The 115,343-nt window shown below is 45.1% G+C and carries 87 protein-coding genes (2 of these 87 cut by a window edge); 28 read left to right on the top strand and 59 right to left on the bottom strand.

Annotated elements, in window-relative coordinates; translation table 11 throughout:
* Positions 1-261 carry the 3' end of a DMT family transporter gene (locus tag ACT89M_RS20680; protein WP_308722850.1) on the top strand. It extends 684 nt beyond the left edge of the window, so the window shows 261 of its 945 coding nt (coding positions 685-945); its start codon lies off the left edge, out of view; it ends in the stop codon at positions 259-261.
* A gap of 34 nt (positions 262-295) precedes the next feature.
* On the top strand, positions 296-1,132 hold the full coding sequence (locus ACT89M_RS20685) for a sulfurtransferase (RefSeq protein WP_154887907.1): 837 nt from the start codon (positions 296-298) through the stop codon (positions 1,130-1,132).
* A 151-nt stretch (positions 1,133-1,283) separates the two neighbouring features.
* On the opposite strand, the gene ACT89M_RS20690 is transcribed toward ACT89M_RS20685, so the two are convergent.
* Positions 1,284-2,123, bottom strand: a complete 840-nt coding sequence (locus ACT89M_RS20690; RefSeq protein ID WP_154887905.1) for a helix-turn-helix transcriptional regulator — start codon at positions 2,121-2,123, stop codon at positions 1,284-1,286.
* Between the two features lie 119 nt (positions 2,124-2,242).
* On the opposite strand from ACT89M_RS20690, the gene ACT89M_RS20695 reads away from it, so the two are divergent.
* Positions 2,243-3,022, top strand: coding sequence for an SDR family NAD(P)-dependent oxidoreductase (locus tag ACT89M_RS20695; RefSeq protein WP_341181151.1), 780 nt, complete (start codon positions 2,243-2,245; stop codon positions 3,020-3,022).
* A 224-nt stretch (positions 3,023-3,246) separates the two neighbouring features.
* Here ACT89M_RS20695 and ACT89M_RS20700 read toward each other — a convergent pair whose 3' ends face one another.
* A complete protein-coding gene (locus ACT89M_RS20700) occupies positions 3,247-4,806 on the bottom strand; it encodes an acetamidase/formamidase family protein (protein ID WP_154887901.1) in 1,560 nt (519 codons plus the stop codon).
* Between the two features lie 456 nt (positions 4,807-5,262).
* Between ACT89M_RS20700 and ACT89M_RS20705 the strand changes: the two genes are divergently transcribed.
* Entirely contained in the window at positions 5,263-5,703 is a 441-nt protein-coding gene (locus tag ACT89M_RS20705) for a hypothetical protein (RefSeq protein WP_251505905.1), read from the top strand.
* A gap of 139 nt (positions 5,704-5,842) precedes the next feature.
* On the opposite strand, the gene ACT89M_RS20710 is transcribed toward ACT89M_RS20705, so the two are convergent.
* Positions 5,843-6,457, bottom strand: coding sequence for a hypothetical protein (locus ACT89M_RS20710; protein WP_308722851.1), 615 nt, complete (start codon positions 6,455-6,457; stop codon positions 5,843-5,845).
* Between the two features lie 142 nt (positions 6,458-6,599).
* Here ACT89M_RS20710 and ACT89M_RS20715 point away from each other — a divergent pair, with 142 nt between their 5' ends.
* Together ACT89M_RS20715 and ACT89M_RS20720 are read left to right on the top strand one after the other, a co-directional pair.
* Entirely contained in the window at positions 6,600-7,418 is an 819-nt protein-coding gene (locus ACT89M_RS20715; protein ID WP_308722852.1) for an alpha/beta fold hydrolase, read from the top strand.
* Between the two features lie 439 nt (positions 7,419-7,857).
* Positions 7,858-12,837 carry a discoidin domain-containing protein gene (locus ACT89M_RS20720; RefSeq protein ID WP_308722853.1) on the top strand — a complete coding sequence of 1,660 codons (4,980 nt, stop codon included), beginning with the start codon at positions 7,858-7,860 and terminating at the stop codon, positions 12,835-12,837.
* 155 nt (positions 12,838-12,992) lie between these two features.
* Here ACT89M_RS20720 and ACT89M_RS20725 read toward each other — a convergent pair whose 3' ends face one another.
* From ACT89M_RS20725 to ACT89M_RS20735, 3 genes are all read right to left on the bottom strand, one after another.
* Complete coding sequence (locus ACT89M_RS20725; RefSeq protein WP_253492301.1) at positions 12,993-13,937, bottom strand: DUF5050 domain-containing protein; 945 nt, start codon at positions 13,935-13,937, stop codon at positions 12,993-12,995.
* 240 nt (positions 13,938-14,177) lie between these two features.
* Entirely contained in the window at positions 14,178-15,605 is a 1,428-nt protein-coding gene (locus ACT89M_RS20730; RefSeq protein ID WP_308722854.1) for an exosporium glycoprotein BclB-related protein, read from the bottom strand.
* A 33-nt stretch (positions 15,606-15,638) separates the two neighbouring features.
* A complete protein-coding gene (locus ACT89M_RS20735) occupies positions 15,639-15,998 on the bottom strand; it encodes a hypothetical protein (RefSeq protein ID WP_308722855.1) in 360 nt (119 codons plus the stop codon).
* 779 nt (positions 15,999-16,777) lie between these two features.
* On the opposite strand from ACT89M_RS20735, the gene ACT89M_RS20740 reads away from it, so the two are divergent.
* Together ACT89M_RS20740 and ACT89M_RS20745 are read left to right on the top strand one after the other, a co-directional pair.
* The gene (locus ACT89M_RS20740) at positions 16,778-18,712 is read left to right on the top strand and encodes a carbohydrate-binding protein (protein ID WP_308722856.1); all 1,935 of its coding nucleotides are present in this window, start codon (positions 16,778-16,780) and stop codon (positions 18,710-18,712) included.
* 46 nt (positions 18,713-18,758) lie between these two features.
* Complete coding sequence (locus ACT89M_RS20745; RefSeq protein ID WP_154983263.1) at positions 18,759-20,324, top strand: glycoside hydrolase family 43 protein; 1,566 nt, start codon at positions 18,759-18,761, stop codon at positions 20,322-20,324.
* A 128-nt stretch (positions 20,325-20,452) separates the two neighbouring features.
* Here ACT89M_RS20745 and ACT89M_RS20750 read toward each other — a convergent pair whose 3' ends face one another.
* The gene (locus tag ACT89M_RS20750; protein ID WP_341181153.1) at positions 20,453-20,983 is read right to left on the bottom strand and encodes an NAD(P)H-dependent oxidoreductase; all 531 of its coding nucleotides are present in this window, start codon (positions 20,981-20,983) and stop codon (positions 20,453-20,455) included.
* Between the two features lie 198 nt (positions 20,984-21,181).
* Here ACT89M_RS20750 and ACT89M_RS20755 point away from each other — a divergent pair, with 198 nt between their 5' ends.
* Together ACT89M_RS20755 and ACT89M_RS20760 are read left to right on the top strand one after the other, a co-directional pair.
* On the top strand, positions 21,182-21,550 hold the full coding sequence (locus tag ACT89M_RS20755) for a winged helix-turn-helix transcriptional regulator (RefSeq protein ID WP_308722858.1): 369 nt from the start codon (positions 21,182-21,184) through the stop codon (positions 21,548-21,550).
* A gap of 184 nt (positions 21,551-21,734) precedes the next feature.
* The gene (locus tag ACT89M_RS20760) at positions 21,735-22,454 is read left to right on the top strand and encodes an SDR family NAD(P)-dependent oxidoreductase (RefSeq protein WP_090915079.1); all 720 of its coding nucleotides are present in this window, start codon (positions 21,735-21,737) and stop codon (positions 22,452-22,454) included.
* Positions 22,455-22,492: 38 nt separating this feature from the next.
* Here ACT89M_RS20760 and ACT89M_RS20765 read toward each other — a convergent pair whose 3' ends face one another.
* Positions 22,493-23,173 carry a hypothetical protein gene (locus tag ACT89M_RS20765; RefSeq protein WP_308722859.1) on the bottom strand — a complete coding sequence of 227 codons (681 nt, stop codon included), beginning with the start codon at positions 23,171-23,173 and terminating at the stop codon, positions 22,493-22,495.
* A gap of 171 nt (positions 23,174-23,344) precedes the next feature.
* On the opposite strand from ACT89M_RS20765, the gene ACT89M_RS20770 reads away from it, so the two are divergent.
* Positions 23,345-25,417 carry a methyl-accepting chemotaxis protein gene (locus ACT89M_RS20770; RefSeq protein ID WP_308722860.1) on the top strand — a complete coding sequence of 691 codons (2,073 nt, stop codon included), beginning with the start codon at positions 23,345-23,347 and terminating at the stop codon, positions 25,415-25,417.
* A 93-nt stretch (positions 25,418-25,510) separates the two neighbouring features.
* The gene (locus tag ACT89M_RS20775; RefSeq protein ID WP_308722861.1) at positions 25,511-26,695 is read left to right on the top strand and encodes an aminotransferase class I/II-fold pyridoxal phosphate-dependent enzyme; all 1,185 of its coding nucleotides are present in this window, start codon (positions 25,511-25,513) and stop codon (positions 26,693-26,695) included.
* A gap of 108 nt (positions 26,696-26,803) precedes the next feature.
* On the opposite strand, the gene ACT89M_RS20780 is transcribed toward ACT89M_RS20775, so the two are convergent.
* From ACT89M_RS20780 to hcp, 8 genes are all read right to left on the bottom strand, one after another.
* Positions 26,804-28,852 (bottom strand): iron ABC transporter permease, encoded by a 2,049-nt coding sequence (locus ACT89M_RS20780; RefSeq protein ID WP_373323260.1) that lies wholly within the window; start codon positions 28,850-28,852, stop codon positions 26,804-26,806.
* A gap of 2 nt (positions 28,853-28,854) precedes the next feature.
* Positions 28,855-29,856 carry an ABC transporter substrate-binding protein gene (locus tag ACT89M_RS20785; protein WP_308722863.1) on the bottom strand — a complete coding sequence of 334 codons (1,002 nt, stop codon included), beginning with the start codon at positions 29,854-29,856 and terminating at the stop codon, positions 28,855-28,857.
* 238 nt (positions 29,857-30,094) lie between these two features.
* Positions 30,095-30,637 carry a CueP family metal-binding protein gene (locus ACT89M_RS20790; protein ID WP_154983267.1) on the bottom strand — a complete coding sequence of 181 codons (543 nt, stop codon included), beginning with the start codon at positions 30,635-30,637 and terminating at the stop codon, positions 30,095-30,097.
* A gap of 135 nt (positions 30,638-30,772) precedes the next feature.
* Positions 30,773-31,198, bottom strand: a complete 426-nt coding sequence (locus ACT89M_RS20795) for a V4R domain-containing protein (RefSeq protein ID WP_487344793.1) — start codon at positions 31,196-31,198, stop codon at positions 30,773-30,775.
* A 278-nt stretch (positions 31,199-31,476) separates the two neighbouring features.
* Positions 31,477-32,508 carry an NAD(P)/FAD-dependent oxidoreductase gene (locus ACT89M_RS20800; RefSeq protein ID WP_308722865.1) on the bottom strand — a complete coding sequence of 344 codons (1,032 nt, stop codon included), beginning with the start codon at positions 32,506-32,508 and terminating at the stop codon, positions 31,477-31,479.
* Positions 32,508-33,521 (bottom strand): ABC transporter substrate-binding protein, encoded by a 1,014-nt coding sequence (locus ACT89M_RS20805; RefSeq protein ID WP_221790236.1) that lies wholly within the window; start codon positions 33,519-33,521, stop codon positions 32,508-32,510. The genes ACT89M_RS20800 and ACT89M_RS20805 overlap by 1 nt, the downstream gene beginning before the upstream one ends.
* Before the next feature lie 109 nt (positions 33,522-33,630).
* Entirely contained in the window at positions 33,631-35,235 is a 1,605-nt protein-coding gene (locus tag ACT89M_RS20810) for a helix-turn-helix domain-containing protein (RefSeq protein WP_341181157.1), read from the bottom strand.
* 247 nt (positions 35,236-35,482) lie between these two features.
* Positions 35,483-36,775, bottom strand: a complete 1,293-nt coding sequence (hcp, locus tag ACT89M_RS20815; RefSeq protein ID WP_090915103.1) for a hydroxylamine reductase — start codon at positions 36,773-36,775, stop codon at positions 35,483-35,485.
* A 406-nt stretch (positions 36,776-37,181) separates the two neighbouring features.
* Here hcp and ACT89M_RS20820 point away from each other — a divergent pair, with 406 nt between their 5' ends.
* On the top strand, positions 37,182-39,833 hold the full coding sequence (locus tag ACT89M_RS20820; RefSeq protein ID WP_154887862.1) for a cation-translocating P-type ATPase: 2,652 nt from the start codon (positions 37,182-37,184) through the stop codon (positions 39,831-39,833).
* A gap of 173 nt (positions 39,834-40,006) precedes the next feature.
* Here the strand turns inward: ACT89M_RS20820 and ACT89M_RS20825 are convergent, their stop codons facing one another.
* Positions 40,007-40,393 (bottom strand): VOC family protein, encoded by a 387-nt coding sequence (locus ACT89M_RS20825; RefSeq protein ID WP_154887860.1) that lies wholly within the window; start codon positions 40,391-40,393, stop codon positions 40,007-40,009.
* Between the two features lie 198 nt (positions 40,394-40,591).
* Between ACT89M_RS20825 and ACT89M_RS20830 the strand changes: the two genes are divergently transcribed.
* Positions 40,592-41,941, top strand: coding sequence for an MFS transporter (locus ACT89M_RS20830; protein WP_308722867.1), 1,350 nt, complete (start codon positions 40,592-40,594; stop codon positions 41,939-41,941).
* A 116-nt stretch (positions 41,942-42,057) separates the two neighbouring features.
* On the opposite strand, the gene ACT89M_RS20835 is transcribed toward ACT89M_RS20830, so the two are convergent.
* Together ACT89M_RS20835 and ACT89M_RS20840 are read right to left on the bottom strand one after the other, a co-directional pair.
* Positions 42,058-42,528, bottom strand: a complete 471-nt coding sequence (locus ACT89M_RS20835) for an SMI1/KNR4 family protein (protein WP_308722868.1) — start codon at positions 42,526-42,528, stop codon at positions 42,058-42,060.
* 25 nt (positions 42,529-42,553) lie between these two features.
* The gene (locus ACT89M_RS20840; protein ID WP_154958074.1) at positions 42,554-43,213 is read right to left on the bottom strand and encodes a DUF2625 family protein; all 660 of its coding nucleotides are present in this window, start codon (positions 43,211-43,213) and stop codon (positions 42,554-42,556) included.
* A gap of 111 nt (positions 43,214-43,324) precedes the next feature.
* Between ACT89M_RS20840 and ACT89M_RS20845 the strand changes: the two genes are divergently transcribed.
* Positions 43,325-44,818, top strand: a complete 1,494-nt coding sequence (locus tag ACT89M_RS20845) for a right-handed parallel beta-helix repeat-containing protein (RefSeq protein ID WP_261764463.1) — start codon at positions 43,325-43,327, stop codon at positions 44,816-44,818.
* A gap of 104 nt (positions 44,819-44,922) precedes the next feature.
* Here ACT89M_RS20845 and ACT89M_RS20850 read toward each other — a convergent pair whose 3' ends face one another.
* The gene (locus ACT89M_RS20850) at positions 44,923-45,906 is read right to left on the bottom strand and encodes a sensor domain-containing diguanylate cyclase (protein ID WP_154887854.1); all 984 of its coding nucleotides are present in this window, start codon (positions 45,904-45,906) and stop codon (positions 44,923-44,925) included.
* A gap of 23 nt (positions 45,907-45,929) precedes the next feature.
* Complete coding sequence (locus tag ACT89M_RS20855; protein WP_154957865.1) at positions 45,930-46,736, bottom strand: alpha/beta fold hydrolase; 807 nt, start codon at positions 46,734-46,736, stop codon at positions 45,930-45,932.
* 211 nt (positions 46,737-46,947) lie between these two features.
* Here ACT89M_RS20855 and ACT89M_RS20860 point away from each other — a divergent pair, with 211 nt between their 5' ends.
* From ACT89M_RS20860 to ACT89M_RS20870, 3 genes are all read left to right on the top strand, one after another.
* On the top strand, positions 46,948-48,162 hold the full coding sequence (locus ACT89M_RS20860; protein ID WP_154957866.1) for an MFS transporter: 1,215 nt from the start codon (positions 46,948-46,950) through the stop codon (positions 48,160-48,162).
* The gene (locus ACT89M_RS20865; protein WP_154887848.1) at positions 48,155-48,721 is read left to right on the top strand and encodes a TetR/AcrR family transcriptional regulator; all 567 of its coding nucleotides are present in this window, start codon (positions 48,155-48,157) and stop codon (positions 48,719-48,721) included. Before ACT89M_RS20860 ends, ACT89M_RS20865 begins: the two co-directional genes overlap by 8 nt.
* Before the next feature lie 62 nt (positions 48,722-48,783).
* Complete coding sequence (locus ACT89M_RS20870; protein ID WP_154887846.1) at positions 48,784-49,431, top strand: hypothetical protein; 648 nt, start codon at positions 48,784-48,786, stop codon at positions 49,429-49,431.
* A gap of 118 nt (positions 49,432-49,549) precedes the next feature.
* Here the strand turns inward: ACT89M_RS20870 and ACT89M_RS20875 are convergent, their stop codons facing one another.
* Positions 49,550-49,918 carry a VOC family protein gene (locus tag ACT89M_RS20875; protein ID WP_154887844.1) on the bottom strand — a complete coding sequence of 123 codons (369 nt, stop codon included), beginning with the start codon at positions 49,916-49,918 and terminating at the stop codon, positions 49,550-49,552.
* Positions 49,919-50,084: 166 nt separating this feature from the next.
* Between ACT89M_RS20875 and ACT89M_RS20880 the strand changes: the two genes are divergently transcribed.
* Positions 50,085-50,642, top strand: coding sequence for a DUF1697 domain-containing protein (locus ACT89M_RS20880; RefSeq protein ID WP_308722869.1), 558 nt, complete (start codon positions 50,085-50,087; stop codon positions 50,640-50,642).
* Positions 50,643-50,856: 214 nt separating this feature from the next.
* Here ACT89M_RS20880 and ACT89M_RS20885 read toward each other — a convergent pair whose 3' ends face one another.
* The 5 genes from ACT89M_RS20885 to ACT89M_RS20905 form a co-directional block, all read right to left on the bottom strand.
* On the bottom strand, positions 50,857-51,300 hold the full coding sequence (locus ACT89M_RS20885) for an Hsp20/alpha crystallin family protein (protein WP_154887840.1): 444 nt from the start codon (positions 51,298-51,300) through the stop codon (positions 50,857-50,859).
* Positions 51,301-51,514: 214 nt separating this feature from the next.
* Positions 51,515-52,705 carry an MFS transporter gene (locus ACT89M_RS20890; protein WP_487344794.1) on the bottom strand — a complete coding sequence of 397 codons (1,191 nt, stop codon included), beginning with the start codon at positions 52,703-52,705 and terminating at the stop codon, positions 51,515-51,517.
* A 72-nt stretch (positions 52,706-52,777) separates the two neighbouring features.
* Positions 52,778-53,596: a MerR family transcriptional regulator gene (locus tag ACT89M_RS20895; protein WP_487344795.1), complete on the bottom strand. Its 819-nt coding sequence runs from the start codon at positions 53,594-53,596 to the stop codon at positions 52,778-52,780.
* 212 nt (positions 53,597-53,808) lie between these two features.
* On the bottom strand, positions 53,809-56,052 hold the full coding sequence (locus tag ACT89M_RS20900) for a carboxylesterase/lipase family protein (protein WP_487344796.1): 2,244 nt from the start codon (positions 56,050-56,052) through the stop codon (positions 53,809-53,811).
* Between the two features lie 609 nt (positions 56,053-56,661).
* Entirely contained in the window at positions 56,662-58,578 is a 1,917-nt protein-coding gene (locus ACT89M_RS20905) for an AraC family transcriptional regulator (protein ID WP_487344797.1), read from the bottom strand.
* 257 nt (positions 58,579-58,835) lie between these two features.
* Here ACT89M_RS20905 and ACT89M_RS20910 point away from each other — a divergent pair, with 257 nt between their 5' ends.
* Positions 58,836-60,455, top strand: a complete 1,620-nt coding sequence (locus ACT89M_RS20910; protein WP_487345320.1) for an alkaline phosphatase — start codon at positions 58,836-58,838, stop codon at positions 60,453-60,455.
* Between the two features lie 146 nt (positions 60,456-60,601).
* Here the strand turns inward: ACT89M_RS20910 and ACT89M_RS20915 are convergent, their stop codons facing one another.
* The 10 genes from ACT89M_RS20915 to ACT89M_RS20960 all read right to left on the bottom strand — a co-directional run bounded on the left by ACT89M_RS20915 (position 60,602) and on the right by ACT89M_RS20960 (position 81,904).
* A complete protein-coding gene (locus tag ACT89M_RS20915) occupies positions 60,602-63,295 on the bottom strand; it encodes an endo-1,4-beta-xylanase (RefSeq protein WP_487344798.1) in 2,694 nt (897 codons plus the stop codon).
* Between the two features lie 191 nt (positions 63,296-63,486).
* On the bottom strand, positions 63,487-67,443 hold the full coding sequence (locus ACT89M_RS20920) for a hypothetical protein (RefSeq protein WP_487344799.1): 3,957 nt from the start codon (positions 67,441-67,443) through the stop codon (positions 63,487-63,489).
* Between the two features lie 393 nt (positions 67,444-67,836).
* Positions 67,837-70,974, bottom strand: a complete 3,138-nt coding sequence (locus ACT89M_RS20925) for a type I restriction endonuclease subunit R (protein WP_487344800.1) — start codon at positions 70,972-70,974, stop codon at positions 67,837-67,839.
* Between the two features lie 44 nt (positions 70,975-71,018).
* Positions 71,019-72,293 (bottom strand): restriction endonuclease subunit S, encoded by a 1,275-nt coding sequence (locus tag ACT89M_RS20930; protein ID WP_487344801.1) that lies wholly within the window; start codon positions 72,291-72,293, stop codon positions 71,019-71,021.
* Entirely contained in the window at positions 72,283-73,806 is a 1,524-nt protein-coding gene (locus ACT89M_RS20935) for a class I SAM-dependent DNA methyltransferase (protein ID WP_487344802.1), read from the bottom strand. The genes ACT89M_RS20930 and ACT89M_RS20935 overlap by 11 nt, the downstream gene beginning before the upstream one ends.
* Positions 73,807-73,836: 30 nt before the next feature.
* A complete protein-coding gene (locus ACT89M_RS20940; protein WP_487344803.1) occupies positions 73,837-75,429 on the bottom strand; it encodes an N-6 DNA methylase in 1,593 nt (530 codons plus the stop codon).
* 128 nt (positions 75,430-75,557) lie between these two features.
* Positions 75,558-78,287 (bottom strand): DEAD/DEAH box helicase, encoded by a 2,730-nt coding sequence (locus tag ACT89M_RS20945; protein ID WP_487344804.1) that lies wholly within the window; start codon positions 78,285-78,287, stop codon positions 75,558-75,560.
* Positions 78,288-78,328: 41 nt separating this feature from the next.
* Complete coding sequence (locus tag ACT89M_RS20950; protein ID WP_487344805.1) at positions 78,329-79,564, bottom strand: hypothetical protein; 1,236 nt, start codon at positions 79,562-79,564, stop codon at positions 78,329-78,331.
* Positions 79,554-80,258 (bottom strand): OmpA family protein, encoded by a 705-nt coding sequence (locus ACT89M_RS20955; RefSeq protein ID WP_487344806.1) that lies wholly within the window; start codon positions 80,256-80,258, stop codon positions 79,554-79,556. Before ACT89M_RS20955 ends, ACT89M_RS20950 begins: the two co-directional genes overlap by 11 nt.
* A gap of 44 nt (positions 80,259-80,302) precedes the next feature.
* Entirely contained in the window at positions 80,303-81,904 is a 1,602-nt protein-coding gene (locus tag ACT89M_RS20960) for a hypothetical protein (RefSeq protein WP_487344807.1), read from the bottom strand.
* Positions 81,905-82,494: 590 nt separating this feature from the next.
* On the opposite strand from ACT89M_RS20960, the gene ACT89M_RS20965 reads away from it, so the two are divergent.
* On the top strand, positions 82,495-82,869 hold the full coding sequence (locus tag ACT89M_RS20965; protein WP_487344808.1) for a VOC family protein: 375 nt from the start codon (positions 82,495-82,497) through the stop codon (positions 82,867-82,869).
* A 46-nt stretch (positions 82,870-82,915) separates the two neighbouring features.
* Here the strand turns inward: ACT89M_RS20965 and ACT89M_RS20970 are convergent, their stop codons facing one another.
* From ACT89M_RS20970 to ACT89M_RS21020, 11 genes are all read right to left on the bottom strand, one after another.
* Entirely contained in the window at positions 82,916-84,085 is a 1,170-nt protein-coding gene (locus ACT89M_RS20970; protein WP_487344809.1) for a GNAT family N-acetyltransferase, read from the bottom strand.
* Positions 84,078-84,539, bottom strand: coding sequence for a hypothetical protein (locus ACT89M_RS20975; protein ID WP_341181168.1), 462 nt, complete (start codon positions 84,537-84,539; stop codon positions 84,078-84,080). Before ACT89M_RS20975 ends, ACT89M_RS20970 begins: the two co-directional genes overlap by 8 nt.
* 7 nt (positions 84,540-84,546) lie before the next feature.
* Entirely contained in the window at positions 84,547-85,245 is a 699-nt protein-coding gene (locus ACT89M_RS20980; protein WP_341181169.1) for a DUF4274 domain-containing protein, read from the bottom strand.
* Between the two features lie 179 nt (positions 85,246-85,424).
* A complete protein-coding gene (locus ACT89M_RS20985) occupies positions 85,425-86,957 on the bottom strand; it encodes a methyl-accepting chemotaxis protein (protein WP_341181170.1) in 1,533 nt (510 codons plus the stop codon).
* Positions 86,958-87,290: 333 nt separating this feature from the next.
* Positions 87,291-88,334, bottom strand: a complete 1,044-nt coding sequence (locus ACT89M_RS20990) for a pectate lyase family protein (protein WP_090915149.1) — start codon at positions 88,332-88,334, stop codon at positions 87,291-87,293.
* A 196-nt stretch (positions 88,335-88,530) separates the two neighbouring features.
* Entirely contained in the window at positions 88,531-89,709 is a 1,179-nt protein-coding gene (locus ACT89M_RS20995; protein WP_487344810.1) for a DUF4179 domain-containing protein, read from the bottom strand.
* Positions 89,699-90,247, bottom strand: a complete 549-nt coding sequence (locus tag ACT89M_RS21000; protein ID WP_487344811.1) for a sigma-70 family RNA polymerase sigma factor — start codon at positions 90,245-90,247, stop codon at positions 89,699-89,701. Before ACT89M_RS21000 ends, ACT89M_RS20995 begins: the two co-directional genes overlap by 11 nt.
* Before the next feature lie 141 nt (positions 90,248-90,388).
* Positions 90,389-90,793, bottom strand: a complete 405-nt coding sequence (locus tag ACT89M_RS21005; protein ID WP_154887811.1) for a hypothetical protein — start codon at positions 90,791-90,793, stop codon at positions 90,389-90,391.
* A 37-nt stretch (positions 90,794-90,830) separates the two neighbouring features.
* Positions 90,831-91,163: a hypothetical protein gene (locus ACT89M_RS21010; protein ID WP_090915156.1), complete on the bottom strand. Its 333-nt coding sequence runs from the start codon at positions 91,161-91,163 to the stop codon at positions 90,831-90,833.
* Positions 91,164-91,189: 26 nt separating this feature from the next.
* Positions 91,190-91,882 carry a hypothetical protein gene (locus tag ACT89M_RS21015; protein ID WP_487344812.1) on the bottom strand — a complete coding sequence of 231 codons (693 nt, stop codon included), beginning with the start codon at positions 91,880-91,882 and terminating at the stop codon, positions 91,190-91,192.
* 68 nt (positions 91,883-91,950) lie between these two features.
* Positions 91,951-92,412 (bottom strand): DUF6386 family protein, encoded by a 462-nt coding sequence (locus tag ACT89M_RS21020; RefSeq protein ID WP_253492110.1) that lies wholly within the window; start codon positions 92,410-92,412, stop codon positions 91,951-91,953.
* A 153-nt stretch (positions 92,413-92,565) separates the two neighbouring features.
* On the opposite strand from ACT89M_RS21020, the gene ACT89M_RS21025 reads away from it, so the two are divergent.
* Positions 92,566-92,943: a PilZ domain-containing protein gene (locus ACT89M_RS21025; protein ID WP_090915162.1), complete on the top strand. Its 378-nt coding sequence runs from the start codon at positions 92,566-92,568 to the stop codon at positions 92,941-92,943.
* A gap of 150 nt (positions 92,944-93,093) precedes the next feature.
* Here ACT89M_RS21025 and ACT89M_RS21030 read toward each other — a convergent pair whose 3' ends face one another.
* The 6 genes from ACT89M_RS21030 to ACT89M_RS21055 all read right to left on the bottom strand — a co-directional run bounded on the left by ACT89M_RS21030 (position 93,094) and on the right by ACT89M_RS21055 (position 101,646).
* Entirely contained in the window at positions 93,094-94,989 is a 1,896-nt protein-coding gene (locus ACT89M_RS21030; RefSeq protein WP_487344813.1) for a beta-glucoside-specific PTS transporter subunit IIABC, read from the bottom strand.
* 127 nt (positions 94,990-95,116) lie between these two features.
* The gene (gene licT, locus ACT89M_RS21035; RefSeq protein WP_090915167.1) at positions 95,117-95,968 is read right to left on the bottom strand and encodes a BglG family transcription antiterminator LicT; all 852 of its coding nucleotides are present in this window, start codon (positions 95,966-95,968) and stop codon (positions 95,117-95,119) included.
* A gap of 224 nt (positions 95,969-96,192) precedes the next feature.
* Positions 96,193-97,623 (bottom strand): glycoside hydrolase family 1 protein, encoded by a 1,431-nt coding sequence (locus tag ACT89M_RS21040; RefSeq protein WP_487344814.1) that lies wholly within the window; start codon positions 97,621-97,623, stop codon positions 96,193-96,195.
* 57 nt (positions 97,624-97,680) lie between these two features.
* A complete protein-coding gene (locus tag ACT89M_RS21045) occupies positions 97,681-99,360 on the bottom strand; it encodes an S-layer homology domain-containing protein (protein WP_487344815.1) in 1,680 nt (559 codons plus the stop codon).
* A gap of 179 nt (positions 99,361-99,539) precedes the next feature.
* Positions 99,540-100,997 (bottom strand): glycoside hydrolase family 1 protein, encoded by a 1,458-nt coding sequence (locus tag ACT89M_RS21050; protein WP_253499952.1) that lies wholly within the window; start codon positions 100,995-100,997, stop codon positions 99,540-99,542.
* A gap of 355 nt (positions 100,998-101,352) precedes the next feature.
* Positions 101,353-101,646 (bottom strand): antitoxin Xre/MbcA/ParS toxin-binding domain-containing protein, encoded by a 294-nt coding sequence (locus ACT89M_RS21055; RefSeq protein ID WP_154887795.1) that lies wholly within the window; start codon positions 101,644-101,646, stop codon positions 101,353-101,355.
* A 147-nt stretch (positions 101,647-101,793) separates the two neighbouring features.
* Between ACT89M_RS21055 and ACT89M_RS21060 the strand changes: the two genes are divergently transcribed.
* The 3 genes from ACT89M_RS21060 to ACT89M_RS21070 all read left to right on the top strand — a co-directional run bounded on the left by ACT89M_RS21060 (position 101,794) and on the right by ACT89M_RS21070 (position 104,532).
* Entirely contained in the window at positions 101,794-102,858 is a 1,065-nt protein-coding gene (locus ACT89M_RS21060; protein WP_308722887.1) for a suppressor of fused domain protein, read from the top strand.
* A 29-nt stretch (positions 102,859-102,887) separates the two neighbouring features.
* Positions 102,888-103,649, top strand: coding sequence for a helix-turn-helix domain-containing protein (locus ACT89M_RS21065; protein ID WP_487344816.1), 762 nt, complete (start codon positions 102,888-102,890; stop codon positions 103,647-103,649).
* A gap of 103 nt (positions 103,650-103,752) precedes the next feature.
* Entirely contained in the window at positions 103,753-104,532 is a 780-nt protein-coding gene (locus tag ACT89M_RS21070; RefSeq protein WP_487344817.1) for a hypothetical protein, read from the top strand.
* Positions 104,533-104,588: 56 nt separating this feature from the next.
* Here the strand turns inward: ACT89M_RS21070 and ACT89M_RS21075 are convergent, their stop codons facing one another.
* Positions 104,589-106,340, bottom strand: coding sequence for an ABC transporter ATP-binding protein (locus ACT89M_RS21075; RefSeq protein ID WP_487345321.1), 1,752 nt, complete (start codon positions 106,338-106,340; stop codon positions 104,589-104,591).
* Positions 106,341-106,553: 213 nt separating this feature from the next.
* On the opposite strand from ACT89M_RS21075, the gene ACT89M_RS21080 reads away from it, so the two are divergent.
* The 3 genes from ACT89M_RS21080 to ACT89M_RS21090 all read left to right on the top strand — a co-directional run bounded on the left by ACT89M_RS21080 (position 106,554) and on the right by ACT89M_RS21090 (position 111,539).
* Positions 106,554-107,930 (top strand): ABC transporter permease, encoded by a 1,377-nt coding sequence (locus ACT89M_RS21080; protein WP_487345322.1) that lies wholly within the window; start codon positions 106,554-106,556, stop codon positions 107,928-107,930.
* 12 nt (positions 107,931-107,942) lie between these two features.
* On the top strand, positions 107,943-109,457 hold the full coding sequence (locus ACT89M_RS21085; RefSeq protein WP_487344818.1) for an ABC transporter permease: 1,515 nt from the start codon (positions 107,943-107,945) through the stop codon (positions 109,455-109,457).
* 261 nt (positions 109,458-109,718) lie between these two features.
* Positions 109,719-111,539, top strand: coding sequence for an ABC transporter substrate-binding protein (locus tag ACT89M_RS21090; protein WP_487344819.1), 1,821 nt, complete (start codon positions 109,719-109,721; stop codon positions 111,537-111,539).
* 69 nt (positions 111,540-111,608) lie between these two features.
* On the opposite strand, the gene ACT89M_RS21095 is transcribed toward ACT89M_RS21090, so the two are convergent.
* From ACT89M_RS21095 to ACT89M_RS21110, 4 genes are all read right to left on the bottom strand, one after another.
* A complete protein-coding gene (locus ACT89M_RS21095) occupies positions 111,609-112,247 on the bottom strand; it encodes a sugar O-acetyltransferase (protein WP_253492074.1) in 639 nt (212 codons plus the stop codon).
* 23 nt (positions 112,248-112,270) lie between these two features.
* Positions 112,271-113,074 carry an HAD-IIB family hydrolase gene (locus tag ACT89M_RS21100; RefSeq protein WP_308722892.1) on the bottom strand — a complete coding sequence of 268 codons (804 nt, stop codon included), beginning with the start codon at positions 113,072-113,074 and terminating at the stop codon, positions 112,271-112,273.
* A gap of 182 nt (positions 113,075-113,256) precedes the next feature.
* A complete protein-coding gene (locus ACT89M_RS21105) occupies positions 113,257-114,264 on the bottom strand; it encodes an ROK family protein (RefSeq protein WP_154887778.1) in 1,008 nt (335 codons plus the stop codon).
* A 232-nt stretch (positions 114,265-114,496) separates the two neighbouring features.
* Positions 114,497-115,343, bottom strand: the 3' portion of a protein-coding gene (locus ACT89M_RS21110; protein WP_154887776.1) for an MFS transporter. Its footprint extends 362 nt past the window's final position; the window shows 847 of its 1,209 coding nt (coding positions 363-1,209); its start codon lies beyond the right edge, outside the window; it ends in the stop codon at positions 114,497-114,499.

The following is a 115,343-nucleotide window of genomic DNA, read 5'->3' on the forward strand; positions in this document are numbered from 1 at the left end:
GGACATTACCTCTTCAACTGGTTGTTGCAATATATGAACGCGACCACGGTATCTATGGGCGTTCTCGGAGAGCCTGTATTCTCCTCCTTGCTGGCCTGGGTACTGCTGGGCGAAGCATTGAGTACACTTCAAATGTCGGCAGGTGTCGTGATCCTGTTCGGGGTGTGGATCTTCATTCGGTACGGCAAAACCAAACCCCAGGCCATTCCAGCTGATGCGCCCATCGCCGCTCCAGTTCCTGTTGAACCGAAGACGGTGTAAAAAAATTCATTACATATGAAGGCGGTGTGTTGTTATGAAAAATATAGTATCCATGCGCTGGCTGCTCGCCAGAATGTACGAATCCGATGTTGCTATCGTAGATTGCCGTTTCCTGCTCGGTCAACCCGATGCCGGACGTGAAGCTTATGAAGCCGGACATATTCCGGGGGCTGTCTATCTTGATCTGGAAAAGGACCTTTCCGCTCCGGTCACTGAGCACGGCGGACGCCATCCACTCCCTGATCCGGCTGCACTCGCAAGCCGCCTCGCTAAAGCAGGCATCGGCTCCAATAGTCGCATCATTGCCTATGATGATCAAGGCGGCATGAACGCATCACGTTTATGGTGGCTGCTTCGTTACTTGGGACATGAACAAGTTTATGTCATGGACGAAGGTTTCTCGGCTTGGCAGAATGCCAAGTTCCCGGTGACAACGGACATCCCGGTACAGATTCCATCTTCGTTTGACGTGAACCTGCAACCACAGATGCTCGCAAGCGTTACGGATGCGCAACAAGCTTCGGCAAGCGGTAGCGCCGTGCTGGTTGACTCCCGTGATGCCCGCCGTTATGCAGGGCTGGAGGAACCGATCGATGCGAAGGCCGGACATATTCCGGGGGCAGTGAATTATTTTTGGAAAGAAGTGCTTGGTACGGATGGTCGCTGGTCTGGTGTTGAGGCATTAGAGGAGCGGTTCGTGAAGCTGGGGAAAGATGATGCCATTATCGTGTACTGCGGCTCTGGCGTATCCGCCTGCCCGAACGTGATTGCGCTGGAGGAAGCGGGATTCTCGAATGTGAAGCTGTATTCCGGGAGCTGGAGCGACTGGATTAGTTATGAGGGAAATACAGTAGCGACGGGGGAAGAGTAGTTCGGAGGACAAGTCTACAGTTTCTCAATGACAAATACACCGCCTTGCAGGCCGATGTCTGGGGCGGTGTATTTTCCGTTCCTGAGCGCGAGCCGGGAATACAGGAGTGGTAAAAGCATCGTTGCACGGGATGGCTAGTGATTTTCAACTTTTACGGTGGCCCACTCGCGCCCGTGAAGTAATGCTTTAAACGAGATTTGGTTGCCGGATGAGGCATATAAATCATCATTCGATGATCTGGTTCATTGGGAAATTGAAGGGTGACATGCTCGAATTCAATAACTCCAAACGTGGGGTGCAAAAGCTTCTTGTAGCCGTCAAGGGAGCCTGGCACTTCATGATACTGCCACATTCTTGTAAAATCATCGCTTGTCCTCTTCAGATCTTCAATTAACTTGTCGAATGAATCATCATTCAGATACCGTGCTCTTGCCGTTCTGAACTCAGCAATCATTCTTCGTGAGACACTCTCCCAATCCTCCGATCCTTCTTTCCAAATAGAATCCGTAAATTGGCGCCACATCAAATTATAATCATGCGGGGGTGACACCCTATGAATCATAAATACAGCAGCTGCCGCTTCATTCCAAGCTAAAAAATCCCACTTTTTCCCGATGACATAGGCCGGATTAGGATGCAATTCATTCAGCATGTCCTGAATGGATGGGCTCAGTTTCTCTTCAATGATCGTTGATTGAGGAGGCAGTGATTCTCCAGCAAGCAAAAAGAGATGTCTTCGCTCATTGGGTGTCAGCTGGAGTGCTGAAGCCAAGCTTTCCAGTACACCTACCGACGGACGAATATCACGACCTTGTTCAAGGCGCGTGTACCATGAGAGCCCTATATTCGCGATCCCGGCGACCTCCTCTCGCCGCAAGCCTCGTGTGCGACGACGATTGCCAGGCAAAAGGCCAACATCAAGGGGAGAAACGGAGGCGCGTAAATCTCTTAAGAAATTACCTAGCGCTAAACGGCGCTCACTGTCGTTCAAGTAAACCTCCCCCTTATCCTATCACTCACAAACCTACCATTAAGCAGGTTCTCGTGACCGTTTAGTAGTCAAATTATACTGAAGGCAGTTGATGAGATCAACAATTCCAGGCAAGGAGAATGAATATGACAACCATTGCAGGACAAATGTTGGCAAACAAGGTAGTAATGATTACAGGTGCGGGGCGAGGCATTGGAGCTGAGGCAGCAAGACTGTTTGTACAGCAAGGGGCTTCTGTGATGCTCGTCGCGAGGACAGAGTCTGAGTTGCGTAAAGTCAGGGATGAAATTGTGACATCGGGTGGAGATGCTGCATATTTCACAGCCGATCTGTCCGATTCACGCAATGTTGAACAAGTTGTTAAAGCTACAGTGGAACGATATGGCCGTCTTGATGCCGCTTTTAATAACGCAGGTATTGGAGTCACGGTATCATCGCTGGTGGATGAAAGAGAAGAAGACTTCGACCTGATCCAGTCCGTAAATTATAAAGCAGTCTGGATGTGCATGAAAGCCCAGATTAAAATTATGATGGAGACTTCAGGGTCAGGTTCTATTGTTAACACCAGCAGCGTGGGTAGTCTGAAGGGAAATCCGGGCTTGGGAGCTTACGGGGCATCTAAACGAGCGGTAAACAGTCTGACTCAAACAGCTGCAGTCGAATATGGTCCAGCGGGTATCCGTGTCAATGCAATTGCTCCGGGGACCACAATGACGGATATGATTCAGCAGTGGGTTTCTATCAACCCCGATATCATTGAACAGATTCGTGCGAAGACACCTCTGAGGCGTCCTGCTGAACCTATTGAGATTGCTAATGCAGCCGCTTGGTTGCTTAGTGATTATTCATCTTTTATTACTGGAGTCGTTTTGCCTGTGGACGGTGGACTTAGTGTATAAGATTCAGTGGTCTAGGTCGGAATGTCTGAATTGATGTAGACATATCTTCGATTGCAATCGCAAGCGGGTTATGGGAAGAATAAATATTTTGATGATATTCTTAGAAAAGGCTTTCTGGACTAATCTGAGAGTTAACAAACTCCCAGTTAGTCCCTTTTTTTGATTCACGTTAAAAGAAAAAACGCGATGGACATCCGTCCACCACGATTGAACAATGAAATCGATTATTGCTTTTTACTTAACGATACGTTTGCTGTTAACGTCTTGTCGATCGTCGTCCAGTTTACATAAGCACCTAGTATTTCATTGATAACAGAAACCGGAACTACGGTTTCGCCATTTAAAAGCTTTGGCACTTTACTATTGAACACTAGTTTATCGTTAATTGAATACACATCCGAACCAATTTGGGCACTTATATCTTTCGTGCCTAATTTAATTTTCGTTGTACGCGTCTTATTATCCCATTCAACTGCGCCACCTAATAGCTCCGAAATGGTTCGAATCGGTACGTAAAATTCATCGTTATGAACAACCGGTTTGATGGTCGTACCCCCTACATTCATTGCAACGTCAACATATTCAAGGAAATCGCTCTTTCGAATGAGCCCATGAACCCCTTTCGTTCGGTCTACGACCTGGGATACTTCATAATCCGTTGCCGCCGATAGGTACGCATAAGCTACACTTCTATCCATATCAAGCTTATCGGATAAGAATTGAATCGATTCACGTACTGATTCTTTCATTGCTTCATCCAAATCAGGATCAAGTCCAATGGGAATCCAATAATCCTCTGTTTCAGCAAAGGGTTGCGTGAATTCTCCACGATGCGGGATCGATGGATCACCTTTCTTTAACACCGTTAACCGAACTGTCCCCCTTAAGGAAGCTTCCAATGCAGTTAACGCTACTTCCCCATCTCCTTGAGCAAAGTGTGGATCTCCAGTATAAAATAAACCGCCTTTGACTTGAATCGGATAATAAATAGTTGCACCGACACCTAACTCATTAATATCCATATTCCCTCCCGTTTCAATAGGCGGGATCGAACTCACTACTTCGCTGGTATTCGGTGCAACCCCCATAACACCTAGAAACGGGTTAATGGGGAAACGTACATTTTTCCCAGCTTTTGTTGGTAACAAACCATACCAATTACCGTTGATCTCTTCAATAGGTGTAAATATAGATACATTATTATATAGTTCAGGTTTTGTTGCGCTAGCCCCCTCTTGTGGGCCTGTATTTTCTGGAAACTCGTCAGGAAGGGCACCTTTACCATGACGATTAGAAATGACACCATAGGGAACTCGAGTTTGCAACGAAAGGACTTCTACTTTAAGAACATCTCCTGGCATTGCTCCCTCAACGGCTACTGGCCCAGTGATGATATGAGGTCCGTCTTTTACATAATCATGCTTAATTGGAGAAGCCGCAATTGCCTTAGCATCATCCAACACGCCATCGGGGGAGATACCGAATTTGCCGAAGTACTCCACTGGATTTCTCCCCTGATCTTCAATCAGTCCCTCATGCGATACCGTATCAAATGTTACAGCACTTCCTGATGGTACTGTGAGAATCGGAGAGCTATCTCGATTAGGCAGTGATCCCCAGCGAACGTTTTCAATCGCAGACGTTACATAATAATCACCTTCTACCTTATCAAATGTTGTTGGTTGCAACGGCATACTAAATCCCACTGAAGGTAGAGCAAATGTAAACATACCCACAATCCCTACTGAAACACCAATTTTCCTAATCGTTCGGTTAATAAACATCACGTCCCCCCTAGGTTATGCAACATTATGTAATATTATATGACACGTATAAAAGATAACATATAAATCTATTTAAAACAATATTTTCTTGTTAACAAAAGTAACAAAAAAGGGCTATAACCCGAGAAAAACTTATTAAATCATAAACAAATGTTAATATATCTAACATATAAAAGGCGTGTAAAACTTAAATATGTTTCCTAAACTTGATGAACATTCTTCAGATATCAGTTATGAGGGGAATGCGGTGGGTGCCCGTATTTATTCATCGGCTTTTTAGGCACTATATTGGTTGGGGTACACGTCGTGATCTATCAAATTCATTCTATAGACTTCATTTAAATAATAAAAATCGCCCCTAATTTTGTTATCTATTAAACGTGCTAAAATAGGATTTAGACCTGCTAAACTTATTGAGGGGTACCTCCTCAATCCATCAAGAAGAGGTGAACAACGATGACGGAGTCATATCATGGAATACATTCGAATTTGCAATTTCCAAGTAGCATCTTTAATATCGACCGCAAGGATGTTCCAGCACTTCTGGAAGCTACGAACGTCAAGCACCAGGAGACCATTGCGGAAAAACTGACTGGTTCGGAGTATGCACTTCATTTACTCCTTGCTGTAGAAGTTGCTAAGCAACTAGTATCAGAATGGACTGAAGCAGTGCAGCGATGGTCACCGCCGCTTATCCTTGATCTGTCCATATGCTCAATTGACTGCGCTGTTGAACTCCTGCAAAACCCTGAGCGGCGACTGCTTCGCTTCTGGTTTTATTCCGAAGATGTACCGGAGGACTGGAGAGAGGGGCACAGTGACCGCTTTTTCGATCTTACGGTGACCATTGACGCCGAATCACTGACCGTGCAACATGCTGCAGGGCCAAGCAGATGAAACAATAGAGCCTGCATTCGGAGACACTAACACTTGTCGATACTCTACCAACAGCCTGAAGGACATTAACACAGACTTCGGGCTTTGAAGCCAGAGTGTAGTAAGTAACAAGTATAACGGCTCTACAATACCTGATCCACTATTTCAATTTATCCACCCGTTCACTATTCTCCCAGATGGCAGGATTATTAATCACCTGACTCTTCCCACGCATAATAGAATCGTAACTATCCTTTCCAGATGTATACCAGTCCACAATAACTACCTTTCCTTTCAGATCTTGTACCAAGAATTCAGTAGACTCCGCATATTCACCTACATCCTTTATAATACGTGCATTCATTTTTAGATAATAAAAACTCTGCTCTCCTTCAATATAATCCACTTTTTCAGCTTCCATCTTGACCTCTCTCACTTGGTTATAAGTTAAATTGTTCTTGCGAAACAGATTATATTGTGATCTGATCTTCTTTTCCGTATATAGTTTGAGGTTCGGGTTATCAATATATCTACTAACGTCAAATTCCAGACCGTTCCATATGGCTTTGTAATATCCAGATAAAACCTCTGCACAGAGTTCATAAGCCTTCTCCGTATCCAAAGTAGATAAACTTGGATTGTTGGTCGTGCCCCTCCCTATCAGAGAAGCAGAATCTCCATGTCCCCCTTTGTCCTTGCTACGATCAGACTGTTCACATGCACTAGTAAGCCACATCGTTATTAACAATAAAACAAGGTAAGTATACTTCATCATATCCCTCCAAGGCTCAATTTTAAATTAAACAATATTTTACTAAAATTTATATAATTAACATAATTATTTACATTTTTACCTTAGAAAAATATACTCTGATATGAATGAATATCTTAATTATTCCCATATTAGGAGGGTATGTATGATGAAACGTTGGCTATCTTTAACTCTAAGTTTTTGTCTGGTTTTTCTGATGGCAGCTCCACTTGCAGAAGGGAAAACGAATCAAGTTGGCTCTAGCGGGCTCTATGAAGTAAGTACAGGGGTTGCCTTATATGCGAATATTCAAGGAGTGAAAACGTCTCTCCCTACCGTTGTTTTCATTAGCGGATACGGTGACGATTCATCCGTCTGGTCTGGTATCCAATCCGAGATATCCCAAAAAACGTTAACGGTTTCTTATGATCGTGCTGGGCTCGGACTTAGTGACGATACTACCAAAGATAAAACAACAAAACAACAAGTTAAAGAGTTACATAAGCTACTTCGAAAAGCTAATATTCCAGGTCCATATGTATTGGTGGGACACAGCATTGGCAGATTAAATGTGAGAGGATTTGCTGATCGTTATACCAATGAAGTTGCAGGAGCTGTGCTGATCGATGCCTCTCACGAAAAGCAAGAGGAAGCTGTTCTGGCAACCTTGCCGCCCGAATTTATAGAGATGTACCAGTCACAGTTTACTGCGGAGGGGGATTATGCAGAAGTAACCAAGAGCTTTAAATATATCGAAAAACTGCGTGCCAAGGATGCAATGCGGAATTTACCATTAACCGTAATTTCTGCAACAGAACATGGCATGGGACCAGAAATGGAAATCAAATGGGCTGAAATGCAACAAGATTTAGCATCCTTGTCTAATCAGGCTACTCATGTCACTGCGCCAAACTCAGGACACTATGTGTACCTTGAACAACCTGAGCTTGTGCAACAAGCAATCATTTCTATGCTAGAGCAATAACTTATGTATCGGGGGTTCAATCTTCCCTATAGAAATTCATGAAGCTCGCGAATAGCGAGCTTTTTGACTTGCCTGTAACAACTTACCTCGATCAGAGGTGCCTGAGGAAGGATAGTATCTCGCTTAGATAAAAGTAAAAAGAAAACATTATATTGCTATCCGACCGTAATCCTAATTCGGCATTTCATAGTTACACACCACGCTTGCCTCCTGTAGGACATATGTCTCTTTTTCTCCGAAAACGATTAAAAAAACTTTATAATCCACTCCAAATGATCGATATACAACAAATGAACATCCGCATATCCCATGATTGCAACCTGAAATCGATCTCAGGAATGCGGCACGGGAGAACAGAATCATACATATAACAGGTTGTTAGGAAAAAGAGAAAGTTCTGTCTAATGGAAAGACAAGAGCTAACAAAGGAGACGAAGATGTGAAGGGACGAACGAGTCACAAACGAAACAAACGCAGTATCTGCGTGAACCTGCTGTTATCTATGCTATTGTTGATCAGCAGTGTGCCGCTATGGCCAAGCAAGGCAGCAAACGCTGCAGCAGAAGGGTCATATCTCTTATCCCTGAACAGACCGGTGTATAGTTCCTCATCCCTTGGCGGAAATACAGCCGATCATGCCGTGGATGGCAACAAAAATACCCGGTGGGAAAGTGTTTGGCAGCAAGACCCTCAGTGGATCTATGTTGACTTGGGTGCAGTGGCTTCCATCTCGAACATCTCGATTGAGTGGGAAAATGCTTATGCTTCCGCCTTCGACCTTGAAGTGTCCGATGACGAGGTGAACTGGACGCAAGTATACTCCACAACGAAGGGTCAAGGCGGTATGACGGAAGTTGAGGTTTCCGCCAATGCACGATACGTACGTTTGTTCAGTCATGAACGAGCACAGCAAGCCTACGGTGTATCTCTGTACGCGTTCAATGTGTATGGAACGGGCGGAGCAAATCCACCTCCGAAACCGGTTGCTACCAACCTTGCCCTTGGTAAAACGGTCATAGCTTCATCGGAAGAGATTGACGAACCTAGCCGCTCCGCCGAAGATAAGGCCAAGATGGAAAAGCGCAATTACGAAGCGCGCAATGTGACAGACGGTGACCCGGGTACACGCTGGTCTTCCATCTACAAGGATCAGGAATGGATTGTTGTGGACCTTGGCGAGCGTCATGAAATCGGAGGAATTTCGCTACAATGGGAAAATGCGTTTGGACGCGCTTATGACATTCAGGTATCCAATGACGCAAAGCAATGGACTACGTTGTTTCGGGAGTTACACAGTAATGGTGGACGAGATGACATTCCTGTATATGCAGAAGCCAGATATGTAAAGTTCGCAGGACTTGGCCGAGGTACAACCAATGGCTATTCGCTCTATGCCTTTGATGTATATGAGTATATTCAAGGTGATGAACAACCGGTCTACACCATTCCGGCTATCCCGGAGATGAGCTCAGTACAGGTTGGGGCCGGCAGTTATGCCATTAATGACATCACGATGCTACAACCGAAAAACCCGAAAAATCGCACAACTGACATCACTACTCCGATTCCATCTAATGACTGGTGGCAGTCAATTCTTGTTTCGGATTTAGGTGATGGAAATAGTCTCGTTACACTTCCGTTCAAAAATCGATACACCAAGCAGGGGCTTCATGTTTTGAATCCTGGTGCGGGATACCTTTCTGCTGACGGCAACTCGATGGATGCGGATGGTGAAGCAGACCTTATCCTGACTACAAGCAATATAAACCCAGCTAAGGTTAATACCAAGGTAGCAGGGTACGGGGATTACTCCGCTAACATCATCATGAGTGATGACGACACGGCGAAGGTCAGTACAACTTTTGTCAAAGGCTCCCCTTTCCTGTACAACACGTTCGAGAACCCGGACACGATCCTGCTCCGTTCACCGAACATCACACGTCTTTTTGATGATCAAAACCGTGAGATTATGCTCAAGGACGGGGAATCATGGACTGGAGATCATATCGGTATAGAAGTCACCAATCAAGACAGGGCTCCTTCGCCCCAAACCTTTACAAGAAACTACGGCCTTTATGCACCAGAGGGTACCACACTTATAAAGCTTGGCAATACACTTAAGATCAAGCTGGGATCAAACGAAAATTATTTGTCGCTGGCTACCCTGCCGTCTGCATCAGAATTAGCATACTATTATCAGCATGCCTATGCTTTTGTGACGGATACGAAGGTTGATTACAACTACAGCGAGAGCACTTCCCAAGTTACAACGACCTTCAGCTCCGTTACACAAACGAAGCGTGCCAACTTTTCCACCAGCACATTAATGGCTTTGTTCCCGCACCAGTGGAAAATTGCAACAACTCCACTTACGGAGCTCACTTATCCTTCCATTCGCGGGATGATGAAAGTAAGCGAAGGCAACAGCTTTACGACACAGGATCGTTTCTACGGCATTATTCCGCAATTCGTGGAGCCGGATGATCCGACATACTCACGCGCGCAATTAATCAGCTATCTGGATCAGCTTGATGCAGATACGTCAGGCAATTTAATGAGCGAAGATCCCTACTGGCAGGGGAAAAAGCTTCATCCGCTTGCGCTGGGTGTGCTCATTAGCGACCAGCTTGGGGATCACGAACGTCGGGACCACTACCTGTCCCTGTTAAGAAACATTTTGACAGACTGGTACACTTACTCACCGGATGAACGTCTGCACTCCTATTATTTTTATTACTCGGAGCAATGGGGAACGATCTTCCCTTACGGAAGCGGGTTCGGCGTCAACACCGGGCTGACGGATCATCATTTTACGTATGGCTATTACGTCTTTGCCTCTGCGGTACTGGCTATGTATGATCCGACATTTGTAGAGGATTATGGAGATATGGTTGAGTTGCTGATCCGAGATTACGCCAATCCTTCGCGAACAGACAATCAATTCCCATGGATGCGTAATTTTGATCCTTATTCAGGCCATTCCTGGGCAGGCGGTTATGCCGACAATCGCAGCGGAAACAATCAGGAAGCGGCTGGCGAAGCTCTGTTTAGCTGGGTCGGGCAATATATGTGGGGCGAGGTCACAGGCAATAAAGCCTATCGCGATACAGGCATATGGGGCTTCGTCACCGAAGAAAAAGCAGCCGAGCAATATTGGTTCAACTATGATGGAGACAACTGGCTGGAAGGATACAAACACGCTACTGTAGGGCATGTATACGGCAGTGCCTACCTCTATGGCACATACTTCTCCAATGATGCAGAGCATATTTACGGCATTCACTGGCTGCCGCCGGCGGAGTGGATGACCTATTATGGCCGTGATCCGAAGAATACCGCCGCACTTTACAACGGTCTGATCAAGGATCTGGGTGGTCAGCAAGAGCGCACATGGCAACACATCATCTGGCCTTTCCAATCCATCGGGGACCCGGAGGCTGCTCTTGCAAAGTGGAATACGAAAGACATGCAGCAAAACGAAGTCTTTAACGCATACTGGTTCATGCACAGTATGGCATCCACGGGAACACGTACAATGGATATTTGGGCTGATTCTCCGGCAGTAACCGTCTACGAAAAGGACGGCGTCTACACAGCGCAAATCTGGAATCCGTCCGATACCGCCAAAACAGTTCGATTTTATAATGCCAGCGGAGCTTTGGGTTCAGCTACCGTCTATGCGAAGGCTCAAGTAAAGGTCAATCCGTTGGAGCATACGGTAGTCAAGCAGCCGGATGCTTCGCAAGGCGTCACTTATCTGGATCGTAGCACATGGACGATTACCGCCTCTTCCAGTTCGGAAGCAGTGGAACGCATGATTGATGGAGATTTGGCTACCCGCTGGTCATCTGGACAAACGCAACAGCCTGGAGACTGGCTCCATATTGATCTGGGCAGTGAGCAGATGTTGGATACTCTCTTTATGAACTCCGGCAATAACTGGGGTGATTATGCCCGCGGGTATGAAGTTTACGTTTCGAAAGACAATGAGAACTGGAGCAAGCCGATTGCACAGGGAACAGAAACATCGCCGAGCTTGTCCGTTGATTTGGGGATGCAGACTATGCGTTACATCAAAATTGTTTTGACTGCTCCCGCAGACAGTTGGTGGTCCATCTCGGAACTTAAGCTCGCCCGATTTGGTAAATTGGTCCAAGCACCTGAACATCCAAATCCAGCTCCAGCTCCATTGCCCGATCGGTCAACCTGGATCGTGACCGCTTCCTCCACAAAAGGAACCGATATCACGGCTCATATGCTGGATGGAAAAAAAGAGACATTATGGACGAACGGGCGAAAGCAAGCGGAGGGACAATGGATCACGATTGATCTTGGGCAAACAAGTGCTTTTGATGCAGTCGAGTTGGACTCTGGGAACGCCAAGGATGACTATCCACGGCAATATCGCATTTTCGTTTCCGATGACGGGCAAAACTGGGGAACATCCATTGCTGGAGGCGAAGGAGCGTCAGGACGTCTCTCCATCACCTTCCCTGAGCAACAGGCTCGTTATGTGAAAATCATGCAGACGGGTGAATCCGACCAATGGTGGTCGATCTCTGAGTTGTTCGTTCAGCACTATGGAACAGGAAAACAAAAACGTCTCCTGCCAGATGCATGGTCCGTTACAGCGTCTTCCAATGAGGAGGCTGCAACGGCGATACTGGATGGTACGGATCAAACACGCTGGACTTCTGGCCAGACACAAACAGGCGGCGAGTGGATTCAGCTCGATCTGGGTGACTCACAGATTGTGAATCGGATTGTACTGGATAGTGCTCACAGCAGTGACGATTATGCTCGTGGTTACGAAGTATACACCTCTCTGGATGGCACGGATTGGGGTAAAGCTGTGGTAGCTGGTGAAGGGAAAAATGCCGTGCTTTCTATTGCTTTTGCTCCCCATGAGGCTCGCTATATCAAAATAGTTCAGACCGGAACGGATTCCCACTGGTGGTCTGTAGCTGAAATCGCAGTTTATACCGCTGATCAGACGCCATGGACACCCGGGGAACAGGATCATTTGTTGCCTACTGAACTGGATCGGACGTCTTGGACAGTTACGGCTTCTACGTCCGAAGACGTTAGCGCACTGCTGGATGATGATCTGAACTCACGCTGGACCTCTGCATCTGCACAACAACCAGACCAATGGATTCAGATTGATCTGGGAAGCATCCAGAATTTCAGCCGGTTAACTATGGACTCAGGTAGCAGCACCAATGACTATGCCCGAGGTTATAAAGTCTTCACTTCAACGGATGGAGAGCAATGGAATTTAGTTTCCGAAGCTTTGGGAACTGATCCTGTAATCTCCGTGATGTTTACGACCCACCAGGCACGATATGTCAAAATTGCTTTGACTGCGGATACTCCCGAGTGGTGGTGGTCTATTGCTGAATTGAGAGTGTACCGTTGATACGCTGAACCAATGACTAAACTTTAAAAGATTCAAATTCAGCACATCTTATAACTAAAGATGTAAAAAAGTACAGGGACCTCAAGCCACGATCGGCAAGAGATCCCTGTTTCCTTTTGTGATATATGATAGAATGCCCATCGTCAGGCTAATCATTACTTTTTGATTTTACCATCATATCCAAGCTTATAAACAGTACCTTTATCAAAAGATAGGAATGCAAGACCGTCGCCTACTAAACCTATAAATCGATCATTTGAGTCTAAAGAACGTAGCTTGCTCTTCTTGCCTGTATAACGATTATAAATATACAAGTCACTCTTATTTTTGCCATTCTTGTCTACTGAAAAACTTCGATAATAAAACTTATTATTTATATATGCTACGGGATCAATATACTCTTTAGAGGCAAATGTTTTTTTTATATTTGCATTTAAATCGGAAAAATGACCTTTGTAGCTATAACCTCCATCTACGATCTCCAAAAAAAACATAACATTCCCATAAAATTCGTATAACTCCACACCTTTAGAAGATAAGCTCTTCAACCCTGTACCATCTAAATTCATACGATAAAACTTGTCATTATCCCTGTTTGTATAATAGATATGTCCGTTGTTTATTTTAAAATTATAAAAAGGAGATTTAGACAATATCGTTTGTTCGTTTGAACCATCTGTTTTCATTGAGCCGAAAGACAACGCATCTGGCGTTTCCGCAGTCCTTTCATCTTTAACAAAATAAATCGTATCTCCTACAGCAGTAAACCTTGCAAAATTATCCTCTTTGTTAAGTGAGGTTAATGCCGATCCATCTTTCTTAATTTTAGCCATCTGACGATTCCAAGGGTCTTGCTCATTTTCAATCAGAAAATAGATCCACTCTCCAACCCATTTTACATCTGAAACTCGCTTAGGGAATATAGACTCTGTTTTGCTTCTATTACCTGTGAATGTTGTAACGTTGATGCCCATCAAATCTCCGTCATCTTCATAACCTTCCCATACTAAAGTTTTAGCGGAATCCTCAGCCCCATATACAGGTACTACACCTAACAACATGATCACACTTAATAACGCTACCAACCATTTTCTTCTCATTCTTTTCTCCCTAAATTATGTATTTTTCTACATTATCTATTGTAAGTTGAATTTAAAAATAGAACAATCCTTTTACTCTACATTCTGGCATGCTCTCCGTTATGAAATAACTACAGACCCTGCATGTAAATGAAGTGAGCATAATTATAAGTAAACTCAGATGAAAGAACCTATCACCATATGGCGAAAGGTTCTTTTTGTGTGTTCTAGAATTGATAAATTGTACTGTAAAAGATTTCATTAAGTGATGGTAAGGCCACCGCTTGCATATCCTGCAATCGTTGAAGCCACATCAACTCCGGCGGTTACTGATGCAGAGAAGACCATAAGCAGACGGTCACCGGCGGCTACCGGGATACTCAACCCTGTAGTCAAACCGTTGGCGATCGTGCCTAATGACAACACGCCTGTCAGTGCTGGTGCCAAAGTTACAAGGGCTCCCGGTACAGCCGTAAATGTATTGTTCGGTGTAGTTGAACGGAATAATTGTGCAGTTATCGTTATTGTAGATCCAACCAAGCTAAGTCCAGCTGTCGTACTGAAATAAGCAGCCAATGAAGTTATCGTCCCTGCACGCGGAGCAGAGAAAGCAAAGTTCAGCAAGGTTCCGGCAGCTCCTGTGAGATCAATGATTCCTCCATTAATCGTCACTCCAGACGCATTATTACCAAAGCCAACCAAGCTGGAGGTATTCAAAAGTCCGCCCAGCACCGTAGTCAACGAAGCTGGTAACCCAGATGCATAAGGGATAATCGCTCCAGAACCTGTCGCTCCGGTCACACCCGTTACTCCCACCAGACCCGTGGCTCCAGTCGCACCCGTCACTCCTGCCAGACCTGTTGCTCCTGTCGCACCCGTCACTCCTGCCAGACCTGTTGCTCCGGTTGCGCCAGTCACTCCTGCCAGACCCGTTGCTCCGGTCGCACCAGTCACTCCCGCCAGACCCGTTGCTCCGGTCGCACCCGTTACACCTGCTAGACCTGTTGCTCCAGTCGCACCCGTCACTCCTGTCAGACCTGTCGCTCCAGTCGCACCCGTCACTCCTGCCAGACCTGTTGCTCCAGTCGCACCCGTCACTCCTGCCAGACCCGTGGCTCCAGTCGCACCCGTTACTCCCGCCAGACCTGTCGCTCCGGTCTCACCCGTTGTTCCTGTTGCTCCCGTAGCTCCCCCGGTTGCTCCTGCTGGCCCCGTCGCCCCGGTTACCCCCGTTGCACCAGTCGGACCTGTCGCCCCGGTTACTCCCTGAGCTCCAGTCACACCCGTCGCGCCCGTAGCACCGGTTGCGCCTGTGACTCCTGTCATACTTGGAGTTTCTCCCAGCAACTCAGAAGAAACTAAACGATGTGCTGTTACCAAAGAGCCTGTGCTGCTTTTTCCCCATACGGAGACTTGAAGAGGATCATTAACCGTCGCTGTAGTAGTAAACGTGAATTCAAAGGCATCCAGATTGGCAAAATAGTTGTTCGTTATCACTTGATTTGGTGCGATGTCCAAAGATTCACTGACATACAAAACTCTCAATCCGCTACTCATATAATACCCTTGTATCTGTACAGTTGAGGATGTAACTTCACTGCGGTTATCAATTCTAACCGTTACGGATTGAGTTGGTCTAACACCACTAACAGCGTTATTTTCGATCGGCCCTGTCGATAAAAAGCTCATCGCTACATTCCCTTCTTTCGAAAAAAGTATTTTCTACAGATCTTTAACTGTTTGTTCGTGCTCCACTACCCGGTGTGCATCCACCAGTTGACCTGACGCATCTTTGCCCCACACTGAAATTCCGACGTCTCCCACTCGTGCATCGCTTAATCCAAACACAAATTCAAAAGCATCTAGATTTGCAAAATAATTTCGGGTCACTGCTTCATTAGGTGCAATACTGATTACTTCACTTACATACAGCGTTCTTGTTGTACTCAGCACATAACCCTGAACGGATACACTTACCGCATCTACAGCAGCCCGACTCACCAATCTGATCGTTACCTGTTGTGTCGGTCTGACCCCGGAAACGGCATTATTTTCGATCGGTCCAGTTGATAATATAGCCATTTTCCCATCCCACCTTTTGTGAACCTCTTACTCTAGCATTACTTGACATCATGGATCACATATTAGTCATATTCATTCACTAGATCAGCGGTGTGGACCATAGACAGGGGACAGTTCACCATTATCAAGCCATAAGTGCCATTAACACCTAAAACTTCATCCATACAGAGCTTGCAAATATGTATAATCCGTGTTTATTTCAACCCAAAAATGACCGTTCCTCATGAAATGATGGAGCTACGGCCACCATTGGATACATCTTATTGATGTCACTCTTACAAATGAATAAACCTCCACCCAACTTTTTCTTACAAATTTTGATAGAAAATGATTGTATTGTGGCAGAAATGTGATATGATATCGTCAAATACAAAAAAACATTTTTAAACAAAAATGAAAAATAATTACATAAAACGAGTCACAACTCTGTTTTTTTCTTTTTAAAACCATTCTATTGAAAGCGATTACATTGCACAACAGGACAATTATATACTTTTTCACACACAAGTTCATACTTCCCCCACCCTATTCCTGGGTTACCGCTGTCAACTTGCTACAGTAGATAGCTATTCTCTGTACAGGTTGTATGGCTTAAGCCATAGATCACAAACATGTACGATTCAATCGATCTCTTCTTTGAAAGGAGGTGTGATAAAGAACATTTACTCATCATTCTTCTTTTTCTTCTCACTGTAGCTCCCTCATCAAACAGCTCTGTTCAACCATTCAGCGTAACACTCAATAACACTATTCCATACTAATTCAATGGAGGCGAACGTATGAAGATCCGTAAACCATTAGCTCTGCTGATGTCACTAATTTTGATTTTTTCCACTCTACCTGCCGAGTCAAGCTATGCAGCAAATAATGCTGTTGCCAAAACGCCTGTAAATGCCAATCCGCTCGTCGATCACAAATTGGGAGCTGATCCTTACGTACTCGTTCACAACAATCGGGTCTACGTATATATGACAGGGGATACCTACCTCTACAACAACGACGGATCTGTTCGCGAAAACAACTACGGCACCATCGGCAGAATCAGCGTGATCTCCTCGGCTGACATGGTGAACTGGACCGACCACGGCTACATTCCGGTAGCCGGTGCAAACAATGCCAACAATGGACAAGGCATTGCCAGATGGGCAAGCCAGTCTTGGGCACCAGCGATGGCCAAGAAAACCATCGCGGGCAAAGATAAGTTTTTCCTGTATTTCGCCAACTCGGGTGCAGGTATCGGTGTTCTGACTGCTGATTCTCCAATCGGCCCTTGGTCTGATCCACTCGGACGTGCACTTGTCACACATGGAACGCCTGGCATGTCGGGTGTAACTTGGCTCTTTGACCCGGCTGTACTTGTTGATGACGACGGCTCCGCTTATCTGTATGCAGGCGGCGGTATTCCGAACGAAAATAATGCAGCTTCCATTGCAAATCCAAAAACAGCACGTGTCATTCGTCTTGGCGCCGATATGACCAGTGTAGTTGGTAGTGCCACGACCATTGATGCACCTTATCTGTTCGAAGATTCAGGTATTCATAAGTACAACGGCAAATATTACTATTCATATTGCATCAACTTTGCTGGAAACCATCCGGCAGCCTACCCAAAAGGTGAAATCGGATATATGGTAAGTGACAGCCCGATGGGGCCTTTCACATACAAAGGACATTTCCTCAAAAATCCGGGGGCATTCTTCGGTGTAGGCGGTAACAACCACCATGCCGTGTTCCAGTTTAATAACCAATGGTATGTCGCATATCATGCACAAACCGTGAGTAAAGCCTTCCTCGGTGATGGCAAAGGATACCGTTCTACCCACATCAACAGACTGACACATAACGCAGACGGATCGATTCAGGAAGTGCAGGGGAACATGACCGGTGTGCCTCAGACAGCTAACCTTAATCCGTATAACAGAGTGGAAGCCGAGACCATTGCTTGGCAAGCTGGCATCAATACACAGCCGACTCAAGCAAGCGGTGGACCAACCGCCAATCAAAATGTGACGAATATCAATAATGGGGACTGGGTCGCTGTTAGTAATGTGGATTTTGGTTCAACAGGTGCATCGAAATTCAAGGCCAACGTAGCTTCTACCGGAAATGGTAACATTGAACTCCGCCTTGGCAGCCCGACAGGTACTCTGATCGGCACGCTTAACGTTACTTCAACAGGTGGCATGCAGAACTGGCGTGAGCTCGAAACCAATATCACCAACACAACAGGACGTCATCATCTGTATCTGGTATTTACAGGCCCAGGCAACGGAAATCTGTTCAATCTGGATTACTGGCAGTTTACTTCCGGTTCCGGTGGTAACCCCAATCCAAACCCTAATCCAAATCCAAACGTGACTCGCGTTGAAGCGGAAAGCATGACCCTTGCCGGTCAATATGCCGGGTTGATTAGTTCTCCTTTTAACGGTGTGGCGCTCTATGCTAACAATGATTCTGCGTCTTACAATCAATTCTTTGCTAACCCTACACATCAGTTCTCTCTTCGCGGGGCTTCCAACAACAATAGTACAGCCCGTGTTGATCTCGTTATTGGCGGGGTAACCGCTGGTTCGTTCTTTTTTACCGGAACACAGCCAACGGTACAAACTTTGCCGAACATCACACATGCCACAGGGAATCAGGAAATCAAACTGGTTGTGACCACGGATAATGGTACCTGGGATGCTTACATCGATTATCTTGAAATTTCGTAATCATTCATAATGATCTGTCGATTTTGACATTCCAGGAGGTTTAGTTATGTGGAAAAAAATCGGGTTGCTCCTGCTCACACTTCCTCTGCTGTTAACATCATTGCCATTGACCCCGCAGTCTGCCTCTGCGGCAACGTTTAACAATCCGGTCATTTATGCAGATGTGCCGGACAGCGATGTCATCCGCGTGGGCAATACCTTTTATATGACCAGTACCACCATGCATATGAACCCGGGCGTTCCTGTCATGAAGTCAACCGATCTGGTCAACTGGAGCATTGTGAACTATGTATATGACACACTTGGCAACGGTGATGTACAGAACCTGAATAACGGTCAGAACGAATACGGGCGCGGATCTTGGGCCAGTAGCCTTCGCTACAACAATGGCACCTACTACGTCGCATTCGGTTCCCTTTCCACAGGAAGAACGTACATCTATCAGACTAGTAACATCGAAACTGGACCATGGACGCCTTACACGTTGAACAGTTATTACCATGATCCCTCCCTGCTCTTTGACGGAAACCGTACGTTTCTTGTCCACGGCAGTGATAACATCAGCATCGTTGAGTTAACACCTGATGCCAAAGCTGTGAAATCCGGCGGTCTGAATCAGGTGTTGATACCGAATGCTAGTCATATCGCTGGCTCCAATATGATTGTAAAAGCAGAAGGCGCACACATTCAGAAGATTAATGGCATGTATTACGTCTTCCTGATTGCTTGGCCTTCCGGTGATGGACGAATCCAGCTCGCCTATCGTGCGAACTCATTGACAGGGCCGTATACTGGCAAAGTGGTGCTCAGAGATTCGGGCATCGCGCAAGGAGGTATTGTGGATACCGCTTCTGGTGCATGGTATGGTTTCCTGTTTCGCGACCGAGGAGCCGTTGGACGCATTCCATATCTGGTACCGGTAACCTGGTCGGATAACTGGCCCGTATTCGGGGTGAATGGCAAAGTTCCATTGACAATGAACATGCCTGTGGAAGGACAGCCAGCCGCTAAAATCTTCGGTTCAGATGAGTTTAATGCGCCTTCGGGTACATCTACTCTCTCGAAGTTCTGGCAGTGGAATCATAATCCTGACCCGTCAAAATGGTCCTTGAGCCAGCGTCCAGGTTTCATGCGGCTGACCACAGGCAAACTCAGCAAAAATATATTGGAGGCTCGCAATACGTTGACACAACGCACGTTTGGGCCGAAAAGTACAGGCATTACCGCCTTGGAAACGGCAGGTATGAAGGATGGCGATTATGCCGGCCTAGCCGCTTTTCAGGCCAAATATGGCTTTGTAGGCGTCAAGATGACAGGCAATACCAAGTCAATCGTAATGACAAATGCCAGTTCCGGCACGATGACAGAGGTGGCAAGTGTGCCCCTGAACCAGAATAAAATTTATCTGCGGGTCATCTGTGACTTCACCAATCAGACAGATAAAGCCTATTTTGCTTATAGTCTGAATGGAACGAACTGGACAACCATTGGCAATACGCTACAGATGTCCTATACGTTGCCACACTTTATGGGTTATCGCTTTGCATTGTTTAACTACGCAACCAAATCTACCGGAGGCTACGCTGATTTTGACTTCTTCCGTGTGGAGTAAGCGTGATGAACGTACTGCTGATTTTTAGAATCAGTACTGCGAATCGAAGTACACTTGAAGTACAACTGTGGCCTGGAATTCCGCTATGTGCGGAGCCAGGTCATTTTCATTATTTTTACGGAAACATCTCACTTGAACGCTTTAATATATTGAATATACGCTTCAGCACTTTGGTTAATCTCTTCATCACTTGCCTGGAACGAGGCACCAAAGACAGCATAATGCGGCAGTGCCGTAACGCCCACATGATTCATGCTTGCCTTGAACGGTGCAATCAGTTCTTCTACACTAAAACCTACCGGCTGTCCTTTTCCGTAATTCTCCCGCTGATCCCCGATTGTCATTGCCAGTCCCATCTGCTTTCCATGCAATCGATTGCCCTTTGATCCATAAGCCCATCCATGCGTGAATACTTCATCCAGCCATTTTTTGAGTAGCGGCGGGTAACTGTACCAATAGAACGGAAACTGCAAGATAATATGATCATGTGCCTCCAGTAGCTCCTGTTCGTGAGCAATGTCGATGTTCCAGTCAGGATAAGCTTGATATAATTCGTGGATATTCACCTCATCTGGGTGCTGCTCCAGCTCCATTTTCCAGCGGCGATTCACTCTTGAAGTTGTCATATTCGGATGTGCCAGAATAACCAGTGTTTTCATTGCATGCCTTCCTCTCTCCAAAACAATTTGATTTCTTTCCTTGATTACGGATCATTATCCACCCCGTCACCCCAAAAGAAAATACACACAATGAAGTAAGATACTTACCTCAAGGTGTGTATGGACTTCTGTTTTGTAACTGTGAGAAAATAAATAGTTATCCCTGTAAATACGTATAAATACAACGAGGTGATATGAATGAAGGAATATCGTTTGGGCATTGAAGCCACACTCGAAATCATTGGCGGCAAGTGGAAAGCCATCATCATCTGTTTATTAATGTCCGGTGTCAAAAGAACAGGAGAATTAGAGCGCAGCATGCCCGGCATTTCTCAAAAAGTACTGATTCAACAATTACGCGAACTAGAACGCGATGGTCTTGTCACAAGACATGTGTATCAGCAAATGCCGCCCAAGGTGGAGTACAGTCTTACGGAATATGGTGTGACAGCAAATACAATTGTGGATGTGATGTGTACCTGGGGAAGAGATAATATTGCGCTCAGGCAGCAACGAGGAGAAGACATTTTTTTGTTATCTGATGAACAAACGGAGCTCTACGAATGAAGCATCTCTCATGTAACCTTCATCTCCCATATCCCTCTTATATAGTAAAATATCATTATAATTATTAATTTTGATGTAGGTTGGATTCCTCTTATACCCCACTCATTTGAAGTAACGCCTTTGCCATAGCAAACAGGACGCTGGAGTAATGAATCCCATCTGTGCCATCAGGAGGTTTTTACTTATGAAAAAATATATTGTATTTGGCGCTAGTAAAGGATTGGGAGACGCATTTGTCCGCGGGGTGCCGCAGGCAGGAGATAAAGTGTGGGTTGTATCCCGCAGCAAACCAGAAAGTCTGCAACTGGAGGACGGTGTACAGCGCGTATGGATTCAGGCCGATCTCTCGGAGCTTCAGGCTGCCAAACAGATTGCAGAGCAGCTACGCAACGAAACGTTGGATGTGCTTATTTATAACGTAGGTATTTGGGAAAAGGAAGGATTTGAGGAACACTACACCTTTGATCAGGATGAGCCTTCTGATATTCAAGAGCTGATCCATGTGAATATAACGTCTACCATTGTATGCATCCAAGCTCTACTGCCTCAGCTTCGCAAGTCTGCCGCAGGCAAGATCATTCTCATCGGCTCTACAGCAGGCCTAAGCAATGCGGGGAATACTCAGGTTTCTTTTGTTGCCTCCAAATTTGCGATCCGTGGAATTACAGAAGCATTGAGAGAACATACCCGGCGGGATCACATCGCCGTAACCTGCATTAATCCGGGAGAACTGGCAGCAGAGATCCCCTATGAAGAAGGAATGGAACGCGCACTATCCGAGTATGGCGGAACGCGCATTCCGCTTCAAGACATGGTTTCGATCGTCCGGTGTATCGTCAGCCTGTCCAATGCAGCCTGTGTGAAAGAGATTAACGTTCCTGCCCTTACGGATATCAATACGTAGTAAACAGGATTGATCTATTGTATTATATTCGCGTTTCTTCACGTTAAATATTGAGATAAATGTTCGATCGCCATCGATTGTACTCTTTGTTTTTCAGGAATATGTTCATAGATAATATGTGACTTCCCCTGTTGGATCAGCTGTTCCCGTATGGCTGCAATGCGCCCTTTATTAAAGTCAATAAAGCGGAAATCCACCTGCCGAAGCCGCTCAAGCTCTGCTAGTCTAACAAATGAAGCGGCTTTGATGGCTGTATTGATCTCTTTCAGCTCCAAGACTTCCAGTGCACGGGCTGTCCATAAACACTCGATATCTTGAAGCGATTTCATGTAAACCAGTTCAAGCTGTCTGAGCCGGGGCATCTGCGAGAAATCACAACATTGTTCCAGCTTCGGCAAGGATACATGCAGATACTCAAGTCCGTGCATCTGCTCTAGTCCCTGGATACTCATCGGTTTCCGCACCGAGCCGAGTATTGTCAGATCCTGCACCTGTGCACAGTCCAGCTGTAAAGCGGATACATGTTTCAACTGCGCTAATCGCCCAAGAAAGCTCGATGGAAACTCCGCTTTAGGATCCGCATTCGAAATATGAAGAATCAGATCATGCCTGGCTGCAAAAACGTTCATATCCAATTCGGTCAAATCCTCATACGTATCCACGCCAACACGAAAATGAACCGTTGCCCTGCGGCGCAAATGCTGCACCGCCTGGTTCATTTTTTTTTCATTCCATTATAAACAACCTTCCTTAAACGAACCACCCAACGATGTTCTGGCTTTTCATTAAATTTTTTTTCATTCGACAAAAATATACATAAATCTATATTATATGCCGACATATAACTCAGGAGTTGGGAACTTCTTATTAAGAATCTGGGGAGATGGAATATGTTAAAGACTTTAAAAAGGCGGGGGAAAACAGGAGCTCGTACATCCAGTATGGCGAACACACTGGCTCTTGTGCTACTCATCATTATTGTTGTCGTATTCGCTGTACTCGGAACATTCATGTTCACAAGTACACGGAACATTCTGGTTCAACAGCAGGAATCCATGCTCCAGACCAAAACACAAGCGATTGTCAGTGAGTTCGATGCCCTTTTCAAGGAAAAAGGCTCACTCGTTAAACAAATGTCCACTAATAAATTATTCAGGCAATACATAGAAACAACGAAATCAGCCGCAGAAGCAGCCACTTCTACTTATGCTGCAGAAACAAGGGACACACTGGCCAAGATTGTAGAGGCAGAGCCCTCTTTCAACGATGCTTGGATTGGCGGTATGGATGGTAAAGGCTTCTGGATACAAAATGACGGGGTCGTTTCAGCACCGGATTTCGATATCCAGGCACGTCCTTACTACCAACCGGTGAAAGACGCCGATGGACTTTATTTTTCTGATCCGTACATTGACATTTCGGCAGGCAAAGTACTCATGGGTATTTTTTATCCAATCAAGGATGATAACAACAACATGATCGGTTTTGCCGCAGCAGATATTCTGTTTAGTAACATCCCGAGTATTATGGAGAGTTACTCTCTGGGTAGCACCGGGTATTCCATATTGTTATCCAAGAGTGGGGATATTCTGTATCATCCGGACGAGAGTAAAGTTCTGAAGGAAAATATCAAGAACACTACAGGTGATATGGGAGAAGTCGGTAAAAAAATGATCGCTGGTGAATCCGGTATACAGCTGATCAACGACAATGGGGAACGTCGTTACGTCGGGTATGCAACCAGTAAAGACACGGGATGGTCCGTAGGTCTGACGATTACGGAGAAAGAAGTTTTAGCAGAACTCAGAACATTCACCTGGATTACCCTTGGCGGTTTTGCTGCAGCTGCAATTCTTTTGGTCATTATCAGTTATATTACGCTTCGTCGTCTATTGCGCACCATCCCGCAGCTACTTAGTAAGATCAAACAGATTGAGCAAGGTGATTTAACCGTTGAACTGGAGATCAAATCCAATAATGAGATTGGGCAAATTGCGACTGGCCTGAACTCCATGGTGAAGAAGATTCAAGACATGTTGAAGATTGTTGGCAATTCTGCTCAAGTGCTGAATCATTCATCCAATGACTTGCAGTCGATATCCTCCAGAACTGCTGTAACCATGAACGATACATCTACGGCGATCAATGAGATCGCGAATGCAACCAATTATCAGTCGATTGAAACGGAGAACATTTTACGTAAAACAGGCTCATTATCAAGCCAAATTGATGAAATTGCCGCTGATGCACAAGCGATGGGGTCTATGGTGCAAACCTCTGTTGATCAAAGCGGCCAAGGACTTGCGGTTGTGGAGCAACTGTCCAAATGGTCTGCGGAGAACCACAGTTCCACTCAATCCATCTCTTCCATTATTCAAGAGATCGATCAGAGCCGGAATGAGATTTCCAGTTTTGTAGATACGGTAAAACAAATTGCTTCTCAGACCAATTTGCTTGCGCTTAATGCTTCTATTGAAGCTGCACGCGCCGGGGAACATGGCCGAGGATTCGCTGTCGTTGCAGAAGAAGTTCGCAAACTGGCAGAACAAACGGCTCAAGCTACAGAGGAGATTAACAAAAAAGTAAGTGTCATTGAAGAGAAAACATCCTTGTCTGTAGAACACACGATGCGAGGAATGAAAATTGCCGAAGAGAATACCAAGTCTGTAGAAGATACCAAGCAGGTGTTCTACAACATCAATAAAGATTTGGAAGAACTGAAGCTGCGTATGGCACAGATCACGAACAGCACCTCTAGTGTGCATCAGCACAAAGATGAGATTTTTCAGGCGCTGGAGATTATCTCCTCCACTACTGAAGAGAACTCTGCCTCCACGGAAGAAGTTAGCGCAAGCACACAGGAACAACTGGAAAGTATTCAACAAGTGGCCGATCTGTCCAATCAGTTGAATCAACTATCTGCTAAACTGCAGGAAGAATTGAGTCATTTTAAAGTGGAATAAGCTGTACTCCCCTCCTGCTCTTCTCTTTTGTACGCGATCCATTTATTATTAAATACATGCGTACGAAGAGCACTGGAGGCTGATGGACTTATCATGAGATTTGCAAAACGAATGGATCACTTTAGTGAAGGCATCTTCACCAAATTGCTGGACATAAAGCGCCGCCGGCTGGACAACGGGCAACCTGTCATCGATCTTAGCGTCGGAACACCCAATATCCCGCCGGCTCCGCACATTATGAAAGCACTCGGTGAAGCCGCCGCTGATCCGGCCAATTACATCTATGCTGTAAACGACCAGAAGGAACTTCTTCAGGCGGCAAGTGACTGGTACAGGCAGCGATATCAAGTCGAGTTGAACCCGGCGACAGAAATCTGCTCGCTACTCGGCTCGCAGGAAGGACTTGCGCACATCTCTCTCTCGATTGTCGATGAAGGTGATCTGGTTCTTGTACCTGATCCCTGTTATCCGGTGTTTGCAGATGGCCCCCTTCTGGCTGGGGCTGAGCTATATTATATGCCGCAAAAAGAGGAACACAACTATGTTATCCAATTGCAGGACATCCCGGAATCCGTGGCTGAACGAGCTAAATTTATGCTTGTATCCTACCCGAACAATCCAACAACTGCGATGGCTCCAGATTCTTTTTATGAGGATTTGATCGCTTTTGCCAAGAAATACGATATTATCGTATTACATGATAACGCGTATAGCGAGCTTGTGTTTGACCAACAAACATGCGGTAGTTTTCTGACCTTTCCCGGTGCCATGGATGTAGGCATTGAATTCAACTCCCTGTCCAAAACGTATGGGCTAGCGGGAGCACGAATCGGTTTTTGTATGGGGAATTCGGCAGTTGTTTCCATGCTTAAAAAGCTGAAATCCAATATGGATTACGGCATGTTTATCCCGATTCAGAAGGCAGCAATAGCGGCCATTTCAGGTGACCAAAGTGATGTAGCGCGAGTAAGATCCATCTATGAAGAACGACGGGACATGCTCTGCGAAGGTTTTGCCAAATTAGGATGGTCGATCAGCAAACCCGAAGCTACAATGTTCATCTGGACACGAATCCCTGCACATTATGACACCTCAGAGCAATTTGCCACCGATCTCGTCACACGGGCAGGTGTCATTGTTACACCAGGCAGTGCCTTTGGTCCTTCAGGTGAAGGATACGTCAGACTTGCTCTCGTTCAGGATATGGATCAACTGCAACTAGCTCTTCACTACGTAGAAGCGAGCGGTATGTTGATTCCTGAAAAGTTAAGCAGGTAGATTGTAGTTTTTAGGATGTAGTGCGGCATGTGATACCGATTTTTTTGAAACAAAAGTAAAAGCACCAAACCCTTCTGATTCGGGTTTGGTGCTTTTTTACTTCTACCTTCACTTCACTGCTTTGCGCCAGTTCGAACGGTACATCAGATACAGGAAGTAAGGTGTACCGATGATCGCAATGAGAATGCCTGACGGTATTTCCGTTGGCGCCATCACCGTTCTGCCAATCGTATCTGCGAGCACCAGCATCACGGCTCCAGCCAGCGCGGACAGAAACATCGACTGTCTCAGTTTATGTCCTGTCAGCAGCCGAACCATATGTGGTGCAATCAGGCCGATAAATCCAACTGTTCCAACACAAGCGACCGCACCAGCCGCGAGCAGTACTCCTACAGTCATTGCCAGTAAGCGAGTACGACGTACATTCATCCCAAGTCCGGAAGCGCTATTGTCGTCAAAGACAAGCAGTTCAAACTTGCGAGCAAGCCACCAGGCCACTGGCACCAGAATGAGCAGGAATATACCGATTACTTTGACCTGGTCCCATGTACGGGCATACGTGCTGCCTGTCAGCCAGATATAACCACTGCTACCGTAAACGGCACCGCGTACGATCAGAATCTGTATACCTGCGCCAGCAATGGCCGACATGGCAATGCCCAGCAATACAACGGCGGAAGGATTCAATCCTTTTTTCCAAGAAAGCGAGAATACAACCGCAGCGGCAATAGCGGCACCTGCAATGGCTGCAAGAGGCAACACATACATTGGCAGTCCAGGCCATAGAATGAACACCATCATGGCACCAAGTCCCGCACCGGAAGATACACCTACAATCGATGCATCAGCGAGTGGATTACGTACAGCCATCTGGATCAACACCCCGCTGATGGCGAGAGCCGCCCCTGCTCCTGCAGCCACCAAGGTACGAGGGATTCGAAGCTGTACAATTCCAGAGAATAACCCATCCGATTGAAATAAACTCGGTAGCAGGTCGGCTAATGGAATACGCATTCCACCGAACATCGTACTGAGCAGCAGCAATATAATCGTAATGGAAGAAAACAGAATAGCGATAGGTGTAAAGGCAAAACGCCGTACTCGCCCACCCGTACTCATCGATGTCGTCATGCCAGCACCATTTCCTGTTTTCATGCGAGTCAGCACCAGCCAGATCAGCCAAGGTGCACCAATGATCGCCATCACAGCACCGGTTGGCAATTCCATACTGGAGTTATGTATCATCTTGGCAATGACATCTGCCCCCACCAGCAACGCTGCCCCCCAGATGAATACACCCGGAATTAAAAGCCGATTGGAGCGAACTCCACTCAGACGAACCAAATGTGGAGCAACCAGACCTACAAAGCCGATAGGCCCAATTACACTGACGATTACGGCAGCCAGAATAACGGCAATGATCAGCCCACCTGTTCGAGCAAGTCCAACTCTCTGACCCAAAGAAGAGGCGGTTGATTCATCCAACTCCAACATATCCCACTGTTTGGACAGAATAAGCGCAAGCAGCGTTACTCCCGTAACCCAAGGCCAGACATAGTTCACACCTGTCCAATCATTCTGGACTAGGGTCCCTGAACCCCATAGGAATAAGCCCTGAGTTTCCATTGAGAAAAAAATATGCAAGGCACTTGTAAATGAACCTAGCACCATGGACACGATCATACCCGATAACGCTAGTCGTACCGGCGTTGACGTACGTCCACCGCCCATAAAATAAGCTGCGAATGCTGCAAGCAGACCTCCCATGGCGGCAAAAAGAAACGGGGACTGGCTGAGTATATTTGGAAATAGAATAACCCCAAGCACTACAACAAAATACGCTCCGGCATTAATCCCGAGTGTATCCGAAGCCGCAAGCGGGTTACGAGTGATCGTCTGTAGCAATGCACCGGCAACAGCCAGTGCACCTCCTGCAAGAATACCAATTACGGTGCGCGGCATACGCAGATCCCATACCATGTTATGTTCGAGTGTGTCTTGTCTGTTTGTAAGCGCGCCCCAAACGTCATGCAACGAAATTGCTGCCTCACCATAACACAGACTTACAAAAAAAAGCACGATAAGGGCGGTTAGACCGCCCCCATAGATGCTTATCATTCGCCAGTTCGTGGCTGGCTTCGTTCCTTGTTGAGTCAGACTCATTTGGTAATCGCCTCAACCACGCCGTCTACCAATACCTTGGAAGAAATCGGGCCGCCAAATGTCCATGTCGTACTTCCCAGTTGATAGATGCGCTTTTCCTTCACAAAGTTCAGACCTTTCCAAACGGAATTATCTTTCATCGCTGTACCAAATACATCATCGTCTGGCTGTGTAATATAGATAAAATTGCTATCTTGCACTGTCGATAAAGATTCAATCCCGACTGTAGAGAAACCGTAATTTTCAAGTTTATCCGGCTGCCAGTCATTCACCATGCCGATTTTGTTCAACGTACCCACTACAACCGAGTTGTCACTGAACATGCGCAGGGAAGCTGCATTTTGATACGTGAATGCCTGTGTTAGTGCAAAGTGGAAGTTTTCTTTCCCGGCAGCTGCCAGCTTTTCTTTGGCTTCTGCATAATGCTGATCCAAGTTGCTGAGCACTTCTTTTGCTTTATCTTCTTTGCCCAAAGCAGTTGCAATTGTATTAAAAATGGTCGTCATCTTGTCATAGTTATAACCATCACCGTTATATGGATCAAACTCCAGTGTTGGAGCAATAGCTTTCAACTGTTCATACACATTCGAATTGTTGTCTGCGTTGGCGATGATGAGATCCGGCTTGAGTGCTGCAATAGCCTCCATATTCGGCTCGCTACGTGTTCCGATATCCGTAACACTGTCATCCAGAGCAGCTTGGTCCGTTACGTACACTTTATAGTTGGCATTATCTGCATTACCGACAGGCTGAACTCCTAGAGCAACAACATCCTCCGTATATGTCCATTCCAATGTCACGACACGTTTAGCCGGCTTGTCCAATGTAAATTCCCCACGATTATCTTGGACAGTAACCGGTCCAGCAGACTCTTCAGCAGGAGCACCGCCCGAAACCGTATTTTTAGTTGGTTCTGTTGTTGTGGCATTTTTACCACATCCCGTCAGAACTAAAACAAATGCCATCATGATGAATAGTGCATGTAACCCTTTTTTCATATCTCTAATCTCCTCTATGTTTGTATGTATTTATATGATAACAATTATCATTATCACCCATGCTATTCTTTTTTGTCAACGTTGCCTCATAATTTTCACATTCTTTAATGACATCAAAAAAAGGAAAGACATGCCATGTAGGCCAGCCTTTCCTTGTCTTTATCGTATCTTTATAACCTTAGTTCTTATGTTGATCTGCCTATTCTTGGCTTGATACTTGTTAGGGTTGAACCTCAGCTTAGATTAACTGCATTGTCGTAATGCAGGTCTGATCCGTTTTGTATGTAGATAATTGTGTTTCAGCCACCTTTCCGCCGTGAACAATACGGATTGAATACGTTCTATCACGTGGTACCCACAAATCCATAAATCCATTGGCACCGGACTTCAACACTTCATCTTTCATCAAGGTGTTGCCTTCGGAATCATGTATCGTCACACGGAATGGTTCATTTGCCATCTCTCCTTGGCAACCCGTTAAACTATGAATCTCACAAGGATGCGTCTGCTCTACATAAGGAGCAATGGAGAGGAAAAACTCATCTTCGGGCAAATCGTAGGACGTTTCCTGGTTTCCTGAATCTGTCACGGTTAACGTTGTCGCACTGATTGAAGCAGACTGCGGTGTTTCTCGGCCTGTACTGATATCTTCAACCAGCTTTCGGATATCCGGTGCATCCGCCTGTTCGGTCTTCTTTTGGCCTGCCGTATTGGCGATCAAGTATGTTCCGAGTACGATTACAAGTGCCACACTGGCAATAATCCATAACGATTTTTTCATTTGGCACCCCCTTTCTTATTGCTTTAATTATATAAGAAAAGGAGATATCCCGGACGAATTCAATAGATCATTTCACCATATATTCACATTTTTGGTTCTTTGATTGAGCCATCTTGAAATAATTATATCATGTAATTACAGCTTGATCTCGTATTCGCAATGTTCATGACCGCTTACGTTACACTTGGTTTCTTTTACTGTCACTCTTCGTTTCATCATCTTAGTCAGTGCCCCTTCGAGAATTGCCCCCTCCAGATCACATACCATTTTCTCATCTTCAAGTGTAGGCAGTCCTTTACAGAAACAGTCATCCACGGCAACAATGATCTTATGCTCATTTCTTTCTATTACCCGAGGAATACCAATCCGCAGTTTTTCAAACATTTGCAATAATTCCTCGACCGTATGTACAGGCAGATTCTCTCCAATTTTACGTCCAATGGTAAGTGTGGTACCTTTGCCGCCCATCGGCAAACCCTGATTTAATCCAATTAACCGAATCGTACGGAACAGTTCCAGCGGCACCATATTTCCCAGCTTTTCACGATTCATCTTTCTCATATCCTCAAATGTATATTCCAACATCGTTGCGCCCCCCCATGGATGATTTATAATTCCATAATGACAGAAAAATATTTCCCTTTCCTTGATTCCAATCAATAAAACAGGCGATTCGCCTAATCTTGCAATCCCGCATTTAACTTGCCAATATAACTTGAAATATAACAAAAAAACCTTGCCAGCCACACCAAGAACTTCTCGGGTGGCTGGCAAGGATATTGACTTTCATCCTATGAACCTCGCACTCTCTCCTATTCCTGACAGACACATAGGACTGTCTATCTGTTGGTAATAGCTTTGTTTTTCTCAAAGAACCGGGCATTATGAGAAGACACACCCGCCATATCGGATGCTGCAGGTTCCAGATACATCTTGGCACTGTTAACTGCAAGCACTGCATCGTTAAAGGCTCCTGCGATCAGTCGCACTTTGCTTCCATAAGTGATAAAATCACCGGCTCCAAACACACCTGGAATGCTGGTACGCATGCGCGCATCAACGCTCACCCCATAATCTTCACGTTCGAGTCCCCACTTTACAAGATTGCCGAAGTCGCGATCATACCCATGACTCACGATAACTTCATCCATGCCCAGCTGTTTCAATTCCCCAGTCTCCATATGTTTGAGTTCAACACGGTTTATCCGGTCACCCGCACCGTATAAATGAGATATCCCATAGGGCGTAAAGACCTGAGCATGAGCTTTCATCTGGGCGACTGGCGTTTCATGTGCAGTGAACTCATGCCGCCGGTGTACCACAACCACTTCATTCGCAATTTTGGCTATTTCATTGGCCCAATCAATGGCAGAATCGCCACCTCCCGAGATCAGAACCCGTTTGCCGATAAAACGGGAAACGTCTGTAACCGTGTAATGCAGATTGGTTAGTTCATAACGGTTCGCACCCTCAATGTCCAGCTTTTGAACCTGTGTCATTCCCCGACCTGCACATAAAAGGATGGTGCGTGTGTAATGTTGCTCTCCCGTCTTGGTTGTCAGCACGAATACACCATCTTCACGCCGATGCATCTGATCAATCTGTTGGCCGAATACAATAGTGGGGTCGAATGTTCTCGCTTGTACCTCCAAAGATTCAATCAATTTCTCACAACGTACAGGCTCGATTCCCCCCACATCCCAGATTAACTTCTCTGGATAGGTACGCATAAATCCGCCGAGTTCCTGTTTGGCTTCAATGATTTTAGTACGCATGGCTCTCATTCCGCTGTAGAATGCAGAGTACATTCCAGCAGGCCCACCGCCTACGATCGTAATATCATAAATGTCCAGTTGCTTCTCTGTATTCATTAAGGCACCAACTTTCCAACAACATAGTCCATTAATTTAACCGAACCTATCGGGCCCACACCGGATACAAATTCACTGGTTTTCAGTGGGAAAACATGATCATTCTTTACTGCCTTCAGATTCGCCCACACCTGGCTTGCTTTCAGATCTTCCATGGATTTCTTCGTGTCATAACCTACGAGGGTTCTGTCTTCCAAGAAGATATAATCCGGATTCAACTCAGGCAAAAATTCCAGAGAGAACTGACTGAACCAATCTGTAGAGTCTTTAATGGCCTCCGGGCTGTTTAAACCGAGGGTTTCATAGAAAAAGACACTGCTGCTTCCCCCTTTGGGACCCATGAAACGGTAACGATTGTGCTCCACACGCAGAACTAATACCGTCTTGTCCCCCAGAGCAGTTGCAATCTTATCTTTGGCCTGTGCAGCCTTCTCTTCAAATTCGGCCAGTACCTTAGCAGATTCCTCAGTCTTGTCGAAGATGGCCGCTAATTTGGGCATCGCCCGCTCCATTTCACTATTGGCATCCAGTGCCACAGTCGGAGCGATTTTGGATAATTCGTCGTATACGCCCTGTTCCATACCCTCGCCGGCTGTAAGAATCATATCCGGAGATAATGCAAGCAACTGCTCATAATTGTATTGATATTGTTCTACTTCTATCGTCTGAACACCGTGTTCTTTAAAATAGGCGGGTCGATATTCCGCTTCGACTTCTGGCGTGTACAATACGATCTGTGGTGTAACTCCCATCTCAATTAAATACTCGGCATAGATCGAATCAAACACAACCAGATTTTGAGGATGGGCAGGGATGGTCACCTCTCCAAACTGATCCTTCACCACTTTGGTTTCACTGTTATTCGGTTCAACTTTTGTTGTACTTGTTGCTTCCTCACTCTGAGTTCCTGATATACCCGCTGTTGTCTCCTCTTTGGTTCCGCTGGAACATGCCGCCAGCAAAATGCAGATCACCACCAGCATGATACCGAATCCTCTAAAACTTCGTAACATTATGCTTCGCCCCTTATATTTATTGATAATGATAATTATTATCAAATACTATCAAATAAGAAGTGTTGCATCCATAGCTTATCGTGCGTATTCAGATGGATTATTGTGCTCATTCTGATACGGTATCTACCAGATTGCTGATCATCTGATTTAGAATCAAATTTTGGCCCGTGATGCCATGACCGTCGACCCATAGATGAGTATCGATGTAGAATACCCGCTTGTTTTTTACCGCTTTCAGTTCATTCCATTGAGAACTCTCCACCAGTTTTCTCATATTCTCGTCCGCACTGAAATGTTGCATCATTCGTTTCTCAACAAACAGATAATCCGGATTGGCCTTTACCAACAAGTCAAGTGAGCAAGGATTGAACCAGGCTGTACCTTGTTCCAGTGCTTGCGGAATTGCTAATCCGAGCTGATTATATATCAACTGTGATATTCCGTATGAGTGCCCACCCAAATAACGGTAACCAAAAGCTTCTACCCTTAGCAGCATAACTGTCGAGGCGGATTGAATGATGGGTTGCAACTTCTGTTGTGCTACGCTAAGTTGTTGTTTCAATTGTAACTGAATTCCTTGGGCTTCTTCTTCCTTATGGAACCAAGCTGCCAATTGATAGAGCAAAGGCTCTATGTTCTGATGAAGTCCTGTCAAAAGTGGTGCAATTGTGCGCAGTTTTCTTTTAATCTCTTCTGTCATACTATTGCTCACAATAATCTCTGGTTGGACTTGCCTTACAAGTTCCAGATCCATATCATATTGCGTAACCTCAAGCAGTCTCACCCCATGCACGATAAATTGCTCACGTTGATGTGGAGACAACAGGATCTCAGTGACCATAACGGCATATGGAATAACACCCAGATGAATCATCATCTCTGCACAGATTGGGGAAAGCACTACTATTCTACGATGCTTCAAATGTTGTCTATATTGTTTCGGTGATTCCCCTGTTAGTTGTTTGAAGCGACGACTGAAATAATGAGCATCCTCAAACCCGGACTTTTTAGCAATATCCTGTGAGGTGGCTGAAGTTAATAACAGTTCTTCCTGAGCACGATAGATCCGATAATGAGCCAGATAATCCAGGGGCGACTTACCATATTGCTCACTGAATTTGCGGGAATAGTGCCACGGCGTAATGCCTGCGATCTGCGCCAACTGTCCCCTCGTAATCACCTGATCATAATGCTCCCGCATATAATCGATGGAACGGAGTATACCATCTTCCGGTCTCAGTTCGTTATCCCGCTTTTGCTGATAGAGATTATTCAACAGTTCATATAACAAGTGCTGATTTCCAACCCATGGCACCCTCCCCTCACCCGTGTTTTCTTCACTCATATGCTGAATAATGCTAGCCAGACTTCCCCCTGGAAGTTGCACTTTCTGATAGGCTTCCCCCGAGGGTACATGCCAATCGTACTTCTCTACTTCTCTTCCTTCCTCAAATACAGCGTAAGTATCGAACTGAACATGCCATCCTGCCAGATCCATATCTCCTCCGTCAATGACCTCCAGAACCGATTTCTCTTCAAGCGCAATTAATTCTCCAAAGGAGGCGTGAACACGTTGGCCGTTAATACTCCATGTCGCTTTGCCATCCAGAATAAATATCAGGCTGTGACTGGCAAAGTAATGCCGCTCCCCGGTGGATATCCATGTATTGTTTAATGCCTTGGTTGACCTCCACTGAGCAATCCATTCCATATTCTGAGGCATATCCTTATCCTTTCACGATCATACTCCTGAAAAAAGGCTACACGCATGCAGGCCCATTCCTGATCCAACTATTCTATTCGTCATACTCCCCATACACACATCCAACGTTTGAACTCATCCTACCTGAATCGCAATCGCTGTGCAATCCTATGCCGGAATTGGTTCACAACGTCAAAAAAAGCCGTGCAGGAAGCACGACTCTTTTATCCAATCTAACTCATATAGCTAGGTTTAATTAAGACAAAGCCAGCATTGCGTTCATATCTTCTTCTGCTGTTGTGATCAGTTTCAGACCAAACATGTCTACGAGCACATCCAGTACACCTTCTGAAATAAATTCAGGCGGTTTAGGCCCGATCCGGATATCCTGAATGCCAAGGCTGAACAGGCCAAGCAGAATTGCTACCGCTTTTTGCTCAAACCATGACAGCACGATGCTTACAGGAAGCTCGTTCACCGTGCAGCCAAAAGCGTCGGCCAAAGCCATTGCGATTTTCACAGTTGAACCGGAGTTGTTGCATTGACCCAAGTCGATATAGCGCGGAATGCCCGTGTCTCCCACCGTACCGTAATCCACATCATTGAAACGGAACTTGCCGCAAGAGGTAGTGAGAATTACCGTATCATTCGGTAGCGACGTAGCGAGTTCACGGTAATAGTTACCGCCCTTACCCGGTGCGTCACAGCCTGCAATGACAAAGAAACGACGGATATGTCCGTCTTTGACGGCCTGGATAATCTCGGGTGCAAGTCCAATCACGGTCTCATGATGATAACCTGTCGTTAATACTTGCTCGGATTGGATGTTCGCTACTGGCAGTGACAACGCTCGCTCAATAAGAGGTGAGAAATTCTCGCCTTCAATTTTCGTTACTCCTTCGAGACCAGCTACTTCATAAGAGAAGAATCGATCGGCATATGTGCCTTTGATCGGCATAACGCAGTTGGTTGTTGCCAGAATCGCACCCGGGAATTCCTCAAACAGTCTGCGTTGATCGTACCAGGCTTTACCGATATTCCCTTTAAGATGAGCATATTTCTTTAATGCCGGATAACCATGCGCAGGCAGCATTTCGGAATGCGTGTAGATGTTGATGCCTTTGCCTTCTGTCTGACGCAGTAATTCTTCGAGGGCGTACAGATTGTGACCCGTCACGACGATACAATGACCTTCAATCTGATTTTGACTCACCGTGATTGGCTGTGGAATACCAAATCGATCGGTATGCGCACGATCCAATACATCCATGATTCGAATAGCAGCATTACCGACTTTCATCGCCATCTCTAAATGTTCCTGCTGATTAAAGTTTGAGTTCGTAAGCGTCATATATAAAGCTTCGTGTGTGATCCGATCCACCTCAGGATCGGTATAACCAAGCTGCCGTGCGTGTGTTGCGTAAGCCGCAATCCCTTTCAGTGCAAAGATCATCGTATCCTGCAAGCTGGCAATCGTTTCGTTTTTACCACATACCCCAATTACTTTACATCCACCACTCGGTGTCTGTTCACATTGATAACAAAACATATTAATTCCCTCCAAACCAAATGAACTCCTTGTTATGAAATAGCGTAACAGAGCTGGAGGCAGACAATTGTGATATTACACACAGTTTTTCAAACTAACACCCATATTATCCCTTTTGAAACTTATATCAGACTATCATCCATCCAATTACCAGTATGACGACACACTTTGAAACGAGATCGATCTGGCATCAAGGTCCGATCTAAAATCAAAACTTTCATTCCAGTGATGCTGTCTCTACGCATAAGTATCACTGGAAATATGAATAATGACATAGACAACTAATGTCGCCCAAGTTTATCGTCAAACTACATATAAAATGTTGAAAAACAACATCCCTTGGCGATTCTAGATTTTGTCCATCCGGGTAATACACATATAAATCACATGCCGAGGAGCTGGTCGATTGCAACATTACAGGCGCAGTGCAGACGAAGTATTGCAGGAGGTACAAAGTTCCGAGAGAGGTCTTTCCACATCCGAAGCAACGAAAAGATTAGAATCCGTAGGATATAACGAGTTAAAAGGAAAAGATGCAACACCGATCTGGAAACTGTTCCTTGAAAATTTTAAAGATCCGATGGTCATCGTGCTACTCATCGCAGCTGCTGTACAAGTTGTGCTTGGGCATCTGATCGAATCCTTGATCATCTTTCTCGTCATTCTGCTTAACGCTATCATTAGCGTGGTGCAGACCAAGAAAGCGGAAAGCTCACTAGATGCCCTTCGCCAGATGTCAGCCCCCGAGGCCAAGGTCATTCGAGATGGTCAGAAGCAGACGCTTCCTGCACGGGAACTGGTTCCAGGTGATATCGTTCTATTAGATGCAGGGGATTACGTACCGGCAGACGGGCGTATTCTGGAATCCGGCAGTCTCAAAATCAACGAAGGCATGCTGACTGGTGAATCCGAAGCTGCAGAAAAACATGCGGATGTGATTCCGGAAGAGGCTGGAATTGGGGATCGGCGCAATATGGCATTCAGTGGATCGCTAGTTGTATATGGTCGCGGCACGATTGTCATTACAGGTACGGCACTAAAAACCGAAATCGGTAAAATCGCTGAATTGATTGAAAATGCGGAGGCGAAGGAAACACCACTGCAACGCAAACTGGAATCATTCAGCAAAAAACTAGGCTTTTTCATCCTGGGTCTGTCGATTCTTATTTTTGCCATTGAAGCAGGACGGGTGTGGCTGACAGAAGGCACCGAAAATATAGGACCATCACTGATCAATGCGCTGATGTTTGCTGTAGCCGTCGCTGTGGCCGCCATACCTGAAGCTCTCTCGTCCATCGTCACCATTGTACTCTCTCTTGGTACCAGCAAGATGGCCAAGCAACATGCGATTATTCGCAGATTGCCCGCGGTGGAAGCGTTGGGATCGGCCAGCATTATTTGCACGGATAAAACCGGTACACTCACTCAGAATAAAATGACCGTTGTGGATTATTACATTCCCCATGGTACAAAAGACGAGTTTCCCGATGATCCTGCCGAATGGTCGGAAGAAGAACGTCGGTTGTTACATATTGCCGTACTTTGCAATGATTCGAACATCAACCAGGAGGGCAAGGAGCTTGGTGATCCCACCGAAGTTGCACTCATTGCGTTTAGCAACAGCGTGAACAAGGATTACAACGAAATCCGGGATCAGTTTCCACGGGAAGCCGAGCTTCCGTTTGACTCGGACCGCAAGCTCATGAGCACGGTGCATACCTTTGAGGGACAGACTGCTTTGCTGACCAAAGGTGGCCCGGATGTGTTGTTCAGTCGCTGCAGTCATGTATTTATCCATGGTGAAGTACAACCGTTGACTCCTGAGATTCGTACTCAATTCGAAGAAAAAAATGAGGCCTTCTCCAAACGCGCTTTCCGGGTGCTAGCCTACGCTTACAAACGTTTCAATGACAAAAAAGAGGTCACTCCCGAAGACGAATCCGATCTGACATTAGTCGGCCTGACAGCCATGATTGATCCACCGCGTGAAGCGGTTTATGGCTCGATTGAGGAGTCGAAAAAAGCAGGCATTCGCACCATTATGATCACGGGTGACCACAAAACTACAGCTCAGGCTATTGGTATTGATATCGGACTGGCAAACAAAGATGATCTCGCGATCACCGGTGCCGAGCTGGATAAGATGACGGATGAAGAGCTGGATGGGCAGCTGGAGCATATCTCCGTCTATGCACGGGTATCCCCCGAAAATAAAATTCGGATCGTGCGTGCATGGCAGCGCAAAGGTAAAGTTGCAGCCATGACCGGAGATGGCGTCAACGATGCTCCTGCACTGAAACAGGCCGATATCGGCGTAGCCATGGGAAGTGGAACGGATGTCGCCAAAGATGCGGCGGCGATGATCCTGACTGACGATAATTTTGTATCCATTGTGAATGCGGTCAGCGTTGGACGGATGGTATTTGATAATATTAAAAAGGCTATCGCCTATCTGTTCGCCGGAAACCTCGGCGCCATTATCGCCATCCTCTTCGCACTGGTTGTCGGCTGGGTCAATCCATTCACAGCGCTACAGCTGCTGTTTATCAACCTGGTCAACGACTCCTTGCCGGCTATTGCGCTCGGCACGGAGAAGGCTGAACCGGATGTGATGCGACGCGAGCCGCGTGACATTAACGAGGGCATTTTTGCAGGCGGAACGTTGCAGGCTGTTATCACCCGCGGGTTGCTCATCGGCGTTGCCGTAATTGTGTCGCAATATATCGGTCTCGGTATCTCGGAAGAGATGAGTGTTGCGATGGCGTTTACTACACTGATCCTGGCGCGCAGTCTGCAAACCTTCGCGGCACGTTCCAACACCCAGACCATCTTCCAGGTTGGCTTCCTGACCAACAAGCTCGTGCTTGGTTCGATTGTGGTCTGTCTCTGCCTCTATGGCATTACACTGATTCCGGGTGTTCGCAGCATCTTTGCCATTCCTGACACCTTCGGCTGGGATGAGCTCCTGATCGCAGGTGGGCTTGCGCTCGGCGCGGTTATCCTGATGGATGTCATCAAATGGATTCGCAATCGCGGCAAACAAACCACGGCGGCTTAGTTGATACACGATGTATCGTTGTACACCGTTGTAAGCTTTTATAGATTGGATAAACAAACAGGCGCCCCTTTTTTGAAGGGCGCCTGTTTGTTTATCCGGGTTATTTTTTCATACCATAGATAGATTGTTTGGTGCTTCTCGGGTCTTGCTTCTTGCTTCTATTCCAGTACCTTCTACAACCCCTGCTTGATGCCAAAGGCAATCCATCGTCCATCAATATCCTCGATCACAAATTCTTTGTTATTATAATCAGAATGATGGAAGGAACGAACAATCGTTACACCCGCATCGATCAACTCTTGTTCGAGTTCTTCCTGCTGTTTCGTAATGAAATAGGCATCATATCCGTAGCCATACAATTCTCGATTCGGAATCACCTTTTGTCCATTACTTTGGGTTAAAATAATCTCGGTAGAATCACGGTACAGACAGACATGCGGCTCTGCGACATCCAAGTATTCAACGACACGAAATTTTAATTTTTCTTCATAAAATGCAGCCGTTTTCCTCATATCAAGGGTTGGGAACACACTGTGGGACTCTAATAATTCTGGCTTCATAATACTAATCTCCTTCATCCTAATTGTTCTTAAACCTGATTACGCCTGTTATGTAGTCACTCGAATAAATATGACACTATTGCCATATTAACATTGGAGGTGTAAAATAGAATATTGTTTTGTCTCCATCATATGTAATACTAATGTCAAAGTCTGTTCATATCATACAATAACTTCATACAAGACAGGAATGGTTACGTGAAAGAAAAAATTGTAATGCCACTCTGGACATGTTGTCTGTTCATCGTGGTCATGAACACAACCATGTTTAATGTTTCGTTGCCTGTCATTATCCGTGATCTTCAGATCACTTCTGACCTGGGCTCCTGGGTTATCTCCAGTTATTCTATCGGATATGCCTTGTCTACCGTAATTTACAGCCGCTTGTCTGACCGAATTCCGGTACGTAAGCTGGTCACCGTTGGGCTCTTGATTCTCGGTTGCTCGTCCGTGCTTGGTTTGTTCGCACATAACTTTGCCTTGTTGCTCACGACGCGTATTCTGCAATCTGCAGGGGCCGGAGTTATGGCTGGACTCGGTCTGGTCATTGCAAGCCGATACATTCCGGTGGAACGACGCGGTGCAGCTCTGGCTCTCATCTCATCAGGTAGCGCAATGGCTTTTGGTCTTGGCCCCATTGTTGGCGGACTGATCAGCGAGTACATGGGCTGGAACGGATTGTTTGCGATTACGGTGCTGGTGCTACTGGCCCTGCCGGTATTGCTCTATTTTTTACCACGGGAGACCGTGAACAAAGAACAGCCATTTGACCTTACAGGCGCACTACTCACCATTGTTAATGCAACCACCTTGCTGGTAGCCATCACACAGCGGTCATGGATATGGCTTGTCATCGGCATAGTCTCTCTGGCTACTCATATTCTTTATATTCGCAAAGCAAGGTTGCCTTTTGTGAACCCACAGGTATTTCGGACACCGGGTTTCACCAGGCTTATTATCATTGGGTTCTGCGTACTCGTGGTTAATCTCGGAAATCTGTTCCTTATGCCGTTAGTGCTTGCGGACCTGTATCATCGTTCTGCCCTTGCCATAGGTTTGCTCATTGCCCCCGGAGCGATCATCTCGGCATTTTTTACCCGTTATGTCGGGCGCTGGATAGATCGGTATGGCAATATGCGGTTTATGCTGATCGGGCAGTGTATGCTGGCGGCAGTTCTGGTGTTGTTTATGCTTGGACTTGACCAGTCTGCCCTGATCATTACAGGCGGTTACGTGTTCTTCTCGCCAGCACTATCAGCCTCCATGGCCTCCCTGAATAACGAAGCTTCACGTGTACTGCCTAGAAACCAGATTGGTTCTGGCATGGGCTTGTTGCAGCTGATCCAGTTCTTTGGTGGTTCGGTGTCTGTCGCCGTGTGTGGTTTGCTTCTGCACGCCATACCCGGAGTAACGCTACAAGAAGCTTATCATGTAGTATACGGCTGCCTGCTGGTCGTATGTCTCATTTCGCTTGGACTGACGTTATGGCATAGTAAAGCTACTTCAGTTTCGAATCGTGATTTAACCTCTGTACCCTCGGGTCGCTAATGTAGCGTGCTCCTGTCGTCGGAGTGTACCGCTAAAATTACAAGTTCAACTTATGTAAAAAAGGCTCGCACCTGTTTGCGAGCCTTTTGCTTCTTTTGCTTTCTCCAATACAAACCCTACGCTTGTGATGACCGTAACTGGAGAAGGGCCGCAAATGACTGGAAATGAGCAGCAAGCGGCTTCACATTTTCCTCCATCAGCTGCTGTGCCTCTTCCATCGTCTCGGCTTCACTCTCCGCATCTTCACGAACCATCGCCAGTTCATGTTCCATCACCAGCACGGAGGGCACCTCTTCGTTCTCACGATAATCGAGCAAATAGTTGTTGCCGCTGCTGACACTCCACGCAATCGGAATAATTCGCCGCGGATCAGGATTGACTTCATCCACCAACGCAGCATTATTGGCAATAAACTGATCATCCAGTACATGAAAACGAATGTCCCAATCTTCCGTCTCTGTGCCCTGTATCAGATCAAAGGAAGCATCGCCGTGTAGTTGAATAAAGTCCAGATAGTCCTGTGGAAAAACAATACCATAATGAGACTGAATACGCGTCACACTTGCACGATCATTCTGGTCATTCATCCCTATTCGCCCTCTCTAAGCTTGATCAGTTTTTCGCTTCAAGTGCCGCTTTCCAAGCTTCAGCAATATCAACTGGCGTTTTGCTGCTTTTCTTTCCGCTACCTTCCTTCGTCCAGAGCGGAGGAAAATAAGCAAACACTTGGCCTTTGTTCAGTTGCGCCATATCTTCCTGCCAGCCTTTCCAGCGAAACGTTTCGTAAAATAATTGCAGATCACCCTCAGCCAGCCAAGTCATAAACTCGGAGAACGAGAGCTCTGTTGATTCCCACTCCAAGGCATCCGGTGCAAAATAATAAATCTGTCCCGAGCCATCGAACTTCCCGGTATCCAGAGCAAAAAAACCTCCAGCCACATCATAGGCCACGACCATCATGCCCGGCAATGCCTCTACAGCAGGTTCAGCACTCAAGCCATTCCAGCTGGCCAGACTGCCATATACACTCTCACCGCCTGCGCCCAGCAACGTAATCCATCCATAATCCACCACCATGCCCTCCGTCTCATAGGCGACAGCCCCCAGATAGGAACGCGTGCTCACTTGGAGCTGGTGCAGCGTATTCTTGCCCATCTCCGGCTTTGCCGGAACATAGGTATATGTATTCTCCCCCTGATCCATAAGCGCTTTGAGCTCCGGCCAGGCGTGATTTTCCTGATCCATTAATTCATCAGCAGACAGATTATTCATCATTCCACAACTCCTCTCCATTTCATGACTTTTCCAAGCATATCATGGCTTATTCTACCATTCAAATCTGATATAATTAGCTTTCAGATTGTAATTAAAGGAGGAATATCCTTGTTTCGTTTCATCCTGCTCCCTGCTCTAATCCTCACGTTGTTCACATCTTCGGGCTGCCAGGATCGAGCCTTCTCTATTCCTCAACAACCAGATGTCCGAACCGAAACGAATGATCAGACCATCTATTATATTTCACCACAGGGAAACGATAAGAATCCCGGAACCGTCCATTCTCCATGGAAGACGATTCAGTATGCAGCGGATCATGCTTCTCCCGGTAGTACGATCTATCTGCGCCAAGGCGTCTACCCCCAGAAAGTCAAAATAACCCGTAGCGGGCTTTCTTCAGGCAAACCTACGTTAATCTCCAGTTATCCTGGAGAGAAAGCAATTCTCGATGGCAAGAAATTATCTGTACGCGGCGTCGAAGGCATGGTCGAACTGGACAATGTCAGCCATGTTACGATCTCAAATCTGGAGATTCGTGGCTTCTCCACCACTCAGACGGGACAAGTCCCTGTCGGCATTTACGTACATGGAGCAGGGGAGAACGTGCAGCTTCTCGGCAACCAAATTCATGCCATAGCTAGCCGGGCAACGCCAAAAGGCGATGAACTGCAAGGCAGAGATGCACACGGAATCGCCATCTATGGCACAGAGCATCCACAGGCCCTACGCGATATCATCATTAAAGATAACGAATTATATGACCTCGTGTTAGGTTCCAGCGAATCACTTGCGGTTAACGGCAATGTTGACACCTTCGCCATTATAAACAATACCATCCATGATACGGACAACATCGGTATTGATCTGATTGGATATGAGGGCATTTCAGAGGATGACACGTATGATCGGGCGAGAAACGGCATCGTTCGCGGCAACACCATCTACAACATCACATCAACCCGCAATCCATCTTACGGGCTTCCACTTCCGAATAAAAGTAATTCGGCCGGAGCGATCTATGTAGACGGCGGCACCCATCATATCATCGATTCCAACAAAGTATACCGGAATGATATCGGAATCGAGATAGCTTCGGAGCACGCCGGTCGTTCCACCAGCAACATCACCGTTCGTGATAACCTGATCTATGCCAATCGACTAACCGGTATTGCTATAGGAGGTTATGACGAAGAGCGGGGCGCAACGGAAAACAGCCAGATCATGTACAATACACTCGCAGACAATGATACGTTAAACGCAGGCAACGGACAGCTCCTGATCCAGTCACATACCCAAAATAACACCTTCACCCGTAATATTGTTGTCGCTGGCAGCTCAGACGTGTTGATCTACAACGAGTACACAAGCAATACAGGCAATGTGTTCGACCACAACCTTTATTACGTTAACGGCGAGGCGCAGGAGGCCCTTTGGGTTTGGAAAAATAAAAGCTATTCCGGTGTTACAGCGTACCAACAAGGAACAGGCAATGACACACACTCACGCTACGTCAATCCAGCGTTTGTGAACAGCTCAAAGGGAGATTATCGCCTGCAAACAGGCTCTCCAGCCAAAGCTTACGGCTATCTGGCCCCGAGATAGACGTTGTCTTCCTTTTCTAACCATCGTCTATACTAATAAACAAACGGATCAAGTAAGCAAAGATTCTCTGCCTGCTGATCCGTTTTTATGATGCTTAGCCCGGCTTAACGCCGGACCAAACTAGCGGCATGGGTTACCCTATTTCGCCCGCCCGTCTTGGATGCATAGAGTGCATCATCTGCCTTTTGAAACACAGACAGCTCCGTATCTGCTGCCGAGATCGTTGCCGCGCCAATGCTCACCGTAACGTGATATTCCCCCCAATCCGCAGAAGCTACTTGTGACCGGTATCGTTCTGCGATGCTGATGGCTTGTTCCTCTCCGCAATTTGCCAGAATGATCACAAACTCCTCACCACCGTAACGTGCCACCACATCGACCTCACGCGAAATGGATAGTAATAGAGTAGCCAAGTTACCCAGTACCAGATCACCGATAGGATGTCCGTAGGTGTCGTTAATGCTTTTGAAGTGGTCAATATCCATCACAAGCAGGGAGAATTCACGCTGTTCCTCATGATAAAGAGATAGATGATGAGCCATTTTTTCCTGGAAAAACCGACGGTTTTTGAGACCTGTCAGCAAGTCCGTAGACGCCATCAATTCCAATTGTTCATTGACTTTAATCAGCGCCTGCTCTTTGATTTTGTATTCTTCATGCAGACGCTCCAGCTCTTGGTTCGCCTCTTGTGTTGCCTGATATAACTCCTGCAGCTTGGTCTTGGTATTTAAAATGTCCTTTTCATGCTCAATCCGTTTACGCATAATGACGACTACGCAGTCCACTATATGTTGCCCGTCCCGCATCTGACGCACCCCGTTGAGCAACACCGGGACGTCTTCCTGCTCGCGATTGCGAAAGGAAAAGTACATCTCGTCCACATGACCATACAACTGAATATACGGATAGAAATACGTATGAAAAAACACTTTATTGGTGACGGACATCACGGATTCAATATGTTTGCCCATCAATTCATCCCGTTCAAGCCCAATCATGTCCAGCAACGTTTGATTTACCGACATAATGACGCCCGAATCCGATATTGAAAAATATCCACAAGGTGCAGTATCTAATTGAATGTCCATAAAAACAGCCTTTCCTCTATACGTTATGCACTAGCCAGATAATCTTTAATTAATCGAATCGTCTCGCCGGGTTCACTCAGATGAGGGTAATGTCCTCTGGCATTCATCTGAGTGAGCCTGCTGTTCTTCAGATGGGAATGCAAATAATCTCCCACTTCTACAGGAGCGATACTATCATCTGAGCACTGCAGAATCAAGGTAGGCACCGACACCAGATCCAGTTCGATCCGGCAATCAGACAGGAATGTAACTTCGGCAAATTGCCGGGCGATGTGCGGATCACGGGAGCAAAAGCTCTTTTCCAACTCTTCCGTTAAATGCTTGCGTTCCGGGTTCTGCATCACAATGGGGGCCAGATAACTTGCCCAGCCGATAAAGTTTAATTGCATCATCTCCAGCAGTTCATCTATATCCCGCCGCTCAAATCCACCATAATAATGGGGCAGATCATTCAAATAACGCGGAGAAGGCCCCAGCATAACGATATTTTTGAAGAAATGTGGTGCCTGAATGGAGGCAAGCATACCAATCATACTGCTGACGGAATGCCCGACAAAGATGACATCCCGAAGTTCCAGCACTTCCATAATCTCAAGTACATCCTGGGCATAGCCATGAAGATCATTATATTTAAGCGCATCATAATAGTTAATTTGGGACTCCCCGGAGCCTACATAATCAAAGAGAACAACCCGGTACTGTTCAAAAAAAGCAGGCACAATATGTCGCCACATATCCTGATCACACCCAAAGCCGTGCGCAAACATAATCGTCTGACTGCCTGTACCAAGTACATTTACATTGTTGCGTACAAGGACATCAACCGTCATCTCACTCACCTCTCAGAGAGATTATAATTTTAATTTATCAGAGTATTATATCGGAAAATGTTGGAATTAGGGTTAAAAATGTTAATATTTTTACTCTGTTAAACATGAAATAGTTGTTTCAAATTGAAAAAACACCTTTACAACCTGACTATCGTCAGATAAAATCAACAATCATATCGCGCGATATTAGAACATATTTTGGAGGAATATCATGAACACCCTAACATCAGACATATCACCGCAGAAAATTTGGGGAAAATCGTTTATCTTTATCATGCTGGCCAATGCACTTTTGTTTATGGCCTTTGAAATGTTGCTCCCCACCTTACCTTTATTCGTTTCCAGCTTGGGAGGAAATGCTTCAAAGATCGGGCTTGTAACCGGCATTTTTATGTTTTCAGCCATATTAGTTCGACCTTTCACTTCCGTTTTGGCAACAAAGATGGACAAAAAGCACCTCTTGATTATTGGCATCGCCATCTGTGCATTAGCTACTGGCGCATACTACCTCTCGTCAGGTATAGGAATAATTCTTGTACTACGTGTAATCCACGGATTCGGTTTTGGTCTGGCAACGACTTATTTTGCAACAATTGCTACAGAAAACATTCCGAAAAGCCGACGTGGGGAAGGCATGGGATATTTCGGAGTTGGAGAAACCGTCGCTATATCTGTTGGTCCATTGATTGGAACAAGCCTGCTCCTTCAATACAACTACCAGAGCCTGTTCTTGGGCGGAATGTGTATCTTGTTATTGGCACTTCTGATGACCGTTTTTGTATCCAGAAACTCTCGGAGGGAGTCTGAGGACAAATCTTCCGTTCATCTTGCCACTTCCGTCAAACTTATTGAGAAAAAGGTATTATTTCCTTCATTGCTCATCCTGATGGTTGGCGTTGCGGCCGGTTCGATCATGTCTTTTGTCGCTTTGTTTGCTGCGGAGAAGGGGTTCAGCAATATTGCCTGGTTTTTCTTTATTGTGGCGATTGCCAGCTTTGTCGTCAGACTATTCTCAGGAACTATGTTTGATCGCCTAGGTCCAGGGTCTGTACTTCTTCCTTCGGCACTTTTCGCGATCGCCGGACTCCTCGTTCTGATCCTCTCACAGAACCAGATCCATTTTCTGATTGCTGGCGCACTGTACGGTTTTGGGTTTGGTGCCATTTTCCCCGCCATCCAAACATGGTGTGTCAATCTCGTGGAAGAACATGAGCATGAGAATGCGATGGCTTCATTCTTTAATTTTTTTGACCTCGGCATCGGCGGCGGCTCTTTGGTTCTGGGTCTGGTGGCATCTGCATTCTCCTACACGGTAGTGTATACTATCTCTATCGCTGTTTTAGTGATATACATCTTGTTATATTCGGTATACGCTCTAAAGCAGAAGCAGTTCGAAGACCGATCACTGGGGGTACACATTGAGTAAAAAACGAATTAAAGAGATTGCGATTCAGCATTTTAATCGTTTTGGTTATGAAGGGACCAAGATGGCACAGATTGCCGAAGAAGCCGGTATCCGCAAACAATCACTGGCTTATCATTATTCTTCCAAAAAGGACTTGTTGCTGGAAGTATATGAGGAAGTTGTGCAAGAGGAGCAACAGTTTGTACAAGATTTCTTGGGAATTTCCACTGCAGGAGATACGCTGGAGCAGAGATTATATGCCTTTTTGCTCGAACATAAAAATCGCTTCCTTACTCAGCCCAATGTAGCCTTTATGTACATTCTGTCCTTTATGGCGCCGCTAGAAGTGAATGATTTTGTTTTGGCTCAATACCGGACATATCTCGGCACCTTAAAAAAAGAAGTAACCGCTTTGTTCGCAAGTCATGAGGGGATTCGTCTGAGCCCGGAAGAAGCAACGCTAGCTTTTGTCACTCTGATGGACGGTCTTGATATACAGCTCGTGTACGAGACAAGGCAATCATACGAGCAAGCGATGGCTATTACCTGGAATGTGTTCTGGTCTGGCATCCAAAGCTAAAGCAGTCCCTCTTCGTAACTATTACATGAGTCATAACAAACTGATTAGGAGGAAGGCATATCATGCAATCACTGAATGCGGCCTTAACCCGTTTCGTAGAACAACAAGACTTATATAATGAAACCTACGGGCTTTTTCAAAATCACGATCTTCGCCCTCGGGTGCTTCCAGTTCAGCCAGAAGTGGACAAGCGTATTTCCCTTTCGCCGGAGCTTGAGTACCTCTACAGTCACTACGAGATGGTAGACGCTCAAGCCGAAGGAACATTGAAAATGAAAAGCGCAGCTGTCGAAATCGGCGATGCCGCTCTGCTCTTTTTCGTCGCTCCCGAGCATCTGCATCGCCAGCAGCTGGGATTTCGCTGGATCGGTATGCAGGAACCTTACGAAGAATCCGATTCCTGGCCGCCACATCATGTTGTGATCGCCAATGTGAATGATGATCCTATTATCGTTGACGCACAAGCTCCCTCTTCTCCTGTCTATGCTGCATTTGAGGGTGGAGAACCACAACGAGTTGCGGATTCCCTAGCCGACTTTTTTACCGCGCTTGCCATCCTGATTGAAAGCGCGTGTTCATTTTCAGGAGAAGTGAAGGACGAAGAAACTTACGAAACCAAACCTGAATATCTTGTCCAGGTTCAGCCAAAATTAAGGGAACTGCTCGGAGAAGTACATACAAAACACCTTATCGAGTATCTATCTTTATGAAGCATATGAGAATGAGGAAGAGAATTGGGATGGTTTTATAAACAATAAGGAACTAAAAAAACTCCCCTTACAGTAACAGCTTTACAATTTAGCTGTGTTCCACTTGGGGAGTCGTATATCAGGCTTTACTGTGAAGAGTGATTAAATAACCATCGGGGTCAGCAAATGTGAAGGTGCGCCCGAAGGGTCCATCGAGTGGTTCAGATGTAATCTCTACACCTGCTGCGAGAAGCTTGTCGTGGATGGCTTGTGCATCAGGGGCATGCAGCCACAGAGCGACACCAAGCCCAGGCTGCGTGTCTGCACCGAGTTTTACTCCTGGCATAAGATCACGAAGAGCAAACGCGATGGGCTTTGTTTCAAAAACGACTGCATGAGGCGGTCCAGCTTGTGAACGGACCAGACCAAGATGATTTTGATAAAACGTTGCCGAGCTTTCAAGATTGGTCACCTGAAGTGAAATGAAATCGGGTCCAATGACTGACATATAATAACGTCCTCCTTTATATTGGGTTAATCAAAGATTGCTAAGATCTTATACATAACCTCGCTTGCTTGATATGTATCTTGATTATAAAGACCCTCTCTTGCCAACAGTATGTCAGTAGCGTTTTTCATTTTTAAAAATTTTCAAGTGGTTGGGGGATGTATACATGATCTACGTTGCTTTGCTACGGGGTATTAATGTGGGCGGCAATAACAAAATCGGGATGAAACAGCTGAAAGAAACGTTTGAACAGGCTGGTATGCAAGAGGTAGTGACTTACATCAATTCTGGCAATATCATCTTTGCCGATGATCAGGCACGAAGCGATGCCCATGCCGAATTATCTGCCATTTTGGAACAGGCCATTGCTGCGGATTTTGGCTTACAGATTAAAGTTCTCGTGCGTGACATGGATGAGATCACATCTGTCATGCAGGCACTGCCTTCCGGTTGGACCAATGATGATCAGGCCAAAAGTGATGTTTTCTTTTTGTGGGAGGCAATTAACGATGTCGATATTCTGGAGAAGCTGCCTCTGAAACCCGGTGTAGGCGAGCTTATTTATGTACCTGGTGCGCTCCTGTATTCAGTTGGTCGAGAGGAAGCAACACGGAGCGGCATGAATAAACTTGCAAGCTCGAAGATTTATTCGTACATGACGGTTAGAAACGTTAATACGACGCGTAAAATTTATGCGCTTATGCAAGCCGCTGCTGAAAAATAAAACCAGCATTCCTGTTCAGGAACAGACTCCTTTCATGTACTTGCTCCACCAATCGTCTCAAGGGAATTCGTTCCTGCCTGCCTGCGGAACATGAAACATGTATTACATAAAAAAGGACTTAACATCAGTTCTCTGATGTTAAGTCCTTTTGCATTTCATTTTACGTCTTAAATCCTATCTTGCATTCCTATGAATGACTATGCTTATGCCTTCATCAGTCAATCTGAATACGTCTGCGTGTCTGTTCATCATCTGGACGTTTCGGAATATCCAGCTTCAGCACTCCATTTTCCAGCCGTGCCTTGATATTCTCTTCATCAATATGATCCACATAGAAACGGCGGACAAATTCCCCGGCACGACGTTCTTGACGAATCATTCGATTATCGTCGTCCTTTTGCTCAACCAGTTCATTACGTTTGGCGCGAATGACGAGTTCATTGCCTTGCACCTGAATATCGATGTCTTCTTTGGCAAAGCCAGGCAATTCGGCTTCGACCAGATATTTGCCGTTTTCCTCGCGAATGTCGGTACGGAATGGTTGCATACTACTTCCAAACGAAGAGAGGAATGAAGTGTCAACCATGTCATGGAAGGATTTCAGCATCTGTCCGAACGGGTCATCATTTCTTCTGCGAAATGGAATCAGATCAAACATGAACATCATCTCCTTAAATGTGGTTGGGTTTGTTGTTGCTTACATCTATTATTGTATTCATGATGCTACGATGGTTCAAAGCCGATAAAATGCGATTTAAGGCAATAATCTGCGATTTCGGTTAAATACATTAACATAGATCGTTGTATCATTTATTTTGACCAAATCTGACCTTCTGACTTTGTCTGACCAATTTTTGATACTTCACCGCAACTCACTGCGTATTGATCTCCTGTCCAGAAGTCGCTAATCTTTTCCTCTTGCTTGCTCCCCCAAACTGTAGTACTGCTAATAAAACGGCTAAACCTACCGCAACAAAGCCTGCCCAATTCAATGCCAGAACCGATGAACGGCTGATCACAATCCCGCCCAACCCGGAACCCAGTGCAAAGCCAAATTGGATAAATGACGTATTCAAACTTAGCGCAATGTCCGGACTACGAGGGGCTAACGTCACCAGGTATAATTGCTGAGCAGGAGAGATGCTCCATGTAGCCAACATAAATATCATCAGCACCAGGATCAGCAAGATCAGATGTGTACCCGTTACAGCAAATAATAGAAGCGTCAGACCTTGCAACACTAACCCAAGAAAAATGGTGAACTTCGATCCTCTGGCATCCGCCAGTTGTCCGCCCAATTTGGAACCCATAAAACTACAGATCCCTGCCAAAAACAAGATCAGGCTAATTTCGGTCATGGTAAGGGACGAAGTCGTTTGCAAAAACGGCGTGATATACGTGAACAAAGTTGCGTAGCCGCCCACATATAACAGTGACATCATCAATGCGATTATAATCGATTTATTTTTCAACAACGAGAGCTGCATGCTCACGGTTACCTTCTCTTGTTCTCGGATGGAAGGTACCTTTCGATAGATAATCAGAAATGGAACAATACTGAGCAGACCAATGACGATAAATAACATCCTCCAGCCAAACCATTCACTGAAAAATGTACCGATCGGCACACCAAGCACAAGCGAGCTGCTTAATCCCATCAGAATAATTCCAATCGCATTACCTCGCTTTTCATTCTCCACAAGCCTTGTCGCTGCCGCCATCGCAACGACTGTGGTCATGCCACCGCTTGCTCCCTGAATGACGCGTATCCAGATCATCGCCTCATACGAGAGATCCAACATCATGATGCCATTGCTGGCAATAAATACCCCAAAGGTTAGGAGCAATAGTTTCCTTCGGTCAGCATTAATGGTTACGGCGATCAAAATAGGTGCAACAATAGCTGCTGCAAGAGCAAATACCGTGACAAGCAAGCCCGCTTCCGCCGTAGATACGCCAAGATCGGCGGGCATCATCTCAATAATTCCGGTAATAATGTATTCAATGGTGCCGATTAGAAACACAGCCAATGCCAGAATATAAATCGTGCCTTTATTTTTCAATCCTTCTCACTCCATCTACTATATGTTCATTTTCACTTAAGCCTTCGATATAAGTTAGTTCAACTTATATCGTTACCTGCATGTGATAGGAATCTGAATCTCGATGTACTGTGCATCCTGTTCAGGAGATAAGGGCAAATAGTATTCTCTGCCCGGCTCATTCTCTTTGATCTGGTAGTTGTTTTTCTCGATCCACCGTGCTAAATGCACACAGGCTGCCCCATCAAATGTCGAATGCGAATGAAACGCCATAGAGGCGACCATCGGTTCCGGCGGTAGATTCCTGATCTGAAACGGCTCAGCAACTGCAGGAGGCTGACCCGTTAAGAAGTAACCTACTTCGTACTCGAATTCATCCTCTTTTCCATCCACCTCTCGCCACAACACAACCTGTGGTCCCTGAATCCATTGGCGCAGGTCTTTGGTTAGCAGTGAATCCAGATGACCCAGCAGTTCCGGAATACGCTCTTCTCCCCCGTTTGCAGTAAAGAACAGGAAGGTCTGAGCAGCCTCGGCTTTAATTCGGATCTCCTGGCCTGTCTCCCATAGTCCTTCGCTTTCCATAAGCTGGATGCGTTCCTCAATGCGGACAAGCCTGGCTTGTTCCATATCAATCATTTGCTGAATCTCACTTCGCTTCAGTCTCAGCATGCCCTGAATCTGTTCATGCGAGATGTCTTCCTTCACTAGCTGCGTGATCTGCGGCAGTGTAAAGCCCAATTCCTTGTAGATCAGAATCCGGTTAAGTTCGAGCAACTGATCTGCGGAATAATATCGGTAACCCGTGTCCTCGTCTACTTTACGCGGCTTGAGGATACCGATCTGGTCGTAATAGCGCAGCGTTTTTAAAGAAAGCTTGCTGAGCTTGGCAAACGTACTGATTTTGAACAATGTATCATCTCCAATCCATTAGCTTAACGTGAGTATACAGTCTCCCGTGCAGGGGAAAGTCAAGGGTAGCATGCTAGAGAACATAAAGTCAGAGTTAGTAATCAATTCTTAAGGCAATATAAAAAGGACAGGAGCATGGATCCCCTGTCCTTCCTTCTCATTTTAAGTTAATTGCTGTCATTTTTCTTAACTTAATTTTTGTGGTTTTTCATTTACTCCCAGAAGAAACGGCCTGCAAGCACTTTTTCGTTCAACAGTTCGTATGTCTCTTCAGACAGCTCTTGCTTCATCTTCGCGTTCACAGCTTCTTTGCCTTGATTGTACTGGGAGGACATGCCGATCTCGGCAGTTGTGTTATTCGCATCCAGGCGCATGATCGGTGCTTTGGCGTTTTTCGTCCATGGCGTCCATTTAGCAAGTTCAGACGTTCCGCCCGTACCTGGCTTGCCCGTATACAGGAACTGCTTCAGGTAAGCTGCCATCGCAGCAGACAGTTGCTCACGTCCAGGCTTGTTGGCATCACTGAAATAACCTTCAGGGAAGTAAGCCGCAATACCTGCTGCTTTTCCTGTATAGAAGTCCATATCGGCACCATGCGGAGCCCCTAACAAGGTACGCAAACGTTCAGAGATGACGCCAGGCTGGGTTCCCCATGCAAAACGATATGCATATACTGGCGGCTGACTCGCCGCACTGGTTAACTTTTCAGCAACTCGCTCCGCATTAAAGCCTGCGTATGCCTCGCTGCCATATTTGATTGCAGCCGCATATTGAGCTGCTTTCGTCTGATCCGTAAACAATGTACCATCATTGATCGATGGAGCAAAGTTCGGATCACCGAAGGCAAAAGCAGAGAATTCCGTTTCCAAGCTACCGAGCAATACAGGCACTTTCGTATATTTGCCACTGTTGATCGCATCAAAACCTTCTTTTGGAATGACCGTACCATCACGGAATAAATGCGGGAATGGCTGCATACGGATGGCCGTTGCGCCAAATACCGTCACTAGTTTATCCGCAGGCAATGCACGTAGGTATGTTTCCAGCTGCGCAGGTGTTTGCTTGCTGATCCAAGCTTTGGCTTCGCCTTCATTTGCAGCTTTGCCTTCTTGTACAAGCAGCTTCACGATCGCATCCTCGGATTTCTGTTGTCCTTCTTCAGGTGAAGCTGTCGTCAAACCACCGCTGAATGCAATCGCCTTTTGATACAATCCCTTGCTAAGCGGAGAGATCAGTGTTGCCAGAACATCCCTTGCCCCGGCAGATTGACCCGCGAGTGTCACATTTCCGGTGTCCCCACCAAAACCTGCAATGTTATCCTGAACCCACTCTAATGCACGGAATGCATCAAGCAAACCATAGTTGCCGGAATCATCCAGAGCATTGCCTGTTTTCAGCGCAGCATTCTGGAAGAAACCTAGTGCTCCCAAACGGTAGTTCACCGAGATAATGATACTGTTTGTATTGCGTGCAAGCTGTTCTCCCTGGAAGTCCTTGCCTGATCCAGTCATATTACCGCCGCCGTGCAGGAATACCATGACCGGAAGTTTTGTGCTAGTTGTATTCGGACGCCAGATGTTCAAATATAAGGAATCCTCACTACCCACTGTAGTTTTACCGGAAATTTGCAAGCTGTTTGCCGCGAACTCTTTGGCTTCTCTTGTGCCTGTCCAAGCCTTCGGTTCTTGTGGTGCTTTCCAGCGTAGTTCGCCTACCGGAGGCGCCGCATATGGAACGCCAAGCCAGCCAAGCGTGCCGTATTGATCATAGGCTTTACCATCAATGGCACCGTATTTTGTTTGTTGCAGCGTTTGAGGTTTAAACGCTCCCGCCTGTTTATGTTTGGACCAGAGTTGTTCGAGCGTACCTGTACCATTTTTGAGCTGAGCCTGCAAAACCTGTGCCGTGGCTTCAGCCATTAAACGGTTGGTCAGTTGTGTCGTTCCTTTTCCTTGAAGGGATTTGATACCATGGCTTGCCGCGAATGCGGAAGCTTCTCCTGAAGTGTAATCCGTGCCTGCTTCATAACCAAGAGCCTTGAGTAGCAAATCTGCATATTCCTCTGCTGTCAGTGGAGCATTAGGCGCAAAATGTTCCGTATCCGTGACCACACCAGCTAAATAAGGATGCTGCTTCAAGTATCCAACGACGGGTTGCAACACCTTGCCTGCCTGAGCGGCATCCGTATACGTTTCGGTTCCTTGATAGGCCAGAGCCTCTTTTTCCAGACCTGATAAACGCAAGTAAAGCACCGCGGCTTGAATACGTGTGGCATGTTTACTCAGGTAAGCCGCGTTCACGCCTTGCCCATTCCCGCGAATAAGCTCGGCTTTTACCAGTTTGTCCATAGCCGGGGACAAGGATGGAGCTGTATTCCCTGCTGCATAAGCGGGTAGACCCGATACACACATGCTCAGAATCGCTGCTACTGCAATAGAACGTTTCATTTTTTTCATTGGTTATTCTCCTCGCTGTCTAGTCGTGTATGATGGAAAAATAGTTTCGGAAGATTGCACCGCTCGGTACAGTATTCCAAGGTTTGGATCATTCTATTTCTTGGTCTTGGAAGAACGGAAGATCGGCCCTCCTTTCTGCTGACATGAACTGTTGCAACCCTTCGGTTATGACATTCAGGCGGATCATATATAAAAAAAACCTGAATCAAAGGCACACAGACGTTGGATCACATCGTCTACTGCCCTCAATTCAGGTTTTGCCTGCAATACGTAACAACCCTGAGAATAATGAGGTGTGTTATTGAATTAGTTTACTATAGTAAAAACGCAATCAATCGTCTGATCTTTCCGAACGAAGCGAATGAACTGGAACAGGTCTTGCCCTGAGATCGGTTACAATCCTGTTATTACCGTGATATTAGCACAGAATGAAAGCGCTAGCAATATCTTTTTAAAAAAGTATCACTGCTTACAGTTCTCGGCTCATGCTATAAAAAAAACCATGAACAAATCCGGATGGATACATTCATGGTGTTACGTGCATGGTATTCTGTTACGATCAGGCAGTATTAGCTAACCTCTCAGTTATTGCTAGTACAGCAATTACAGCTATTGGAGCTTTTTCACTTGTTCAATCAAACTGTCCAGACCCTTATCCGCCAGATACGGCCCATAGTTCCAGTAGTTCCTGGACACGTTGATAATTCGATTATGTTTGATCGCAGGAATACTCTGATATACCGGTTCCTCAAACAGTTCCATCATCTGATCCATCTCTTCATCTTCCATCTGAGTGAAGAAGTAATCTGCAGGCTTGTCTGCCAGTTTTTCCAAGGACAACACTGTGCCGCCATCTGAATAGATTTTATACTGCTCAGGCATGGAGAATCCAAAATCCTCATAGATCAGCTTGCCCAACGTACCGCCCTCGCCGCCAAGCAATACCTCTTTATTGTAGATCACAAACGACATGGCTGTTGTGCCCGGTTTAATATTAATGTTCAGTTCACTGCGAATGCTCTTCAGTTTCGCTTCAAACTTTGCAATCCATTGCTCGGCTTCATCCTTACGATCCATAATATCGCCCATCGTTCTCAGCGTATTAATGACATCAGGATCGCCGCCCCAGGCCACCGTAATGGTTGGTGCAATTTTGGCATACGTATCTACAATTTCCTTGCTTGTGTAGTCCGGTACAATGATCACGTCTGGTTCCAGACCTGATATCATTTCAACGTTACCGTTGCCTGAGCCGATGTCCGGAACACCTGCGAGTTCTTCTGGATATTGCTCCAGTGTTTCCGTGTTTGCACCTGCTGGCTTCATTCCGAGAGGTAACAGATATCCGCCATAGGTTATGATAACTGGTTTGGAAGGCTGCGCCGGAATCTCAACCTTTCTTCCTGTAGCATCTGTATACGTTCGAGTAGATTCCTGTACCGGTTCTGCACTCGTTGCAGGCTGTGACTGTTCAGTTCCCGCCCCGCATGCTGCGAGCAGCAGCGATAAACTAAATAATAAACTAACCGCCAATGTTGGCTTAAAACGAAGGTTCAACTCGTCCACGCTCCATGTGTTGTATTGATAATGATTATCGTTATTACCAATATAACTATCGATGATCCTGTCATCAATGAACGATTCAGACTTCTTATTCGTACGATTTGAACCTTTGATTCGATGACTGTGCATTTTATACTGTGCTGGCGTCTCACCTGTTATACGTTTGAAAATACGGCTAAAGTAGTACAAATCCTTGTAACCAACACTTTCAGCCACCTCCCGGATCTGTGCTTCCGTCTCGGTCAGCAAACGTTTCGCTCGCTTGATTCGAGTCTGAATGACATAGTCCATGGGACTGCATCCGTACTTGCGTTTGAATACCCTGGCCAGATAATGCGTGCTGTAATGAAAATGCGTAGCCATATTTTCCATGGAGATAGAATGAGCGTAGTGCTCCTGAATGTAGGCTTCGATCTGCTCCGCCAGCTCCAGCGATTCGACCTGCCGCTGACGCGCCATCTTCCACTGGCGAAAGTGCTCATACACCAGTTGATAGAACAATCCTGTCACCTGTAACCGATCCAGTTCATCACTAGAAGTCCAAGACTCCGCCATTTTTTCCACAATCGTAAGAAGCGTTAATGGGTATGATGCTGCAAAATAATAGGGTTCTCCTCCCTGAAACGCATTCACGCCTCGTATACTTCCATCTTCCGATGATTCAAGAGGTAACGGGGCTGATTGCGGTTTATATAGCAGTAAATAATAATCTAACGGTTGCTTCATACAACGAATCCGCAATGACGTACCTTTTTCACCATGCAGAATGAGTGTCTGATCCGATGTAAATCGGTTTATCCCGAATTGAATGTCTGCTTCGCCTTTACTTAGGATCAAAAAAGCCGGAGCCGGTAAAATGGTTGTCGATAACTCTTGTTCTGAATGCAATACGTTATGGCGGATATCGATCAGTTTCACTTGATTGTTATTCCACCACCGAATGGCTTCTGACCATTCTTTCATGTTGAACCACCTCAAAATGATCATTGGACTTTGGTTCCTGCATGTCCGATTTCATCCTTACCATACTAGAGTGCTCAACGTTTTGTCCAGTTTGTCTATTATGTAAGCTTTGACTTATAATCGTAATTTTTACAATTAATTAACCTAAAGCTAACGCTCGTTTAGCAATTGCCCTATACACTGGGTTCTGGGACTAACTATACATATTTATTAGGAGGATGTTCATGTTAAATCGCTTCAATACCCGTGCAGCCAAAATGATGCTCGCGGTCACCACCATTGTTACAGCTACGCTGGGAGGCAGTAGTGCAGCTTGGGCTGCGGAAGACGGTACTTCAACAACTTCTGCATCACCTATCAAAAATGTAATCATTCTTATTCCTGACGGAATGGCTAATGATGCTACTGCACTGGCTCGTTGGTATAAAGGTTCATCCCTGACCATTGATTCCATGGCAAGCGGCATGGTTCGTACACACTCCGCGGATGCGCCGATTGCGGACTCGGCTCCTGCAGGAACAGCCTTTGCGACAGGACATAAATCTCATACCGGTTTTGTCGGTGTTTTGCCGGACAAGGCTACCATGCCTGGACAAAAACCGATTGCAAAAGGCGACGAAAGGAAACCAGTGGCTTCCGTATTAGAAGCTTCCAAACTTGCGGGTAAAGCAACGGGTATTGTAGCTACCTCCGAAATTATGCATGCAACACCGGCAGACTTCTCTGCCCATTATCCTGACCGTAAAAACTACGATGCACTCAGCAAACAACAAGTCTTCAACGGCATCGATGTTGTACTGGGCGGCGGCAGTAAGTATCTGGAACCAGCTGGACGCAAAGACGGTAACAATCTCGTTGCCTCCATCAAAGCACTCGGCTACGATTATGTAACTACACCTGCGGCGATGAAAGCATCAACTTCCAACAAATTGTGGGGTATGTTCTCTCCTGCAGGCATGTCATACAACATGGATCGTGATCCAGCCAAGCAACCAAGTCTGGCGCAGATGACATCCAAAGCAATTGAAGTTCTCTCCAAAAACGAGGACGGTTTCTTCCTGATGGTCGAAGGCAGTAAGGTAGACTGGGCTGCTCATGCCAATGATCCGATTGGGATTATCAGTGACGTGCTCGCTTTTGATGATGCTGTAAAAGTAGCGATGGACTTCGCCAAAGCCGATGGACAAACTGCTGTTGTAGCCGTATCTGACCATCAGAACGGTGGACTTACGATTGGTAATGCATCTACAACAGGCACGTATGACAAAGAGCCGTTGTCCACTTTTATCGGACCTTTGAAAAAGGCTAAATTGACAGGTGAAGGTGTAGAAGCGAAACTGGATGCGAAACGCACCAACATCAAAGCAGTCATGAAACAATACTATGGCATTTCCGATCTGACTTCCGAAGAGGTTGCTGCAATTAAAGCCGCCGAGCCAGGTAGCCTGAACTATGTCGTAGGCCCAATGATCAGCAAACGTGCCGGTATCGGCTGGACAACTGGCGGACACACGGGCGGAGACGTTGTACTGTACACGTATGCTCCAAATAATGATCGTCCATTTGGTGTCATTGATAATACAGATGTAGCCAAATACATGGCACGTGTCCTCAATCTGGATCTGGACAGTGTAAGCAAGCAACTGTTCGTACCTGCCAAACAGGCGTTTACAGCCAAAGGGGCCACAACCAAACTGGATCTGACGGATGTCAAAAATCCGAAGATTCTCGTAACAAAAGACAACACCAAACTGGAGTTGCAAATCTACAAAAACATTGCACTCGTGAATGGCAAAAAGACAGCTCTTGAAGGTGTGATCGTGTATAACGGTGTAGAAGCTTTTGTACCGCAGGGCGCTGTAGATCTGATCCAATAATAACGACATTACCGAATAAACAGAACACCCAAACTTAGCGAGACGCCTCGCCGTGTTTGGGAGTTTTTCTGATAATTAGATGATTAATACATGATTGAATGAATAAGCCAATCTTCTTGCCTACTTATTTATCATCATTCATTGGTTTATTTTGAAAACGTCAGAATGCCATACTGGGAAGTGTTCTTCCAGCTGTCATTGGTGAGATCATTCCATTTAGCCGTACTTTTGTTATTGTTTCCTTGGTTGTCATTAATTTGAAGTTCAAATCCCATGACTTGGCCTTCCTTCGGCACGAGGGACTGTAATCTGATCTTAGCCTCCACCTGATACCCCTTGGACGTTTTCTTCACAGCACTTTGGAGCCTTCCCGGAGAGGCACTGCCAGCAAACGTACCTACATTATCTGCACTGATCCGGAACTGGGCATCATCGTATTGATAGAACGGTGTACGCTGATGATTTTCATCCAGGAAAATCTCAACCGAATCCTGATCCCATGGATCAGGAGCGTTGGTTATAATTTGTGGATCAGTGACATCGATAAACAGATATAAATTCTGACCAGACCACATCGCACGTGCCTCAGCGGATGCACCTCCGCTCTGATTCAGTGGTGTAATATGGAATGGCATAACCTTATTCCATTTTGCATCCTTCTCACCATCTATCGTTACTGTTCCTTGCAAGGCTTTCGCAGACTTAGGCATACTCGCAAACTGAATAACGCCATATTTGCTGGTGTCTTGATCCTGGGATAGTGTGCGGTCATTCCAGTACAGAACCTGCTGTCCTCCTGAACTGTTGTTTCCACCATCGGTCACCCGTACATCCAGGCCAACTTCACGTGCAAGTGCCCCTTGTGCATTAGTCAATGGTATGGATAATTCAACCTGATAACCGTCCGCCGCTTCACGAACGCGATACGTATTTGGCTTAGCTCCTGTCACTTTGCCTTCACGGCTTATGGTGATATGTCGATCATCTGCCTCATACACAGGAGTTTTGCCATTGTTCAGATCAACGAACAGCTCCACTTTATCTTTGGCATGTTTGGTCGTATCCTTTACGTCAACCAGAACATACAAATTATTTTTATCCCACAACGTACGGAACGCCGCTGAACCCGAATTGCCTTTCAAAGCTGTGGAAACAGCCTTGTTCCAGAGTGGATCTTGTTTGGCTGCCTTCGTATTTGGTGTACCAGACAACGTAACAGCCCTGTTCGTCAAAATAGGCAGGCTTGATTCATCTGCCAACCCCCAATAGGCCGGTTTGGATTGCAGAGCACTATCGAATAAAAAGGCTTGATTGTTATACGATTTCTCATCCTGTAATCCCCATAAGGTCACCGATGAGATGACATCGCTATGTTTTTGATACAGGTCAAACAGCTCTTTATATCGGTAAGCCTGCTTCACTGCAACATCCTGAGGTAATGTCTCACCATAAGGAATTCCGCTATCGACATCCAGTTCTGTGATTTGGATATCCAGTCCAAGACCGGCAAACAGATTGATTGTTTTCTCAATCTCGTCAATCGGCGGAGATTCAAGATTATAGTGGGATTGCAGACCCACGCCATCAATCAGCCCTTTTTCTTTCAACTTTTTCACCAGTTGATACATATGCTCTCTTTTTTCAGGAATTTCGGTGAAATACTCGTTGTAGTATAATTTCGCATCCGGGTCGGCGGCACGTGCAAACTCAAACGTTTTCTCAACATAATCCGGACCAATCAGCTCGTAGAACGGGCTTTTGCGCATTCCGTTTGCATCCCCGTTACTATCTGCAATCGCTTCATTCACAACGTCCCAGGCGTAAATTTTGCCTTTATATCGTTTCATGACCGTATCTACGTAATTCTGAACCCGACTGAGTAGCAGCTCCCTGCTCGCAGGGTTGCCCTGGTCATCCTTGAACATCCACTCTGCGGCATCAATATGCCAGAGCAAGGCATGTCCACGTAAACCCATTTGATTTTTCTGTGCAAAGTCCACATATTCATCCGAGGCTTGGAAGTCATACACGCCTTTGGAAGGGGACACAAACTTCGGTTTCATCTCATACGTTGCGGTCAAACTGTTAAAGTGTTTGGTTAACAATTGACCGTAAGCTCCTTCAAGCTGCCAGCGATACACCGCGGCTCCAATCGGAAATTCAGTCTGGTACAGATCTTGCAAGGAAGGAATATCGGTCTCAATAGCGAGTGGTGCGGCTTCCTCAATTGTGAAATCATCCACATAAAATGACAATGTATCTACCGTGTCGTCGGAAACATAAGGTGTTTCAATAAAGAAATTCAAGTCCTCGGGATTATCGCTGTATTGGTACGTGGCCGTAACCTTATGCCATTGCTGCCAGTCGTCTTTGGGAATCGTGACCTTGTCCAGCATGTTCCAGCTCTCTGCCCCATTCTTCTTGTAGGCCGTTAGCTGAATCGTCTGATCTGAAGCTGGTTTCTCCGTAAGCCTGACATAGAATGAAATGTTATAAGTAGAATTCGGCTTCAACAGACCTTTCATTTTAAGCATCGGCCCATGAAAGGAGCGCTGACGGTTCGAGACAAGCATACTCCGAGTACCTTGATGCGCTGCCTGCTCTGAAACGGTCAAACTTTCGCTGCCAACACGCTGAAGCCAGCCTTGAAGTGTCCCATCCTCAAAATCGGTTTGAAGCACCTTGAGGTTCTGCCCAGAAACCGCCGCAGCCCCAGAACTTGCTCCCTGTTCAATCTGCTGTTCTTGCGCAAAAGCAGCCTGCTGAAAAGGAAGCGTCGTCATCACCAGCATCGTTGCCAGCAGGGTTGAACTCATTTTTTTAAACACCTTCGTCTTCATTTCATTCCTCCTCTCAATTTAACTTGTATTATACACTTTGAAATAACGCTTACATATATATTTTTGTAAATTTTTTCAATAAAAATAACAGATGGTAGTCATCCCATTACATATGGTATTCGAGATTAGACCAAAACAAGAAAATTCTGACGAAATATTCCTTTCGTCAGAATCTCTTATTTCCTATGTTTCTACTTCATCTTGAACACTCCGTCACGCAATTCAAAGGGAGCTGCTCCAGCTTCGAGTGCACTCAAAGATTCGTATAACAACTTTCCATCTTTTGAATATCTCAGCTCTGCAAGCTTTCTATAGATTTCTTTCTCTGATACGCTTCCTTGGAAAAAATGCATGATGATGTGAGTAATAAAATCTATTTCGTTCTGTATTGCTGCGAACTCTCTAGCTAAAATGATAACGTCATATGAACCAATGAACAGAAACTGTTTACTTTTTTTCAGAACATCAATTAAGAGATCTTCACTCCAAGGTAATTGTCTGGCTAATAGAGGTAATTGCTCTTGGATTAAAAGCATCTGAGGTAAGATAAAAGGCTTAAAATCACCCGCAGACTTTTGAATTGTTCTATAAACCCAGCTCACTAGTTCATCTTCATGCTCTTGTTTCCAACCCAAATTATCTTTATGCACGTATTCACCATGCTTGCCACGTGTGTAATAGAACACGTCACTCGAGTTGTTAAGCACGATATCCAGCGTGTTCTCCGTCGCCCCTAACTCTCCAGTTAACCAATCCCACACCTGACTTCTGGACACAATTCCACCTTGATCCAAAATATACTGTTCTGTGAGAATTTGAAGCGTAAGATTGTCAGACTCTTGATCTGCAACAGCAACAAGAGGATATCTTACAAAATTGAAGTTGGTTATCTCAGCTTCTTCTGTCTGTAATAAATCATACAACGTATACGTAGACTCAATTCCATGCATCTTGCAATAATCCAACATTTCTTCGTACAGACGTTTAATATGAACGACAGGAGCTAGTGTTAACAATTCATTTAATCTATTGCTCAATGGTATATACTCAGAAGTATTCAACGGATAGAACTCCTTTAAACCAATCATCCCAAGATCAGCACGAATAAAATCACTATCCGTCGCAAAATTGAAATCCAGAGTGAAGCTTTTCCAGCCGCGTCCAACAACAAACTCTTCCCTCAGCTGCTCTCTGGAAACCGCGGTGTTATGTTCTCTGATATAAGTTTTAATCATTTCCGCATTACTGAGCTGAAATCCATCATCCTCATGCCAAATATGCGGAAATTTTCGAAGCTGCAGTGTGGAAGAGCCATATTTGCGCAAGAGCGTATATAAGGCATATTCGTTAGGCACCTGAGCATTAAGTAGTTCAGGTTCAAACTTATAAAATAAATGTCCTACAGCAATAGGGCTTCTTGTCGACAGAAGGTTTTCGACTTCAGCGGAAGTCCTCTGAATGAGAGGAATATTGGGATGAACATAGCTATGGTGTATGTAAACTCCTCTTCCCCACAAATAAGCTATATCTGCGTAATCATCGCGACTAACTACAGAAACGATATCCCGCTTTTTTTCAAAATCACCGGGCCACAGATTTGCAGCTATCTCTAACAATTCTTCTGCTTTCTTATAAATTTCAATCCCTTCAGGATACATCCGCAACAACATTTCTACTTTATCCGCCTTGGTGCTGTTCGATAACATAAAGTGTTGATCCTTTACGGAATAAATAGTATCTTCTGTCCATATTTTCATCAATTGTACCGGCACATAATCGTCAATAATCATTCGTTTTAGAAGTTCCTCTTCATCAGCAGCTTCAATCAGCATTCCCTTGTAATTTTGTTTAAGCAATCTAACTAACTGTTCCTTAAGGGTATCTGTCTTCTCTATTGAATGCGTCGTCCACCATCCATTGAAATGATTGATACCGCTGATCTCTAACGATTCAACAATCAGATCAATCTCAAAGGAGGACGTATCTATATTAAAATAGTAGAACCCCTTACCGTTGGTAATTGCTAATCGTAATTCACGTTCAATAAGAGTCATGTCTTTCATTAAACTTGTATGCTGGGCCTTGATGATCTGTCGAGTCCACTCTCGTGTAAACCCGAAATGCTGTCCTACTTCTTCAAGGGTTGGCTTTCTTTTTCCATTTTTATTCAGCCAACGATAACGCATAACTTCGCGATTTCTGTCTTTTCCCCGACTTAAGTCCTCGCCATTGATCCAAGGCTGCCAAATGTTTATCGTTCTCTGTATAGCTTGATCTAAGCGTTCCTCCTGACTAAGCAATTTCCATTGTTCATCCATTAATTGCTGTTGTCTGATTTCATCAAGTTTGGAGCACAATTGACGATAAAATTTATCCACCATCGTAACGCCTACCTGAGGCAAGGTTAACAATCTTTCAAAACTGGCAGGTAACATTCCTATTGTATGAATACCTGATTGATGCAGCTCAGAGATCAGATTGGACAGCCCCTTGTACAATTTCTCCTCTAATCCGGTATGCATTAACGCTTCATCAACGACATATTGCTCCATCTTCCACTGAATGAATCCTGTATTATTCACACGATCATCTAGTTTATTTTTTTCAAGTACGTTGCTGCCTTGTTCCGTTTCTGGTGGGTTTTGAACAGCGCCTCTTTGGATAAGACCGCGTAATTGATCATAGAACTTTTGAACAGCAGTGGAACCTACACCTTTAATTTTGGATGGTAAAACAGATAGGACCTCGGGGAGTTCCTCTAAGGTTTCTATATTCCACTGTTCTTGAATACCACGAATTAAGGCCGCACATCCCTGAAATGGTAAATCTCTGATTGGTTTGCTTCTCAGATCCGCAGGGAGCAAAAGTTCCATTCCATTTAGCCGGAAAATCTTCTCTCCCTCATTTTCGAAGTTCTTAGCATATACCTCGTTCAATTTATCCTCTACATCTTCATCCTGTTCAACATTACGCAGCACAGAAACAATTTCTTTATGCCCTTCTTTTAACAACCATTTTAACGAATAAACAGGTATTCCACTTAGCTGGTCAGATTGAATGATCCCAAATCGTTGTAACATTCGACATGCATGTGGCGGAAGGATTGCATCAAGCTTAATTCCTGCCTTCAATATACCAAGCGTTTCTCCTTGGGGCTCATGCTGCAGCTTCAAGAATCTCCCAAGCTTGTCCTCGAACTGAAAACCAAAAAACCATAATTGAACCATGACATCATGCAGTAGTTTAGATTGTTGATCATATAATTCAAGTAACTTCTCCTCCGTCCATCCACCGAACATCTCAATACCATAAGTCGTAGACAGATCAGCAAGCCTTGATGAAGCGAAGCCTTGTATCTTTTGATGAACTAGCCTCTTTGGAACCTTGACTGAGCCATACTGCTCTGGTTCAGATATGGATACTTCTTCTGTGGTTTGAATCACTGGGGATGGCGCCTGAACCGTCACTCCAGAAATAAATTCAGACAACTGGGAAGTCGTTTCCACAACTTCCCCAACCTCTTCTACATTAATATCCGTATTCTGCAATACAGTTATTTCATTCTCAGAGCCAATACTCGGCTGTTCTTCGTTACTTAACCAAGTAACCCAGCGTTCAGCAGATGGATTCTTCCCCATCATAAACCAGGCGGGTTTACGCCTTGTTGAATTACTACCATTTCGGGCAAATCGAAAATAAATACCTTGTGCATTCCATCGGCCAAGTATCTCTTTCAGCTCCCAGCCACCGACAACCCATAACGCTCCGCCAAAGGATCTCTTATCCACTAAATTAAGGTTTTCCTGCCCAAGTACAACTGCCATTTCCAGTTTGCCTTCATTTTGAATCAGGATATCTGAAAATTCTTCCAGAGCAGAGTGACTATCCGTAGCCCTTTCCTTAGTATGTGTAACCATGGAGGCAGCCTTTTCCGCCGTCACTGCCAACTGTTTCTCCGATAGCTGCACAAGCACTTCTTCAATACTGCGAAATTTCTCATCTAGCGTAGGGAGCAGTTTGGCTTCCAACTGATCCGCAATCACCTTCTGCATCATTTCCGAATTCAATACAGGAGGAGCTTCGATCGGATGAGTAATCGACTCAACTGGCTTAATCGGCATCTGGTAAGGTGGCAATTCAATTGCCACCGAACCGTACAATTCAACATACCATATCGCAAGTTCGAAGATATGACGATGTGCTGTCAGAGCCGTATCCACATGAATTTCCCGACTGTCATGCGCAGCCGTATTTCCATTTTTACGGAGCCACTCGAACTTATCACGAATCGATTCAGAGATTAACCCTTCACGTGCTAGCTTATGCAAGCGTTCAATCTGTTTTATTGAATAAACAGGCTCAACCTTTTCCTGAACGCTGACCGTTGTCGCCAAAAGCTCCGCATATAGTCTTCCTTGCGTGAGTGTTCCTCTGGGATTCAGCCAGATACTATTCTCTGCCTCTTGTGCCAAGGATGCTAGTTCTGCGCTAAGCTCATTCAAAAAGCAAAAGCTGGATTGCGTCATAAAATTGAATCCCTCCTAGTAACGATACTCTGATGCGGCTTGACTGCTCATCGCTTCAGCCTGCTTCAGAACCATATCAATGGCAAGTTGCTCAAGATCAGGCGGATAGCCATATTTCTTAAGTAATCGTTTGACCGTCACTTTCATCTGAGCACGCACATTTTGTCTTAGCGTCCAGTCCACAGTAATGTTATTTTTAATCGCTTGTGTCAGTTCATGGGCAATCTGTTTGAGCATAAGATCACCCATTAATTCCTTCGCAGAATGGTTGGAAGCCAGTGCATCATAGAATGCTAATTCCTCGGCAATCATACCTAGTTCTTCCCCACGCTGTACCTCACGATTTATATCCTTGGCCATTTGAATTAATTCTTCAATAATTTGTGTTGTCTCAATAGTCCGATTGTTGTATTTACGAATAGACTCTTCCAGCATATCCGAGAACTTGCGTGCCTGAACTATGCTCACCTTCTCGAACGTTTTAACCTTTCCTTGCAAAAGTCTACGTAATAACTCAACTGCCAGATTTTTTTGCTTTAAACCACGAACGCTATCCAGAAAATCATCAGATAGAATGGCAATATTGGGCTTCTGAAGCCCTGCGGCTTCCAGAATATCAACCACTTCTTCAGAAATGATGGACTTTGAGATCAGTTGATTCAATTCCGTATCCAGCTCAGCCGTCGTTTTTTTACGATTATCGGCCGTAATCAGCTTCATGATTCCTGATTTAACCGCCTTCATGAATCCGACCTCCACATTAACGGACTCAGCCTGAGGCGTAGTCGAGCACAAAGCATAGGCTTTGGACATCTCCGTGACCCAGTTCATAAAATCACGTTTACCTTCTTCGCCGAGACCAAGCACATAATCTACGGTTTCTACAATAGCTCTCATTCGTTCAGAGGCACGGGACGAGTTAAACTTGCTATAATCATGACCATGCAGCAGGTCGTGAATCAGATCTAACCGTTCCAGCATGTAGTCGATGGCCTGATCCGTATTAATCCCTGCCGTTTGACGATCCTGATCCGTATATTGCTGCAAGGCAGACTTCAACATATCAGCAATGCCAATGTAATCAACAATCAGACCACCGGGCTTATCCCGGAACACACGGTTAACACGTGCAATGGCCTGCATCAGGTTGTGTCCCTTCATCGGTTTGTCGATGTACATCGTGCTCATAGAAGGAACATCAAAACCCGTAAGCCACATATCACGAACAATCACGATTTGAAGTGGATCATTCAAGTCCTTCATTCGTTTGGCAAAGTATTCTCTACGCCACTTGGTGCCAATAAATGGCTGCCATGCTTCGGGATCGCTGGATGTTCCCGTCATGACAATTTTGATCTTGCCCTGACTATCATCATCACTGTGCCAATCCGGTCGTAATTCAACAATGGCTTTATATAGATCAATAGCAATTCGGCGGGACATGACAACGAACATCGCTTTTCCAAACATGCCTTGCTGCCGTTGCTCGTAATGGTCAACCATATCTCTGGCAATAGCTTTGACTCGGTTCTCCGATCCTGCAAGCGCCTCAAGCCGGGCCCACTTGGACTTTAGTCGTTCCTTTTGTGTTACTTCCTGGAACTCGGTGATCTCCTCATACGCTCCATCAACCACCGGACGCTCCGCTTCAGGCAAATTCAGACGTGCTACTCGGCTTTCGTAATAAATTTTGACCGTCGTTCCATCTTCCACCGCACGTGTCATATCATAAATATCGATATAATCCCCGAACACCGCTGGCGTATTTTTGTCACTCAATTCAACCGGCGTTCCAGTGAATCCGATATATGACGCATTAGGCAAAGCATCCCTCATATATTTGGCATAACCGTATTTTACATCCGCCTCGCCCGTTTTGTTATTCGCCACCATCTCCGCCTGAAAACCGTACTGACTGCGATGAGCTTCATCGGCTATAACGATGACGTTTTTACGCGGAGTTAACTCCGGATACGTATCTTCGTCACCTTCAGTGCTGAACTTATGAACAGTCGTAAAGATGATTCCCCCGGATTCAACAGCAAGAAGCTCGCGTAAATGCTGACGATCTGCAGCTTGCTTCGGGGTCTGACGCAATAAATCCTGTGACCTGCTGAACGTTGCGTATAGCTGTTCATCCAGATCGTTACGGTCAGTCACAACTACAATCGTTGGATTATCCATTGTCAAAACCAATTTACCAGCATAGAAGACCATAGATAAGCTTTTACCTGAGCCCTGAGTGTGCCAGATGACACCAATCTTGCGATCTCCCTCTTCATCCGCTGCCCGCTCTGTGCTGGATATCGCTTTATTCGTTGCATGAAATTGATGATATCCTGCCAAAATTTTAGTTACTTTCTCGCCATCCGTCTGAAATAATACAAAATGCTTGATCAAGTCCATCAGACGTTGTTTATCAAACATGCCTTTAATCAGTACCTCCAGCTGCGGCATGGAGGAAGGTGCAACATCGCTTCCCTCAATCGTGCGCCACATCATGAAGCGTTCGGCATCCGCCGTCAAGGTACCCGCGCGGGCGTTCACTCCGTCGCTAATGACCATAAACGAGTTATATGTAAATAGAGTAGGTATACTGCTCTTGTAGTTCTGAATCTGGTTGTATGCTTCACTGATGCCTACTTCCTCGTTTGAGGCACTTTTTAGTTCAATCACAGCAAGCGGGATACCGTTCACAAACACGATCAAATCCGGGCGTTTCTCACCATTCTCAATTACCGTATATTGATTGACGATGAGAAAATCATTTTCTCCCGCGCGTTCCGGCTCGGTGGCAAACAACCAAACTTTGGCTACCTTGCTCTCCCCGTTAGCCGTTCGATACTCGGCATCAATTCCATCGGTAATCATCCGCTGAAAGGCTCGGTTGTTTACAAGTAAGCTGGGGTTTTGCGGAATTTCCACAATCCGAATCGCCTCTTCGATGGCTTCGCGCGGCACACCCGGATTAATCCGGGTTAGTGCCTCACGCAGCCGTTCGCTTAAGATCACGTCACTGTACAGGTACCGCTCCGGATATTCGCCTTCTGGCGAAATCTCCGGGCCATAGGCCCAGTTGTAATCCAATTCCTGAAACCATTCAATCGCCGCTTGTTCCAGGTCACTCTCTGTATATGATGTTACATAATACATGCCGCACCTCCTAAGCTGTTCTGTAACGATATGAGTTTATCAAGCTAATTGTTGCTTACTTGCTCTTGTTCATCTATTGGTACGCGAATTTCTCCAGACATGAGTTTGGGGAGGAGGGAGTCGCGAATAGAGGATAGAAACTCTATTTCTACCATATTTTCATGAATAGATGTCAATAAAGGATTAGATAATTCTTTAAACCTACTAATTAATTTTTTTCCAGGATATATCACAGGTAATTTTCTCAACTCACCTAAACTTATATATTGTTGAGTGCTTCCTGCTAATCTTTCATTTACATATTTATTTATAAGTTCTGTTTTTAAATACAGATATATATATTCATAAGTGTCTTTATTCTCAGAAGTTTTGAACAAACCTAGATTTTTTATTGCAAAGTCTACCGATCTATTTTGTACGAGATATAATTCACCAACTGTACCAATCATACTGATCAAAATATCAAATCTATCAACTTTGCTTCTCTCGTTTATTTTATTGAAGTCCTTTTCACTAATTAAATTAGTATCATCAAAATTTATCTTATTGCTCTTTAAATGTTTAGTAGTAACTAAGGGAAAACCACTAGAAACTTTTTTAGGTGAATTATGTGTCCCATCTTTAACTGCTGATAAATTAGAAATATCAGTTACACACCATCCCTTAGGGATCTGTCCCAATCTGCTTTCCTCAAACTCTCCACCACTAGATGTGTAAGGCTCTCCGTTTTCATTTGGAAATTCAAAATCAACAAACCAACGTTTAAACAGAGCCTGCGCCATTTCTTCAAGATTTTTGTTGATGGATCTGTTGAGCTCGATTTTTTCATCAAGAACGCTTAATAGATCAATTATTTTTTTTTGCTCTTTTATACTCGGAATTAAAAATTTCCAGTTTGATATAAATCCAACTTGCGCCCTCTGCCTACCAGACGTACCTGTCATTGAACCAATTGCCATCTTTCTAAATTGAGGAGAGATAGAAAGATAATAAACAAATTTATTTTCAGTAATGCCTTTCCTACCTCTAAGAACAATAAATTCTGTTGAGCCAAATCCAACCTCGTTTTCATCAAGAATGGATACTAATGCTGTTTTTCCATTTTCTAGACATGGAGTTATCCTTGCAACTAAAGTATCTTCATTCTTAAATTTTGAACCCCCATTATAGTTAGCCCACTCAAAGCCAGAAATTTTTCTAGTATAGGGATCTAATTCATTCATAGCGACTTTTTTTGCTGGCTCATTTTTTTTTATAGAGTAAGCTGGGTTAATTAACACTGCATCTTGAAACTCAACTTCTCTCCAATCAGAACTCAAACCCAATCCCTCCCAACTGCTTGCGAATCTCATCCTCCAATTGACGAGACTTGGCAAACTGTTCTGCAATCTCACTAGTCAAGCGCACCATTTTGTCCTCAAATGGCTCACTATCCTCTTCGGCGTCCTCAACACCCACATAACGACCTGGAGTCAAAATGTACTCATGTTCCTGCACCTCAGACAGCTGCGTTGCTTTGCAGTAGCCCTTCACATCTTCATATGCCCCAGCTCCGCTCTGTCCACGCCATGCATGATACGTATCAGCAATCTTCTTAATGTCCTCTGCGCTAAGTTCTTTATGTGTTCGGTCCACCATATGACCCATTTTGCGTGCGTCAATGAACAAAATTTCGCCACGACGGTCGCGCAGACCCTTCGGAGTTTTATTCTTGGCCATAAACCACAGACACACCGGAATTTGTGTAGAATAGAAAAGTTGTCCGGGCAGCGTGACGATACAATCTACCAGGTCTGCATCAATCATTTGACGGCGAATCTCCCATTCACTCGTAGTGCTGGTTGACATCGAACCGTTCGCCAGTACAAATCCTGCCACACCGCTTGGCGCAAGCTTGGAAACCATATGCTGAATCCAGGCATAGTTGGCGTTGCCTGCTGGCGGAATGCCATAGTTCCAACGTACATCCTCAACAAGACGCCGGCCACCCCAATCGCTAATATTGAAGGGGGGATTAGCGAGGATATAATCTGCTTTCAGATTTTTGTGTAAGTCATTATGGAACGTATCGGCATTATGCTCTCCGAGGTTGCCATCGATACCACGAATGGCCAAATTCATTTTACACAGCCGCCAAGTGGTTGGATTCGATTCTTGACCATACACCGCGATATCGCCCACTTTACCGTGATGCTCTTCCACAAACTTTTCGCTCTGTACAAACATACCGCCTGAACCGCAACATGGATCATACACACGTCCCTTGTATGGTTCAATCATCTCGACCAGCAGCTTTACAACGCTGGATGGCGTATAGAATTCTCCACCGTTCTTGCCCTCGGCACTGGCAAACTTGCTCAGGAAGTATTCATAGACCCGTCCTAGAACATCTTTGGAACGGCTCTCTTTATCTCCCACTTTGAACGAAAAGACGTCAATGACTTCACCCAAGCGGGTTTTGTCCAAAGCCGGACGAGCGAAATCTTTCGGTAGTACCCCTTTCAGGGAAGGATTTTCTTTCTCGATCAGAACCATAGCGTTGTCAATAATTTGTCCGATTTCGGGTAACTTGGCGTTCTTTTGAATATGACTCCAGCGCGCCTCTTGCGGCACCCAGAACACATTCGCCGCTGTATATTCGTCCCGATCTTCCACGTCTGCATAAGGCTCCAACTCTAATTCCGCATACTTCTCTTCAAACGCATCTGATACATATTTTAGAAACAGAAGTCCAAGCGCTACATGCTTGTACTCCGCTGCATCCATGCTTCCGCGCAACTTATCTGCAAGACTCCACAGTTTCTCCTCAAATCCGATATTCGCTGTTGCCATTCTGTAAAATCCTCCTAATCGCATTCATATTTAAAATAGTTCCGTATACATCTGTTCCTTCTGCTGGTCCCACCGCTTCGTAGCAGCCTGAATCGTGTCCATGTACAGCTTTTTTTCTTCCCTGTACTGCTGACTCATGGTCAGTTGTCTCTCCATAGGCCACATTGGAATCTCAATCTCTCCAACATCAGCAGGATTTAGATTCATGACGGTGGTCCCACGCTGGAAACTTTGGATCAAGGCTAGACCCACAGGGCTTTCAAGAAACATCTTGGCATACATGCTGTCCACCTGCTCCCGAAAACGAATCACGATCATATTAGCGGAGGCGATTACCATCTGTGAATAGCCTGGAAACACCGCCAGTTTCGTTTGCGTTCCTCGGCAGGTCATCACCAGATCCCCTGAAAGTATTTCGTAACGCCTCACCTTCCGTTCTTCTTCCTGAATGGTCTCCAGTTGATCCAGAATCACTTCACCATTTTCAATATTAGAGATGTTAAGCACCGAGATCGATCCAGGTTGTAAATCTTGCTTTAAAATGGACTTTCCTCTAAAAAGTTCCGCGGCCGCTTTAAGTTTAATCTTCGGAACAGCTGCCTGCTGAAAATTCTTCAAGGTCTGACTATCTTGATCGAGTAACAATTCAATACGCCAATCTTCAAGCTGCTGGAAAGCGGCTTGCTTACAGCCAATCACATCAACTTCCTGTAATGTCGAAGAAACCAGTTTATATCGTCCCAATTGAACGTTAGCACCAGATTGCTCATTACAAAACAGGATCAGATAGGTTTTAACCGATGTGTATGGCCGAAACAAACCCTCGGGCAAAACATATATCGCTGATACTGGAAAACGTTCATTCATCTCACGCCGCCACTCTCCAATGGCACCAGATTGGAACATCATTCGCGCTGGCAGCACAGACATGAGCTTGCCACCTGGAGCAAGCAAGGGGGCTACGTGCTGAATGGCTGCTCCTTCTGCCTCACGCATGTGAATGTCCTGTTCCTCCAGCTTCAATCCGAAATGGGGTACCGAGAGTATGGCATCGAAGACTTCGTTTAACGGTAGTGGTTGATATATCGAGCCTTGTATCACCCTGACTGCAGGTTTGTCCAGGTAGTACGTTCTCAACAAAACCGCTACTATGTAATTGTCCGTCAAAAGAGTGAGCCTCACTCCTTCCGGTAGAACATTTTCTTCAGATAATCCCTCGAAAAATTTCTCCGCTTCAGTTACCAACCAATTTCGTCCATTTCTCTGCCTTGTTCCATGTTCGATGAAAGATCGAAATACGCCGGAATGTATTTGCATCGAGGCAATAACCCGATCCTGGCGAATCGTCTGCAAACCATATTCAAGAAGGTCCATATCTTTGCCCAGATGATAGAGTTTGTAATACAATTCGCGATCTCCAGGGAAATGGCCAAGTTCCATCGTGCCAATCTGTTCTTTCATATGCTCAAACAACAACTCAGGGTCATTTGTAATGTCATCACGTGCATCAGGAACCCGATCCATATACTGCTTCATCTTGACGACTCGAACAGCTTCCCGTAGAAGGTGATCACGTGTTTTTAAATCATGGCTCCAACATAAATCCCAAAAGCCTTGGAACAACTGTGCACCTCCTTTGTACCCATATTGTTCATAGGTACACTATACCATACACATTTTTAGTATCGCAATACTAAAAACCAATAACGTCTGTCAGAAGATTTACTCTCCTGCGTTATTGGTTTCCGATGTTATATCCCCTTCAGTACCTCGTCTTCAATGCTTAATTTCTTGCTGGATACAATGATCGATGAGGCCATCTCCTGTTTTTCGCTCAATATGCGATGGACGATTTCCTCAACTGTACCTTGTTTGGTCATGCCTTGCATGTCCGCAACGATCGGATAATATACTGTAACAGGCTTGTCTTGACCGATCCGATATGCACGGTCTGTGGCCTGATTTTCAACAGCCGGATTCCACCAACGTGTGTAATGAACTACATGATTGGCAGAAGTAATCGTCAATCCCGTTCCTGCAGCTTTTGGAGACAAGATCATGACGTCGAAGCCTGCTCTATTGTTGAACCGATCCACCTGCTCTTGTCTACGCTCTGTCATACCGTTAATGATCATAGGCGTAATCTCAAAGCAGTCACGAATTGTCGTTCGCAAAATATCCTGCATTTTAATATATTCGGTGAAAATCAGAACTTTTTCCCCTTTTGCCTTCACTTGACGAATCAATTCTACCGTTTCATTGAGTTTAGGTACTTGATGATAAGGGATACGCATGTATTGGTCCGCAATCAATGCCGGGTGCGAACTTAACGCTTTTAGTTTCTGAATAGCCTGTAGACCATCCATAGCTTTGTTTTTGACTAATGTCAAAACTTCGCTGTACAAACGTTCCTGTTCTGATCCCAAAGGCACATGGGTAATGACAGCCTGCTTCGTTGGTAATTGATCGCCAAGCTCCTCTGATTTCGTACGACGCTTGTACACCATCGCCAATCGGGACAGCAGCTGCTGTTCGACATCTGCATCTTTAGCATCCGCATTAAGCTTATTCACAAATTCTTCTTTAAACTGACTGAGACTGCCCAACAAGCCTGGCTGGACATAATCCATGATCGACCACAGTTCGCTTAGCCCATTTTCAACAGGCGTTCCTGTCATAGCAAGACGGAATTTGGATTTCATCGCTTTCATTACCTTGGAAGCAGCCGTTGAGGGATTTTTAATCGTCTGCGCTTCATCGCAGATTACCGCTTGCCAATTGACTTGTCCAAAGATTAATTGATCCTTTGCTAATGTATGATATGTCGTCACCGTAATACCGATATGCTTCAGCTCTTCGGCATCCTTCAGTCGATCCGTTCCGAGATGAAGGTATAGAGACTTCAACAAAGAAGGGGCAAACTTGCGCACTTCCTTCTCCCAGTTATCCATAAGTGTCTTGGGCACGACAATCAATGAGGGTGTCAGCTTTTCGGTCTCCTGGAGATACGAGAGAAAAGAAATCACTTGTATCGTTTTGCCAAGCCCCATATCATCAGCTAATAAACCTCCCAATTTACGATAATGGAGCGATTTCATCCATATAAAACCATCTATCTGGAACGGTTTCAATGAAGCAATAAATGATTCGGGGGGCTGTTTGGCAAATACGCCTAAGTCCTTCATCTCTTGCTGTGCTTGTAGAATAGGCTGATTAAACTCCAGTTGATTGATGTTCTCGTAAATTTCCAATATGTATGGCAGCTTCGTTATATCCACTAAGTTACCTTTACGCAGCATCTCTCGTTTTGTCGTATCTGTATTTTCCACAAAGGCCTCAGCATCTTGAGGCAATTTGAGCCAGCTTCCGTTCCACTCGATGTAGTCCTCACCTTGCTCTTTGGCCTTCGAGATCAAATCCAACATTTCAGAAGCTTCCCATGTTTGCTGTACTTCACCATTCTCGTCTTGAGCATTAAAACCAAAATCCAGTTCAAACCATCCTCGCTCTTGTTCGGATGCATGTACAAATGGCTGTGCCTTATAGACTCGAATACCTAGTGACTTTACCCGTTCACCGAACAATGACAAATCCATACCTTCTAATTCAGGTAGATAAGCTTCTGGATTCTCGACAAACTTTGGAATATCTGCCCCCTCAATCGCTGGCAGCTCTCGAATACGATCCGCATGATCTGCAATGGACGGTTTAACAAATACCTTTCTCCGTTGGCGATCAACCGCATAACGATGAGAGGAAGACCCCATTTCCTTTAAAATTTCGGGACTAACCGGATCTGCCGAACGATATTCCGGATGAAACGAAATTCCTCCTGAATTGTAATCTAATCCGATATCCACTTCATCAACGAACAAATATTCCTGATGCAGCAGATAATCATCCATAGGATATCCATGATGCGCTGCCCAATGTCGAACTTCCGCCACATAACTAAAAATACGTTCCTGGTCCAACGGATTAGGAGCCTGATCAATTAATTGCTGAAATTGATATTGTTCTGAGTCCATAAGCAATACTTGTTGATCAGGCAATACATGCCATGGTCCTATTCTTTTTGCGGTGCGCTCTATGTGGCTCCAGGAACCATGCGTCTTTTCCAACACGAATTTAAAATGGGCTGTCCCTACTGCACTCTCATGTCCTAACTTCAGGTCAAACTTTGTCGATTTAGGAATCCCCAATCGATTGTGCAGTTCTTCGGGCACATCGGAAAACTTTCCTATATTCAAGACATAATTGCTGTCCTGCTCGTCCAAGTACCCTTCGTACCACATGTCCTCCAAAGTTTCTAGCAGCTCTGCATCGCTAACCTGCCGCAACTCGGAAATTCTTAGACCAAGAGGAAATTGAAGTTTCTCTCCTTTTCTGACAATAGAATACAACAACCCGCCTTCAACCATCTTTTTCTCAACTTGAATGTCCAAAGCTGTGGCATCTTCCGACTTTCGACGCTTGCTCAAGAAACCAAAGAGACCCGCCATCTGTTCTCCCTTCCTTCCCTCTACAATCTTCCGTTTAAATACTGTCTCATGTAACTATCAAATTTATAGTCCCAATTTCGACCTCGGTGATCCAATTTTGTTATAAATAACGGTATACCTTTTTGATTCATTTCAGGTATTTTGAGCATCCCTTCCTTATTTGTACGGCTTCTGCTGTTTCTAAAAGTCGGCGATGTGCTTATAGGATAAATGATCTCGTCGAACCCTTCACGATGATAGAAATAGGCCGCACCCATCTGACCGTATTCAACGACAACGAATTCATTGAAGCATATGAATGCAATCATAGGATCCTGAATAAGCTCTACATCCTGCATATAATCAATGAATCTCTTCCAGTAATTCAGCCGTTGGTTATCCTGGTCGTTTTCAAAGAGAATCTGCAATTTCTTCTGGATTAGCCAGCGTTTAACTTCCTCAACGGCACCGGAACTTAGAAATTGCCAATCCGCGGTTCGTTCCCTCGGATCTCTCAATCTGGTAACAGCCTGCTGAACAATCGCAACATGAAATTGACTGTATTTACGCGGCTCGAAATAGTTCTGTATGAGCCGCTTGTATTCGTCCATTGAATAATTATCTAGCAACCTTACAATAAAATCGGCACCATCTCGGTTAATGATATGATCTTGGGCCAGACCCTGCTCCAATACATTCCACATTAAAGTGGATTCTAACCTGGATTCTTTCTCAATTTTTAAAGCATGAAATGCTTCTTCCGACTTGATTCCCGTTAATAGGAGGGCAGAGATAATCCCCTGCACAATTCCCGACCTGTGGGAATATGCATTTTCCATATGGTACTGCATTTTATCGTCAAGTAACAGAAACCCGAATCTATCAACTTGATAGATTTCGCTTAGAAGATCAAGCAAATAAGGCTCCTCATATTGATACTGGAAGATTCCCCACGCAGTTCTACCTACCTCTACAGAATAACGCGCAATCAAAATACGATTAATTTTCAACTTGGTTTCGCTATGTTCATCAGGAAAAGGGTAATCGTTATAGATCAGCATCAACACTTCCATTTTCTTCAGCGACTGAGCCAATTCCTCGACATTTTCCATAGGGGTGGAACGGATGATCTCTAACAATTTTGGAAGTAACATTTTGCTGCGCTGCCTAATGATATCCGTCTGTTTGTTTTTGTATCTCTGTTCTATTTTAATTCTTTCTTCTGTAAGCTTCTGCGGTTTAAAGGAAAATTGATAAAAGTATTGATTAATTTCCATCTCTCTCACCTAACCCTTGAAGCTGATCCAACAGTTGATCATCTTTCAACCGAAATTTGAACTCCACCCGTCTGGATCTATTTGCATCAATTGATCCATCCTTTTTTAGAATCGGTATACTGAAGGATCGACCGTTTGCCGTAATAACCGATTTAAGTTCTCCCTTAGTTTTGAAATTCGGGAAGTCAGGCTGAAATACTTGCTCTACAACAGAAAGCGCACGATCTTGGGAAAGCTTTAGATTGTATAGATATCCACCTGCCGTGTCTGTATGGCCTTCAACAATTATTTGTGAGATTTCATTTCGAAAGCGATTCGATAGCAAAATATTGATATATTGTGGAATGAACTTCTCCAAGTACATTCTTCCATTAACCGAAACTTGACTGCTATTCGAATCAAAGAATACACCACCAGAGAAACGAATCGCTCCTGTCTGAGGATCGACTTCCAAAGCCAGATCCGAATCTTTAAATGCTTTGATCAGTTCCTGGATGATTTCTGACTTGACTCCAATGACTTCTTCAATCATCTGATTCTTCTCGTTGATAGCTGCTTCTTTCTCTTCGTACGCCGATTGCGTATTATAAATAGTAATCATGAGCACAAGGGCAAATATGACAAGCAGCGCCGACATAAGATCCGTATAAGAAACCCAAAAGCTTTCCTTCTCCCCTTCATGTGCACGTGACATATGCCGCTCATTACGAAATCCTCTAGCCAAAATGCATCCTCACCTTACTCTGAAGTTACCGGATTCATGATCCGTTTGGATTGACGGTTGATCTCCAACACCGTTTGCTTCAATGTCTGCATCGCATCAGGCAAATCAATCAAACCTTCCTGAATCGCATCCACTCCACTTGCTAAATGCTGTACAGACTTGGTTAATTCTTGATCAAATTGAGTGAATGTATTTTGGAGACCCCGATGCATATCGTCAGTAAACTGATTCATAGAAACTTCCAGATGTTTATTCGTCTTGGACATTGATTCACTTGCTGAAGTCCATACTTGCTTCAGCTGTTCTACTCGCTGATCCATACTTTCCAGTTGTCCCGTCAATTGTTCCTGCACTCTGGTTGATATATCCTCCACGGCTTCACGTTCATGTCTAATTTCTTTCATCAAGAGCTGCATATCACCTTGGAGGTGCACAAACTCCGCATTATTATTGGTGAATTTATCAAAGATAAGTTCAAGCTCTTGATTCGATCTCTGACTAAGTTCAGCTTGCTGCGATAAGGTGACAGCTAGTGTCTGTTGACTCTGTGTGATACTGGATATCCGTTGAAGATTCTCTTCCAAGCGTTGTTGGAAATTCACTTGTAATCCTGTTTGGTTTACGATCGAATCCACATTGTCTCTAAGCGTGTTCATATGACTTTCAAAATAACCATTAAATGTGTTTCGTTCTTCTGTCATTTTGTCTAACAAGTCCGCTGTAACCTTTTGAAGTTCACTATTTCTCTCTGTTGTGTTATTTAGTTCAGATACAGTCTTCTCCAATACGGCCTGGTAATCTGTAATTTGCTCAGTATAATTATGGATTTGTTCTGTAAGAATGGTCGTTTTGTCTACCATCTCCGACTGTCCCGCAGCCGATTCCTGCATGGACTGCACAAGTGCACCCATCTCTTCATGCACCTTTTTCTGCCATTCTACGGTGTTGTTTAGCGCTTCTCCGAGATTCTTCATATGATCCCCAGTCAATTCATTCAACTGGGTAACGAATTGATTAACCATTTGCTGCATACCCTCAGATTGATTCAATGTCGTTGTTTGCATCAGATCTGTCATCATTTGCTCTGTTCTTTCCATCTGAGGGGCGAGAGATTTTTGTATCGAATCTGCCACACCGTTCACCATGTTTGGAATTAATACATCCGACAAAAAGGATTGAAAATCCTGCATCTGTTTCTCTTGTCTCTGATCCATGCTGAACAATAATATACTTTGATCTTGTGTAGGAAATGCCTCATCTAGTTCTTGACGAATGGTATTGAAAGCATTAGTGAGCATCGGATAGAATTTCCCTTTGTCAATTAGCTGCCAGAATAGAGAAAGCAGTACTCCCACAATAGACGATGCGAATTTAACTTTCATTCCTGTAAGCAACGAACTTATGCCATCTTGCATAACACTTGAGTCGCCATTAACATGTACTTGAGAGACCCCAAATGCAATCCCGACAAAAGTGCCCACAATCCCCATAGACAAAAAAATACCAGCGACTACTTCTGCGATTTTCCTTTTTCCGAATTTATTTACTAGGGGCTCTTCAAAAAAGAAATCATACACATCAGGCGTATATGTTATACCTTTTTGTTGATAGTTCATATATCTCCCATAAAAACTTTTCCAAGCAAATAGTAAATGCTTTTTTATGTACTTATTATCCTGTCTCCCTATCCAATCATTGAAGGTATGAAACTTCTCAGTGATATTTGTAATAGTAGACAATTCGTCAAGCTTAGCTTTAATGTCAGACACAGCATTCTTGCTAGCCCAATAAGGATGAAGAATAAACACCCAACACAAGATAAATATTAAAACCATTAAACTAATATAACCCCATGCAAATTCGGGCGATGTAAAAAACGTTGCCATAAATCCTCCTTAAGAACGATTCTAGTTTTGATTTATTTTAGTTCTAACTTTAACTCACACAAATATGGGTAAATTTACTCAATTAAAATAAGCCACTTCAGCAACAAGAATATTACTATATCTAGTAGAATCTAAATAAACTCTTTCATCTTTAAGTTCATTATACCTATTTTTACCTATTTGAGAAAATAATTTTAGAGTTAGATAGTTCTTTTGAACCTTTAGTATTCTATTTTTATTTTTATCAATTCCAAAGGTTCTAAGAACTCGATTATACTAATCATATATTTCTATATCATCTACTAAAGGAGAGATCCAACATGTTAATCAAACTCAACTGGATTACCCTGCGCGTGCGTAATCTGGAAGCATCCATTCACTTCTATCACAATTTACTAGGGCTTACCGTTCAGCGCAGATTCGAAAGCCGTGGACGGCAGATTGCCATGCTTGGTCTGGGTGAGACGAGTGAAACTTCACTAGAGTTAATTGAAGGTAGTGAACAGACATTGAAGCCGGAAGCAGGCATCTCCATTGGTTACGAAGTAACGTCACTGGATAAAACCATAAAACATCTGGAAAACATGCAAATCCCTATCCTGCGCGGACCTGTAGAGCCGAACCCACGTCTACGTTTTATCTACATTGCAGACCCGGATGGGTTCGAGGTACAGCTGGCCGAGCATCTGAAATAAGCCATACATATGAGCTCACTCACATGACTGGAGCAGCACAGCTTGCTTATAGCTTCATACGGCGCATCAACGGCACGCCTATGCTGTTCAACAATCGGTCTAGTAATGCCCAACACCACCGTCTGCGGAATGAGAGATGCCGATCGTATACTGCGGAATATTCAAAATCCGCTATCGCGCCGCGATTACGTTTAAACTGTGCAGCACCAGCACTCTCATGCAGCAACTTCCCGTTCGCTCTGGCTTGTCCAATGAGACATGCCGACAGCATGCGGTACAGACCGGCAGACTGGGGAATGTCCGTGTCATAACCGAACAGCGGTGTGGTCATCACCCCATTACGGCAGAAGTAACCCATTACCGCATCCAAGCGCCCTTCCTTGCGCAATCCGTGTATGCTTAACGTGCCGTTTGCCATAGCTCCAGCAATAAAACGCTCGCTGAATTGTGGGTTGTCATAGGAGTACTTTTCCAAATAAAGCATCCGGTACAGCTCCACAATTCGCGGGATATCTGATTCCGTCATATCTGCACCAGAAACCAATTCATAGCCATGTTTGTTCAGCAATGCCTGATCCCGTTTCAGCAACCAGCGCGACTTGGCATTGCCGAAATTCGGATCATGCGCCTGATACATATAAATCTGCCTGCTCGGTATAGAGCGGCATCCCGCTTCCTGAAGCCCTTTTATCAGGTTCGCGTGCAGTTCGGAACTCAAAGAACGAAAGATCACCGTATGACCCGGATAGCGCTCTTTTACCGTCTCAAGTAAATTCGTGGCCTGCTCAGCTGTCATTGCAGGATACAGATTAGTAGATAACAGCCAGTTGTTCACATGTACAGCCTTGTTGATCCGGGATTTTTTCATGCCCCAGCCTATTAAACTGAGTAGCATGGAGAGTCCTTTTTCCAGCATCGGCTTCTGTAACATGGTCAGCTCCTGTTTGGCGTACCGCACATAGTGAGTATACGGGGAACAGACATAAGCATTATCATATTCCTCATCATTCACGGTCACCGGCAGCACAAGATTATCTATCCGGGCAAGGAGCAACGTGGTCTTTACGTTAGTCATGTATTCTGTAGTTCCTTGCATCATCATCGGTTCTAAATACGCCCTTGCGTACCTCGCATCCTCCGTATCGGGCCAATCCATGGTATGAAGCGAATGCCGATCGTATAATCGAACGCGAGTCTCCTCATTAGCTTTACTCATGAACGTTCTCCGATTTGGTCACAAATGTAGCAATCCGTTCTCCCGGTTCCAGATTCGGCCGATCATAGTAATAAACCATGCCGAACTGATAGGTCATCTGCTTCGCCACGATATAAAATCGTTGTTCTTCAAATTCATTTTCCAGGCAGAAGACTGTACCATTCCTTTCAAAACCATGCATCACCGAATTTAACTGAACGATCTCTTCTTCCGTGGCCAGTCGAAACCTTTCCACGATAAATATCGTCGCCGGACACAGAATGAACTCTACCTCATGAAAGGTGATCTCCACATTGTGATAATACGAAAAGTCAAAACTGCCTGCCAGCACCAACTGCTGGCTCTGATGCTGCATAGGCTCCGTAATGTAAAAATGCTCGATGTTACCTTCCTTCAGTTCCTGTTGCAACTGCCCTAGCTTTTGGTTCTGCTCATGGAAAGAGTCATGCCCCATTTTTGAATCAACCCTTTCTAGTCAAAAATGCCGCGAGGTGGCGATATGTAGACCCATCAGCTCTTGTATTCACTTCTTCCATATCCATTTCCAGCCAGTAGTCTGCCTCCATCAATTCAGCCATATCAAGCTTTGTGATCTCGGCACATTTGGGATGCTCAGCTGCTACAACCATCGGTCCGGGACTATCATCCCAATTAAAGCCATTCACCACTGCATGTATCAACACTTCTGAGTCCAGCATCCGAATTTTCTCACAGGCTGCATCGGAAGACTCCTCGTAAACAATGTCATCCACAATCTGTTGTTCTTCAGCCGTCAAAATCAAACGTATGGCTCCAGGTGTATCTAGCAGCATCTCTGCCATGTTTGGATTGCGCCCTCTTGCCAGGTTCCAGGCTGTAGCTAGAATGCCGTTGGGAGAATCCAGTCTCGCCCCATGTTCAAGCAATAAACGAATCGCTTCAGGCTGGTTGAACCTTACGGCTTTTTTCAAAGCGGTATCCCCGAGTTTGTCCTCCAATTCCAGTTCAGGATTGGCTTGCAGCAGACAGCGAATGCCCTCAAGAGGCGCACGATTAGTCAAGAAGAGCATAAGGGGTGTTCGTCCGCGTTCATCCCGTTCATTGACATCCAATGAGGATGAAGCTATAACTTCACAAAGATGCTCTATATCTTTGATTTTACTAATATCTGTCCAATTCAAAATGATCTCTCCTCACTACTTTTCTATTTCTACACCTACTCTATCTAAAAATATAGATCGCTACAAGAGACCTTTGAACGCCAAAAAAGCCCGCAAAGCGAGTAATTACGCATGGACGGGCCTATTGGCATAAACCTAATATGATCGGTTAACAATCTCTTGCAAGACGAAAGTCAGACTTAGGCTGATATCGTAGGGATTGGAACAACCTTTGCCGCAAGGGATGAATCTATCTCGGATTTGTTATCTGGTCTCGAAGCATGATGATTGGACACGAGATCACCTAGATTAACAATAAGCTTCTCCAGTTCGGTAAAGCTTGCCACCATATTTTGTGTCAGATTACGTTGCTCTTCCATACTCGCCAGAATCTCTTCCGTTGCAGCACTGGATTGTTGCGTTACACTGGAAATTTCGGATACTTCATTAACCACCCGAGTCGAGGATTCCTTCATCGTTGCTGAACTTGTTTCAATTTCTGTGGCCTGAGTCAACACATTTTGTGAATTGTTGTTAATGGACTGGAATACCCGCTCCGTTGTCAGAACACTTTCTGCTCCAACTTGCAACAACTGACGAACCCCTTCAAACCGGCTTGTCAATGCTTGTGTCTGTGTTCTCAGACTGGTGAGGATCGAGGTAATCTCACTCGCCGATTGGCCTGAGCTCTCAGCGAGCTTGCGGACTTCCTCTGAAACGACGGCAAATCCGCGTCCATGCTCACCTGCCCGTGCTGCTTCAATAGCTGCATTCAGCGCAAGCAGATTGGTTTGAGTGGCGATATCCGAGATACTGTTCAGCATTAACGTCATCGATTCACTCTGATCATTGAATTTCTTCATATCATCAGCTGTCGTGTTAATTGTCTCGTACAATTCATGCATCTGTTCGTTCAGGTAACCCATCTGCGCACTACCCGTCTGTGTACTTGAGGCCATACTTGCGGACAGCTCTTTCATCTGCTCAGAATATGACGCTACGTCCTTAATATGACGGTCAGACTGAGATAACGATTCGGAGATTTCGGCAATACTGGTCGCCTGAAACTCGACACCTCTTGCAACTTCGCTGAATCCGACCGTCACTTCGTTGGTGATGGCACCGGTCTCATCCACTTTTTGTTTCAATTGCTCCGTATAGCGGGACAACCCTGCAACAGCTTCTTTCACCCGTTGCAACATGATTTCCACGCGGGTGCGTGACTCTTCCACCTGCGCTCCCCGTGCTTCACTGTCCATGAACAATCGTTTGTTTACCCTTGACACGGTGATCATAATAATTCCGGTTACGATATACATACTGAAATTAATCAAATCGGCAAAGAGTTGCTCGATACTTGCAGATGACACAAGAACCAACTGAACCGTGAAAAAGGCAAGCATCACCGAAAAAGCAGTGTTATAGTGCTTGCTATTCGGATACAGCAGGAGCGGTGAAACAATTAGAATGCCTTGCACGGCATTCATCGCGTCACGACTTACGTAAATTCCACTGGCGATCACCGCTACGGTCACAAACCATGGAATGATATGTATACCTTTTTTCATGAAATTGCATACAGTAACTGCTAGAGTAACTACAACGGAGAGTAGCGTGGATAGCCATAGATCGGGAACAATAATCGTAATCCCCGCGCTGATGGCCGTTATGGCCCACATCATGTAACTTACTAGTTTGTTTCTCTGCCAAGTGATCTCATCAATACGATTCATGCTTACCCCGTCCTTTATGTAAGTTAAAAAAATTAACACATGTAGGCCACTATAAGTTTATTCTCAGTCCATAGTCCTGCTTATACGTAGTTCCGTAACTCCTGCGCCTTTAGCATAGTACATATTAACTTCATAAACGTGCAGTCAGCGCCACTTTATGTATATCGGCAATTTATGTCTAAAATTAATATGTCTTAATAAATATATGTTAACAAAATAAAATTCCCTGAATGTGCACCAAAAAAAAGAGCCTGCTCATGCGTAGGTACGCATAAAAGCAGACTCTTTACTCCATCTTTATCTTTTATAGTGATCTCATATGCCTTCCGGCTGTTACTTGCCAAATACCAATGTTGTATTTGATGATCCGGCATATTTCGTAACAAACTCACGTGCATAGGCCGCGCTTTCAACCTGATAGCTGTAGTTATTGCTTGGTCTCCAGTTGGTTTTTGGAGAAACCGGGCTGTTCAGAGCAGGTGTGCTACCTTTATCCGTAAATTCTCCTTTACCTTTGTCGTCCAGAATGCCGCCTTTTTCAGCTCCTGCACCAAAGTAGTTGTTTTCGGAATAAATACGGGCTTTTTCTCCGATCGTGATCGCTTGATTGAAGTTATTGGCGTAATTGTTTTTGATGTGGAAGAAACCATAACGCATAAGTCCAGGGCCACGTACATACAAGTTTTCGAAATAGTTATTGGACATGGTCACATGTGGCACACCATTATAACTACTATTACCGTCATTCGGGTGTCCTAGAATAATGCCGTATTTGTGATTCGCAAATTTGGAGTTACTGATCGTGATATAGTCTGCGCGGTCACCGATATACAGAAGCTTATCCAGGTCACTGCCGCCAGAACTGTAGTTATGACCCGAGAAGGTAACATGGTCGATCCAATAGTTGGAGCCGGAAGTGATGTACATCTGGATATCATCGTTGGCATTGATGTTCGCAGAGTGATTAAACGTCAGATTTTGAAAGATCACATTGCTTGATCCCGAAGTGGATCTGAAGTGAATGTTCGTTAATGTATGTCTGTCAAAAGAACCTACCAATGTTTTGTTGGAACCAAATTCAACTTTTTGCAAGCTGGATGAAGAAATATTCTGTTCCACAACGACAATCTTAGCTGTAGAGCCTGCCATGTGTGTTCTCAGATCATTCAGATTACTGACATACACGACCTGACCGTTCCTGCCTCCTGTTGTCGCCGCCTTGGATACACCGTTCTCATTCTTCGCATTACCTGCAAAACCAGTTAAACCATTTGTGCCCGTGTTGGGAAAGTTAGCCGCACCATATGTAGCAGGGGCTGTTGAAACCGTTAACAACAATAAAGTGACTGCGAGTAAAAGTAATGAAAACTTCTTCAAAATATCACCATCCTTTGTAATTTGTCCCTTAAACAACTCGATTATAGCTTGTAACCTGCATTGTGACAATACCATCATTGCAAAAAGACAATTATTTTATCTTTTTTGCAACAGCAGGTCAGATATCGTGAAAAAACAGAAAGATGAGACCATGTCACGCCTGACTCATGAACACATCCCATCTATCCTGAAGCATCTATTTAATTTTGATTTCGAATTGATCTTTCGCGACATCTTGTAAATTGTCATAGACCTTTCCTGGCTTTCCTTGCACCTTCAATATAATCGATTGAGGTTCATCAAGAAAATTACTGGCGAACGAATACGTCATGGCAGTATCGGTTCCACCGCCTCCATTCCTAGATAAGATTGTCCTCTCCCCTTTTTTGGAGATTGTTACAATCTCAATCGGCTGAATGATATCGCTAATGAATGACTCCTTCTCATCATTAAGCTTTTGTTTGGGATCATATTCAAAATGTACCCGTGTAACCAGCGGCGAAATTTCCACGTTCGAGATCAATACGTCGTACTCCCCAAACTTGAACGTTTTATTGACAGGAATAATCTCCGTTTTAGGAATAGAAAATTTAGGGTCTAATGCAACCATAACGTTCATTTTTTTAGAAAATTCGTACTTACGTTCCTGCGAATTCTCCCTCTGCTTCTCCCGTTCTATTCCATTTCCCTCGCCCTTGTCATCATCAAGGCGATCAGGAACGACAGAGGAAAGCTGAAATTCAAAATTTAATTTTTCCGGAAGTGCCGTGCTGCGACTTCGGTCAAATGTGGTACGACCTCGGAGGACATTATTCTGATCTGAGAAATGAATGCTGCTAATGCTGCCGTTATCAATCACATGTCCTGTCGAGGCATCCGTCAATTTCGTGTTCGCCATGGAATATACACCACTCGGAGTATCCGTCCTTGCTGAGTATAAGAGGATAACTCGATTCTCATCCGCCATCAACGCATCCAGCGTAAACGTGTATTTTCCCATCGTCACCGTCTGATCAACACGTTGAACATAATTATGGTTAAGAGCTGAGGTAAGGGTAGCACTCTCCTGATCTGTGCGCAGCAATCCACGAAAAGGCTCCAATCCCCCCCAATGAACTTCAGGTTCGGAAGAGGTCAACCGTTGTTGACCGAGGTCTCCAAGTGATGCGAACATAATACCCGCCACAGCAAGTGATACAGCGCATAACACTGCGATCCATTGTCCTCGTCTTCTTTTACTCGATCTACTCGTTCTGGCTTCCGCCAAGCCGCGTTGTATGGCAGCAGCCGTATTCGCCGAATCTAATTCTCTACGCTCTTTGTTAACCTCATATGCATCTGCCAGCAATGCTTTTTCCTCCGGGCTAGTGGTCATGCCAATCCCTCCTATTCTTCATCAGCTTCCGTAATTGTTCAAGACCCTTATGCTGCCATGTCTTAATCGTGCCTTCCGGTTTGCCAAGAATTGAAGCAATATCTGTAAGTGTCATATCGTTGTAGTACTTGAGCAACAATACATGCCGATACTTCGGTTTTATTTTCAGCAAAAGGGACTGCATGGCTATACGATTATCTTGGGCACTAATCATCCACGAAGCCGGGATATTATTCTCAATGCTTTCATCCGGCTGAGGTATGGTTCGCTTGCGGCGGCGCCGTTCATCAATACAGACATAAATTAAAATTCGAATGATCCATGATTTAAATGCCTTCTCGTTTTTTAGCGTACGGCGCTTAATCCAGGCCCTGCAGGTCATCTCTTGTATCGCTTCCAGTGCATCCTGCCGATTCCTTAAATAGCTATAGGCAATGGATAATAACGTATCCTGATGCTCCGTAACGGAATTAATAAACGCTGATTCATCGTGCACATGTATCCAGTTCATCTGCTTCATCCCTGTCTCGCTATCCATCCTGTCCCCCTCCTTCTCTCTCTCTGTGGTATAAGACGGACGAACCGACCAAACCGTTTTCATTATTTTCCATACGAAAAAAAGCTCCCCATCCATAGATAGGAGCTGCTATTCCTGCACTCGTAATCGAATTACATCTACTTACAGATTACCCGTAACTTCAATCCCGTCAGCTGAAGCCAGCACGTTCCGAATCCAGGTTGTCAACGAATCCAGGAACACCCGCAGTTCCGGTTCAACAACTTCCACCTGCTCCAACTCAGCTAAAATGCCCGGCCATACCTCTTTCACCATCGGATTATCCCAACAGGGATCAAACGCCTGCAGCTCTTCTCCACTTTGCGGGTCCGTTAAAGGGAAAACACGATGGATTGCCGGACGAATATGCTTGAAATCCTCATCATAGATGAACAGCATATCCTCCTGTCTTATCTCATGCATCTCTTCGTTCAGGTATAGGGGAGACAAGGTAAACCCGATATTCCTCTCCGGGCCTTCATACTGATAAAGAAGTACCGGAACTTTACTTTTGGCTTGTCTTTGCACAACATTCACTCCTTTCCCGGAACACCACTTCAGGCACTCACAATTCGAACCATTCAAATACTTCTGGATACTGATTCGTCACACCCTCCATCTGCTCCTTCCAGGTTCGTCCTTCCTCCCCCCATATATGGAACAGGCAGTAGATGTATTTTTCACCCTCCGCTACTTCATCCAAATTGTTCGCTTCCTCCAGCCATACTTCCAAAGCTTTGGGCCAGGATGCATCGTCACGCAAAAGAACAAAACCATCCATATGTTGTTCTACGCTGTACATCCTGTTATGTGTCAGCGAAGCCGCCAGTCGCGTCAAGATCTCAGTCAACCTGCCGTGCTCCTGCTCCTTCGTTCTGATCCCATACTCCCAACCCATAACGTGATTCCTCCCTCAAACATCGTTTACCGGGCTTCACTTCGCTGCACTGCGTATCCAGATTGTTGTAGTTCATCCATTGCAACGAACACATCACGCTTTGGATTCAATTCTCGGATCAGGTCAGCACTAATCGGTGCATCGTTATATATTTCAGTCACAGCAGTCAAAGACATATCCTGTATATCGTAGTAATCTTTTGCCCAATCGATGTATGATTCCGGTGTTTCCTCGATATAACCGAGCAGAAATGCTACCCCACCCTCAGCATCCGATTCGTCCTCCTGAGCCATAGCAAGTCCAATCCAACTGCCTACTTTCCACTCAGGACTGTGCCCTTCCTGCCAAATACAGAAGGTCACATCCTCTCGAGCCAGCGTTTCCTCGTGTTGATCTAACAGACGTATGAAATCCTCTGGTACCTCATCGTACATTCCCGGATAGATTTCACCATCCTCACGGTTATGCGGACTAAGCGGAGATTCATGATCAAACCCTTTGAGTAACGTGCCCGTATTCGTAAACAGAGCATGCAGATGGTCCCCTGCCCCGTTATCTACACTTCCCCATGCACTATCTGGCTGGAGTGTGTTACTGTGATAACGATGTACGCGGAGCCATTCCTCCTCTGACAGAATGATATCAAGTGCCGCAAGCGCTCTTATCCGCTGGTGCAAAAGAGAAGCATTCATGATCGGTGTCCCGCTCCAATGATGCATATCCATCTCTCCTAAAAATGACTTATATAAGTATGTAGTGTAATTAAATTAATCCATGCAAGACCATGCTATAGTCGGATCAAATCCTGTAGCTTGTTCTTCCCTTGGTCACTAGGTTGGATCGTAACCGATATCTGATTTTCCTTTTTAAACACAGTACACGCATAATTTCCAGAGTTTAGCTGTAAGAAAACCCCTTGGGATAATTCATCCGGTTCCAGTTCACCGCCACTGACATCATCTGCTGCCCCTAAGTAAACTGTGCCCGAAGGAACCTGAAAATAATATATCTGTCTCGGCTCCGCTTCACTCCCGGTTTCCAAAACCGTTTCTTGCACATTCCAGTGCACTTCATACGTTCCGTCCTCACCCAGATTCAGGAACAGACAATGACCTGCGTTGACCTCCTCCAGTTCATCATCCGGGATCGACCACCAGTCAGGTGTATCCTGGAGACGATGCTCTAATGACGCCAGATCATAACAACATAATGTGGCTGTATCCGTATCCATCTGAAATGTTCCTTGCATGTTCTTCCTCTCCTTCATTTTTTTATTATAACAAGCCAGCCCCACACATAAAATCGAACTCCCGAACCATCTCTGTAACGTTACTCTTCATTTCTGGTTAACAACTGACGATATATCCATAACGGAATTTTTTTGAACTTGATGGAGGAATCTATGCCAATTAATAATAGGAAAGAACCTTTTCGTTATACTCTGAAAGAACCTATGCACTTCGAAATCTATATCCTGAGCATTAATGGCATGGACGGTCCTTCCAAGCCTATTCAGGCCGAATTACGTGATATCAGTCGTTCGGGCTGTCAGCTTGCTTTTCCACTGTCCCTCCCTGTAGAAGATAACGATATTCGCATCGGCATCAACTTGAAGCTGTTTGAAGACTTATTATATATTGAGGGCACACTTCGCTGGGGGATGGAATATAACATGGTATGGCGTTACGGTGTGCAACTTGAAATCGCAGTTGAAGATCAGGATCGCCTGTCCCGGGAAATGCGCATGCTCGCAGGACAAGGTAAAATTATCGTCAAATAACCATCTAACTATGTTTCCTTTAAAATAAAACTGATTCAGATTGCACAGGCCTCTCTACAATGTACATAGAGAAATCTGCATAATTAAAATGAAAAAAGCAGTTGCTTCTCTGGATATATTCCAGGAAGCAACTGCTTTTGTTATATTGAATTATGCTTTTGCCGTGAACAACAGTTCTTGTTCCTTAACGGTTGTACGACCAGCAGACTCAATAGAAGCATATTGATGCATATTGGTTATGATTACCGGTGTAATCGTTGTATAACCCGCTTTTTCAATCTCTTCCCGGTCGAATTCCATCAAGACATCACCCACAGAAACCTTGGTGCCTGCCTGAACTTTAGGAGAGAAGAACTGGCCTTTCAACTTCACCGTATCAATCCCGATGTGAATCAGCATTTCCGCACCTGTATCACTTACGAGACCAATGGCATGTCCGCTCTTCGATAATGAGAATACCGTTCCGTTGATTGGAGAAACAACGCGGCCTTCTGTCGGTTGAATTGCAAAACCTTTACCCATAATTTCTTCAGAAAACGCAGGGTCAGGAACTTCACTAAGCGGTTTCACTTCACCCGTGATCGGGCTATATACTTGCTCATCTTGTGCTTGTGTTTCTTCGGTTACTACTGGAGCAGTCGTTGTTTCTGGTTCTGTAGAAGCTGAAGTTGCAGCTACTTGCGGAGCATTATTTTCCTGGAATCCCAAGATGTACGTAATCAATGCTGCAGAGACAATCGCAATGACACCGCCCAGTATACCATAAATCAATGTACTGATGGACGGACTGATAAATGCTGCAAGTCCTGGCAAACCTACAAGACCTGTTAGTACAAATGCTTTTACCTTGACAATACCCATAAAGCCACCACCGATTGCCCCACCGATGAGCGCAGCAATAAACGGTTTTTTGTATCTCATATTAACACCATACATCGCTGGTTCAGTAATCCCCATAAATGCTGTCAGACCTGTGGAATAAGCCATAGATTTCGTTTGTCCATTTTTGGAACGGAGTCCTACACCAATCGCTCCACCCGCTTGAGCCCAGTTCGCTGCAAGCATCAAAGGAATAATAAAGTCATAACCTAATGTTGTCATGGAACCAACAACGATCGGTAGCAACGCATAGTGCATTCCTGTAATAATCAGCAGTGACATTGTACCACCAATCAGAATACTTGCGAGGATGGACGCATTATCGAACAACCAAGCAATACCGCCAGACATACCATTACCGATAATGGAACCCAGTGGTCCAATCGCAATCAATGTAAGTGGAACCATGATCAGCAAGGTCACCGTCGGTACGACGATGAGTTTTACCGATGAATGGGTAATGCGGTCAACCGCTTTTTCCACGTAAGAAGCAATCCAGATCGCAATAACAATCGGAATAACCGTTGAGGAATAGGTTGCTGCAACGACTTTAATCCCCGCGAACGATGAGTTTCCTTCTGCCAGTAAAGCTGTAATGGTCGGATGCATAATCCCGGCTGCAAGCGCTGCACCGATATACATATTGCTTCCCAATTTCTTAGCAGCACTGATGGCAAGAATGATTGGCAGGAAGTAGAAAGCACCGTCACCAATCGCAGATAAGATAACATAAGTCGAACTCCTATCGGACAGCCAGCCAAACGCTACAAGGATCGCCACGATCCCTTTGATCATACCTGCGCCGGTAATCGCCGGGAGGATTGGAGTAAATACGCCTGAGATGAAGTCAAACAGGGCACTTATCGGATTTCTCTTTTGTTTCGGGCCTGTAGAAGCCGTAGAAGATCCGGCATTTGCACCTTTGGACATGTTGCCTACCAGCGCGTTGTATACCTTCGGTACATCGTTACCGATGATGACCTGGAACTGTCCGCCATTCTCCATAACACCCATAACTCCAGGTGTGTTCTTTAATGTTTCTTTGTCTGCTTTTTTGTTGTCATTCAAGTTAAATCTGAGTCTTGTCATACAGTGGGTCACTTGATCCACGTTTTCTTCGCCACCAACAAGCTTCAGAATATCTTTGGACAATTGTTGTTTATCCATTGTGTTTTGCTCCTTTTATGTGTATTGAAGGTTTAAAAAAAACCTAAACACCGATCCATGACAAAGCATAACAGCTTATCATGTTTCAACGTTTAGGTTTTGCCTTTTTTGCAGTAACAATCCCAAATTATTCGATTGTTTGTTCATTTCGGACAATACGTTCGATGTGGATCGTGAGATACAACACTTCTTCCTTCGACAAGACCCGATTATAGATTTTACGTGTATAATCGTTAATCTTGACTGCACAAGCATGTGCTTCCGGATATTGTTTACTCACCAAATCATGAAGCGGATTATCCTCTTCCTTGTCTTCAATCGCTGTACCTTGCAGTACCCGTTGAGCGAAGAACTTCAAATGGGTCAGGAATCGGTAATAACTTAGTGAATCTTCGTCGAGCTCGATCACGAAACTGCGCCGAACGATGTTGAGAATATCCTTCACGATATTCGTAATGCTGATCGTTTCTCTCATCTCACCATTCATCTGGGCGTTAACCAGATGCATCGCGATGAATGCACATTCGTCCTCGGGAAGAAGAACACCTAGCGTTTCTTCAATAATCTGCAATGCCTTGAGACCGATCGCATATTCCTTCCGGTACATACGCTTGATTTCCCAAAATAATGCATTGCGGATCTGCAATCCTTGACGATGTCGGTCAATAGCAAAATGAATATGATCCGTCAGTGAAATGTAGATGCTTTCATGAAGCTTCTCACCCAGTACCGTCTCAGCGTAACGAATAATCTCATCCGAGCATTCCACATATTCCACCGGAATATCAGACAGAAGCGTCTTCAATTTCTGAGATACTTCTTTACTTTCGAGCGAAAATATTTTTTCGACGAGACTCTCGTCGATGAATTCACCAGTATGCTTTTTGAAGGCAATTCCACGCCCCATAACGACCAGTTCGTTACCTCCCGGGTCAATTACAGTGACTACATTGTTGTTAAGCACCTTCTCAATTTTCATTTCTTCACATCACCTTGCACCGTCAAAGTAGTAAAAGGCAAAACCAAAACAGGTCATGAAGTATGCCTGCCTCTGGTTTTGCCTGATTGAACAGTAACAATCCAGTATTTTTTAGCCTTGGGCCTATCTTACCATATTAAATCGCATGTGACAACGTTTTTCTGAAAGCGGTTAATGTGCGTTAATGCGACATAAAAGGCACTCATACAACAATGACTTTGGAATTATGCTTTTGCATTATTATCGACAAGACTTGCGCCATTTGTACTAATAACTTCTTTGTACCAGTGGAACGATTTCTTCTTATAACGCTCTAGTGTTCCTGAACCGTCGTTATTACGGTCTACATAGATAAAACCATAACGTTTCTTCATCTCTGCTGTAGATGCACTTACCAAGTCAATGCAGCCCCATGACGTGTATCCCATGACTTCGACACCATCTTCAAGCGCTTCACCAACTTGCACCAGGTGATCATTCAAGTATTGAATGCGGTAGTCATCATGGACTGTTTTATTGCCGTGTTCATCTGTAATGAGCTCATCGACAGCACCCAGACCGTTTTCGACAATAAACAATGGTTTCTGATAACGGTCCCAGTATTTATTGAGGGTTACACGCAAGCCCTGAGGATCAATCTGCCATCCCCATTCACTTGCTTTCAAGTAAGGGTTCTGAACTCCTACAAACAGGTTTCCTTTGCCCTCTTTACGTTTCTCCGGATCACCGGTCTCACAGATACTTACATAATAACTGAAGGAGATGAAATCTACGGTGTGCTTGAGAATTTCCTCATCCCCGTCTTCGAACTTAATGTTGATGTTATTCGCTTTGAAATAACGATTGATGTATTTTGGATAATACCCACGTGCATGGATATCGGCAAAAATATCATTACGTTGCTCTGCGTGCATCGCTGCAACAACGTCGTCTGGATTCGGTGTGAGCGGATATGTCGGCATGCTCAGCACCATGCACCCGATTTTCGCTTCCGGCATAATCTCATGGCCCAGTTTGACCGCAAGCGCACTAGCTACCAATTCATGATGAATCGCTTGGTACAGATCTTGCTTGGACAATTCGGATTTCGGTGTATAGATACCACCACTCATAAATGGTTCTTCCAGAATGGAGTTGATCTCATTAAACGTCAACCAGTATTTCACTTTGCCTTTGAAACGGTTAAACAGCACAGTGACATAACGTTCGTAAAACTCAATCATTTTACGATTAACCCATCCATCATAGGTTTTAGACAAATGTAGCGGCGTCTCGTAGTGAGAGATCGTTACGAGCGGTTCAATGCCGTATTTGTGACACTCATCGAACAGGTCATCATAGAATTGCAGACCTTTCTCGTTCGGCTCCAGTTCGTCCCCTTTTGGAAAAATGCGAGACCACGCAATGGATGTACGGAACACCTTAAAGCCCATCTCGGCAAACAGTTTGACATCCTCTTTGTAGCGATTATAGAAATCAATCCCGATCAATTTCAAGTTATCTTCGGTAGGGCCTTCAGTTCTTGGTGTTGTAATACCATGTGGCATAACATCCTGTACAGACAAACCTTTGCCATCGGCATTATACGCTCCTTCAAGTTGGTTCGCCGCTACCGCGCCGCCCCACAGAAAATCCTTCGGAAATGGTGTAGTCATTTGGCTTCATCCTCTCAACATTGAATGTTAGAATTTATTTTATATCCATTCCAAACTTTATTTTGTGCCCACTTGCTCAAGTCGCTGCATGATTTGCTCAAGCTGTGCACCTGTTACGATTTGCTTCATATCAAACTTGCCTTTGCTCACACCCGTCATTACACCAGCACGAGCACTATTCTGAATCGCCGCATATGCCCAATGCTTACTGTCGACATCGCCAAACATCAGCTCCACTGAATCTGTAGCAGGCTTCCAATCCTTATTAGTCAGGATCTGGTCTACAATAACTGCCATCTGCGCTCGTGTTACTTCGCTCTCTGGAGCAAACATTTGATTGCCAATGCCTTTCATCAGTCCCGCCTTAGTCACCTTCGTAATGGCTTGAGTAGCCCAGTCAGGAGCGCTGTCCATATAAGGATAATCCTCAGTTGCTGCTGGAAGTTGTAGAGCATCAGCTAAAACGACTGCGATTTGCGCACGAGTTACAGGTTCCGTAGGTTGTACATCATGCTCTGATGAACCTCCGGTCTGCTCTCCAGCTGTACCTTTATGAAGTTTGAACAGACTCGCGATAACCTCTTTATTGTTGAAAGCAGGTACCCATGACCAATGTTTCAAACCTCCATAGAATCTGTGACTATCCATGTATGCATCATCGTATAAAGTTAAACGCACCTGTTTAGCACCCATTTCCGTCAGTGCCTGATAAGCAAGTGAACTAGTACGACTATCTGTTGTTGGATCATTTTGAGCGTGCATAATCCACATCGGCACATCCACAATGCCTTTCAGTTCTTGCTTGAATGCATCAACGGAACCCGTATAGTCCGCAACGGTATCTTTGGCAGCAACGATAATTGCTCCAGCAAACAGGTCAGGATACTGCATTAGGAAGCGGAATGCACCTCCACCGCCACTGGATACACCAGACAGATAAATCCGGTCAGGGTCTACTTCACCTTCGGCAACAAGCTTTTGAATCAACTCAACCTGAGCTTCAAAATATGCCTTCATTATTGGTAGTTGCTCTGCATTGTTGTAAATTTTGAAGCTGTAATTCTCAGGATATTGCACCGCAAGTACAGAAGTATCATACCCTGATTCCGTCCAGACTACTGCACCGCGATTCGCGGTTAAATGATTGCGTCCGTCCGTTCCAACTTCACCACCGCCGTGAAGCCATACCATAAGCGGCTTTGCTTCCTTAGAAGGACTGCGTTTCAAGTTATAAGATAACGTTACACCGTTGCTCGCTGTGAATTGTGCTTTTTCAAACTCATCCACGGTACGTGTTTTCACCTGAGTAACACTTTTTTTATCAAAAGAAAGCTCTGGATACGTTTTGCTGGTTACGGCAAACTCGGATTTCAGACCTCCAGGATATTTGAAAGGTTTCACGGTCATGTGGATCGTATGATCCTTCATGGATAACGTGATGCCGTCATCTTCATAGTTGTCTTGCACAATTTCTCCTGCAGCATTTAACGGATAACCGTCATAATTCCCTGTAATATCAAAGTCAGATACCTTCAGATTTTTGTATTTTTCCACGTCTGAAACCGTAATGTCGAAAGATTCGACCATCTCACCCGGATCACCAACAAACGTATTCGCCTGAATTTGCGTCACTTGTGCGCTTGCTGCACCTGTTGTCCCAGGCCAGATCACACTTAGACTCAGCGTTAGTGCTAACATACAGGAAACGTGTTTGATGCCTTTGTTCCACTTCTTCAAAAGAACCCCTCCAGCTCATGTGATGTTTGATTGCAAAGTAAAAAGCGGACAAGCGCCAACCAAAAGGGTTGTATGAAGCGAAAGCTCATATCACACTTTTAAGTCAGGTTTTGCCCGCCCCTGTGCGGTAACAATCCTAAGAATGTCATCGCTGAATATCAGATCTTTGTTTCAGGTGTTTACAGTTGCTCACCATTGCTGGCAATCACATTTTTGTACCAATCAAATGAATCTTTTTTGGAGCGTGCAAGTGTTCCGTTACCTTCATCATCGAGATCCACGTAGATAAAGCCATAACGTTTGGACATCTCGGATGTCGACATACTCACGAGGTCAATCGGGCCCCATGCCGTAAAACCAATCAGCTCAACGCCATCTTTGATGGCCTCTTTCATCTGTTCGATGTGCTTTTTGAGGTAGTCGACGCGGTACGAGTCATGGATAGATCCATCCTCTTCCACTTTGTCGTACGCACCCAGACCATTCTCTACGATAAAGAGTGGTTTTTGATAACGATCCCAGAAGTTGTTCAACGTTACGCGCAGACCGATCGGGTCGATCTCCCAGCCCCAGTCGGATGCTTCCAGATAAGGGTTTTTCACGCCGCCTGTCAGGTTACCTGCCGTCTCTGCCGCATCCGCAGAAGCCGACTTGGTCACAGACATGTAATAACTGAAGGAGATGAAATCTACCGTGTTGTTCAGCAAAATCTCATCATCGCCTGCTTCTTTTTGAATGACAATGTTATTCTCATCAAAATAACGCGCCATGTAGTTCGGGTATTTACCACGAGCGTGCATGTCCGTAAAGAAGAGATTAAGCTGATTCTCATGCTGAGCCAGTTGAACATCTACCGGATTACAAGTCGCTGGATAAGTTTCCATACGCGCAAGCATACAGCCCACTTGGGAGCCAGGAATGATCTCATGTGCAAGCTTCGTCACCATAGCACTTGCTACAAATTGATGATGCAATGCTTGATAAGTGGTTTGAAGTTTGTTGTCCACTTTATCGATTAGAATACCGCCGCCAGTGTACGGACTGAACACCATCACATTGATCTCGTTAAATGTCAGCCAGTATTTCACTTTGTTTTTATAACGGTTGAATACCGTTTCAGCGTAACGAACATAATGTCCGATCACTTCACGGCCTGCCCAGCCATTGTATTTTTGCGTCAAACCAAGCGGAGTCTCATAGTGAGACAGTGTTACGAGCGGTTCAATGCCGTATTTATGCAATTCATCAAATACTTCATCATAGAATTTCAAACCTGCTTCATTTGGCTCTTGGTCATAACCGTTCGGGAAAATACGTGCCCAGTGAATGGACAAACGGAATACTTTGAAGCCCATTTCAGCGAACAGTGCAATATCTTCTCTAAAACGGTGGTAGAAATCAATACCAAAACGTTTCGGGAAACGTTCTTCAATTTTGCCAGCGAGAATCTCTTCGATTCGGGAAGAGGAAATTTCCATGGCATGTCCACCCGTACGCTTTTCTTTTGGCACATGAGCGATCATGTCCGCTGTGGAGAGACCTTTTCCGTCCTTATCGAATGCGCCTTCCAATTGGTTCGCAGCTGTAGCGCCGCCCCACAAGAAGTTTTCAGGGAATCCTTTTTTTGCCGTGGTCATCATAACAACCTCTTTTCGAAATAATTTTTGGTTTTCCATACGTAAGAGCAACTCCAAAACAGAGCAGAAAACAAGAAAAACCTAAACTCAGGGTAAAATAGCACCAAAAAAAGGGGCTTTCATTTCACCATCAGTTTAGGTTTTGCCTGTCTGCACAGTTACAATCCATCAAAAGATGTTATAACGTATTCTGTTGTTTTGCTCTTGTGATGTAAGCGTAACATATTTATTTTGTAAAATCAAATTCACCAAAACTATGCGGCCTTCGGCCACAATAAGATCACCTAACAACGTATTTATAATAATTATTATCTTATTTCTAACATCATTTCTAACATCATTTCCAAAACTATTTCTAACGTGGCATTCGCAAAATTGCTGCCCGTAGGGCATTGGTTCCTTCCTCCGTTTCCAGATAACTTGCAGGACTTTGGTCCCCCAGAGCTGGAACCTTTTTATCTATCCATTTCAATGCGGAATCTTTCATTTCACATAAAAGTACCCGGCCTATATCTTCTGGAATACCTCTTAATCGTGCCTCTTCTTTCCATTCATCGGGCAATTGAGCGTACCATTCATCAAATAGTTCAACAAAGGTATCCCAGTGCTCCTGTTTAAATGCAGACAAATACATATCTTGCATACTCATGTAACATTTCTCCTTCTCATTAAGATATGTAACTCCCTGGTCCTATCTCAGAGAATTCATCCTTAAGCCGCTTGTAGTCGCTGTTATAACTAGTAGACTTAATTTTAAATGATTTTCAGGGAGAGAACAATCAAGGAGGAACACATCATGACCGAAGAAGAAAACACATCGGGCTGGGACGCCATCGACCACGCTATACAGCAATTGTACGGAGAACAGGAACCTAAACATTATGGCACAGCCATTCCATATATGCTTGGCGGACCTGACCCACTGGACGGGATAAGTGCCTATGCGGTAGATACACCGATGCCTCATTGGCATTTTGTAACTTATGGTTTCTCGGAGCTCTACGGCAAAGAGGGCGATGATGCATCGAGAAGTGGATATGGTTTCGAACTTACTTTTCGCCTTACACGCTGTGAAAATGAATCAGAACCGCCGGCCTGGGCACTCAATCTACTCCAAAATATGGGGCGATATGTCTTCAACAGCGGTAACCTGTTTCAGCCCGGAGATTATCTGGATGCCAACGGCCCGATCTGCCTGAACTCCGATACACTCTTGACTGCACTTGCATTCATAGAAGATCCAGATTTACCTGAACTGAATACACCGAATGGTTCTGTTCAATTTATCCAAATGGTCGGTATGACCTGCCGTGAACTGGAGATGATTCAGAGCTGGAATACCCGCGGTTTCCTGGCTGCCTGTGAAAGCTATATGCCTAAATATGTAACGGATCTGATGAGGAATTCCTACGCAGATATCCCTTCGGTTATCCAAGCTACGGAGCGTGGCATTGAGGAAGACGGATCAAGCACCGCCTTTTTGTTCATCCAACAATTGAGCTGGGAGTCTCCACGCAAAAAACTGTTACAGAAAAACATCCCTGCCAAGCTTCAGCTAGGTGCCCAACAGGCAACTCTTCTGGGCAGCATCCTGCGGAGCCGAATCGCCAAAAAAGCAACGTTGTCCCTGATCGGGCCGGATATCAACATTGTCTTTGAAGCTGGGGAGCATGCATCTATGGTGGAAACGGAGCGAGAGGTCAGATTGACTGTGAATCAGCAAGCACTGAACGAAATTGTAGAGCAACTTCGTCCACAAGCCAGCTCCTTTCAGATCCCTTCACTGGACAAGTTCCTTATTGAGATTGTGCCCACGCAGATTAAAGATCAGGAAGGGAATGTGATCAAAACGATCGGCTAATCAACGCAATTGCATCAAGGAGGAATGACATGTCTGCTCATACATCGGTCTCAAGGCCATTGGAATACGGTACGGGAGTTCATACTGGAACTCCTGCTTCCTTTCACTATTTAGCTCAAAGCGGAATAGACCGACTATGCAAAATCAATCATTTTCTAATTCAAGCGTTCCGCCGCAGTATTTTGGATATCAAAGAGAATTTGACAGGTACTTATCTGTTCCTGCTAACAGATGTTAACGGCGTGCTGCTGTCCATGGATTACAGCTCTAATTTGGAACCGCGCGTAAAGCAATCTCCTATTCGACCGGGACTGAGTTTTTCAGCCCAGAGCTGTGGCGTTAATGCCATCTCCAGAACGATGGAGGATAATGCGCCCGTATTTTTGCTACCAGAGCAGCATGAAAGTCCATTTTTTCAAAGCTGGCACTGTTATGCCGTTCCTCTATACAAGGGGTCACAGCATTTCGGTTATCTCGATGTGTCTACAATAAACGCGGATATGCAGCGTGAACTCATGGCCATAGCCAAGTTGATCCCGGCAAATATGCAGAACCGTTACCAGAGCCAAAGCATGGCACATCAGAAGAAAAAGCTCCAAGTCGAATTCACAGAGCGGCAACTAACGATTCTAGAGATGATATCCCGCGGATGGACTGTGAAGGCGATTGCATTGCAACTTAAGATCAAGGAATGTACGGTCAATTATCATAAAAAAGTCATTTTTAACAAGTTAGGCGTTCAATCCAGCACAGAAGCTGTTTCAATGGCGAGTCAATTGTCTTATTTATAGGAGACCCCTATAGTTTCCTATAGGTGGCAATAGAGAACACATGTGCTACAATTTTAGTAAGCACAACAAAGAGAGAATAACTCACACATCTCAGGAGGGTATTATGTCTATTACGAGAAAAACATCTTTATTCGCTATGCTCATCATGATGATGATCGTAGTCGCTGCTTGCGGAGACAAAGCAGATAACAATGCGAAATCAAACGATCCTGCCGCAACCAAAACAACTACAGGCGCAGATGCCGGCACAGCCAAAACCGACGATACCGACAAATCAGGAGCGTCCAGCGAAGATAACAAAGAATCTGACAACTCATCCAAAGTAGAACTGGGGACAACGCAAAAGGGTTCTTACACTAATGACTATTTTGGCGTATCCCTGAAATTCCCTGAAGCATGGGAGTATCAGGATGCCGAGGGCATGAACCAACTGACGAGTGCTTCCTCTGAAGCCATTGCCGGTGACGATGAAAAGAAGAAAAAACAGATGGAACTATCTCAAACCAAGACATTGAACCTGCTTATGGCATCCCAATATCCGCTCGATGGCGGCCAGATCGGCCCTTCTGCAATGGCCATTGCCGAGAAGGTTAGCTTGCTGCAAGGCATTCGTACAGGAGAGGACTATCTGAAAGCTACCAAGAAGTTCATGGAAGACAGCAACTTCCCTTATGAATACAAGGACTTCACAAAAGAAACCATCGGTGGCAAAGAAATGGACCTAATGCAGATCACGACGGATGCAGGGGACGGAAGCAAAATCACTCAGGAATACTACAGCACAATTATTGAAGGTTATGCGTTCAACTTCATCTTCACATATCTCGATGCAGACAGCAAAGCCGAGATCAACAACATTAAGAAGTCGGTTCAATTCAAATAAAACCAAAACCCCGGCAGCGATCTGAACAGATCACGCCGGGGTTCTTTGTTCTTTTTTTAACCAGACAGGGCAACCCAATGTCCTTCTTTCACTTCGACCCAGCGCGAATGCTCCAGATTATATCGGTCTCCTGTGCCACTGGTTTCCTTCTCCTGATCTACCAAAGCGATACGTGGCTTATTCCTCTCCACCGCCGGATCAGGAACCGGAATGGCCGATAGTAATGCCTTCGTATACGGGTGCTGCGGATTGGCATATAGTTCTTCACTCTCGGCCAGCTCCACAATTTTGCCGTTATACATGACAGCTACCCGATCACTGATATGTTTGACCATCGACAGATCATGTGCGATGAACAAATACGTTAGACCCAAACGCTGCTGTAGCTCTTCAAGCAACTGCACAATCTGTGCCTGAATAGAGACATCCAGTGCAGACAACGGCTCGTCGCAAACAATAAACTCCGGCTCTACCGCCAGCGCTCTTGCAATGCCAATTCGCTGACGTTGTCCTCCTGAGAACTCATGTGGATATCGCTGTGCATGTGATAAATCAAGTCCCACCATCTCCAGCAGTTCTTCCACTCGCTTCTGTCGTTGAGCCGCATTTCCTGCAAGCTGATGGATATCAAGCGCCTCGCCAATGATGTCCATAATTCTCATTTTGGGATTTAGAGAAGCATACGGATCTTGGAAAATGATCTGCATATGTCGTCGCATCGTTTTCATCTCACCAGGTGAGAGTCGCTGCAACGGAATGCCTTTGAACAGCACATCCCCCCCCGTTGGCTCATGCAGACGCAGAATCGCTCGTCCCGTGGTAGATTTCCCGCTACCTGACTCTCCTACAACGCCAAGTGTTTCCCCTTGACGGATATGAAAGCTGATATCGTTCACGGCTTTTAACGTATTGCCCTTGCCGAGGTTAAAATACTGTTTGAGAGATTTGACCTCCAGCAACGGCTGATCATCTTCCATATCTTTGGATACCTGCGAGACTAGCTTCGGCTTCTTCTTCTCATCCAGCCTAGGCAGTGCGTTCAACAGACGGATGGTATACGGATGTTTAGGACTCGCAAAAATCTCCGCCGTGGTGCCCGTCTCCACGATCTCTCCCTCTTTCATTACAACCACCCGGTCACACATGCCGGCAACCACACCCAAGTCATGTGTAATCAGAATAATCGACGTACCCATCTGTTCTTGCATATCCTTCATCAAGTTCAAAATCTGTGCCTGAATCGTTACATCCAGAGCCGTAGTCGGCTCATCGGCGATTAATAGTTCAGGACGACAAGCAAGGGCGATACCAATCATCACCCGCTGACGCATGCCACCGGAAAATTCATGCGGATACTGATTATAACGGATAGCGCTTTGTTTGATGCCTATTCGTTCCATCATGGCGATGGCTTGTTTTTTCGCTTCCCTTTTCGATAACTTCTGGTGTTTGATCAAACTTTCCGAGATTTGCTGACCAATCTTGATCGTTGGATTAAGCGAACTCATGGGGTCTTGGAAGATCATACCGATGTCCCGGCCACGAATATGCTCCATCTCTTTTTGTGATTTCCCAGCAAGATCTACACCTTTAAATAGAATTTCACCCGATTTCATCTGTGATGGGGGAGAGGCAAGCAACCTCATAATGGAGCGTGCGGTTACGCTCTTACCACTGCCTGATTCTCCAACAATGCCCAGCGTTTCCCCTTTCCGCAGTTCAAAGCTAACCTGCTTGACCGCCTGAAACTCACTATCACCCGTGTAAAAAGAGACGGACAAATCATTTACTCTCAGCAAAGGTTCCACGACGTGCACCATTCCTTTCATATCTGCTCTATCTTCTCATATGTAATCAATTCCATACCTTGACAATTAAACATACCCTACATAATATATACTATATTGATCGGAATAATGCAATTTATACTTCAGTGAAAGGAGGGTTACCGTTTGACAGCTGAAGCGGAAAATCATCACACCTCCCGTCTGGTGAATCATCTACGTTTTATTTATGGTAAAATGCTGCTTCATCCCGTCTATCGCTATGTATTGATCGTTCTCGGATTACCGATCAACCTGATCGTTTATATGGTCTGGCTTTCCAAGCGTAAACAAGATGACTGGTCAGCTGTAAAACAACAGGCTGAACAGGAGATGCATACCTCATCCTACCGTGACACCAAACGATTGGAACTGGAAGAACAACTGAGGCGCAAGCATCGCTTCTTCAAGCAAGAGGTCAGCGAGGCAGCATTCAAACAACAGGCTGAGAGCTGGCTTGAGGAAACTTTTCAGAAGGAACTGCTGGAACGAACGACCCATAAGTTAGAACAAAAGGGAAAACATCGTCTCGGAATTCAGGATACATTCGGTACCTTACTAGCGAAACCTTGGTTTCTAGCCTTATCGATCATCCCGGGATGTCTAATGTATCTGACTCTTCTGGTATATGGTAATGCTTATCTAAAGTACATATTTGAAAGACTACTCATGACCATCTTTGTCATTCTGGGTGTAGCAACGCTAGTATTTACGATTTTGTACTTGTCTCCGTTCAACCCGGCGGCCAACATTCTCGGCGTAACGGCAACACAAGAACAGATTGCAGCCTTTAATCATGTGTACGGCCTGGATCAGCCTTATCTAACACAACTATGGAATAATATCAAGGGTATTGCCATGTTTGATCTTGGCAAGTCGTTTGCAGGAAATGAGATCGTGACGGATACAATCGCCCGAAAGTTTCCCATTACGCTAACCCTTGCCGTGATTTCCCTGCTGTTAGCTATTGTCATTGCTTTACCTATTGGCATTATCTCGGCGCTCAAGCCTAACTCCTGGTTTGACTACACATTTATGTTCATCGCTCTCATTGGACTGTCTATTCCGAACTTCTGGCAAGGTCTGATCTTCATTCTGAATTTCTCGATTAAAATGCAGTGGCTTCCCGCTACCTTTAATCCTCAGAACTGGCTGTCCATGATTATGCCGGTCATCGTGCTGGGGACAGGACTTACGGCTGCGGTTGCACGGATGACCCGTTCATCCACACTGGAGGTCATTCACGAGGATTATGTCATGACTGCCCGGGCCAAGGGGCTAAGTGAGCGACAAGTGATGCTGAAGCACGCGGTGCGTAACGCGCTGATTCCTATCATTACTGTCGTGGGTCTTCAATTCGGAGCTATGCTTGGCGGGGCCGCTGTAACAGAGAAGGTATTTAATATCAGCGGACTGGGAAGTTACATCGTGGATAAGCAATTCATACCCGATATTCCGAGTATCATGGGCGGAGTAATCTACACAGCGATCACGATTTCCATTGTGAATGTTGTGGTTGATCTGTTTTACGCATTTATCGATCCAAGGGTTCGCTCCAAAATGAAACAATATTAAAGCAGGTGTACTATGACAAAATCAAGCTCCCTTACACAGGAAATGCTTTTCCGGCTCAAGTCTTCGCAAGAATACAGTCAAGCCAGCTTCGCATGGATCACTTCGGTTCTGCTGACTCTGTTATTGTTGTTGAACAGTTATGACTGGAGCGGGCAGGCGTTCAAGCCATTTATAGCTGGAGTGGCCGGCATTTATCTATTCTTCACCTTCATTCAGAGTCTGCTTCTTATTCGGATCAGACAGGATTTAATACAGCGCGGGGTTATACGTGTTCTGACACGTAGACTCGCATGGGTACAGTTGCTGGCTGCTTTGACAGGTAATATTTTCATTGTAACGGCTGCCTTCCACCTGATTCGAAAACGAAAAAGTATTGAATATACATTTGCTGTATACGCACTGTTAACCCAGTTATTTGTGATCGGTGTATCGGCTCTGAATGTGTTCAAGCCTTATGTTGCGGATACCTTTTTGCCTTCGATGGCGGCGCTGTTATGTATTCTCGTCATTGATTTGATCGTATTGATCATTGTATCAAGGTATGATGCGACTTCTCCTCTGCCTCGCTGGATGATGGTTGTAGGTGCAGTGATGATCGTTAGCGTAATTACGGGCAACGTTTTCGCGTTGCTGCTGGGGATCTCGATCCTTCGCCGGCTCAGCAGACAAGGCAAACATGGAACGAATTTCTGGAATGATCTGTGGGAGCGTCTTGCTCCCAATATGACCGCGATGTCCGGACTCTTTTTCATCATCTTCCTGTTCTCGATCTCCATCTGCAGTTTCTTCACCTTCGACTACAGCATGGCGGTGGAAAATAATTATTCGGCCCTGCTTCAGTCACCTTCTCTGGCCTATCCGCTAGGAACGGATGATTTCGGTCGATGTCTATTTTCCCGAATCGTGTTTGGTGCACGGATTTCGTTAATCGTCGGTTTTATGTCAACTCTGATTCCGGTTGTGATTGGCGGTGTGCTGGGTGCCTTCTCGGGTTTCTACGGAAGACATACGGATAACATTATCATGCGACTGCTGGATATCCTGTACGCCATTCCGGGGATCTTGCTCGCCATCGCGATTATCGCAGCTTTCGGTGCTAACACGGTAAATCTGATCATCGCATTAAGCCTGGGCTCCATTCCAACGTATGCCCGAACAATGCGGGCCAGTGTTCTTTATGTATCTACCTTTGAGTTTGTCGAGGCGGCGCGTGCCTTGGGATACACCAATCGTACGATTATTTTCAAGCACATCATTCCCAACTCGCTCGCACCGATGATTATCAAATCCACGCTGACGATTGGCGGAGCTGTCATTGCAACCAGCAGTTTGAGTTATCTCGGGCTGGGTGTAGAACCACATATTCCGGAATGGGGCAACATTCTGAAGCTGGGAAGCACCTATCTGGAGACTCATTCGTATCTAGCGATTTATCCGGGACTGGCGATTATTTTGCTTGTTCTTTCGTTTAACTTTCTCGGTGACGGACTGCGGGATGCGCTTGATCCCAAGCTTGAGAAGGCGTGACGATGATTTTAAATTTACATGATTTTTAAAAGTTGAACTATTCTTTTACACAGAAACGGAGAGGACAGAAAAAACCTGGAAAAGCGAAGCGCTCGCCTTTATCACCGGATTTTCCCCTTTCGAAAAGGGAATCAAAAAAATCTGGGGATAACAGCGATTGAAAGGTTATTCTGTCATCGGAGTGCTCCGTGTAAACCCTTAGTTCAATTTCCATAGAAAAAATCGATACATCACATCTATTAACAAAATGGAGGTATTCTCATGAAAAAACGTACACTTGTCGCCTTGCTGCTGATTCTCGTGCTGGTGATCTCCGGCTGCAATGTGAAAACCAAAACCGAATCGCAGGAGCAGAACCAACCTTCCGATACAACAGAGACCACATCAAAAGCGGTTGACATTGAATTGCTTGCCATTAGTTCTTCCGAGAATGATGTCAACATCATCCGTGATCAGCTGACCAAAAACGGCTTCAATGTAAAGCTGAATCTGCAACCGGATTACGGAAGCTTTAAGTCCCAGCAGGACGCTGGCAACTATGATATCGCATTGTCCAGCTGGACAACGGTAACGGGCAATCCGGACTATGCGGTTCGCTCTCTTTTCAAAACAGGCGGGGATTACAGCATTCTGGCGGATCAAGAGATCGATAAATTAATCGATCAGGCCGCTACGCAGACACCTGATGAGTACAAAGAAACGTATAAAAAGTTGGAAGACCGTTTGGTTACAGATCAGGCGTACATCGCTCCGCTGTATATTTCTCTGAAAAGTCAGGCGGTGAACAAGGACATTCTGAATGTCGATACCGTTCGTCTGTCCAAATCCCGTGCCATGGCGTGGGAACCGATTGAGTTCAAGGACAGCTCCAAAAACAGTAAAGATCCGTTGATTCTGACACAAGCAGCATCTGTACTGACTTCCCTCGATCCGATCAAAGGAAACGATGGTTCCATCAACCAACTCAATACCAATATGTACGTGCGTTTGGTGAATCTGACGGATGACGATCAACTGACAGCGGATGGATCGCTCTCACGTAATTTCACAATTGCAGATGGCAATTCCGAATACTATTTCGTACTTCGTGACGATATCAATTTTGCTAAAATCGAAAACAAAAAGGCTGTCGATACCGGAGAACGTGTAGGCGCAGATGACGTCATCTTCTCCCTCGACCGTGCCAAAAATAAAGATTCCGTTCCGGATCACCGCACGTACAGTCTGCATGAACATATCAAACAAGCGGAACTCGTTACAGACCTGAGCGCACTGGAGTCAGTGAAACAGTCCGGAGGTAGCGGAACCGTGCTGGAAGCTCTGAATCAAGGACTCGACAGCGATATCAAGGAACTGGTTAGCGACAAAAAACAGGCTAATAACGGTGCAGGCAAATACCAAGTGGTTAAAGTGACTACAACTGAACCGTTCCCGCAAGTGCTGAACTATCTGGCGCACCAATCGGCTGGTATCGTATCCAAGAAACAAGTCGAAAGCATCAATACGTATGATGTCGCGTCCTTCGATGTGAACAAGGATATTCCTTATGGCGATCAGAATACCGTGACCGAGGGTGCCAACTATAACAACACACTTTATACAAGCGGTCCTTATATCCTCTCTTATAAAAATGACTACGAAGGCGTGTTCCTGAAAAACCCGGGATACCGCAAAGGTTCCGACTTCGCAGGCAAGATTGATCAGGTAAACGTACGCTTCATTGCCGATGCTGACAGTGCTCTCTCTGCGCTTCGTAGCAGTGAAATCCACCTGTATTACGGTGTACCTGAGACGAAATACGACATTATCCAGAATGACAGCAAATTGCACTTGCAAAGCATTCCAAGTAATGCCGTATCCTATCTGCTGTTTAACACAGCCAATCGTGAAGTGGCCAAGAGCAGTGATCTGAGAAAAGCAGTGCTGTACTCCATTAATCAGGATGAGATTCTGCAATTCTACAAAAACAACAAGCTGAAAGCTTACTCCACCGTAAGCCCACTTGTACAAACCGGGAATGAACTTAAGGCTGATCCAGCCAAAGTGAAAGAATTCCTGAGCAAGTATAACGCGTCAAAATAAACCACCTGAACACAAAAGGCTGTCACCAGGATCATGCAGATCCAGCGGTGACAGCCTTTTTCCTATCCATCATTCCGGCACTTGGCAATCTGCCAAAATGTCTGGATAATGCCTCATGCTATCCGCTTCTGTAATGCTGCGGATCACTCTACACGGCACACCAGCTGCAAGCGAATGCGGTGGAATGTCACGTGTAACCACGCTCCCTGCCCCAATGACACATCCGTCTCCAATCGTGACACCTCCGCATACTGTCACATTCGCGGACAACCACACATCATTACCGATGGTAACCGGTTTGGCATAACAGAGTGATTTCAGCTCACCATGTTGATTCAGCATCTGCCTCCGTTCACTCGCAATCAAAGGGTGAACAGGCGTAACGATAGTAACATTGGGACCAAAGCTGGTGTAATCTCCAATCGTAACTTGTGCATCATCCTGTATGGTCAGATTGTAATTCGCAAAAAAGTGATGGCCGATCCGGGTATGCACCCCATAGTGAAAGAAAATCGGGCCCTGCATAAATCCGCCTTCCCCTATTTCCCCCAGCAACTGTTGTACGATTTGCTGTCTTTCCTCCGTTTGTTCTTCAAAGGTTTGGCTATAACGCTGACTGAGATGATGAGCTTTTCTTTTGATGTCCTTCAGTTCCGGATCAGCCGGACTGAATAACATGCCCTTCATAATTCTCTCTTCTTCACGCATCGCGATTCCCCCTCATCTATAGGTTATGCCTGCAAATCCATGATCGCCTGAATCGTTCGCAATACGCCATTTTCATCATTGGATTTCGTAATGAATTGCGCGGCACGTTTGGTATTCTCGCATGCATTGCTCACAGCAAAGCTGTATTTGGCAATAGCCATCAGTTCCACATCATTTTCGCCATCACCGAAGGACATCGTTTCACGTGAAGTTACGCCCAGCATCTCCTGCAATGTTTTGACCGTTTCACCTTTGTGTGTGTGCAGTGCCGTAATATCAAGCCACCTTGGCTCAGAATCAACAATATAGATTTGTCCTTCCATCGTGTGCTCCACATGTTTTCGTAATGCTGTGCAACGACCTTGGGTATCGAATACCGTAATTTTAATAAAAGAAGTGCTGATGCCTGCAAAAGAGTCCGTTTTGATGACCTGTTCATACGAGCCTTTCACAACGTCATACATCTCATCCGAAATCGAAGTATGCACATAAGCTGCATCGCTTGCACAGACAATAATCGTCATTTGGGGATCAAATGATTGAATTTCCTGAATAGCTTGCAATGCTAGTGCAGGCTCCATGCTAAACTCCCGAACCACCTGCCCATCCTTCTTGATTCTGGCCGCACTGTCTCCAAGTATCCAAACTCCCTTGCCGTGCTCACCAAATAATTTTTCAACACGCTCGCACTGCTTTCCGGTACATGCTACAAAAGTAATGCCTTTACGTTTCATCCCCTCATGAACTTCGTTGAATAACTCCATATCAAATGATCCTTTACTGTTTAGAAAAGTTCCGTCCAAATCGGTTACAACCAGTTTAATCATGATGTGTCCCTTCAGTTGATTGATAGGTGATGTTTATAAACAATATTTATAAAGTATGCAGAAAGTTCTCTTTGCCGTAATAGAATCGTATCCCGTGTAACTGGTTCCATGTCAACAAGAAATTTCCGAAGAACGTCGTGTACTCATGTCAGCAAAAAAATCCACAGAACTCGTCCTGCGGATCATAACACTTCAGATAATATGGAGGATTTCAAAGCTTGAAGAACCACACCTCTCAACCCTGCATCAAAGTCATCCTGAAACGAGTTCTGGTATACAATCTCAGGCAGTGTCGGCATCATATGCTCCTTTACATATTGTCTCCACGCCGAGTCGAGCACTTCTGTCTCCACTCGCTCCTGATAGATGACAATCTGATGAGGGGCAACAACCGCATTAACCGTTTGTAGAATCCGGCACACATGACCCGTATAGTCTTCGTTGCTCATTTCCTGTTTCCAGTCGGGTGAGTACGGAAGATACTTGATCTCACCGAACATCCCGTTTTTGCCACGGATGATTTGTCCGTTCAGCACCATGCCCATACCAGGCGGGTAACGATTTGGAAAATAAATGCCCGCTACATCCTGCCCCTTTGTATGCATATGTTGTGTGTAGTAGCCGCTAACCGCTGCATTGACATCATTCTCTACAATTACAGGTAACTGGAATTCACGCTCAATCTCCCGAATCAGATGGGAATGAATAAGCTCGTCATGGCTACTTACCGTGATATCCCCGTCGACAGCCTGACCCGGGATACCTATTCCGATCATATGGATGGAAGGATGTGCCACAATGAAACGTGCTATAAGTTGCAGCACATGCTGTTTATCAAAAACAGGTAGCATGTTCTCTTCCTTCAGCACAATCTCATTCTCGAGATTGATTACCGTGGCCGAGATTAACCCCTGACCTTTCATTTCTTTCATGGACAAAACCAACGCAAGTCTATAATTGTAATTGTATCGGTATGCTTGAGCAGGGCGACCACCGTTCGAGGGAACGATTTGATCTTGAATCAGCTCTCCGCCATCACATAACTCCTGAATTAGAGCGTTAATGGTAACTACACTAAGATTCGTTAATGAAGCAAGCTGCGGTTTCGTTGCGGTTTCCTGTTGCTGCATGACTTCACGCACATTATTCATATTGATGTGTTTCATCATTGTAGCGTTTGCCTTTTTCATAACCCTCTCGTTTCCACTCTGGTTCAAAAGACCAAAGCAATCGTATTCATGTTATCGTACTCGATATCATAACATTATACATTGCTTTGCACATAATGCTCATTCAAACAGATCATCTATAGATCGTACAGGTTGTACGTCCATCGACTGTTTGGACAAAGCCATGTTCGCGTAAACACCTGCCCAGATGACAACAGCCATAATTAAATAAGCCATCTTTCTCTCCTCCTCCTTAATTCTTGTGTAATTGTTGTGGTCTCACGACTAAGCGATTGACAATTTCTGCACAAACCAGCATAAGAACAAGTAGTACAAGCACAACAATCGGAAAAGAAGCCGTTCCTGCTTTCGATGCCAGCAATCCAAAAAGCGGCGGTAGCAATGTGGTGCCTGTATAAGCAACTGCCATCTGATAACCCATTAGTCTCGCTGCACTGCCTTTACCGAAACGGGTGGGGGTTTCATGCAAAAGTCCAGGATAGATTGGAGCCAATCCGAGGCCGATCAGTACCAAACCGCCAGCAGCAAACCCGGAAGGCAAGGGCAGCAATAAGACAATTCCACCGATAATGGTGGTCCATTGACCGTAGCGGATGAGCAGCAGGTTAGATACCTTTAAGGTAATAAAGCCTGTAATGAGCCTTCCGAATGTGATCCCCGCATAATAGAGCGAAACCCATCCTGCAGCCACTTCTGCCGAAACATTTCTTGTACCGACAAGATAACTAGCCCCCCAGAGTCCAACAGTCATTTCAACCCCACAATAGAACAGAAAAGCAAAAAGTGTAGGTTTAACCCCTTTTATATTCAGGAGCTTTGTCGTTAAGGTCTCGTCCGCTTCATCCACCGCTTTGCTGTCCAGCAGATTCGGAGTCTGGCGGGTCGCTGCCACACGTTTCCACAATGGCAAGGTAAGCAGGAGCACAATGACCAGACTAAATTGAATAGCGGCAACGGCTGCGTACCCACCTCTCCAGGAGTGCTGACCTGCAATAGAGGCAGCCATGATGAACGGTCCCGTTGTTGCACCTACACCCCAAAAGCAATGCAGCCAGTTCATATGGTGAGCCCTATAATGT

The sequence above is a fragment of the Paenibacillus sp. NN59 genome, assembly GCF_057597225.1.

Bases quoted from the DNA above. Each gene is read 5' to 3' on its own strand.
- ACT89M_RS20685 (WP_154887907.1), top strand. From the start codon at position 296: ATGAAAAATATAGTATCCATGCGCTGGCTGCTCGCCAGAATGTACGAA.
- ACT89M_RS20695 (WP_341181151.1), top strand. From the start codon at position 2,243: ATGAATATGACAACCATTGCAGGACAAATGTTGGCAAACAAGGTAGTA.
- ACT89M_RS20700 (WP_154887901.1), bottom strand. From the start codon at position 4,806: ATGTTTATTAACCGAACGATTAGGAAAATTGGTGTTTCAGTAGGGATT.
- ACT89M_RS20705 (WP_251505905.1), top strand. From the start codon at position 5,263: ATGACGGAGTCATATCATGGAATACATTCGAATTTGCAATTTCCAAGT.
- ACT89M_RS20710 (WP_308722851.1), bottom strand. From the start codon at position 6,457: ATGATGAAGTATACTTACCTTGTTTTATTGTTAATAACGATGTGGCTT.
- ACT89M_RS20715 (WP_308722852.1), top strand. From the start codon at position 6,600: ATGATGAAACGTTGGCTATCTTTAACTCTAAGTTTTTGTCTGGTTTTT.
- ACT89M_RS20725 (WP_253492301.1), bottom strand. From the start codon at position 13,937: ATGAGAAGAAAATGGTTGGTAGCGTTATTAAGTGTGATCATGTTGTTA.
- ACT89M_RS20730 (WP_308722854.1), bottom strand. From the start codon at position 15,605: ATGAGCTTTTTATCGACAGGGCCGATCGAAAATAACGCTGTTAGTGGT.
- ACT89M_RS20735 (WP_308722855.1), bottom strand. From the start codon at position 15,998: ATGGCTATATTATCAACTGGACCGATCGAAAATAATGCCGTTTCCGGG.
- ACT89M_RS20740 (WP_308722856.1), top strand. From the start codon at position 16,778: ATGAAGATCCGTAAACCATTAGCTCTGCTGATGTCACTAATTTTGATT.
- ACT89M_RS20745 (WP_154983263.1), top strand. From the start codon at position 18,759: ATGTGGAAAAAAATCGGGTTGCTCCTGCTCACACTTCCTCTGCTGTTA.
- ACT89M_RS20750 (WP_341181153.1), bottom strand. From the start codon at position 20,983: ATGAAAACACTGGTTATTCTGGCACATCCGAATATGACAACTTCAAGA.
- ACT89M_RS20755 (WP_308722858.1), top strand. From the start codon at position 21,182: ATGAAGGAATATCGTTTGGGCATTGAAGCCACACTCGAAATCATTGGC.
- ACT89M_RS20760 (WP_090915079.1), top strand. From the start codon at position 21,735: ATGAAAAAATATATTGTATTTGGCGCTAGTAAAGGATTGGGAGACGCA.
- ACT89M_RS20765 (WP_308722859.1), bottom strand. From the start codon at position 23,173: ATGAACCAGGCGGTGCAGCATTTGCGCCGCAGGGCAACGGTTCATTTT.
- ACT89M_RS20770 (WP_308722860.1), top strand. From the start codon at position 23,345: ATGTTAAAGACTTTAAAAAGGCGGGGGAAAACAGGAGCTCGTACATCC.
- ACT89M_RS20775 (WP_308722861.1), top strand. From the start codon at position 25,511: ATGAGATTTGCAAAACGAATGGATCACTTTAGTGAAGGCATCTTCACC.
- ACT89M_RS20785 (WP_308722863.1), bottom strand. From the start codon at position 29,856: ATGAAAAAAGGGTTACATGCACTATTCATCATGATGGCATTTGTTTTA.
- ACT89M_RS20790 (WP_154983267.1), bottom strand. From the start codon at position 30,637: ATGAAAAAATCGTTATGGATTATTGCCAGTGTGGCACTTGTAATCGTA.
- ACT89M_RS20795 (WP_487344793.1), bottom strand. From the start codon at position 31,198: ATGAGAAAGATGAATCGTGAAAAGCTGGGAAATATGGTGCCGCTGGAA.
- ACT89M_RS20800 (WP_308722865.1), bottom strand. From the start codon at position 32,508: ATGAATACAGAGAAGCAACTGGACATTTATGATATTACGATCGTAGGC.
- ACT89M_RS20805 (WP_221790236.1), bottom strand. From the start codon at position 33,521: ATGTTACGAAGTTTTAGAGGATTCGGTATCATGCTGGTGGTGATCTGC.
- ACT89M_RS20810 (WP_341181157.1), bottom strand. From the start codon at position 35,235: ATGGAATGGATTGCTCAGTGGAGGTCAACCAAGGCATTAAACAATACA.
- hcp (WP_090915103.1), bottom strand. From the start codon at position 36,775: ATGTTTTGTTATCAATGTGAACAGACACCGAGTGGTGGATGTAAAGTA.
- ACT89M_RS20825 (WP_154887860.1), bottom strand. From the start codon at position 40,393: ATGAAGCCAGAATTATTAGAGTCCCACAGTGTGTTCCCAACCCTTGAT.
- ACT89M_RS20835 (WP_308722868.1), bottom strand. From the start codon at position 42,528: ATGAATGACCAGAATGATCGTGCAAGTGTGACGCGTATTCAGTCTCAT.
- ACT89M_RS20840 (WP_154958074.1), bottom strand. From the start codon at position 43,213: ATGAATAATCTGTCTGCTGATGAATTAATGGATCAGGAAAATCACGCC.
- ACT89M_RS20850 (WP_154887854.1), bottom strand. From the start codon at position 45,906: ATGGACATTCAATTAGATACTGCACCTTGTGGATATTTTTCAATATCG.
- ACT89M_RS20855 (WP_154957865.1), bottom strand. From the start codon at position 46,736: ATGACGGTTGATGTCCTTGTACGCAACAATGTAAATGTACTTGGTACA.
- ACT89M_RS20860 (WP_154957866.1), top strand. From the start codon at position 46,948: ATGAACACCCTAACATCAGACATATCACCGCAGAAAATTTGGGGAAAA.
- ACT89M_RS20870 (WP_154887846.1), top strand. From the start codon at position 48,784: ATGCAATCACTGAATGCGGCCTTAACCCGTTTCGTAGAACAACAAGAC.
- ACT89M_RS20875 (WP_154887844.1), bottom strand. From the start codon at position 49,918: ATGTCAGTCATTGGACCCGATTTCATTTCACTTCAGGTGACCAATCTT.
- ACT89M_RS20880 (WP_308722869.1), top strand. From the start codon at position 50,085: ATGATCTACGTTGCTTTGCTACGGGGTATTAATGTGGGCGGCAATAAC.
- ACT89M_RS20885 (WP_154887840.1), bottom strand. From the start codon at position 51,300: ATGTTTGATCTGATTCCATTTCGCAGAAGAAATGATGACCCGTTCGGA.
- ACT89M_RS20900 (WP_487344796.1), bottom strand. From the start codon at position 56,052: ATGAAAAAAATGAAACGTTCTATTGCAGTAGCAGCGATTCTGAGCATG.
- ACT89M_RS20905 (WP_487344797.1), bottom strand. From the start codon at position 58,578: ATGAAAGAATGGTCAGAAGCCATTCGGTGGTGGAATAACAATCAAGTG.
- ACT89M_RS20910 (WP_487345320.1), top strand. From the start codon at position 58,836: ATGATGCTCGCGGTCACCACCATTGTTACAGCTACGCTGGGAGGCAGT.
- ACT89M_RS20915 (WP_487344798.1), bottom strand. From the start codon at position 63,295: ATGAAGACGAAGGTGTTTAAAAAAATGAGTTCAACCCTGCTGGCAACG.
- ACT89M_RS20925 (WP_487344800.1), bottom strand. From the start codon at position 70,974: ATGTATTATGTAACATCATATACAGAGAGTGACCTGGAACAAGCGGCG.
- ACT89M_RS20935 (WP_487344802.1), bottom strand. From the start codon at position 73,806: ATGGCAACAGCGAATATCGGATTTGAGGAGAAACTGTGGAGTCTTGCA.
- ACT89M_RS20950 (WP_487344805.1), bottom strand. From the start codon at position 79,564: ATGGAAATTAATCAATACTTTTATCAATTTTCCTTTAAACCGCAGAAG.
- ACT89M_RS20955 (WP_487344806.1), bottom strand. From the start codon at position 80,258: ATGTCACGTGCACATGAAGGGGAGAAGGAAAGCTTTTGGGTTTCTTAT.
- ACT89M_RS20960 (WP_487344807.1), bottom strand. From the start codon at position 81,904: ATGAACTATCAACAAAAAGGTATAACATATACGCCTGATGTGTATGAT.
- ACT89M_RS20965 (WP_487344808.1), top strand. From the start codon at position 82,495: ATGTTAATCAAACTCAACTGGATTACCCTGCGCGTGCGTAATCTGGAA.
- ACT89M_RS20970 (WP_487344809.1), bottom strand. From the start codon at position 84,085: ATGAGTAAAGCTAATGAGGAGACTCGCGTTCGATTATACGATCGGCAT.
- ACT89M_RS20975 (WP_341181168.1), bottom strand. From the start codon at position 84,539: ATGGGGCATGACTCTTTCCATGAGCAGAACCAAAAGCTAGGGCAGTTG.
- ACT89M_RS20985 (WP_341181170.1), bottom strand. From the start codon at position 86,957: ATGAATCGTATTGATGAGATCACTTGGCAGAGAAACAAACTAGTAAGT.
- ACT89M_RS20995 (WP_487344810.1), bottom strand. From the start codon at position 89,709: ATGACCACTAGCCCGGAGGAAAAAGCATTGCTGGCAGATGCATATGAG.
- ACT89M_RS21000 (WP_487344811.1), bottom strand. From the start codon at position 90,247: ATGGATAGCGAGACAGGGATGAAGCAGATGAACTGGATACATGTGCAC.
- ACT89M_RS21010 (WP_090915156.1), bottom strand. From the start codon at position 91,163: ATGGGTTGGGAGTATGGGATCAGAACGAAGGAGCAGGAGCACGGCAGG.
- ACT89M_RS21015 (WP_487344812.1), bottom strand. From the start codon at position 91,882: ATGCATCATTGGAGCGGGACACCGATCATGAATGCTTCTCTTTTGCAC.
- ACT89M_RS21020 (WP_253492110.1), bottom strand. From the start codon at position 92,412: ATGCAAGGAACATTTCAGATGGATACGGATACAGCCACATTATGTTGT.
- ACT89M_RS21025 (WP_090915162.1), top strand. From the start codon at position 92,566: ATGCCAATTAATAATAGGAAAGAACCTTTTCGTTATACTCTGAAAGAA.
- ACT89M_RS21030 (WP_487344813.1), bottom strand. From the start codon at position 94,989: ATGGATAAACAACAATTGTCCAAAGATATTCTGAAGCTTGTTGGTGGC.
- licT (WP_090915167.1), bottom strand. From the start codon at position 95,968: ATGAAAATTGAGAAGGTGCTTAACAACAATGTAGTCACTGTAATTGAC.
- ACT89M_RS21040 (WP_487344814.1), bottom strand. From the start codon at position 97,623: ATGACTACACCATTTCCGAAGGATTTTCTGTGGGGCGGCGCGGTAGCG.
- ACT89M_RS21050 (WP_253499952.1), bottom strand. From the start codon at position 100,997: ATGACCACGGCAAAAAAAGGATTCCCTGAAAACTTCTTGTGGGGCGGC.
- ACT89M_RS21055 (WP_154887795.1), bottom strand. From the start codon at position 101,646: ATGAGTATGCAAGATATGTATTTGTCTGCATTTAAACAGGAGCACTGG.
- ACT89M_RS21060 (WP_308722887.1), top strand. From the start codon at position 101,794: ATGACCGAAGAAGAAAACACATCGGGCTGGGACGCCATCGACCACGCT.
- ACT89M_RS21065 (WP_487344816.1), top strand. From the start codon at position 102,888: ATGTCTGCTCATACATCGGTCTCAAGGCCATTGGAATACGGTACGGGA.
- ACT89M_RS21070 (WP_487344817.1), top strand. From the start codon at position 103,753: ATGTCTATTACGAGAAAAACATCTTTATTCGCTATGCTCATCATGATG.
- ACT89M_RS21080 (WP_487345322.1), top strand. From the start codon at position 106,554: ATGCTGCTTCATCCCGTCTATCGCTATGTATTGATCGTTCTCGGATTA.
- ACT89M_RS21085 (WP_487344818.1), top strand. From the start codon at position 107,943: ATGACAAAATCAAGCTCCCTTACACAGGAAATGCTTTTCCGGCTCAAG.
- ACT89M_RS21090 (WP_487344819.1), top strand. From the start codon at position 109,719: ATGAAAAAACGTACACTTGTCGCCTTGCTGCTGATTCTCGTGCTGGTG.
- ACT89M_RS21095 (WP_253492074.1), bottom strand. From the start codon at position 112,247: ATGCGTGAAGAAGAGAGAATTATGAAGGGCATGTTATTCAGTCCGGCT.
- ACT89M_RS21100 (WP_308722892.1), bottom strand. From the start codon at position 113,074: ATGATTAAACTGGTTGTAACCGATTTGGACGGAACTTTTCTAAACAGT.
- ACT89M_RS21105 (WP_154887778.1), bottom strand. From the start codon at position 114,264: ATGAAAAAGGCAAACGCTACAATGATGAAACACATCAATATGAATAAT.